This window comes from Allobosea sp. Root670 (assembly GCF_001429415.1).
Lineage (GTDB): Bacteria > Pseudomonadota > Alphaproteobacteria > Rhizobiales > Beijerinckiaceae > Allobosea > Allobosea robiniae.
This window is the reverse complement of record NZ_LMJU01000018.1, coordinates 1-112211: the sequence shown is the minus strand read 5'-3', so window position 1 is coordinate 112211 and position 112211 is coordinate 1. Positions and strand designations below refer to the sequence as shown.

Here is a 112211-nt window from a genome sequence, read left to right as displayed (position 1 = left end):
GGTGCTGGCGAGCGATCTCGCGGTCTTCCCGGTGATGTTCGCCCGCGCCTATGGCGGCGACTTCATCAGCCCCGATCTCAAGCTGGTGCCGAACCGCGAGGCGCTGGAGCAGGGACTTGGCGCGCTGCGTGGCATGTTCGAGGCCGGCAGCCTGCCGCGCAGCTATGCCACGACCAAGAACGACGACCAGGTGACCTGGCTGCAGCAGGGCCGCGCCGCCTTCACCGTCCTGCCCTTCGCGCGCGGCGCGCAGCTCAACAATGCCGAGCAGAGCAAGTTCCCCGGCAAGATCAAGGCCGTCCCCTTCCCCGGCTCCAAGGCGATTCAGGGCAAGATGCCGATGGCTTCCGTCGTCGAGGCCTGGGCGATGTCGATCCCCAAGAACGCCAAGGACAAGGCGCTGGCCTGGAGCTTCATCAAGGAGGTTTCCAGCAAGCGCGTGACGCTCGGCATGGCGCTCAACGGCAACGGCCCGGTGCGGGTCTCGACCTATGCCGACGAAAAGCTGAAGGCCGGCAATGCGCTCGCTGCCGTCGAGGCCAAGGTGCTGGCCACCGCGCGCGGCGCCTTCCCGCCCTTCCCCGAGGCCGCCCGCGCGCAGGCGACCTTCCTGGAGGAGGTCCAGCTCGCCGTGCTCGGCCGCAAGCCGGTCAAGGACGCCGTCTCCGCCATCATCGAGCGCGTCAAGCCGATGATGCCGGCCTGATCGCCCTTTCCGCCTGCGGGGCGCTCCGCTCCGCAGGCGCTCGTCCCATTCGTGACACCCTGAAGGATCTTCATCATGTCGACCGCCGCGACCCGCTTCATCGAGGAGCCGGCCCGCTCCATCCCCGTCTCCGCTGAATATGACGTGCTTGTCGTCGGCGGCGGCCCCTCGGGCCTCACAGCCGCTCTCGCCGCCGCCGAGGACGGCCTGCGCGTCGGGCTGATCGAGAGCCGCAGCTTCGTCGGCGGCAACATGACGATCGGCCTGCCGGTGCTCGGCTTCCTCGGCCAGAAGGGCAACCAGATCATCGACGGCCTGCCGCAGAAATTCATCGAGCGGCTGCGCCGGGAACGCCAGGGCGCGAGCGAGCACCGGCCCTGCCCCCTCCACATGGGCATCACGCTGGTCGAGCCCGAGGCGGTGAAGACGGTCGCGCTGGAGATGTTGACGGAAGCCGGCGTCGACGTTCTGTTCTACACCTTCTTCGCCGGGGCGCTGGTCGAGAACGACACGATCCGCGGCGTCATCACCGAGAGCAAGAGTGGCCGCACCGCCATCCTCGCCAAGGTCGTGATCGATTGCAGCGGCGATGCCGACGTCGCCTACAGCGCGGGCGTGCCGACCGAGAAGGGCAACGAGCATGGCGGCATGCAGCCGCCGACGCTGATGTTCTGCCTTGCCGGCGTCGATACCGATGCGCTCCGGCTCTCGATCGCCAACGCCCCGCCGGCAGCGCGCACCTATCTCACCGACTTCATCCCGGCCGAGTATTTCGGCCAGAACCACCAGTTCATCGTCGTCGGCATGCGCGAACTCATGGCCAAGGCCAAGGCCGAGCGCGGACTGCAGATCCCGAACGAGCGCACCATCATCATCACCGGCCTGAAGAAGGGCGAGGTCTGGATCAACATGACCCGCGTCAAGGGCACGGACGGCACCGACGCCCGCAGCCTGACCAAGGGCGAGATCGAGGGCCGCGCCCAGATCGACGACATCGTCGCCTATCTCATCGGCTATGTGCCGGGCTTCGAGAAGGCCTATTTCACCAAGACCGCACCCTTCCTCGGCATCCGCGAGACGCGCCGCATCCGCGGCCAATACGTGATGACGCAGGAGGACGTGCTCGCCTGCACGCATTTCGACGACGCCATCGCAGTGGCGAGCTATCCGATCGACATCCACCGCCCGGCCGACGATGGCTGCACGCTGATCTGGTGCGGCGACTGCTACGACATCCCCTATCGCTCGCTGGTGCCGCAGAAGATCGGCAACCTGCTGGTGGCCGGCCGCAGCATCTCAGCGACGCATGAGGCGATGGGCGCGATCCGCGTCATGGCGACCTGCATGGCGATGGGCGAGGCGGCAGGCCGCGCCGCCAAGATCTCGGTGCGCGGCAACCGGCCGCCGGCCGATATCGATGTCGGGGAATTGCGCCGCCAGCAGCTCGAGCGCGGCGTCTATCTGCGCAACCCCGACGGGACCCGCGCCGGGCCGCCGAACCGCGCCGCCGCCTGAGATGCCCCGGCATTTCATCGGCATCGATGTCGGCACCGGCAGCGCCCGGGCCGGCATCTTCGACGGTACCGGGCGGATGCTCGCGACGGCGAAGCGCGACATCGCGCTCTATCGCGACGGGCCGGATATCGCCGAGCAGTCGAGCGCGAATATCTGGCAAGCGGTCTGCGCCAGCGTCCGTGAGGCGATGGCCGAGGCTGGGCTCGGGCGGGACGACATCGCTGGCATCGGCTTCGATGCGACCTGTTCGCTGGTCGTGCTCGGACCGGGCGGCACCCCCCTCCCCGTCGGCCCCCATGGCGATGCCACACGCGACATCATCGTCTGGATGGACCACCGCGCTCTCGAGCAGACGGAGCGCATCAACGCGACCAGGCATCCGGTCCTCGCCTATGTCGGCGGCACGATCTCGCCGGAGATGGAAACGCCGAAGCTGCTCTGGCTTCGGGAGAACCTTCCGACGAGCTATGACGCAGCCTGGCAGTTCTTCGACCTGCCGGACTTCCTGACCTGGCGCGCGACCGGCTCGCTGGCGCGCTCGACCTGCACGGTCACCTGCAAATGGACCTATCTCGCCCATGAAGGGCGCTGGGATGCGAGCTATTTCCGGCAGATCGGGCTCGACGACCTCGCCGACGACGGTTTCGCCCGCATCGGCACCGAGATCGTTCCGGGCGGTACTCCACTCGGCAACGGTCTCACCGAGCAGGCCGCCACCGAACTCGGTCTGAAGCCCGGCATCGCCGTCGCAGCGGGGCTGATCGACGCCCATGCCGGCGGTGTCGGCTCGGTCGGCGTGCGCTCGCCGCACGGCTCGGCGCTGACGCGCATGGCCTATGTCTTCGGCACCTCGGCCTGCACCATGGCGAGCAGCCGCGAGCCGATCTTCATCCCCGGCATCTGGGGGCCCTACTTCTCCGCCATGGCGCCCGGTCTCTGGTTGAGCGAGGGCGGACAATCCGGTGCTGGCGCCGCCATCGAGCAACTCATCGGCTTCCATCCGGCGACGCCCGAGGCGCAGCGCCTTGCCGAAGCGGAGGGGCTCTCCCTGCCTGACTGGCTCGCCGCACGCGCCGCCGGCCATGCCACCACACCGTCGGAAGTGGCCCGCCTCGCAGGCAATCTCATTGTCGTGCCCGACTTTCTCGGCAATCGCTCGCCCCATGCCGATCCGCAGGCGCGTGCCGTGATTGCCGGACTCGGCATGGAACGCGACCTCGACAATCTCGTCACGCTCTACGTCGCCGGCCTCACCGGCATCGGCTACGGCCTGCGCCAGATCATCGAGGCCAGCCGCACCAAGGGTGCAATCATCGAAGCGATCGTGCTCAGCGGCGGTGCCGGGCGCCATCCTCTGATCCGGCAATTGCTGGCGGATTGTTCCGGGCTGCCTCTGCTGGCCCCCGATGATGTCGACCCCGTCCTGCTCGGCTCCGCCATGCTAGCGGCGACAGCCGCGAAAGCCTTCCCGGACCTTGACGAAGCCATGACCGGCATGGCGCCCAGCGCCGCGATCTTCACACCAGCCGACGGCGAAATCGCCAACCTGCATGCGCACCGCCTCGCTGCTTTCGAAACGCTCCAGGCGGCGGCCCGCACGGCGCGCGAACTCATGCGGCCGGCGCAGAAACAAGCTCTATCGGAGAACCCGACGTGACCCAGGACCTGACCGGAAAGACCGCTGCGATCACTGGAGCCGCCTCGGGGATCGGCCTCGCCTGCGCGAAGCGCCTGCTCGCCGCCGGCGCCCGCGTCGCATTGGTCGACCGCGATGGCGAAGCGCTCGCGCAGGCCTGCAAGCCTCTCGGCTCCAATGCCATCCCGCTTGTCATCGACCTGACCGATCCTGCTTCCGTTGCCGGCATGCTGTCTGGAATTCTCGACAAGGCGGGCCCGCTCGACATCTTCCATGCCAATGCCGGCTCCTATGTCGGCGGCCCGGTCAGCGAGGGCGATCCCGATGCCTGGGACCGCATGCTGAACCTCAACGTCAACGCGGTCTTCCGCAGCATTCACGCCGTGCTGCCGCACATGATCGCGCGCAAGACCGGCGACATCCTCGTCACCAGTTCCGTGGCCGGTGTCGCTCCCGTGGTCTGGGAGCCCATCTACACCGCCTCGAAACACGCCGTGCAGGCCTTCGTCCATACGTTGCGCCGTCAGGTCATCCCATATGGGCTGCGCGTCGGCGCCGTCCTGCCCGGGCCGGTGGTGACCGCCCTGATCGCCGACTGGCCGCAGGAGAAGCTCGACGCCGAACGGGCTCGCGGCGGCCTGATCGAAGCGGAGGAGGTGGCGGAGGCCGTGCATTTCATGCTGACCCGGCCGCGCAACGTCACGATCCGCGACCTCGTGATCCTGCCGCAAAGCACGGATCTCTAGCCGGCAATGTTTTCATCGCCACGGAGGCGGCGAGCACTAAAAATACAATTGTGTCATCAAACATTCATTTGTATGATCCAAGGCAAAGCCGCTGCCCCCCGCTCACGCAGGGGACAGACGGTCGCCCGATGAAGTGGCGAATTCCGGAGGGGACATGCAGCGTATCGTGCAGATTTCCGACACCCATCTGAGCCCGAACAAGCGGCATTTCGCCGATAACTGGGCTCCGCTGACGGCGTGGCTTGCTGCCAGCGCCCCGGACCTCGTCATCCATACCGGTGACGTCACCGTCGACGGAGCAGATGCCGACGAGGACATGCGCCACTGCCGCGCCCTGCTCGATGCGCTTGGCGTGCCGGTGCTCAGCATCCCCGGCAATCACGATGTCGGCGAGGCCTATCACCCGCACCAGCCGGTGAACGCCGCCCGCCTTGCCCGCTGGCGGGAGCATATCGGCGCGGATTTCTGGGTCCGCGATCTCGAAGACTGGCGATTGATCGGTCTCAATTCGATGCTCTTCGGCAGCGACGAAGCCGAGGAGGCCCGCCAGCTCGCCTGGCTCGACCGGCAGATTGCCGAAGCGCAGGGCCGCCGCCTCGGCTGGTTCCTGCACCGCCCGCTCTTCGTCGAGGCCCCCGACGAGGGTGACATGGGCTATTGGAGCGTCCCGCCGCGGCCGCGCGCGCATCTGCTCGATCTCATCAGCCGTCACGCGGTCGCCTTCGTCGCCAGCGGCCACCTGCACCGTGCGCATGACTTCACGCTCGCCGGCACGCGCTACATCTGGGGCCCCTCTTCCGGCTTCGTCGTGGGCCCCGAATTGCAGCCCGGCATGGCCGGCACGACCACGCTCGGCGCCGTCTCCTACACCTTCGACGGACGGGATTTCACGGCCAAGATCCACGAAATATCCGCGCTGAAGACGCTCTGGATCGACGACGTGATCCACGAGGTCTACCCGCCGCACGCTGCCTGAGACCTCTCCCGGCCGCCTGCGGGCGCCGGGCAAGATACGCCCAACCAAGACACGCCCAACGACGAGCCCAGAGGGCCGAAAGAAAGGCGAACGCCATGGCCAAGGTCGCACTCTCCTCGATCGCCAAGTCCTTCGGACCGACGAAGGTTCTCGGCGGCATCGATCTCGACATCGCCGATGGCGAGTTCCTGACGCTGGTCGGCCCGTCCGGCTGCGGGAAATCGACGCTGATCCGGATCATCGCCGGGCTCGAACATCACGATGCCGGCAGCGTCGCGATCGGCGGCAATCGCGTCGACCATCTGCGCCCGCATGAACGACGCGTCGCCATGGTGTTCCAGTCCTATGCGCTCTATCCGCATATGAGCGTCGGCGCGAACATCGCCCTGCCGCTGACGATGTCGCGGCTCAAGCTCTGGCAGCGCCTGCCGCTGCTGCGGCAACTCTCCGCCCAGCGCCGCAGCGTGATGCGCGGCATCGAGACCGATGTCGCGGCGGTCGCGGCGCAGCTCCAGCTCGATCATCTGCTTCAGCGCAAGCCGGCCCAGCTCTCGGGCGGCCAGCGCCAGCGCGTTGCGCTCGGGCGCGCCATGGTGCGCAATCCCGACGTCTTCTTGATGGACGAGCCGCTCTCCAATCTCGACGCCAAATTGCGTGTCCATATGCGTACGGAACTGGCCGAATTGCACAAGCGCCTCGGCGCGACCTTCATCTATGTCACGCACGACCAGGTCGAGGCGATGACGATGTCGGACCGCGTCGCGATGATGGATTCAGGCTCCGTGCTGCAACTCGGCACGCCCTCCCAGCTCTACGAGAAGCCGGCCTCGCTCAAGGTCGCGCAGTTCATCGGCAGCCCGGCGATCAACCTGCTGCCCGCGACGGTCACGAATGGCGGGCGCCTCGAACTCTTCGGCCGGCCGCTGGCGCTCGCCGTTCCGCTCGCGTCGGGACAGGCCGTTACGCTCGGCATCCGCTCCGAGGCCCTCTCGCTGGTCCAGGGCGAGCCCGGCGGCAGTGGTCGTGCCTGGTTCTCCGCCCGCCTGCGGCGCAAGGAGAATCTCGGCTCCGAATACATCCTGCATTTCGACCTCGCCGGGCGCGATGCCACCGGCGTGACCATGCGCGCCACGCCGGCCGCAGCCGCCGGCGTGAACGAGGCCGCCGAGGTCACGCTCGGTTTCGACGAGGCCGCCGCCCACGTCTTCGCCGCCGATGGCGAGCGCCTCGAGCCGCGCGGCCCGGGCGCCGCGACCGCCTCGGTCGTGCCATTGAGGGCGGGCGCATGACCCTCGCCCTTGCATCCCAAGCCGATTTTGCCCCCGCCGCGCGCCGCAGGCTCTGGATCGAGCGCGTCACCGGGCTCGGCTTCGCCCTGCCGGCTTTCATTCTGCTGCTGCTGACGATCCTGATCCCGCTCGCCGTCCTGCTCTGGCTCAGCCTGACCAATTACGAGTTCGGCGGCGTCGACATGGACTGGGTCGGGCTGACGAATTTCCAGAAGGCGCTGGCCGATCCGATCATCCGGCGCTCCCTCGTCAACACATTGCTCTACGTGGCCATCGTCGTGCCGGGCGGCGTGTTCGGTGCGCTCCTGATCGCTGTGCTGGTGCATCGGCGCAAGCGCACGCGCTCCTTCTACGAGGTGGTCTATTTCCTGCCGGTGACCTCGACGCTGATCGCCATGGCGACGGTCTGGCAATTCCTGCTCCATCCCTCGCTCGGCCCGGTCAACGGCCTGCTGAAATGGCTGGGATTTGCACCGGTCGCCTTCCTCAGCGAGCCCTCGACCGCGCTGGCGACGCTCGCGGTGATCGGCATCTGGCAGCTGATCGGCTTCAACATGATCCTGTTCCTCGCCGGGCTGACCGCGATCCCGCGCGATCTCTACGAAGCTGCCGATATCGACGGCTGCTCCAGCGGGATCGACCGCTTCCTGACCATCACCTGGCCGCTGCTCGGCCCGACGACGATGTTCGTCCTGGTCACCACGATGATCACCGCCTTCAAGATCTTCGACACGGTGGCGGTGATGACGCGCGGTGGCCCGGTCGGCTCCACCGAGGTGCTGCTCTACAACATCTATCTCGAGGGCTTTCAGTATTTCCACACCGGCTATGCCGCGGCGCTGACCTTCATCTTCCTCGCCTTCATCCTCGTCTTCTCGGCCGTGCAGACCTTCGCCCTCGACAAGAAGGTGCACTACTGATGACCGATCTCGCGCTCCCCACCGCCACGGTCACGCCCGTCCATTCGGTGCTGCGCCGCTTCCTCTCGCTGGTGCTGATCCATGGCGTTCTGATCGCCGGCGCGATCTTCATGCTGGCGCCGTTCGTCTGGATGCTGGTGACCTCGATCAAGCCGCCGGCCGAGATCTTCAGCGCCGAGATCTCGCTCTGGCCGAAGCAGTTCTACGGCCTGCAGAATTACGGCTTCGCCATGGAGAAGGCGCCGCTGCTGCGCTTCGCGCTGAACGGCGTCATCCTCTGCGGCGGCATCCTGATCGTGCAGCTTCTCGTCGCGATCCCTTGCGCCTATGCGCTGGCGAAGCTCGACTTCCCCGGCCGCAACGCGCTCTTCGTGCTGGTGCTGCTCGGCCTGTGCATTCCCGTGCAGGTGCCGGCGATGCCGCTCTATATCGCGCTCGCCCAGCTCGGGCTGCTCAACACCTATTTCTCGATGATGGTGCCGTTCTTCCTCTCGGTCTTCGCCATCTTCCTGTTCCGCCAGTTCTTCCGCAGCTTTCCCGACGACATCATCAACGCCGCCCGGCTCGACGGCATGAGCGAGTTCGAGATCGTCTGGCGCATCGTCACGCCGAGCGCCTGGCCGGCCATCGCCGCCTTCTCGGTGTTCTCGGCCGTAGCGCATTGGAATGACCTCTACTGGCCATTGATCGTGATCTCCGACGCCAAGCTCGCGCCGCCGCCGCTCGGGATGATGTTCTTCGCCGATGCCGAGACCGGATCGAACTATGGCGCGCTGACCGCAGCCGCGACGATCCTGACCGCGCCGCTCGTCATCGCCTTCCTCGTCGCCCGTCGCCGGTTCATCGACGGCATCACCATGACCGGGGTGAAGTAGCCGGCCACAGCGCCGCCCACCCCGCCAAGAGTTCAGGCCTGAAGCAACTGCAACCCGACAGCCCCGCTGTCCATGCCAAGGAGATCACGCATGAAACCTCTCGGCAAAGTCTTGGAGCATTTTCGAGCGAAGTGGGTACCGGTTCGCGTGAAGAAAATGCGATCCAACGACAGCCAGGCGCATTTCCGCATTTCGAAGAAATACGGAAATGCGCTGGCCGCGGCGGCATTGACCCTCATTGCCTCGACGGCCGCGAAGGCACAGGTCACGCTCGACGTGCTCTACGCCTTCCCGGCCTTCGCCAAGTTCCACGAGCCGATTGCCGCGGAATTCATGAAGAAGCACCCGGACATCAAGATCAATTTCCGGGCGCCGGCCGCGAGCTATGACGAAGGCCACCAGGCGATGCTCCGTTCGTCGGTGACCAACCAGCTCCCGGATGTCTACTATTCCGGCTTCCATCTGCTGACCGAGCTGGTCGAGAGCCTCGACAAGCGCAAGCAGGTCGTCGATCTCGGCCCCCTGCTCAAGGCGGAGCCGGAAGCCTGGCGCAAGGCCAATTACTCCGATGCGCTGCTCTCGCTCGCCCAGGTCGGCGGCAAGCAGGTCGGCCTCGCCTTCAACGCCTCGACGCCGCTGATGTATTTCAATGCCGAGCTGGTGAAGAAGGCCGGCGGCGATCCCGACAAGATGCCGGACAACTGGGCCGACACCGTCGCGCTCGCCAAGAAGATCCACAGCGGCGACACCGCCGGCATGGCCTACAATATCCATGACTGGCCGGATGACTGGCTCTGGCGCGGCGTGATCCTGCAAGCCGGCCATTCCATGCTGTCGGCCGACGGCAAGAAGGTCGCCTTCGGCGGCGCGGTCGGCGAGAAAACGCTGTCGCTGCTGCGCAGCTTCGTCACCGATGGCGGCATGCCGCTGATCGACTGGGACCAGTCTCGCCAGCAGTTTATCGCCGGCAAGATCGGCATCTTCTTCGACACTCCCGCCCGGCTGCGCCAGGTCACCGACCTGATCGGCGACCGCTTCACGCTGAAGACGGCGCTCTTCCCGGTCGACGACAAGGCCAAGGGCAAGCTGCCGACCGGCGGCAACGCGGCGTTGATCACCGCGAAGGACCCGGCCAAGCAGAAGGCCGCCTGGGAGTTCATCAAGTTCGTCACGGGCCCCGAAGCCCAGAAGATCGTCGTCGAAACCGCCGGCTACATGCCGACCAACCTGCGCGCCGGCGAGGACGCCTTCCTCGGCCCGTTCTACAAGGCGAATGCCAACTTCCGGACCATCAACGGCCAGGTTTCCCGCGCCGCGCCGTGGGAAGGCTATCCGGGCGGCAATTCGGTGCGCATCTGGCGCCAGCAGCGCGAGGTCGTCGCCGGCGTGATGCGCGGCGAGATCCAGCCCAAGGCCGGCATCGAGCGCATCGTCTCCGAGACCGAAGCCCTGATGAAATAAGCGGCCGCGCTTTGGCGCAGACCCCTCGCCGCCCGGTTCCGACCGGGCGGCTTCCCTTTCCCCACGACCGGACGTTTCCCGCGATGATCATCGCCCAGCTCAGCGACTTTCATGCCCGCCCCCATGGCAACCCCGCCTATGGCATCGTCGAGACCAACCCGGCGATCGAACGCGCCGTGGACGAGATCCTGAAGCTGGAGCCGCAGCCCGACTGCGTGCTGGTCACCGGAGACCTCTCGGATTGCGGCCTGCCGGAGGAATACGGCATCGTCAGTGCAGCACTGCGGCGCCTGCCTATGCCGATCTATGTCATTCCCGGCAATCACGACCGCCGCGACACCTTCGCCGCGGAATTGCGTCCCGATCACCCTTACCTGCCGCAAGCGGGCTTTCTGCACTATGTGATCGACGATTTCCCGGTCCGGCTGATCGGGCTCGACACCGTCGTCGCGGGCGAGGATGGCGGCGAGATCTGCGCCGCCCGCGAGGCCTGGCTCGCCGGGCAGCTCGCGCAGGGACAAGGCAAGCCGACGGTGATCTTCATGCACCATCCGCCCTTCCCCGTCGGCGTCGACGGCATGGACATCATGCCCTGCAAGGTCTCGCCGGGCTTCGCCGGCCTGATTGCTGATCATCCCGAGATCGAGCGCGTGCTCTGCGGCCATTATCACCGACCGATCCAGCTCCGCTTCGCCGGCACCATCGGCTATGTCGTGCCGGGCACCGCCCATCAGGTCGCGCTCGATCTCAGGCCCGGCACCGAGAACAGGTTCGTGATGGAGCCCCCCGCGCTGGCGCTCCATGTCTGGAAGCCCGGCCTCGGTCTGGTCAGCCATCTCCAGCCGATCGGCGACTATGGACCGCGCCGGGATTTCGTGCTCGATCCCGCCTATACCGGAAAGCCGCAGACGGGGCCTGCCCGATGACCGAACCCCGCCTTCTCGCCCTGCTCGATCAGGCCGATGCCCTCGCGCGCCGGGCCGGTGAGGTGCTCGTGCAGATGCAGGGCGCCGAGCTCGGCGTCACCCGCAAGGAACTGAACGATGTGGTCACGGCGGCCGATCTCGCCTCCGAGCGCCTCGTCATCGACGGCCTGCGTGCCCTGACGCCGGAGGCCGCGATCCTCTCGGAGGAGGCCGGCTTCTCCGGCTCGGAACAGGCGCCGCGCTGGATCATCGACCCGCTCGACGGCACGGTGAACTACGCCTCCGGCCTGCCTTGGTTCTCGGTCACCCTGGCCTATCAGGAGCAGGGCCGCACCGTGCTCGGCCTGACCCATGCGCCGCTCGTCGGGCTTTCCGCGCGCTTTGCGGAAGGTGGCATCGCAACGATAGACGGCCGGCCGGCACGCGTTTCAACCACGGCACGCCTGAGCGACGCCGTCGTTTCGATCTGCCTGACCTCGCATTACAGCACCGAGGACGCGAACCGGACGAGCGATGTCATCCGCCGCCTCGCCGGCCTGTGCCGCGGCGTGCGGGTCATCGTCTCCGGCGGGCTGGAGATGTCGCTGGTGGCGGCCGGGCGGCTTGACGCCTTCATCGGTCTCAAGGCCGATATCGTCTCGCATGCCGCGGCGATGCCACTGGTGCGGGCGGCGGGCGGCCGGGTGACGACGGTCGACGGCCGGGATTCGCTGGACGAGGACCTCGAGAAGGTCGTCACCAACGGCCTGATCCACGAGGAGTTGCTGCAAGCGATCCGCAGCGCCTGAGACGCGGCCCTCAGGCGGACGCCGCGTGCTCCAGCACCGCCGCCGCCGCGTCCTCGTCCGTGATCAGCACGGATGCTAGCTTGCCCCGCAGCGTGGCGGCGATGACCTCGGCCTTGTTGGTCCCGCCCGAGGCCAGGATCACGGTCGGTATCCGACGCAAGGCGTCGAGCGGCAGGGCGATGGCGCGGCGATTGAGCGGGTGATCGATCGCCTGGCCGCTGCGATCGATGAACTGGCCGAGCATGTCGCCGACCGCGCCGGCTTCCGCCAGTTCCGCGGCGCCGACATCGCCCGGCAGCCCGTAGCGCACCAATAACGAACGCTCGCTCAGGTCGCCCGCGCTGAGGATCGCGACATCGGTCGCCCTGATCCGCGCGAAGGCGGCCTCGAATACATCCTGCGCCAGGATCGTGTCGCGCGATTGCGGCGTGCCGGCATAGATCGGCGCCGCCAGATAATGGCACTGCGCCTGCCAGAGCCGGGCGAAACGGCTCGCGATCTCGAAGGTGTTGATCTCGATGCCATAGGTCAGCCCACCCATCATCGAGGTCACGGCGAGGTCGCGATATTGCCCGGCGCGGATGTGGCGGATGGTTTCCCGAAGCGTGCCGCCCCAGCCGACACCGAAGACGCCGGAGGGCTTCTCCTCGACGATGCGCGAGACGAGCTCGCCGGCCGCCTTGCCGATCTGCGCCGCGATCTGGCCGGGATCGGCGGGGCTCGGCACGACGATCGCGTCCTTCAGGCCGAATTGCGCCATCAGCGCACGTTCCAACCGGACGCAGCTTTCCAGCCGGGAATTGATGGTGATGTTGACGAGACCGCTGCTGCGGGCCTCGACCAGGAGCCGGTTGACGCGCAGGCGCGTCATCTTCAGCCGTTCCGCGATCTCCGCCTGGGTCAAACCCTCCATGTAGTAGAGCCAGGCGGCTCGAACTTGCGTCTGGGGTTCCTCCGGCATGGCGGCATCCTGATGCGGTGGGCTTGCGCCGGCGGCAAGCGCGGCGGCATTCGGCGAGGGCTCAAGCTGGCTTACATCGCTTTCGGGCTCTCCCACAACGCGCAGAGCCCATGCGGTTTCGCGCTTGACGCAAACCAATGTAAATCACAAAATACATTTGTCGAAGGCCTTCAGCGAAACGAGCGCCGACCTCCATGTCCCATGCCGTCTTCCTCCACGCCGCTGGCGATGCGCGCGTCGCCCCGTTCAATCTCCGCGAGGGGGTTCCGGGTGAGACCCTGCTCGATGTCGCCGCGGTCGGCCTGTGCGGCAGCGACCTGCATTACTACAAGGATGGCGGCATCGGCTCGGCCGTGATCGCCACGCCCTTCGTCCCCGGCCATGAGTTCAGCGGCTGGCTGACCGAGGATCTGCCGGAGCTCGGCCTGACGCGCGGTGCCCTCGTCGCCGTCGATCCCAACCAGGCCTGCGGGCAGTGCGAGCATTGCCGAAATGGCCATCCTAACCTCTGTCCCGACGTCGTCTTCATCGGCGCTCCCCCGCATGACGGGGCGATGACCGAGCGGATCTGGGTGCCGACATCGCAGATCGTCGCGGTGCCCGAGACTTTCTCGCCGAGCGATGCCGTCATGCTCGAGCCGCTCGGCGTCGCGATCCATGCGGTGGACCTCGCCAGGCCGCGCCTGCTCGAACGCGTGGCGCTGATCGGCTGCGGCCCGATCGGGCTGCTGATCCTGCAGGTGCTGCGGACTGCCGGCGTCGGCGAAATCCTCGCCTGCGATCCGCAGCCGCATCGCCGCGAGCTGGCGCTCAAGCTTGGCGCGAGCAAGGCCGGCGCCAGCGTTGCCGACATCGCCGAATGGACGAAGGGCGAGGGCCTGCCGCTGGTGATCGAGGCGACCAACGCCCCGGAAGGCTTCCGCGACGCGATCCGCGCCGCCCGCATCGGCGGCCGCGTCGTGCTGGTCGGCATTCCCGATGGCGACAGCTACGTGATCCCAGCAGCCGAAGCGCGCAGACGCGGGCTCAACATCAAGTTCTCGCGCCGGATGGGCCATGTCTATCCGCGCGCGATCGAGTTGGTGGCGCTGGGCAAGGTCGATGTCGAGGCCGTGGTCAGCCACCGCTTTCCGCTTGCCGAGGGGCCGGCCGCCTTCCAGCGCCACGCCGCCAATGAAGCTGGTATGGTCAAGAGCATGATCTATCCGGGCGGCTTGCCCCAGGACCATCGCTGACCCCAGGCACCGCTGAACCCGCGCCAAAGGCCCCTGATGTGAGCTTCATCGGCATCGATCTCGGGACGTCCTCGGTCAAGGCCGTTCTGGTCGATGACCGGCAGAGCGTGCTCGCCACGGCGGCGCGAGACCTCGTCGTCAGCCGCCCCTTCCCGCTCTGGTCGGAGCAGGCACCCGCCGATTGGGTTGCCGCCACGCTCGACGTCCTGCGCAGCCTGAGGGTTGCCACGCCCGATGCCTTCCGTCGCTGCGCCGGCATCGGCCTCTCCGGGCAGATGCATGGCGCGGTGCTGCTGGACGAGCGCGATGAACCGCTGCGCCCCTGCATCCTCTGGAATGACGGCCGTGCCGAAGCCGAATGTGCGGAGATCGAGGCGATCGAGCCCGAGTCCCGCGCGATCACCGGCAATATCGCAATGCCCGGCTTCACCGCGCCCAAGCTGCTCTGGGTACGCAAGCTCGAGCCGGACATCTTCCGCCGTACCCGCAAGGTACTGCTGCCGAAGGCCTATCTGCGGCTGACATTGACCGGTGAGGCGATCGAGGAGATGTCCGACGCTTCCGGCACGCTCTGGCTCGATATCGGCCGCCGCGACTGGTCAGACCGGATGCTGGCAGCGACCGGGCTCGACCGCAGCCACATGCCTGCGCTCGTCGAGGGCTCGCAACCGGCCGGCCGCATGCGCCCCGACCTCAGCCGCGAACTCGGCTTCGATGCTCCGCCCCTCTTCGCTGGTGGCGCTGGCGACAATGCCGCCGGGGCGATCGGGCTGGGCGCCGTGGCAACGGGATCAAGCTTCCTGTCGCTGGGCACCTCCGGGGTGTTCTGGCGCACGACCGCCGGCTTCGAGCCGCGCGCGGGCAGCGCCGTCCATGCCTTCTGCCACGCCTTGCCGGATCGCTGGCACCAGATGTCGGTCCATCTCTCGGCCGCCGCCAGCCTGAGCTGGTGGGCTTCGGTCTGCGGGCACTCGGAGGCTGCACTGCTGAACGAACTCGGCCCGCAGGCGGAGCAGCCCTCGCCGGTGCTTTTCACGCCCTACCTTTCGGGAGAGCGCACGCCTCATAACGATCCACAGATGCGGGGCATCTTCGCCGGCCTTGGCCACGAGGCCGATCGGCGGACCATGACCCAGGCGGTGCTGGAAGGCGTCGCCTTCGCCTTCAGGGATGGCAAGGAGGCCTTGGAGGCCGGGACCTCGCCGATCGAGGAGGCCCTGGCGATCGGCGGCGGCGCGCGCTCGGATCTGTGGCTGTCGATCCTCGCCGACGCGTTGAACCTGCCGCTCAAGCGCTATCGCCAGGCCGAGGCCGGCGCCGCCTTCGGGGCCGCGCGCCTCGCCCGTCTGGCCTGCACCGGCGAGCAGCCCGAGACGGTCTGCACGCCGCCATCAGGCGAAGCCGATACCTTCATGCCGCATCCTGCCAGGGCAGCGGCCTATGCGGAGCGCTACGCGGCCTGGCGTCGTGCTGCGGAGGTCAGTCGCACGTTGCGCTGATCGGAAACGGGTTTGACAGACAATCGGGCGAATGCTCTTCATGTGAGCATCCGTTCAAATCGATTGTTGCCCGATGCCTCAGCCGCTCTCCCCTTTCGACCTCGTCATCCTCGATTGCGACGGCGTGCTCGTCGACAGCGAAACCATCAGCTGCCAGACGCTGGTCGATATTCTCTCGCCTTTCGATCCCGGCTATGATCTGGAGATGGTCATGCGCCGCTATCTCGGGCGGCCGGCCAGCGCAGTCGTCGAGGATTACGAGAGAATGACCGGCCGCCCGGCCTCGGCTGATTTCACGCGGGATTGGCGGGCACAGCTCTTCACCGCCTTCAGGAACGACCTCCAGCCGGTCGAGGGCGTTCGCGAGGCCGTCAAGACGTTCGGAAGCGACTATTGCGTCGCCTCGTCGAGCGATGAGGAGCGCATTGAGATCTGCCTGCGCCAGACCGGTCTCTGGGACCTGTTCGAAGGCCGAATCTTCAGCACAACGCGCGTCAAACGCGGCAAGCCGGCGCCCGACCTCTTCCTGCTGGCGGCGGGCGAGCGCGGCGTCGCACCCGAACGCTGCCTGGTGGTCGAGGACAGCGTCAGCGGCGTCATGGCCGCGAAGGCCGCGGGCATGACGGCCTATGGCCTCGCTGCCGGGAGCCATTTTGCCGTACTGGATCAGCGGCAGGCGCTTCTCGCCGCCGGGGCCGACCGCCTCTTCGAATCCTGGCGGGAGCTCGCGCTCGCGCCGGCCGCCACCTGACGGGTCCGATGGCCGACAACGACAGCACCCGCCTCGAAGACGCCGCCCGCGCCGGCTGGCTCTATTATATCGCCGGCCGCACCCAGGACGATATCGCGCAGATCCTGAACATCTCGCGCCCGGCGGCGCAGCGCCTTGTCTCGCTCTGTCGCAGCGAGGGGCTGATCAGCTTCCGGATGAACCACCCGATCAGCACCTGCATGGACCTCGCCGCCCGGCTGCGCGACCGTTTCGAGCTGCTGCATTGCGATGTCGCCCCTTCGGACGGCTCGGCGGAAACCGGCGCAGCCGGCATCGCCGCGCTCGGCGGCGTGCTGATCGAGCGCTGGCTGCGCTCGCGCAAATCGCTGGTCATGGCGCTCGGCACCGGTCGCTCGATGCGCGCCAGCATCGAGCGCGTTCCGCCGATGTCCTGCCCGCTGCACCGGCTGGTTTCGCTGGTCGGCACCATCTCGCCGGACGGCTCGGCCAGCCCTTTCGACACGCTGGTCAAGCTCGCCGAGATCACCAAGGCGCAGCATTTCCCGATGCCGCTGCCGCTCTACGTCTCGAGCCCCGAGGAACGCGCCCAGCTCATCGAGATCGAGTCGATCCGGCGCATCCGCGCCATCGCCGGCGAGGCCGATCTCTGGATGATGGGCATCAGCCAGATCGGCGAGGACGCCGTCCTGTACCGGGACGGCTTCATGACACGCAGCGAATTGCTCGACATGGTCCGCCACGGCGCGGTCGGCGAGGTCACAGGCTGGGTCTTCGACGCCGAAGGCCGCTTCCTCGAGCGCGGCACCAATCTGCGCGTCACCAGCGTGCCGCCGGAGCCCGGCAGCGCCCGCCTGCGCATCTGCATCGGCCAGGGCGCCGCCAAGGTCGCGCCATTGCGCGCCGCACTGGCCGGCAAGATCGTCAACGGCCTCGTCACGGACGAGGACACCGCCCGCGCGCTCCTCGCGGACTGACTCCGCCCATCAACCTGCACCTCCATCCGCTGCCCGCGAGCGATCGCGCACGGCTGTCATCCGCCCGTCACCAACGGTTGACATAACAAGCCAGTGTGCGAGCATATGCTTCAACAAAGAGCATATGCTCGCATAAAACGGATGAGGGAGGCTTTGACATGCGACCTTTCTATGGTGCCTTGGCGGGCGCGGGCGCTCTGCTGCTGGCGGGGCTCAGCTCCGCGCAGGCGGCGACGGAAATCGAGTTCTGGCACGCGATGAGCGGCGCGCTCGGCGAGCGCGTCGACGATCTCGTCAAGAAGTTCAACGACTCGCAGAAGGATTACGTCGTCAAGGCGATCGCCAAGGGCAATTACGACGAGGTCCTGAACGGCACGATCGCGGCCTATCGCGCCAAGCGCCAGCCCGAGATCGTGCAGTCGAACGAGCGTTCCTTCCTGACGATGGTCAATTCCGGAGCCATCGTCCCGACCGCTGAATTGATGGCGCAGCAGGGCCACCCGATCGACGCCGCGAAATTCATCGCGCCGGTGGTCAGCTACTACACGATCGGCGGCAAGCTGCAGGCGATGCCATTCAACTCCTCGACGCCGATCCTGTTCTACAACCGCGACCACTTCAAAGCCGCCGGCTTCGACAAGCCCGGCGCGACCTGGCAGGAGCTCGAGCCGCAGCTCGACGCGATCAAGGCCAAGGGCGTTTCGAAATGCGCGATGGTGCTGCCGGGCGACTACGAGTGGAGCTTCCTCGAGAACTACAGCGCGGTGAACGACATCCCGTATGCGACCAAGCGCAACGGCATGGACGGCCTCGACACCAGTTTCGTCTTCAACAAGGGCAAGCTCGTCGGCCAGGTCGAGCGCATGAAACGGCTGGTCTCGTCCAACGTGATGCAGCTCGCCGGCCAGGGTATCATCCCGATCCAGCTCTTCACCTCCGGCGAATGCTCGACGATCATCGCCTCGACCGCCTCGCATGCCGCCGTCGTCGCCGCCGCGAAATTCGACTGGAGCGCCGCCGAATTGCCTTATGAACAGGGCGTCACCCCCCGGAACAGCGTCATCGGCGGCGCCGCGCTCTGGACCCTGAAGGGCCATACGCCGGAGAAGTACAAGGCGGTCGCCGCCTTCTACGATTTCCTCGCCAAGACCGACACGCAGGTCTGGTGGCATCAGGCGACGGGCTATGTCCCGGTCACCACCGCGGCCTATGAAGCGGCCAAGGCGCAGGGCTACTACCAGAAGAACCCGACCCGCGAGATCGCCGTGGTGCAGTTGATGCGCGGCACGCCCAGCGACAATTCGCTCGGCTTCCGCATCGGCAACAGCAACCAGATCAATGTCGGGATCATGGAGGAGGTCTCGGCCGCCTTCCTCGGCAAGAAGCCGGTGCAGCAGGCGCTCGACGATGCGGTCTCGCGCGGCAACGAGGTGCTGCGCCGCTACGAGCAGCTCAATGCCGGCAAGAAATAATACGGCTACCCTTCCCGGAACGGCTGGCGGAGGCTCTCGTCTCCGCTGGCCGTTCCGGCGCCTGCTCCTGAAGGGGGCCGGCGATGGTCAGGCCGAAAGCGGACTGAAGCGCGCCCATTTCAAGGAATGGCGCCTGCCCTTCTGGCTGCTCGCGCCGCAGCTCTTCATCCTGCTGCTGTTCTTCTTCATCCCCTCGATCAGGGCGCTGATCCAGGCTTTCCAGCTGACGGACCCGTTCGGCGCCACCACGCAATGGGTCGGCTTCCAGAATTTCGAGCGGCTTTTCCGCAGCGGGGTCTACTGGTCCTCGGCGCAGGTGACGCTGATCTTCACCCTCGCGCAGAACGTGCTGACGCTGTCGGTCGCGCTGCTGCTCGCCTTCGCCTCGAACCACATCCTGCGCGGGCGCGGCGCCTACCGCACCGTCCTGCTGCTGCCCTATGCCATCGCGCCCGCGATCGCCGGCATCATGCTCGCCTTCCTGTTCAATCCCCGCGTCGGCCCTGTCGCGCAGATGCTGCAGGGGCTGGGGCTGGACTGGGACCCGAACCGCAATTCCTGGCACGCGCTCGCGCTGGTCGTGATGGCGGCCTCGTGGAAGCACATCTGCTACAACTACATCTTCCTCGTCGCCGCGCTGATGTCGGTGCCGCAGTCGATCCTCGAATCCGCCTATCTCGACGGCGCCGGGCCGGTCCAGCGCTTCCTGCGCATCTCGCTGCCGATGATCACGCCGACGCTGTTCTTCCTGATCGTGATCAACTTCGTCTACGGGCTGTTCGAGACCTTCGCCATCATCGATGCGACCACGCGGGGCGGCCCCGCCGGCGCCACCTCGATCCTCGTCTACAAGGTCTATCAGGATGGCTTCGTCACGCTAGACCTCGGCTCGTCGGCGGCGCAATCCGTGGTGCTGATGGCGCTCGCGCTGTTCCTGACCTTCGCGCAGTTCCGCTTCGTGGAGCGCCGCGTGAACTACAGCGTCTAGAGCGATGAACGAACGTACCCCTGTCATCGACGCCGTCTGTCACCTCATCCTGCTGGTGGGCGCGGCGCTCGTCTGCCTGCCGATCTATTTCGTCTTCGTCACCGGCTCGCTCTCACAGGCCGAGATCATGCAGGTGCCGATGTCCTGGCTGCCCGGCGACCAGTTCCTGGCGAATATGCAGACCGTTCTCAGCAGCGCCAATTTCGGCCGGCTCCTGCTCAACTCCTTCATCATCGCCTCGGGCATCACCATCGGGAAGCTCGCGGTCTCGGTGATCGCGGCCTTCGCAGTCACCTATTTCCGCTTCCCCTTCCGGATGACGGCCTTCTGGCTGATCTTCATGTCGCTGATGCTGCCGATCGAGGTGCGCATCGTGCCGACCTACGAGTCGGCGGCGAATGTCGCGCTGCCGCTCAACATCCTCGGCTCCTGGCTCGGCATCGAGGCTCTGGTCGGTCTCGACTGGAACCTGGTCAACACCTATTCGGGCCTGATCCTGCCGCTGATCGCCTCGGCGACCGCGACCTTCCTGTTCCGCCAGTTCTTCCTCACCATCCCCGACGAGCTCTGCGAGGCCGCCCGCATCGACGGCGCCACGCCCTGGCAGTTCTTCCGGCTGATCCTGCTGCCGCTCTCGCGCTCGAACATCGTGGCGCTGGCGATCATCCTCTTCCTGATGGGCTGGAACCAGTATCTCTGGCCGCTCCTGCTGACCACCGAGCCCGCCATGGCCAATGCCGTGATCGGCCTGAAGAAACTGATGCCGCAGAGCGACTCGCTGCCGACCTGGCATCTCCTGATGAACGCGGCCTTCCTGACGATGCTGCCGCCGACCCTCGTCATCCTCGTCCTCCAGCGCTGGTTCGTGAAGGGGCTGGTGGACAGCGGCAAATAGCCGGCGAATAACCCGCCAACAGGCAACAGGGCTCATCGACATGCGGATCATCGGTCATCGCGGCGCGCGCAACATCTGGGCGGAGAACAGCCTGAGCGGCTTCCGCAACACCTGCGGCCTCGGCGTCGACGCGGTCGAGCTCGATGTGCACCTGTCCAGCGACGGCGAGATCATGGTGATCCATGACCCGCTGCTCGACCGCACCACCGACCACAAGGGCCCGGTCGCGCATCTCTCGCGCGCCGCGCTCGCCAAGGTGAAGCTCGACGACACGCTCGGCGAGACGATCCCGACCTTGCCGGAGGTGCTCGACATCTTCGGCCCGACCGGGATCGAACTCGAGATCGAGATGAAGATGGATGCCTATGGCAATCCCTATCCCGGCCTGCTCGACAAGGTGATCGCGCTGGTCGAAGCCCGCAAGATGGCCTCCCATGTCGTGCTGACTTGCTTTGTGCCGGAGGTGATCGAGGAGATCCGGGCCAAGGCCCCGCATATGCGCCGGCTCGCCTCGGTCGATCGCCGCTCCTGCGAGGCCTTCGGCGGCGTCGACCGAACCTTGCAGCGCTTCGTCGATCTCGGCTGCATCATCGCGGTCGAGCAATCGCTGCTACGGCTCTGCGTCGATCGTGCCGTCGGCATCGTCGGGCGCGACAAGCTCGGCGCCTGGGTGCCCAATACCGTGCGCGAGCTCGATTTCTGGCTGGGCCAGCCGATCTCGCAGATCACCAGTGACCGCCCGGACCTCGCCTTGATGCTGCGCAAGACAAGGCAGGCCTGAGCCATGGCAGTGCGCCTGTCCCGCGCCACGCTTGGACAGCTCGGGCCGTCGGTCGGCATCCCCGGCTACCGGCGGGACGAGCTGAGCCCCGGCATCGTCCATATCGGCGTCGGCAACTTCCATCGCGCCCATCAGGCCGCCTATCTCGACGAATTGTTCGAGCGCGGGCTGGATCGCGACTGGGCCATCGTCGGCACCGGCGTGCGTGAGAGCGATACCGAGATGGGCCGCGATCTCGCTGCGCAGGGCTTCCTGACCACGGTGGTGACGCAGGAGGCCGAACACTCGCAGGCGCGCGTGACCGGTGCCATGATCGATTTCGTCGCGCCGGGCGACAGCGCAGCGGTTCTCGAAAAACTTGTCGATCCCCGCACGCGGATCGTGTCGCTGACCGTCACCGAAGGCGGCTATTACATTGATCCGGCGACGCAGGCCTTCGATCCCGGCCATCCCGATATCCTCGCCGATGCCACAGATCGCCTCGCACATCCGAAGACCGCTTTCGGCCTGATCGCCGCCGGGTTGCTGAGGCGGCGCGCGGCCGGCTTGCCGCCCTTCACCGTGATGTCCTGCGACAACCTGCCGGGTAATGGCCATGTCACGGCGGATGCCGTCGCCGGGCTCGTCGATCTCATCGATCCCACTGAGGCGCGCTGGATCCGCGAGAGCGTGGCCTTTCCCAACGGCATGGTCGACCGCATCACCCCCGCGACCTCGGAACGCGAACGTCAGACGCTGCGCGACGATTTCGGCATCGAGGACAGCCGCCCGGTCTTCTGCGAGGACTTCAGGCAATGGGTGCTGGAGGATCATTTCCCGGCCGGCCGGCCGCGCCTCGAAGAGGTCGGCGTCCAGTTCGTCGCCGATGTCGCGCCCTTCGAACTGATGAAGATCCGCATCCTCAACGGCGGACACGCGGCGATCGCCTATCCGGCAGGCCTGCTCGACATCCATTTCGTCCATGAGGCGATGCAGGATGCCCAGATCGCCCGCTTCCTCTCGGCACTGCTCGACGACGAGATCATCCCCGTCGTTCCGCCGGTGCCGGACACCGATCTCGCCGACTACAAGCGCACGATCGAGCGACGCTTCGCCAATCCGAAGATCGGCGATACCATCCGCCGACTTTGCCTCGATGGCTCGAACCGCCAGCCGAAATTCATCCTGCCGACATTGCGCGACGCCTTGCAGAGCGGTCGCTCCATCGACGGCCTCGCCCTCGTCAGCGCGCTATGGTGCCGCTACTGCCATGGCGAAACCGAAAGCGGGCAGGCGATCGCGCCGAATGACCCGAACTGGTCGCAGCTGACGACGCAGGCGCAGCAGGCCCGGCAAATGCCCGAAGCCTGGCTTGCAATGCAGGATGTCTACGGCGACCTCGGGACGAACCAGCGCTTCCGCGATAGCTTCACGCTGGCGCTGCAGCGTCTCTGGCGGTCAGGAACCCGCGCGAGCCTCGACCATTACCTTGCCGCGCGCGGCTCCTGAGAGAGCGGCCGCACGGGCCGGGCCGGGGGAGCGAACGGCTCGCCTGTCCTACGCGACGTCGTGGCAGTGAGTGCCCGCGCGAAGCTCCACATACTTCCGGCGCGTTTCGGCAGTGTTCGGTAGGCCGCTTTCCTGGAGCCAGGCAAGAAATTCAGCCGGCTTGATCGTGACGATTTCCAGCGCTCGCCCTCGTGCGAGCCAGGCATTCATCACCGCCACCGCATTTTGATGCCAGGTCTCATAGTCCGAAGGCATCTGATCGCGGTCGTGAGCGAGTTCCCAGAGCCGGGAGAAATCCTCCCGCTCGTACCACGGCATCGCAACCGTGTACGCCTCGACTGTCGGTTTCACGTTGAAGCCGATCGTCCGCGCGCGGCGCGGAAACTGAGAGTGCTAACCGCCCAATCGGGGGTAGTCGGCTCTCGGAAATTAGGCGCGAACAGCGCCTGGAAGTCAATGCAGAACGTCTCTCGGCTGAGGGGGCAAGCACTCGCATCCCCTCAGGGCTTGCCGGTTCCTCGTCCACTGCGGAGAACCACATTGGAATTGTTCCATGTTCGTAGAGCATGGCGGCTGCGCGGGGTTTCCGATTGATCCCGCCCGATCCGAGGCAGAGCTTGCCGATAGCGGAGCCGGCACCTCCTGGCTCACGCCGATCGAAAAGGCTGCCCGATGCCGCCCACCTCGTCTTTCAGTCGCCGCCGCTTCCTCTCCTCCACCGGCCTGCTCTTCCTGATCGCATCGGTTCCCGGCGCCCGCGCCGCCGAGCATTCCGGCACCCTCCCCTGGAAGCCCTTTGCAGCCCTGCCGCCGGAGCCTTTGCCCGGCGGGCGCTGGTATGTGCTGACGCCGGATGAAGCCCGCACCGTCGAGGCGATCGTTGACCGCCTGATCCCGGCCGACGAACTCAGCATCGGCGGCAAGGATGCTGGCTGCGCCAGCTTCATCGACCGCCAGCTCGCCGGCAGCTACGGCTCATCGGACCGGCTCTATATGCAAGGCCCCTTCGCCGCCGGTTTGCCGACGCAAGGCTATCAGGGCGCCGAGACGCCGGTCGCGCGCTACCGGGACGGCCTCGCGGCGCTGAACAAGCACGCACAGGCGCAGTTCTCCGGCAAGAGCTTCTTCGACCTCGCCGCCGCCGAGCAGGATCAGGCCCTGAAGGATTTCGAGGCCGGCAAGGTCGACTACAAGCCGGCCGCCGGCTTCTTCAACCTCGTGCTGCAGAACACGATGGAAGGCTTCTTCGCCGACCCGATCTATGGCGGCAACAAGGACATGGCCGGCTGGAAATTCATCGGCTTCCCGGGCGCCCGCTACGATTACCGCGACTACATCACGGCCCATAACAACCCCTTCCCCCTGCCGCCCCTGTCGATCGCAGGGCGGCCGGAATGGAAGACCGGCGACAAGGCAGGCGGGAACTGAGACATGGCCCGGAAACTCCCCCGCAAGGATGTCGTCATCGTCGGGCTCGGCTGGACCGGCTCGATCCTGGCCCATGAACTGACCGATGCCGGCCTCGACGTCGTCGCGATCGAGCGCGGCCCCTGGCGCGACACGGCGACCGATTTCAACGTCGCCTATGCCCCCGACGAACTGCGCTACGCCGTGCGCAAGGACCTGTTCCTGCAGCCGGCGCAGGAAGCCATGACGATGCGCAATGACGTCTCGCAGACGGCCTTGCCGATGCGCGACTACGGTTCCTTCCTGCCTGGAACCGGGGTCGGCGGTGCGGGCACGCACTGGAACGGCCATACCTGGCGCTTCTTCCCGAGCGATTTCGCGCTGAAGACCCATCTGACCGAGCGCTACGGGGCGGACCGGCTTTCCGAGCTCCAGATCCAGGACTGGGGCGTCTCCTATGACGAGATGGAGAGCGCCTTCGACCGCTTCGAATACCTCTGCGGCATCTCCGGCAAGGCCGGGAACCTCAACGGCGCGATCCAGCAGGGCGGCAACCCGTTCGAGGGACCGCGCAAGCGCGACTATCCGCTGCCACCGATGCAGATGACCTATGCGCCGACCCTGTTCGCGGAAGCAGCGCGCTCCAAGGGACTGCACCCCTTCCCGACGCCCTCGGCCAATCTCTCCGGCGCCTATGTCAACCCGCTGGGGATCGCGATGGGCCAGTGCACGGCTTGCGGCTTCTGCGAGCGCTTCGGCTGCGCCAATTATTCGAAGTCGAGCGCCCATACGACCGTGCTGCCGGTGCTGATGCGCAAATCGAATTTCGAGGCGCGCACCGAATGCGAGGTGCTGAAGATCAACCTCTCGGCCGATGGCAAGACCGCGACCGGCGTCACCTATATCGACGTCAACGGCGAGACATTCGAGCAGCCGGCCGATCTCGTCCTGCTCAACGCCTACGGCCTGTTCAATGTCCGGCTGATGCTGCTCTCCGGCATCGGAAAGCCCTATGACCCCGCGAGCGGCGAAGGCACGGTCGGGCGCAACTACTGCTACCAGACCAATGCCAGCACGCAGGTCTTTTTCGAAGGCAAGCACATGAACCCGTTCATCGCGGCCGGTGCGCTTGGCCAGTCGCTGGACGATTATAATGGCGATGCCTTCGACCATGGCCCGCTGGACTTCGTCGGCGGCGCCGGCATCAACTGCATCCCGACCAATGGCCGTCCGATCCAGTACCGGCCGGTGCCGCCCGGCACGCCGCGCTGGGGCGCAGCTTGGAAGAAGGCGACGAAGCAGTACTACAACAACACGCTGATCTTCTCGTCGCAGGGCTCCTCCTACGCGACACGCGGCAACTATATCGACCTCGACCCGACCTATAAGGACCGCTTCGGCCGGCCGCTGCTGCGTGTGACCTTCGATTTCCCGGACAACGACATCCGCATGTCGAACTGGGTCAGCGACCGCATGAAGGAGATCGCCGACGCGCTCGGCGGCAAGCAGGCAGTGGTCGGCAAGCAGCGCAAGGGCTGGAACTCCGTCCCCTACCAGAGCACCCACAATACTGGTGGTGCGATCATGGGCACGGACCCGAAGACCAGCGCCGTCAACCGCCACCTGCAGGCCTGGGACGTGCCGAACGTCTTCGTCATCGGCGCCTCCGCCTTCCCGCAGAATGCCGGCAAGAACCCGACAGGCCCGGTCGGCGCGCTCGCCTACTGGGCCGCGGATGCGATCCGCAATCATTACCTGAAGAACCCCGGCAAGCTGGTGGAAGCATGAAGAAGGCAGCGCTCATCGCCGGCCTCGCGGCCGCCACCGTCTTCGGGGCGAAGGGCTTCGCCTCCGACCTGTTCGACCGCATCGAGGCCGGCCGCTATCAGGCTGTCCTGGCCGATTGCTCCGCCTGCCACACCAGACCGGGCGGCAAGCCCTTCGCCGGCGGCCTGCCGCTGCAAACCCCCTTCGGCGCACTGGTACCTCCGAACATCACGCCCGATCCCGAGACCGGTATCGGCAGCTGGAGCTATGCCGATTTCCGTAATGCGCTGAAGACCGGTATCGGCAAGGGCGGCAAGCGGCTTTATCCGGCGATGCCCTATCCCGCCTACGCAACGATGAAGGACACCGACATCGCCGATCTCTGGGCCTATTTCCAGAAGGTCGAGCCGGTGACCAACCACGTCGTCTCGAACCAGCTCCCCTTCCCGTTCAGCATCCGCGCTTCGATGATCGGCTGGAACTGGCTCAACTTCTCGCCGAAGGAGTTCCAGCCTGATCCCGCGAAGTCGGCAGCCTGGAACCGCGGCGCCTATCTCGTCAACGGCGCCGGCCATTGCGGCACCTGCCATACGCCTAAGAGCCTGACAGGCGCCGACAAATCGGGCGAATTCCTGCGGGGCGGCAGTCTTCAGAGTTGGTACGCCCCCAACCTGACCAGCGATCCGCACAAGGGCCTCGGCAGCTGGTCGACTGACGACATCGTCTCCTATCTGAAGACCGGCGCGAACCGCTTCGACATCGCCTCGGGGCCGATGGCGGAAGCAATCACCCAGTCGACCAGCAAATGGGCCGATGCCGATCTCCAGGCGGTCGCGGCCTATCTCAAGGACATCAAGGGCGACGGCACGCCCGCCCCGCAACCGCTTGCGGCAACCGATCCGGCGATGGCCGCCGGCAAGGCGATCTATCTCGACCGCTGCTCGGCCTGCCACAACTCGACCGGCGCGGGCCAGGCCTCGCTCTTCGCGACCCTCGCCAAGGCTCCGGTGATCAACAGCACCGACCCGACCTCGCTCATCCGCGTCGTGCTGCAGGGCAGCCAGGCCGTCGCCACCACGGCCCGGCCGACGACGCCTGCCATGCCGTCCTTCGGCTGGAATCTCGGCGATGCCGATGTCGCGAACGTGCTGACCTATGTCCGCAACAGCTGGGGCAACGCCGCGCCGCCGGTGACATCGGGACAGGTCAAGGATCTGCGGGCGGCGCTGAAGCGATAGGGTTCGCCGACCTCCGCAGCGATCAGGCCTCGATCGCGCAGCCCAGCCGCGCCAGCGTGGCGTCGATCCAGCTGCGATCGTCCTTGCCCTGCTCGATCGCCTGCATCTTCTTTTCTTCCATCGCGTGCTTCTTGTGGGCGGCGGCATAGATCGTCTCCGCCTGGTCGAAGGGCACGCAGAGGATGCCGTCATCGTCGCCGATGACGAGATCGCCCGGCTCGATCACCATGCCCTCGATCGCGATCGGCACGTTGATCTCACCGGGGCCGTCCTTGTAGGGGCCGCGATGGCTGATGCCGGCGGCATAGATCGGCAGCTCGTTCTCACGGATCCAGGCAGAGTCGCGCACCGCGCCGTGAAGCACGATCCCGGCGATACCGCGCTTGCGGGCATGAGCGATCATCAATTCGCCGATCAGCGCATTGGTGAGATCGCCACCGCCATCGACGACGACGACGTCGCCGGGAGTGGCGAGGTCGAGCGCCTTGTGGATCATCAGGTTGTCGCCCGGCCGCGTCTTCACGGTAAGCGCCGGTCCGGCCATCACGCCACCGCGATGGAGCGGGCGCAGCGAGGCGCCGCCGGCCGTCATCCGCGACATCGAATCGCTGACATTGGCGACCGGGACCGTACGGAAGCGCGCGACGAGTTCGGCCTCGACCTGGCGGCGGCGCTTGAGGATGCGAAATCCGATCATGGGACGTCCTTGGTTGTCGCGCCGAACTGGGCAGCGCAGCGGCTGGGAGAATGAGGTGCTGCGAAACGGGCGGTTGCGCCGGCGCGCTCAGGTCGCGCTGGCCTCCTCTTCCTGATCGACGCGCGCCTTGCCGCGGCGGATGGCGGGCAGGGCCATGCTGACGAGCAGCAGCAGCGAGAGCGATAGGAAGGTCAGGCTGATCGGGCTCTTCACGAAGACCGAGAGATCGCCTTCCGAGAGCAGCAGCGCCCGGCGGATGTTCTCTTCCATCATCGGGCCGAGCACATAGCCCAGCACCAGCGGCGCGGGCGGGCATTTCAGCTTCGCCAGCACATAGCCGAGCACGCCGATCGCCGCGCAGAGATAGACGTCGATCGCGCTGTTGTTGAGGCTGTAATTGCCAAGCGCGCAGAACATCACGATCGCCGGAAACAGCCAGCGATAGGGAATGCTGAGCAGGCGGACCCAGAGGCCGACCAAGGGCAGGTTCAGCGCGACGAGGAGCGCGTTGCCGATGAACATGCTGGCGATGACGCCCCAGAACAGTTCGGGATTGCGCGCCATCACCGTGGGACCGGGCTGGACGCCGTTCATGATCAGCGCGCCGAGGATCAGCGCCATGGTCGCGCTGCCGGGAATGCCGAGGGTCAGCGTCGGGATAAAGGCGGTCTGCGCGGCCGCGTTGTTGGCGGCTTCCGGCGCAGCGACGCCCTCGATCGCGCCCTGGCCGAAACGGGACGGGTCCTTGGCGAGCTTCTTCTCGAGCATATAGGCGGAGAAGGACGAGATCGACGGGCCGGTGCCGGGCAGGATGCCGAAGAAGGAGCCGATGGCGGTGCCGCGCAAGGTCGGCAGGAACGAGGCCTTCAGATCCTCCCAGCGCGGCATCAGGCCGCCGACATTCCTGGTGAAGACCTCGCGTGCCTCCTTCTGCTCCAGGTTGATGACGACCTCGGAGATCGCGAAGATGCCGACGGCGAGCACGGTGAAGCCGATGCCGTCGGCGAGCTCAGGCAGGCCGAAGGTGTAGCGCTCGACGCCGGAATTCACGTCGGTGCCGACAAGGCCGATCAGCAGCCCGACCACGACCATGGCGAGCGCCTTGACCATGTCGCCATGGCTCAGCACGGAAGCCGCGACGAGGCCGAGCACCATCAGGGCGAAATAGTCCTCGGCGCCGAAGCGCAGCGCCCAGCTCGCCAGCGGCACGCCGAGGGCGACGATCAACAGCGTGCCGATGCAGCCGGCGACGAAGGAGGAGAGCGCTGCGATCGCAAGCGCCGCACCGGCCCGGCCGCGGCGCGCCATCTGGTAGCCGTCGAGGCAGGTCACGGCCGACGAGGTCTCGCCCGGCAGGTTGACCAGGATCGCCGTGGTCGAGCCGCCATATTGCGCACCGTAATAGATGCCCGAGAGCATGATGACGGCCGAGACCGGCGGCAGGCCGAAGGTGATCGGCAGCAGCATCGAGATCGTCACCAGCGGGCCCACGCCCGGCAGCACGCCGATCAGGGTGCCCAGCAGCACGCCGAGGAAGCAATAAGCCAGGTTCTGCAGCGACAGGGCGACGCCGAAGCCGAGCACGAAGTGATCGATGATCTCCATGATCAGAAATTCCACGCGAAGAGGGCGTAGGGCAGCTTCAGCCCCCAGACGAAGACGACGGTGGCGAAGACCGACATCACCGCCGTCAGGACGAGCACCTCCCGCGTCTTGAATTCATGGCCGGCACGGGCCGAGACGAAGAACAGCGCGGCGAGCGCCGGCACCAGACCGGCCCGCTCGAGCAGGAAACCGAAGAGCAGGAGCGAGGCGCTCAACAGGGCAAGCGGCAGCCAGCCCCATCCGCCCTCGACGGGCATGCAATGACGCAGCCCCCTGACGAAGATGACAATGCCGAAGCCGATCAGGACGAGGCTGAGGACGCGCGGGAAATAGCCCGGCCCCATGTCGATCGTGGTCCCGAACGTGTAGCCGAGCGCAATCGCGAAGCCGAGCGCGCCTAGTCCCATGAACAGCAGGCCGGCGAGGGCGTCCTGGTTCTTGAAGATGCTGGTTCTCATGGCCGATATCCGCAGGATGCCGGGCGGCACGGCTTGGCGCCGCCGGGACACAGACTTTCTGGGATGGATGGTACGACGTGCCGGGAAACCGCCGCCTTGTGGTGGCGGCCCCGGCCTGCGTATCGGCTCAGTCGGCGACCTTCACGCCGGCCGCCTTGATGACCTCGGTCCATTTCGGCACATCGGACTTGATCAGCGCGCCGAACTCCTCGCTGCTGCCGCCGAGCGCCTCGGCGCCGGCCGAGCGCAGCTTGGCCTTGGTATCGGGCTGCTGCAGCACCTTGTTGAGCTCGGTATTGATGCGCGCGACGATCGGCGCAGGGACGCCCGTCGGCGCCGCCAGACCCCACCAGGTCACGGCCTCGGAATTCTTCAGGCCCTTCTCCTCGAAGGTCGGGACATCCGGCAGGTCGGCATCGCGCTTGGTCGCGAAGACCGCGATCGGGCGCAGCACGCCTTCCTTGATCTGCACCATCGCCGAGGGGACCGAGGAGATGTAGATCTCGACGCGCCCGCCGAGCAGGTCCGGCAGGGCCTGGGCGGCGCCCTTGTAGGGGACGTGACGGAATTTCACCCCCGCGATCTGCTGGATGAGCTCGCCAGCGAGATGCGAGCTGGTTCCGACGCCGGGTGAGGCAAAGGTCAGCTTCCCGTCCTTGGCCTTGGCGGCGGCGATCAGGTCCTCGACCGTCTTCAACGGCGAATCCTTGGCGACGACCAGCACCTGCGGCGCCGAGGCGACGAGGCCGATCGGCGCGAAATCCTTGATCGGATCGTAATTGGCCTTGCCGAGGATCGGGTTGATCACGAGATTGGCGTTCTGCGCGAGGACGATGGTGTAGCCGTCCGGCGCAGCCTTGCCGGCGAGGCTCAGGCCGACGCTGCCACCGCTGCCCGGCTTGTTCTCGGCCACCATAGTCCAGCCCGTGCTTTCGCCGAGCTTCTGGGCGATGACGCGCGCGACGACGTCGGTGCCGCCGCCCGGCGGAAACGGAATGACGAGGCGGATCGGCTTCTCCGGATATTGCTGTGCCGATGCCGTCGTCGCGAGCGCCGACAGAGCGAGCGCGGCGAGCGCCTTGTAGACAATCTTCATGGTCTTCCTCCCGTTTGTTATGGTCGTCCGGTATCTGGTCCGGATCTTCAGGCAGCGAGTTCGGTCAACCTCGCGAGGCTGGCCGCATCCGGCTCTTCTCCATCGAGCACGGCGATGACGTGCCGGGCGGCGATCTCGGCCATCGTCTTGGCCGATCCCGCGGTCACGCCGGCGATATGCGGGGTTGCGATCAGGTTGGGCAGCGCCCAGAGCGGGCTGTCCGCGGCCGGCGGCTCGACCGCGAAACTGTCGAGACCCGCCCCGGCGATCCGGCCTTCCAGCAGCGCGGCGACAAGCGCCGCCTCATTGATGAGGGCGCCGCGGGCCGTGTTGACCACCAGCGAGGTCGGCTTCATCAGGCCGAAGCGGCGCGCGTCCAGCAGATCGCGCGTGGCGTTGGTCAGCGGGCAATGCAGGCTGACGATGTCGGCTTCCGCAATGAGGCTGTCGAGATCGCGTTCGCAATCCGCCCCGAACTGCGCAATCGCCACGCGGGCATGGGGGTCGTGCAGCAGGACGGTCATGCCGAGGCCCTGCGCCATCCGGGCGACATGCTGGCCGATCGAGCCGAAGCCGACGAGCCCGATCACGGTGTCGATGATATCGCGGCCGATGAAGCTCGGCTTCGGCCAGGTTCCGGCCTTCACGGCCGTGTCGAGGCGCGGGATGTCCTTCAGCAGGGTCAGGGCCAGGGCGATGGTGTGCTCGGCGACAGCGCGCGAATTCGAGCCCATGGCGCGGATGACCGGGATATCGCGCGAAGCGGCCGCCTGCAGGTCGATATTATCGACGCCGACGCCGTGCTTGGCGATGACGCGCAAGCGTGGCGAGGCTGCAATGATCGCCTCGTCGACACGGCCCTGGCGGACGATCAGCGCATCGACCTGCAATTCGGCTGCACGCTGGGCCACCTGTTCGCTCGGCGCATAGGCCGGCGAGAAGAAGACGTCGACGTCATGCGCGTTGAGAAGCTCGATGGCGTTCTCAGCCAAACGGTCATGCGTGACGAGCACGCGCCTGCCGCGGGTGCGGGCACTGGTATCGGTCATCTCTGCGTTTCCTCACGGCTGCCTCGCATCCCGCTTCGCAGCGGTTGGGCGCCTTTCGGGAACACTATTGACCAAGGTGGCTATGCTCGTATGCTGAAATAATGACATATATCAATGATCTTTTGTCATGAAACATCCAATCGACGGCATCGAGGCCTTCATCCAGATCGCCGAGCTCGGCAGCTTCAACAAGGCGGCCGAGAAGCTGCACGTCACGCAAACCGGCCTGACGCGACGCATCCAGCGGCTCGAGGCCCATGTCGGGCTCAAGCTGATCGACCGCACGACACGGACCGTCGCGCTGACCAGCATCGGCCGCGAATTCCTGCCGGAAGCCCAGCGTATGCTCGACGCCGTCGACCGCTCGTTCGAGCGGCTGAAGACGATGTCGCGCTTCTCGACCGGCGACATCACGATCGCCTCGGTGCCGTCGCTGATGTACGGGCGCCTGCCGCGCATCCTGAGAAGCTATGCCACGCGGCACCCGAACAACCGCGTCGAGATCCTCGACCGGACCAGCACGCTCGTCATCGAGGCGGTACGGCGGCGCCAGGCCGAGTTCGGCCTGCATGTCCAGCCGCCGAACCAGCAGGACCTGCACAACGAGATCCTGGTCCGCGATCCCTTCGTCGTCTATTGCCGTAACGATCATCCGCTGGCCGGACGCGAAACCATCGCCTGGGCCGACCTCGCCGGCCAGGATCTGATCACGCTGGGCGGCAGCAGCGGCAACCGGCTGCTGATGGAAGCGCAGCTCTCGCGCTCAGGGATCGAGGTGAAGACCAAGTTCGTGGTCGAGTATTTCTCCAGCGCGATCGGGCTGGCCTCGGAAGGACTGGGGATCGCCATTCTGGTCGCTTCCCTCGTCGAGAACCTGCGCCCTGACCTCGCCCAGATTCCGCTGGTCGACCCGATCGTCGACCGCCCGGTCTCGCTGATCCGCCGGCGCGGCGAAACGCTGACTCCCGCCGCTCAGGCGCTCTACAACCTGATCGTTCGCGATCTCGGGCCGCTCTAGCGTTTTATTTTATCGCATTTTCTTCACGCGAACCGGCGTCCACTTCGCTCGAAAATGCTCCAGCGAGCCCGCTACCGCAGCAGGAAGCCGTGCCGCAGCGGATCGTCGCGATCGATGATCCAGCTCGCCTGACCGCAGAGATGCGCACTGCCGGAGACTTCCGGGATGACGGCGTCGATCTCTCCCAACCTGATCTCCCGCAGGACCCGCCCCGTCATGATCGAGCCGACGATGGATTCGTTGACCAGAAGGTGGCCGGGCTTGAGCAACCCCTTGGCATGGAGCAGCGCGGCCCGCCCGGCCGTGCCGGAACCGGTCGGAGAGCGGTCCAGCTGCCGGTCCGCGAAGATGCAGCAATTCGCCTGCGTCGCCTTGGGGTCGAGCGGATCGCCATCGATGATCGTGCCGTAGATATGGTTCAGCTCGGGGATTTCCGGATGCACGACCGGGAAGGCGGCGTTGGCGGCTGCCTTCACCTCGGCGCCGAAGCGGATCAGGGCCTCAGCCTTCTCCCGACGGATCGCCAGGCCGAAGGGGCGGCCATCGGTGTAGAAATAGAAGGCTCCTCCGAAGGCGATGTCGCCGGTGACCCTGCCGTAGGTCGGCGTCTCCACGCTGACATCGCGATGCACCAGATAGGACGGCACGTTCACGAAGCGCACGCTGGCGGCGCGCCTGCCGTCCCAGGCGACGAAGGCTTCGATGAAGCCGCAGGGCGCGTCGATCCCCACCCGCGTTTCCGGCTCGGTGCGCTGGACCCAGCCGAGTTCGACGGCGGCGGTCGCGAGCGCGATGACGCCGTGGCCGCAATGGTCGCTGTAACCTTCGTTATGCACGAAGATGACGCCGAAATCGGCTTCGGGCGTGACCGGCTCGGTCAGGTAGCCGGCATACATGTCGGCATGGCCGCGCGGCTCGAAGATCAGCGCCTGCCTGATATCGTCGATGTTGCTTTTGACCCAGTCGCGCCGCTGTACGATCGTCTTGCCGGGAAGCCGCGGCAGCCCGCTCGTCACGATCCGGAACGGCTCGCCGCCCGTATGGGTCTCGATGGTCTGGATGACGCGGTCGGCTTGCATCGTTCCCCTTCAAGCTGTGCTCATCGTGATGCTGTGTCCGGCCGGGCCACAGCTGCGGCCCCGCGCCTCAATCCGACAGGCGCGCCAGCAGCCCGGCGATCAGGCGGGTGCGCCGCGCCAGACTGTCCACCTCGATATGCTCTTCCAGCGTGTGATAGCCGGCACCGAGCAGGCCAAGCCCATCGAGCGAAGGAATTCCGGCCGCGCCGGTGAAATTGGCGTCGGAGCCGCCGCCGGCCGAGGCATGGCCGAGATCCCAGCCCAGTTCCGCAGCAATGCCCCGCGCCTGCCGGTAGAGCGCCATCGTGCCCTCGTCGGGCTCCCAGACCGGACGGGTGACGCCGCGCTCGACCGTGAAGCCGGTGCCGTCGGCCTCGCGCTGCGACAAGGCGAGCATGCGCTCGACGCCGCGGTCGAGATCCTGCTGGCGCTTCGCCATGCTGAGCGCCTCGGCCCGGCAGGATGTCGGCACGCAGTTGACCCACTGACCGCCCTGGATCACGCCGACCGAGAAGGTGCAGTCCTCGCCGGTCATCTCTTCGATGGCGAGCAGCTGCCGCGCCATCAGGCTGATGGCGGAACGCCCGTCCTTCAGCCGCGAACCCGCATGACTCGGCCGGCCTTCAGCCGCGAGATTGAAGCGGGCGATGGCATAGCGCCCGGTGACGACGCCGTCGCCCGGCTGGCCCGGCTCCGGCACCAGCACGTAGCGGTGGCGGCGTGCCTCCTCCATGATCAGTTCCCGCGTACCGGGGCTGCCGATCTCCTCGTCCGAGGTATAGAGCACCGTGATCGGCAGCGGCGTCGCGACGCCGGCCCTGGCCAAGGCAACAATCGCCTGCAGGCCGGCATAGGCGCCGCCCTTCATGTCGAGGATGCCCGGCCCGTAGCAGCGCGAGCCCTCGCGGCGGAAAGGCAGCTTCGCCAGCGTCCCGACCGGATGCACCGTGTCGAGATGCGACATCACGAGGATGCCCGGCTCGCCCTGACGCGGATGCGGGAAGGTGGCGCGCACGCAGTCACCCAGCCCCTTCGGACCGGGAATGCGGGTGATACTGGCGCCAGCCGCCGCGGTGTCGGCGGCGGCGAGGTCCATCATCCGGTTGACGGCCGCGGTGTCGAAGGTCGGGCTCTCGCACTCGATCCACGGGCGCAGGCCCGCGAGCAGGGCCTCGGTATCGAGCGGCAGCGCGGCGAGATCCATCGGGTCGATCCTCAGGCGGCTGCGCGCGTTTCGACGAGCCGGGCCAGCAGGCTGGCGCCGACCGGCAGGATGCCGTCGTCGAGCACATAGGAAGGGTTGTGCACCGGCACGGTGCCCGCATGGCCGACCCAGGCATAGGCGCCAGGCACGACGCGCAGCATGTCGGCGAAATCCTCGCTGCCCATCAATGGCTTGCCATCGGTCAGCACACCCTCGGGCCCGACGATCTCGGCGGCGACAGCGACAACGGCGTCGGTCTGGGCCTCGTGATTGACCAGCACGTTGAAGATGTTGCGGATGTCGACATCGATGGTGACGCCGAAGCTCGCCGCCGTGCCGGCTGCGATCTCGCGCATGCGGTCGCGCACGAGCGCGCCGATCTCCGGCGAGAAGGTGCGGATCGTGCCGGCGAGCACGGCCTCCTCGGGGATGACGTTATAGGCCGAGCCGGCATGGATCTGCGTGATCGAGAGCACGGCGGCCTCGCGCGGATCGGCGTTGCGGCTGACGATGGTCTGCAGCGCGTTGGCGAGGCTCATCGCCACCACGATCGGGTCGCGCCCCATATGCGGCATGGCGCCATGGCTGCCGCGGCCGGTGATCCTGATGTCGAAGAAATCGGCGCCGGCCATGGCCGGGCCGGGGAAGATCGAGATCTGGCCGGGCTCGAGATCGGGCGAATTGTGCAACCCATAGATCTCGTCGCAGGGGAAGCGTTCGAACAGCTTCTCGGCGATCATGCTGCGCGCGCCGCCGAGCCCTTCCTCGGCCGGCTGGAAGACGAACACAGCCGTACCCTTGAAGCCGCGATTCTCGGAGAGATAACGCGCGGCACCGAGCAGCATGGTGGTGTGGCCGTCATGGCCGCAGGCGTGCATCTTGCCGGCGACGGTGGAGCGCCACGGCAGATTGGTGATCTCCTGGATCGGCAGCGCGTCCATATCGGCGCGCAGGCCGATGCGCCGCCCCGGTCCGCCGGTGCCGTTGAGGATGCCGACCAGCCCGGTCTTGCCGATGCCGCGATGGACCTCGATGCCCCAGCTCGTGAGCTTTTCCGCCACGATGTCGGAGGTCCGGACCTCCTCGAAGCCGATCTCGGGATGGGCATGGAGGTCGCGGCGGATGGCGACGAGTTCGTCCGTGAAGGACAGTATCTCAGGCAGGGCGGGCATGACGGCTCCAGATATCGGATTGTTCAGGCGAAGGGCTGGCCGAGGGGCGAGGTCCGCAGGCCGGGCCGCAACCGGCGCCATGGCAAGGCGGCAGGGTCGACGGGCATCGGCCCCGGCGCGGCGCAGACGAGGATCGTGGCGGCGATCGGCTCGAAATCGGCGCGGAAATGCACCGAGCTCTTATTGACGAGGATGGCCTGCTCGGTCGGCTCGATGCCGACCTGACGGTACATCGCCTGATCCGCCATCTGCGCCTTGCGCGAGCCGACGACGATCCGGACATCGCCGACGCGCAGGCAGGCGCTCGGCCCGAGATTCATCCGCGATCCCCCGTAGAACGGGCCGGGCGCGACGAAGCGGCCGTCCGACAGCGTCTCGACCAGAAAGTCCCCCGCGAGCGGGCGGTCGCCCGGGATACCCGACTTTGCTCCGAGCGACAGCGAGATCGTCGCGCCTTCGCCCGCGGCATGAGCGGCCGCAGCCGCAGCGGGATCGACGATGACGCCGATCGCGGCCCGGCTGGCGCCGCCCTGCACCAGGGCATGGGCCATCCCCATCGTGTCGGAATCGCCACCGGCGCCGGGATTGTCCTGCGTGTCGGAGATGACGACGGGCTTCGTCGCGGTCTCGGCCAGACGCATCGCCTCCGCCACGCCGTCCTCCGGCGAGAAGACCCGGCCCTTGAACGCGGCTTCACTGGCCATCACGCGGGCAAGGACCGCATCGGCCGCCCGGTCGGCATCGGCCTGCGTCGCGCCATAGGCGAGGACGGTCGCGCCGCAATCCGGGAAATCGGCTGCCGGGAAGCCGGGCAGGAAGGAGAGCGTGGGCACGGCCGGGCCTTCGAGCGCGACGAGCTCGGCATAGATGGTGCGGCAGGGCTCCATCGCCGTCGCCTGCCAGGCGATGGGGATGAGATAGGGCACCTGGCGGAAGGCCTTGGCCGGGCGGGCCCCTGTCTCGATCAATTGCGCCAGCACCTCGGCCGAGCGGCTGCCGGTCAGCGCCATGTCGACATGCGGGTAGGTGCGAAAGGCGACGAGCGCATCGGCCATCGCCATCATCAGCGGCGTGACATTGCCGTGCAGGTCGAGGCTGACGACAAGCGGAACCTCGGGCCCGATCGCAGCGCGCACCCGCCGCAGCAATTCGCCCTCACCGTCATCGTGATTCTGCGCGACCATGGCGCCGTGGAGGTCGAGATAGACCCCGTCCAGCGGCAGCGCTGCGGCAATGCGCTCGACCAGCTCGCCGGCGAGCGTCTCGAAGGCCTCGGTCGTGACATGGGCGGAGGGGCTGGCTGCACACCAGAGCGTCGGCACAAGCTCCCAATCCCGCCCACGGGCGCTGTCGACGAAACCGGCGGCGCTGAGATTGACGTCCTTCACGGCTGCGAAGATCGCTTCGCCGCGCGCCAGCGGCGGCCAGCCACCGCCTTGCTGGAACGCCTCCATCCCGGCCATGCTGGGTGCGAAGGTGTTGGTTTCGTGGAGAAATCCACCAAATGCAATGCGGCGCGGCATCCGTTCCCCCTTGGCTGCAGCCGAGGTAATCACAGGCAGCTGCCCTCTCCAAGGCGCAAAAGCGCCGGCCCGGCCATGGCGAAATGGCGGGGCTGGATCATGCCGGTCGGTGCCCGGGAGACCTTCCGAGCATCGCAAGGCATGCGCAACAGGGGCTGCAATGCATCACCCGCGCTTCCGGGAACCGTAGAGACACATCCGATGAGCCGGCAGGCCTGTGACGATGCAGCACAGGCGGCGACATTGAGATGACACAGGTTCCCGCTACGTGCCAAACCAACTTGAGCTGCCAGCGCGTGAGGAATTGCCGTGAACGTTCCCGTCGTAGGACGCTTCGTCTTCAGGCGCGCCGAGCTTTGGGCTGACGGTGTGATCCATGTCCTCGGCATTGCCCTCGGGCTGGGAGCCGTCGCAGCCTTGATCGTTCAGGTCGCCAACCGCGCTCCGCTGTTCGATCTGATTCCCGTTTCGATCTATGGCGCGGCCCTCCTCGCGGTCCTGATCGTCTCGGCGACCTACAACATGTGGCCGATCTCGCCCCGCAAATGGTTCATCAGGCGCTTCGACCATTCGGCGATCTACGTTCTCATCGCCGGCACCTACACCCCGTTCCTGATGAAGCTGAGCGGGAGCATTTTCGCCCAGACCCTCCTCGTCGTCGTGTGGCTCGCGGCGGCGGCCGGCGTCGTCATCAAGGTGGCTCTGCCGGGTCGGTTCGACCGCCTGTCGATCGCGCTTTATCTCCTGATCGGGTGGAGCGGTCTCCTGATCTGGGAGAGCGTCAGCCTCCTGCCCGCGACCACCTTATGGTTGATCGTCGCAGGCGGCCTGCTCTACTCGATCGGTGTCATTTTCCACGTCTGGGAAAGCCTGCCGTTCCAGAATGCGATCTGGCACGGCTTCGTTCTCGTAGCGTCCGGCTGTTTCTATGGGGCCGTGTTTCGGGCCTATGCGATCGCACCAACGGCATGAGCTGCAGCTGCCCCGCGCTCAAATGCCCCCTCGTTCAGCGACGAGGCCGCCATTCCTCTCGATGAAGGCGACGATCTCGTCCACCCCCGTGAGGCGGTTCAGGTCGCTGAAGACGAAGGGCCGGCCAGCCCGCTGCTTTTCGGTGTCGGAGCGCATCACGTCGAGATTGGCCCCGACATAGGGCGCTAGATCGATCTTGTTGATGATCAGCAGATCCGAGCGGGTGATGCCCGGCCCGCCCTTGCGCGGGATCTTCTCGCCGCCGGCGACATCGATGACATAGAGCGTGATGTCGGCGAGATCGGGCGAGAAGGTCGCTGCGAGATTATCGCCGCCGGATTCGATGAAGACGATGTCGAGATCGGGGAAGCGCCGGCGCATCTCGGCGATGGCGGCGAGGTTGATCGAGGCATCCTCGCGGATCGCGGTGTGCGGACAGCCGCCGGTCTCGACGCCGATGATGCGCTCTTCCGGCAGGGCCTGCAGCCGGTTGAGGATCAGCTCGTCCTCCTTGGTGAAGATGTCATTGGTGACGACGGCGACCGAATAGCGGCCCCGCATCGCCTTGCAGAGTTTTTCGGTGAGCGTGGTCTTGCCGACGCCGACCGGGCCGCCGATGCCGACACGGAGCGGGCCATTGGGGGAATTCACGAGCGAAAGACCCTCGAATACTGCGTTTCATGGTTCATCGAGAGGATATCGGCGCGGATGGTGCAGGCGCCGAGGTCGTCGAGCGTGGAGCCGGCAGCGCGCTGTGCCGTCCGGAGGATAACAGGCTCCAGCGCGGCAAGCGTCGCGACGCCGTCACGCTGGCCAAGCGGGATCAACCGGACGCAGGCCTGGACGAGGTTCGAGGCGAAGGCGTGGAGATAAGCAGTCAACGCATCGGCAAGCGCGATGCCGTGGCGCGCTGCGGCTGAGCCGACGGCCACCGGATAGGCGATCGGCCCCTCCCCGCCTGCCGGCGGCTCGCCGCTCCAGGCCGCCATCGCATCGACGAAGGCATCGCCTTGCAGCGTGGTTTCCATGTGGCGCTCGCGCGAACCGGACATCGCTTCGGCCAGTTCTGCGACCTCGACGATATCGTCACCGGCCCTGGTCTGGCGCCAGGTTTCGGCCAGCAGAACGGCGTCATTCCAGGCGGAACCCCGCCCCAGCAGCGCCTCCAGCCATTCACGCAGGCTTTGCCGATCTCGGATCAATCCGTCGTGAATCGCTCGCTCCAGCCCGTGGCTATAAGCGAAAGACCCAACCGGAAAGGCCGGGGAGAGCCATGTCATCAGGCGGGCGAGCGAGGCAGCCTCAGCCATGGTGATGGTGATGGCTGTGCCCGTGATCATGCCCCTGGGCATGATACGCGCCGTGCACCGGCTGGAAGCGCGCGACGACCGCGCGGACGGAAGCGCCGAGCCCTTCCAGCATGGCGCGGATGACATGATCCCGCTGGATCAGGATACGATCTTCGTCGATCTGCGCCGGCAGGTGGCGGTTGCCGAGATGCCAGGCGAGATGCCGTAAGGGGCAAGCGGAGCCGGGAAGCACCTCGTAGAGTTCCTCCTCTGCCGCGACGATTGCGATCTTACGGCCGTCCTCCAGCACCAGCCGATCGCCATCGGCGAAGAGCACCGGCTCGGGCAGGTCGACCATGACCTCGTCGCCCTGATCCGTGGTGACGAGCTTGCGGCGGAGATGGCGCGCGGCATGGTCGAGCCGGATCGTGCCGGCGGGCTCGCCACTGCCGCCGTGGCTATGGGAGATGGCACGGAGCATGACTTGGCCTCAGAACAGGAAATAGCGCTGCGCCATCGGCAGCACGGTCGCGGGTTCGCAGGTCAGGAGCTCGCCATCGGCGCGGACCTCGTAGGTCTCGGGGTCGACCTCCATATGCGGCGTGGCATCGTTCAGGATCATCGAAGCCTTGGAGATGCCGCCGCGCGTATTTTGGACCGCGACCATGCCTTTGGCGACGCCGAGCTTCTCCTTCAGCCCGCATGCGATCGCCGCCTGGCTGACGAAGGTCACCGAGGACATCGCGGGCGCCCTCCCCATCGCCCCGAACATCGGGCGGTAATGCATCGGCTGCGGCGTCGGGATCGAGGCGTTGGGATCGCCCATCGGGGCGGCCGCGATCATGCCGCCGACCAGCACCATCTCCGGCTTCACCCCGAAAAAGGCTGGATTCCAGAGCACGAGATCGGCACGCTTGCCGACCTCGACCGAGCCGACATGCCTCGACAGGCCCTGCGCGATGGCCGGGTTGATCGTGTATTTCGCGATGTAGCGGCGCACGCGCAGATTGTCGTTGTCGCCGGTCTCTCCGGGCAGGCGCCCGCGCTGGACCTTCATCTTATGCGCGGTCTGCCAAGTCCGGATCAGCACCTCGCCGACACGGCCCATGGCCTGGCTGTCCGAGGAGATGATCGAGAAGGCGCCGATATCGTGCAGGATGTCCTCGGCCGCGATCGTCTCCTTGCGGATGCGGCTCTCGGCGAAGGCGATATCCTCCGGAATCGACGGCGAGAGGTGATGGCAGACCATCAGCATGTCCAGATGCTCGGCGATGGTGTTTTGCGTGTAGGGCCGCGTCGGGTTGGTCGAGGACGGGATGACGTTCGCGAGGCCACAGACCTTGATGATATCGGGCGCATGGCCGCCGCCGGCGCCTTCCGTGTGGAAGGCGTGGATGGTGCGGCCCTTGAAGGCGGCGACCGTGTCCTCGACGAAGCCGCTCTCGTTCAGCGTGTCGGTGTGGATCATGACCTGAACGTCATGGTCGTCGGCGACGCTGAGGCAGTTATCGATCGCCGCCGGCGTCGTGCCCCAGTCCTCATGGAGCTTGAGCGCGCAGGCGCCGCCCTCGATCATCTCGATCAGCGCGGCGGGCTTCGAGGCATTGCCCTTGCCGGAAAGCCCGAGATTGATCGGCACCGCGTCGAAGGACTGAATCATCCGGCCGAGATGCCAGGGGCCGGGCGTGCAGGTCGTCGCCAGCGTGCCATGCGCCGGGCCGGTGCCGCCGCCGAGCATGGTGGTGACGCCGGCCATCAGCGCCTCGTCGATCTGCTGCGGGCAAATGAAATGGATATGGGCGTCGACGCCGCCGGCGGTGAGGATCTTGCCCTCGCCCGCAATCGCCTCGGTGCCGGGGCCGATGACAATGGTGACGCCGGCTTGCGTATCCGGGTTGCCCGCCTTGCCGATGGCGACGATCAACCCGTCCCTCAGGCCGACATCGGCCTTCACGATCCCCCAGTGATCGACGATCAGGGCATTGGTGATGACGGTATCGACCGCGCCCTCGGCGCGGCTCGCCTGGCTCTGGCCCATGCCGTCGCGGATGACCTTGCCGCCGCCGAACTTCACCTCCTCGCCATAGACGGTGAAGTCCTTCTCGACCTCGATGACGAGGTCGGTATCGGCAAGGCGGACCCGGTCGCCGACCGTGGGTCCGTACATCTGCGCGTAAGCCGCGTGGGAGAGCTTGGCCGGCATCAGAGTTCCCCCATCACCTTCTGCTGGAAGCCGTAGACGGTGCGGCCGCCGCCCAGCGGCACGAGGCGAACCTCGCGCTGCTGGCCAGGCTCGAAGCGCACCGCCGTGCCAGCAGCGATATCGAGCCGCATGCCGCGCGCGGCAGCACGGTCGAAATCCAGCGCCTCGTTGGTTTCGAAGAAATGGTAGTGCGAGCCGACCTGGATCGGCCGGTCCCCGGTATTGGCAACGAGGAGCGTGATTTGCTCGGCGCCCTCATTGAGGACGATGTCGCCCGCGGCGGGAAAGACCTCTCCGGGGATCATGGGGTCAGGCTCCCGCGACCAACCAGAGTCCACCGAGCGCCGTCAAACCGCCAGCGATGCGCGCGGCGATCCGGCCGCGATGCGAGAGCACGTTGCCGGCAAGGCCGATGCCAAGGCCGACCGCGTGCAGCAGCGCTGTCGCCAATGCGAAGCCGATCATGAAGGACAGGCTCGTCGCCTCGCCGAGTTCGCCGCCATGGGCATAGCCGTGGAACAGCGCGAAGAAGCCGACCACGGTCATCCCGACGACCACCGGGACCTGCAAGGCGACCAGCGCCAGCAGGCCGAGCACCACGACCGAGGCCGCGATCGTCGGTTCGACGAAAGGCAGCCCGATTCCGGCGAGCGCTGCCGCAAAGCCGAGCATCATCGTGGCGACGAAGGCAGCGGGAATCGTCCAGATCGCGCGCCCCCCGACGAGGAAGGCCCAGAGGCCGACGCCCACCATCGCCAGGATATGGTCCGCGCCGAAGAGCGGATGCGAAAAGCCGGCGGCGAAGGAGCCGTGCTCGGCAGGGTTGAGGTGGGCAAAGGCCGGGCTCGCGGCACCGACGCTCAGGATCAGGGCGATCGACAATCTCTTCATGGCAGCCTCCGGCTTGTGCGCTCAGCGGATGGGTTCGTGGACGGTGACGAGCTTGGTGCCGTCCGGGAAGGTGGCTTCGACTTGCACATCGTGGATCATCTCGGCGACGCCTTCCATCACCTGCGCACGGCTGACGACATGGGCGCCGGCCTCCATCAGATCGGCGACGCTGCGGCCATCGCGTGCGCCCTCGACGACGAAATCGCTGATCAGGGCGATGGCCTCGGGATGGTTGAGCTTCACGCCACGTTCGAGCCGGCGCCGGGCGACCATGGCCGCCATGGAGATCAGGAGCTTGTCCTTCTCGCGCGGTGTCAGGTTCATACGGTCACCCTAGAGTTGCCAGACCTTGGGCAGCGGCCGGCCGCCCATGAGAAGCGTAAGCAGCGGCTCCAGCCGCCGGCGCAGTGCGAGCCCGGTCTCCTCGACGAGCCGCGCCAGAAACTTGCCGTGCCAGGCGCTGGCGCCGCCGTTCGGTCCAATGATCGATCGGGCAGCGTCCAGATGGCGCTCGGGTGCCGGACCGGTGAAGAGCACCGTCGCCATGGCGCGGCAGCCGGCCATGGCGGGCTGCGGAGCGAACCGGGCCGCGATATCGCCTGTGACGCGCAGATCATCGGCGAAGATCAGGCGGCCGTCGCGCCTCACCCGCCAGCGATCGTGCAGATGGCCGCTGCGCAGCGTCTCGCCCATCGCCTGCCGTCCGAAAAGGATCGCCTCGACAGCGACAAGCTCGGCCTCCTCTGCGAGATCGACGTCGAGGGAGCGGGACAGGCGACCGCCGTCGAACAGGATCGTCTCCTGTGGTAGCCAGGCAAGCCGCGCCCCGGCCGCGAGGCGCAGGCGGTTCGTCACAACGGCATCGGCACCGGTCGAGCGATAAATGCGCTCGCAGGCCTGGGTGGTGACGCAGGCATTGGTGTGCGAAGCCAGATTCGCGTCGATGGCGAAACTGTCGCCACCGGTCAAACCGCCAGCCGTGTTGATGAGGATGGCTTGCGGATCGTCGCTGCCGAGCGGGCGTGGGAAGCGCAGCTTGGCGCAGCCCTCCTGAAAGAGTCGATCGAGGCAGGTCTGGCCATCGCGCGACCGGAAGCTGACGCTAGCTTGCCCTTGCGCGCGCTGCATCCGCATCGGTGCGGCGCTCTGGAGATCCTCAACCGCCAGCATCTTCAGGCCCGTTTCCCATGGAACACGGCATGCGGGACATGCTCCATCTAGACCTGAATCAGTCTCTGAACCTGCGCGCCGTCAAGCTCGCTCATCGGGCCGGACAGCACGACCTCGCCGCGGTCCATCACGAACATCGTGTCGGCGAGATCGCGGGCGAAGTCGAAATACTGCTCGACCAGCACGATCGCCATGCCGCCTTTCTGACGCAGATAGTCGATGGCGCGGCCGATATCCTTGATGATCGAGGGTTGGATGCCCTCGGTCGGCTCGTCCAGCACCAAGAGCCTGGGCCGGGTGACCAGCGCCCGCGCGATCGCGAGCTGTTGCTGCTGGCCACCCGAGAGGTCTCCGCCGCGCCGGCCCAGCATGGTCTTCAGCACGGGGAACAGGTCGAAGAGTTCATCCGGGACGTAGCGCTCGCGGCGCTTCAGCGGCGCGAAGCCGGTCTCCAGATTCTCCTTCACCGTCAGCAGCGGGAAGATCTCCCGCCCCTGCGGCACATAAGCGATGCCGGCCCGCGCGCGATCCTCGCTGCGCAGAACCGAGATGTCTTCTCCGTCGAGGCTGATATGGCCGCCGGAAATCGGCTGGTGCCCGACGATGGCGCGCATCAGCGAGGTCTTGCCGACGCCGTTGCGGCCCATCACGCAGGTGACCTTGCCGGTCTCGGCGGTGATGGAGACGCGGCGCAGCGCCTGGGCCGCGCCGTAGTGGAGGTTGATGGCGTCGACATCGAGCATGTGGTTCATTTCCGCCGCATGATCTGATCGGAAAACCGGTTCCCACTTTTCCTGATCATGCTCACCGCCCCAGATAGACTTCGACGACGCGCTCATTGGCGCTGACATGGTCAAGCGGGCCTTCGGCCAACACCGAGCCCTCGTGCAGCACCGTGACCTTCACGCCGAGCTCGCGGATGAAGCCCATGTCGTGCTCGACGACGATCACCGAATGGTCCCGCGCGATCTCCTTGAGCAGCACCGCCGTCTGCGCCGTCTCGCCATCGGTCATGCCGGCGGCCGGCTCGTCGACGAGCAGGAGCTTGGGGTCCTGGGCCAGCAGCATGCCGATCTCGAGCCACTGCTTCTGGCCGTGAGAGAGCGAGCCCGCTAGCCGGTCGCGCCTGTCGGCGAGTCGGATGATGCCGAGGATATCGTCGATGCGCTTCTGCTGCGGCTCTTCCGTCTTCCAGAACAACGTCCTGCCGACCGTGCGCTTCGATTTCAGCGCGAGCAGGATGTTGTCCTCGATGGTGTGACTGTCGAAGACGGTCGGCTTCTGGAACTTGCGGCCGATGCCGAGATTGGCGATCGCGGCCTCGTCGAGCTTCGTCAGGTCGACCGAGCCGCCGAACATGACCGTGCCGACATCCGGTTTCGTCTTGCCGGTGATGATGTCCATCATCGTGGTCTTGCCGGCGCCGTTGGGGCCGATGATGGCACGCATCTCGCCGGGCTCGATGGTCAGTGAGAGGCCGCGGATGGCCTTGAAGCCGTCGAAGGAGACGCTGACGCCGTCGAGATAGAGCAATGAGGAGGTGAGGGCGCCGGGCACGGGAGCGTTCATCGCTGCTACTCCGCCGGGGCCGGCTCAGCGGCCGGGGTCGGGACGGACTTGCGGCGGCGCGCCCACAGGGCTTCGGCCGTGCCCAGAATGCCCTTGGGCAGGAACAGCGTGACGACGACGAAGAGGCCGCCGAGCGCGAAGAGCCAGTACGGCGCCATGAAGCCGGAGGTGAACAGCGTCTTGGCCCAGTTGACCACAACCGCGCCCAAGGCTGCGCCGACTAACGTGCCGCGCCCGCCGACCGCAACCCAGATCACCGTCTCGATCGAGTTGGCCGGGGCGAATTCGCTGGGGTTGATGATGCCGACCTGAGGAACGTAGAGCGCACCCGCGACGCCCGCCATGCAGGCCGAGACGGTGAAGACGAAGAGCTTGAAACGGTCGACCCGATAGCCGAGGAAGCGCGTGCGGGACTCGGCGTCGCGGATCGCGATCACGACCTTGCCGAGCTTCGAGACGACGATGCCGCGCGCGATCAGGAAGCCGGCCGCCAGCATGACGCAGGTCATGGAAAACAGAGCGGCGCGCGTCGTCTGCGCCTGGATGTTGAAGCCGAGAATGTCCTTGAAATCGGTCAGGCCGTTATTGCCGCCGAAGCCCATGTCGTTGCGGAAGAAGGCAAGCAGCAGCGCATAGGTCAGGGCCTGCGTGATGATCGAGAGGTAGACGCCGGTGACGCGCGAGCGGAAGGCGAACCAGCCGAAGACGAAGGCGAGCAGGCCGGGCACCGCCAGCACCATCAGCATGGCAAAGGGGAAGGAGGAGAAGCCCCACCAGTACCAAGGCAGTTCCTGCCAGTTCAGGAAGACCATGAAATCCGGCAGGATCGGGTTGCCGTAGACGCCGCGCGAGCCGATCTGCCGCATCAGGTAGAGGCCCATCGCATAGCCGCCGAGCGCGAAGAAGGCGCCGTGGCCGAGGCTCAGGATGCCGCAATAGCCCCAGACGAGATCGAGCGAGACCGCGAGCAGCGCGTAGCAGAGATATTTGCCCCAGAGCGACATGGTCGAGGTCGGGACATGGAAGGGCGAGGATGCCGGCAGGAGCAGGTTCGAGAGCGGAACCAGCACGGCGAGCCCCAGCAGGATCGCGAGGAAGATGCCGCCGCGCTTGTCCATGTTCTGGAGGAGGAAGCGCGTGATCATGCTTCCACCGCCCGGCCCTTGAGCGCGAAGAGGCCGCGCGGCCGCTTCTGGATGAAGAGGATGATGCAGACAAGCAGCGCGATCTTGCCGAGCACGGCGCCGGCATAGGGTTCGAGCAGCTTGTTGGCGACGCCGAGCGTCATCGCGCCGACCAGCGTGCCCCAGAGATTGCCGACGCCGCCGAAGACCACGACCATGAACGAGTCGATGATGTAGCTCTGGCCGAGATTGGGGCTGACATTGTCGATCTGCGAGAGGGCGACCCCGGCGAGCCCCGCCACGCCCGAGCCGAGCCCGAAGGTCAACGCGTCGATGCGCCCGGTACGGATGCCCATGGCCGAGGCCATGCGCCGGTTCTGGGTGACCGCGCGCATCTGCAGGCCCATGGGAGTAAGTTTGAGGATGGCGAGCAGCGCCGCGAAGACCAGCGCCGCGAAGACGATGATCCAGAGCCGGTTATAGGTGATCGCCAGACCGCCGAGCTCGAAGGCGCCCGACATGAAGGACGGTGCGCCAACCTCGCGATTGGTCGGGCCGAAGGCGGTGCGGACCGCCTGCTGCAGGATCAGGCTGATGCCCCAGGTGGCGAGCAGCGTCTCCAGCGGGCGCCCGTAGAGGAAGCGGATGACGCCGCGCTCGATGGCGATGCCGACCGCGCCGGCGACGATGAAGGCGGCCGGCAGCGCGATCGCCAGTGACCAGTCGAAGAGCCAGGGCGCATGGTTACGGATCAGCTCCTGCACCACGAAGGTGGTGTAAGCGCCGAGCATGACCATTTCGCCATGGGCCATGTTGATCACGCCCATGACGCCGAAGGTGATGGCGAGGCCGATGGCGGCGAGCAGCAGCACCGAGCCGAGCGAGAGCCCGTACCAGAGGTTCTGCGCGACGGCCCAGAGCTTCAATCGGCCTTCGATCGCGGTGATCGCCTTGGCCTGCGCTTCCTTGAGGACCGGCGTCGCGTCACCCGGCAAGGCGCGCAGCGTCGCCAGAGCGTCCTGATCCCCGCGCTCATGCAATACCTCGATGGCGGCAAGCCGATCGAGCGGTTGGGCATCCGGCTTGGCGATCAGGATCGCGGCCTGGGCCTGCCGCAAGGCGGCGAGCGCCCGCGGATCGGTTTCCTTGCCGATCGCGGTTTCGACGATCGGCAGCAGGCCGGCGTCGCGCGACTTGAACACGGCCTCGGCCGCGGCCGTACGCTTCGCCGGATCGGGATTGAGCAGGCCGAGGCCACCGAGCGCGGCCTGCACCGCGCGGCGCACAGCATTGTTGAGGCGCACCGCCTTCAGGCCCTCGGGTGCGACAGCCAGCGGCTGGCCCGTGCGGGCGTCGACGAAAGCGCCGGAAGAGGTCTTCACCGCCACGCCGCCGGGCCCGGAGAGCAGCCGTCCATCACTGAGCGCCTCGACGATCAGCGCCGCATTCGGGTGGGCCGTCGAAACGAGAAGCTCGATGGCGCGGGAGGTATCCGAATAGCTGTCGGCCGCCAGCCGCGCGAAGGCTTCGTCGGCATTCTGCGCGAAGGACGCGACCGAGGCCGCGACCAGCGCGACCAGGATGACGAGCCCATGCTTCAGGCGGTGCAAGATCGGCATCGATCCGGTTCGCATTGCGGCTGGTGATTGCCTGGAAAAGCCATGCCGCAGCGCGGCGAATGGAGGGCGGCCGGGATCTTTCCCGTGCCGCCCTTCCCCCTCATGACCTCACGCGCCGCCACCGCCGCATTTGCCGGTCTTGACGTTGAAGTTGCCGCACTTCTTCTCGACCCAGTCGCCGATCAGGTCCTTGGAACCGTCGAGCTCCTTCGACCAGGCGTCGCCGGGGACGAGACCCGCGGTCTTCCAGACCACGTCGAACTGGCCGTCATCCTTGATCTCGCCGATGAAGACCGGCTTGGTGATATGGTGGTTGGGGAGCATCTTCGAGATGCCGCCGGTGAGGTTCGGCGCCTCGATGCCGGGCAGCGCATCGATGACCTTGTCCGGATCGGTGGTCCCGGCCTTCTCGACCGCCTTCACCCACATGGCGAAGCCGACGACATGGGCTTCCATCGGGTCGTTGGTGACGCGCTTCGGGTTCTTGGTGAAAGCCTGCCACTGCTTGATGAAGGCCTCGTTCTCCGGGGTCTTGATCGACTGGAAGTAGTTCCAGGCGGCGAGATGGCCGACGAGCGGCTTGGTGTCGATGCCGGCCAGCTCCTCCTCGCCGACCGAGAAGGCGACGACCGGAATGTCGGTCGCCTTGATGCCCTGGTTGCCCAGCTCCTTGTAGAACGGCACGTTGGCGTCGCCGTTGATGGTCGAGACCACGGCGGTCTTCTTGCCGGCGGAGCCGAACTTCTTGATGTCGGAAACGATGGTCTGCCAGTCGGAATGGCCGAAGGGCGTGTAGTTGATCATGATGTCCTCGGCCTTCACGCCCTTGGACTTCAGATACGCCTCGAGGATCTTGTTGGTCGTGCGCGGATAGACATAGTCCGTGCCGGCGAGCACCCAGCGCTCGACCTTCTCCTCCTTGGCAAGATAGTCGACGGCAGGGATCGCCTGCTGGTTCGGCGCGGCGCCGGTGTAGAAGACGTTGCGCTCGCTCTCCTCGCCCTCGTACTGGACGGGGTAGAACAGGATGTTGTTGAGCTCCTTGAAAACCGGCAGCACCGACTTGCGCGAGACGGAGGTCCAGCAGCCGAAGGTGGCCGCGACCTTGTCCTTGGTGATCAGCTCGCGCGCCTTCTCGGCGAAGAGCGGCCAGTTCGAGGCGGGATCGACGACGACGGCCTCGAGTTTCTTGCCGAGCAGGCCGCCCTTCTTGTTCTGCTCCTCGATGAGCATGAGCATGACGTCCTTCAGCGTCGTCTCGGAGATCGCCATCGTGCCCGAGAGCGAATGAAGGATGCCGACTTTGATGGTGTCCTGCTGCGCCGCCGCCGGCAGGTAGGACGATCCGAGGAAAGCGGCACCGGCCAGAGCGGTGCCGAGGAATTCGCGACGGTTGCTGTTCACGGCCATCTCCCCGAAGGATTGCTGGCGGCGCCCCCTCGACGCCGACGGGCCGCACGGCCCGTGAACCGAAGCCTCGCAAGTGATGTGCCAACCTGCTGCGAAGCCGGTTCGTGCCGGTACGGCAGCCCTTTTGCCAGAGCGGTGGGCCGTCGAGAGCTTGAGGCGCTGCGCAAGCCGGACCGAATGGCCGAGATCTGCTTATTTATTGAGCAAACTCGGTTGATTGAATTGCATTGATGTCAATTTGAGCAGAAGCCTCGGCGAGACGAAGCCGCGCGGGCTGTCGTCATCATCATCCCGTCGGCTGTGCAGGCACGGGCCTGCGTCGAGGATGTGGGGATGGAGAAGAGCGGCACCGGGCCCGGAGAGGCGATCGTAAAACTTCGCAGGAACAACGGCGGCTTGCCCGCAGCCTGCGTGCGCATGGCGCCGCAGCCTGCGAGACAGGAAGGTTTCCCGATGGCCGCGGCGCCTGCGTCCTATCGCAACGGCGGTGCGTAGAGGACGCCGCCCATGCTCCAGAGTTGGTTGAGGCCGCGCGGGATGCCGAGCTTCGAGCCGGTGCCGAGGTTGCGTTCGTAGATCTCGGCATAGTTTCCGCCCGCCTTGACGGCGCGGATCGCCCAATCCGCATCGAGGCCAAGCGCCTTGCCGAAGCCGCCTTCCGCTCCGGTGAAGCGCCGCACGTCCGGCTTCGTGGATTTCAGGGCCTCGTCGAGATTTGCACTGGAAATCCCGAGTTCCTCGGCATTGACCAACGCGAAATTCACCCATTTCACCAGCGTGAACCAGGGGAAGTCGTCGCTGCGCACGACCGGCCCGAGCGGCTCCTTCGAGATCACGTCCGGCAGCACGATCGCCTCGGCCGGTTTGGCGAGCTTGAGCCGCTCGCCATGCAGGGCCGATTGGTCGCGGGTCAGCACGTCGCACTGTCCGCCCTCGAAGGCGGCGAAGGCTTCCGCGCCGCTCGGATAGACCTTCTCCTCATAGGTCATGGAATTGGCCTTGAAGAAATCGGCGAGGTTGAGCTGCGTCGTGGTACCCGCCTCGACGCAGATCTTCGCCTTGTCGAGCGAGAGCGCCGTATCGACCTTGAGCGCGCGCTTCGCCAGGAAGCCCTGGCCGTCGTGATAGGTGATGCCGGCGAAGGCCAGGCCCAGTTCGGCCTCGCGACCGAGCGTCCAGCTCGAGTTGCGCGCCAGCAGATCGACCTTGCCGCCCTTCAGCGCCTCGAAACGCTGGCTCGCCGACAGCGGCGTGAAGGCGACCTTGTCCGCGTCGCCGAGCACGACGGCCGCGACGGCACGGCAAAAGTCGACATCGAAGCCGCGCCAGTTGCCTTGGGCATCCTTCTCCGAGAAGCCGGTCACCCCCTCGCTGACGCCGCATTGCAGCGCACCGCGCTGCTTCACCGTGTCGAGCGTACCGGCTGCGGCTGGCAGGACGAAGCCTGCGAGGGCAGCGAGGCTGAGACCGCTGCGGCGAATCCAGGACGTCTTAGACATGTCTGTCCGTTCCTTCTGCAATTCGGAGGATGCGGTATCGGTCACAGCGTCGCCTTGTGGCGGATGACGACCTTTGTCCCGACCGGGACGCGGTCGTAGAGATCGGCGATGTCGCCGTTGGCCAGGCGGAAACAGCCGGACGAGATCGCCTGGCCGATCGTCTCCGGCTGGTTGGTGCCGTGGATGCGGAAGACCGTCGAGCCGAGATAGAGCGCGCGCGCGCCCATCGGATTGCCAGGTCCGCCGGCCATGAAACGCGGCAGATAGGGCTGGCGCTGTAGCATTTCCGGCGGTGGGCGCCAGTCCGGCCACTCGGCCTTGCGGCTGACCTTGACCTGGCCGGACCAGGTGAAACCCTCGCGCCCGACGCCGATGCCGTAGCGCAGGGCGCGGCCATTGCCCTGCACCACATAGAGGAAGCGCTCCGCCGAATGGATCACGACAGTGCCCGGCGCCTCGCTCGAGCGGAACAGCACCATCTGGCGGGCATAGGGCCCGTCGGTGATGGTGGCTTCCTCGGTCGAGACACGGCCCGGCTCGTCGCCGATATCCATCGTCTCCTGGATCGCCGCCGGCGGACGCGGCTGCGCCGACGTGGCGCCCGACAGGGCGAGAAGCGAGGCCAGTCCGAAGCCGGACACGAGCAGGCCGCGCAGGGTGGTGTGGATGGTGATGCTCATCTCATCGCCTCCGCTCAGCCGCACCGGCTGTAGATGAAGGTGCCGTAGCGCGCATGCGCATCGGGATCGACGAAGCGCATCACCAGTTCCTTCGGCTTCACCGAGAGCAGCTCGCGATCCTGCGGGTCGCCGGCCGGGGCCTCGAAGCCGAGATAGGTCCTGCCGCCGGAGCCGGCCTTCAAGCGGAGCTCATAGGGCTTCGGATCGTCGGCGACATGCATCATCACGCCGTCGCCGGGGCCTTTCGTGATCGTGTAGGGCTGCTTGCATTGCGCCCGCGCCTCCGCCTCGGTCCGCTTGCGGTCCTTCTCCGTGTGGAAGGACGCGATGCCCCAGCGCCCGACCAGGGCGTCGCGCGAGACCCCGGCCGGGGCAGGCGCCCGCGCCGCCGGCGCGTCTGACGACGACATGCTCGCGCCACCGCCACAACCCGCGAGGACCAGAGGCAGGAGACCGCAAGCCAATGCGGCGAGGGGAAAGCGCTTCATGTTGCGAGGGGTGCCGGCTCTCGGTGTCATCGTCTCTCCTTGCCAGGCTGGCGTGGTCGATACGGGTCGCGGAGCGGTCGGAGATCGGACTCCGCGCGATTGATCCCGGGCTCACGATACGATCGGGCGTGTGCATGAAGAGGGCATAGGATGTCCGGGCAGCACAAGTGCAAATGCGACCCACCCGGTCGGCGTGGCGGAGATTGCCGGCTACCGCTGGCGGCAGGCAAGGGTGCCAGAGCAAGGCTGGACGTCATCGGCATTGCGGCGCCGACCACGAGCAACCCGGACGGGCCGAGGCATGCGCGTTGAATTCGCGTCTTCATCGGACTGATACCGGCGGGGAAAACAGCGTCGGACCAAATTCGAAGAACGGCGTATACAATGCGCAAAACGCATGCAGGAGCTTGGCGATGGAGCTGGGATGGTTGGAGGATTTCCTGGCGCTGCGCGAGCTCGGCAGCTTCACCGCCGCCGCCGAGCGCCGCAACATCAGCCAGTCGGCATTCTCGCGACGCATCCAGTCGCTCGAGGATTGGCTCGGCGTCACCCTGATCGACAGAAGCGTGAGGCCACACCGCTTCACCCCCGTCGCAACGGAAAACTACGGCGATTTCCAGCGCACCCTCAACCAGCTCTATGAGCTGCGCAGCCAGTTGCGCGGCGAGCAGACGCGGAGTTCACGCCTGACGGTCGCCATCCAGCATTCGCTGGCATTCTCGATCTTTCCGCGTTTCGTCGAGATCCTGCGGCAGCAGGGCTATCAGCCGGCCTATCACCTGAATTGCGCCAACCGCGCCGAATGCGTTGAAATGGCGATCCGCGGCGAGGTCGACCTGATGATCTGCTACGAGCTCAGCCCGTCGATCGAGCCGATCGGCTCGACGACCGCCATGCGCGTCGCGAGCGCACAGGACGACATGATTCTGGTCGGCCCGGCCGCCCTCGCACCGGACGAAGGGCAGGCCATGCCGCTCCTGACCTATCCCCAGCGCAGCTTCTTCGGCGAGGTCATCTGGCAGGAGGTCATGCCGCGGCTGATCCAGCGCTACCGCTGCGAAACGATCTGCGTGAATTCGCTCAGTAGCGCGCTGCGCGAGATGCTGCTGGCAGGGCTGGGCTTCGCCTGGCTGCCGCGCAGCCTCGTGCTCGACGACCTGGAAAGGCGGCGGATCGTCCAGATCGACGAAGCGACGCTCTATCACCCGATGGGGGTGGCGATCTATGCCTGTCCTCAGGGTTCGCACGCGCTGACGCCGAGCGTGCTGGACCACTTGCGCTCCGTCGACCTGCAGGCGCTGATCGACCGGCGGGGTGCGGAGCGATAGACGAACGTCGCGGCTATCGCCCCTTCGCCTGGGCGACGATTTCCTCGGCAAGCACGTCCATCGCATCGAGCACGGGCACCGTTCCGGCGATGGCGTCCGCCATGATCGACAGTTCCGTGCAGGCGACGAGGATGATCCCCGCACCGCCCTGCACGAGCCGCTCCGCGACAGCCGCGAGCGCGCCGCGCCGGGCAGCCCCGGTGTCGCCGGTCTTGACGGCGCGTATCAACGCCATGACGTCGTCCTGACGCTCGGGCGCGAGGATCGGCAGGCCGCGATCGGCGAAGGCCTGCTCGTAGAGGCCGATCTTGAAGACGGCGGTCGAGGCAAGCAGACCCACCTGCGTACCAGCCGGCACCATCGCAGCGATACGCTCCACCGTCAGCGCGATCATGTTCAGGAACGGCAGCGGCACGGCTTCGACAATGCCGCCAGCGTAGTAATGCGCGGTGTTGCACGGCATCGCGAGCATCGTCGCGCCGCCGGCGGCCAGGCCCCTGGCCATGCGAACCAGCTCCGGAAGCGGGCTCGGCCCCGTTCCCTCGATCAGCGCGGCGATGCGCGAGGGCACCGCCGGATTGTTGTCGACGAGCATGCGGATATGGTCGGCGTCGTCCCGGGCGGGTGTCGCCGCGATGACGCGGCGCATCAGGTCCACCGTCGCTTCGGGTCCCATCCCGCCGAGAATGCCCACGACGGGCCGTGACTCCGGCCCGAGCGGCTCAGCCATTGGTCAGGAATTCCCGTGGATAGGCCGTGAGTCCGATCTGGCCGCCGGTATGAAGGAAGACGATCGTCTCGCCCTTGCGGAACCGCCCGTTCCGGACAAGGTCGATCAATCCGGCCATGCCCTTTCCGGAATAGACCGGATCGAGCAGGATGCCTTCGAGCTCGGCCAGCATGCGGATCGCCTCGATCGTGCTCGGCGCCGGGAGGCCGTATCCTTCGCCGACATAGTCGCAATTCGCCACGACATGCTCGCGCTTGACGGCATCGGGCATCCCGAGAAGCTGCGCCGTGGCGCGGGCCAGCTTGAAGACATTGTCCTCCTGCTTGTCCTTCGGTGCCCGCACGCCGATGCCGAGCAGCTTGATGTCGCTGTGGACGCCGGCGAGCCCAGTGACCAGACCGGCCTGCGTGCCGGCGCTCCCCGTCGCATGGACGAGGTGATCGATCTTGAGGCTGGCCGTGTTGGCCTGCATCACCAGTTCCAGCGCCGCGTTGACGTAGCCGAGCGCACCGGTCGGATTGGACCCCCCGCCGGGGATGGCATAGACCTTGCGGCCGGACGCGGTGAGCTTTTCGCCGAGCTTCGCCAGTTCGCCGTTCATGTCCGGATTCGGCCCGCAGCGCTCGATGACGGCACCGTGGAGAACGTCGAGCAGCACGTTGGCGTTCTGCGTGTAATCGAAATCCGTCTTGCCGGTACGGTCCTCCAGCAACACGTGACAGGCCATGCCGAGCCTGGCCGCCGCAGCGGCCGTCTGGCGCGCGTGGTTGGACTGGGTCGCCCCCTGCGTGATGACGGTATCGGCACCCTCGGCCTGCGCCGCGGCCATCAGGTATTCGAGCTTGCGGGTTTTGTTGCCGCCGGTCGAAAGGCCCGTGCAATCGTCGCGCTTGATCCAGATCTCCGGGCCGTTGAGCACCCGCGTCAGGTTGTCGAGACGCTCCAGGGGAGTGGGCAAATGGGCGAGCGAGACGCGGGGAAAGCGGGCAAGATTCATCGAGAGGACCACCTTGTTGTTCTCGGGTATTTCTAGCGCCAGCAGAGTTCGGCCGTCCAATGCAAAGGCAGGGATCAGGAAAGGACTATATGCAAATTTTGCATGATAAATTCGGCACCTCGATCACCCATTGAGGCTAGGGGCGCGAGCGGCCGGCTCCTTCGCAGTACCGACCTCCATTCGTGCGAGCCCAGGGCTACCTCGCACGATCCCCCACATCGGTCTTGAGACAAGCGCTCAGCGCAACCCCCGCTGCCCATCACCGCCCTCACGACCGCCATCAATATTGGAATAATGTTCCGGTTGTGAGATCCAATTCAGAAAACTGGGTTGGTTCTTGTGTTGGAGCAGGCAGGATGCGGGCTGAACTTAAGCGCTTGGCCAGTTCGTTGGCGCTGGCTTGGAAGGCTGGAACCCGAATTGACGAGCCGACGGGCCTCAATCGTCCCCAAAGCCGCAATGAGGCCTATTGGGTCCAAGACAGGATGGCTGAGCTCCTAGGCACGGGTGTCGGCGGCTGGAAGATCGGCGCGGCCCTGCGCGCGGTTCAGATAGCCGAGGGTCACGATGGACCGATCCCGGGCCGGATCATGCGGGACCGCATTTTCGTCGGCGCGGCTGAACTGCCCCATGCGCTCTATGCCGGATACAACGCCGAGCTAGAATATGCCTTCCGCCTTAAACACGCCCTGCCTGCGCGCGGCACGCCTTATTCGCGTGACGAGGTCGCCTCTGCTGTCAATCTCGTCCCGGGGATCGAAATCGCCGGCAGTCGGCTCGACATCAGAAGCACCAATGCCAAGACCCTGCTGGCGATAGCCGACAACGGCAGCGGAGGCGCTTTCGTATTCGGAGAGGATGTCGCCGACTGGCAGAAATTGGATCTCAACGGCCTATCGATTGAGGCCGGTATGCCCGGCGAGCCCGTCGAGCTTTATCGCGGCTCCCAGCGCGGGGATGTCGTCACGGTGCTGGCCGAGATGATCGACGGCCTTTTGCAGCGTGGGGTCGCGCTCTCGGCAGGCGATTATCTATCAACCGGTTCGCTCTGCGTGCCACTTCAGCTCCGACGCGGGCAGCCTTTTGACGCGCGCTTCGGGGGCATTTGTCAGCTTCGTGTGACGCTTGTCTAAGGAGGGTAGCATGATGTCGCCTCTCAGCGGAAAGGTGGTCGTCATATCTGGCGGAAGCCGGGGCATCGGCTTCGGAATCGGGCAGGCTTTTGCCGCTGCCGGGGCCGAGCTGGTCCTCGCCGCGTCCTCCGACAAGACGCTCGCGACGGCAGCGGCAGCCATCGCGGACAGCCATGGCCGGCGGCCGGCGACGGTGGCGGTGGATTTGCGCTCGGAAGCGGGGTGCAAGGCCGTGTTCGAGGGCGTCATGTCGCGCTTTGGCGGCTGCGACATTCTCGTCAACTCTGCGGGTGCGACGAAGGCGGGAGATTTCCTCACTCTCCCCGACAATGACTGGCAGGATGGTTTCGATCTCAAGTTTTTCGCCTGTGTCAGGCTGTGCCGGTTATTCTGGCCGTCCCTCTCCGAGCGGCACGGGCATGTCCTCAACATTATCGGCGGCGCGGCGCGGACCCCTGATCCCGGCTTCCTGATAGGCGGCTCTGTCAACGCGGCGATGGCGAACTTCACCAAGGGGCTGTCGGGGCTGGGCAAGCGCGCGGGCGTAAACGTCAACGCAATCTATCCGGGCATGACCGAGACGGAGAGGGTCGAGCAGCTCTTTGAGCAGCGCGCCAGGGTGGCAGGGAAAAGTCCTGCGGAGATTCGCGAAGAGTTGGTCGCCCGGGAGGGCTTGCAGCGGCTGGGGCGCCCCGAGGACATCGCCGCACTGGCTTTGTTCCTTTGCGGCGAGGACGCGCGCCACATTCAGGGCGTGGCGATCGCCGTCGATGGCGGCGCGACGCCTGGCCTGTACTGAGCGCGCCCGACCATGGACGGATCGCGACCGACAATCGGTTTCATCGGCCTGGGGGCGATCGGGTCGCCCATGGCGCGACGCCTCGTCGATGCCGGATACGAGCTCGTCGTGTACGATATCAGCGAGCCGGCCCTGCGGGTCTTCGCCGGCAGCGCTCGGCTGGCACGCTCCGCCCGCGAAGTCGCCGACGGCGCACAGATCGTCTTCGTTTGTCTCGCCAGCCTGCCGGCTCATGACACGGTGGTCCTAGGGGCAGACGGCATTGTCGCCGGCGGCGCGGCACGCATCTGCGTCATCACGAGCACGACAGGCCCGGAGTTGGTTGCAAGAATGCAAATCGGCCTCGCTGCACGGGGGATTGCGCTCGTGGACGCTCCGATGACTGGCGGGCGCGTTCGCGCCGCTGCCGGTACGCTGACGGTGATGCTGTCGGGGCCGGAAGTTGCCATCGCCGCGGTCGAGCCGGTGCTGCGCTGCTACGCCGGCCGGATCGTGCACTTTGGCGAATTGGCGGGGCGTGCCCAGGTGATGAAGCTCGTCAACAACGTCATGTCGGCGGTCAACTTCGCGATCGCCGCCGAGGCGCTCGTCTTCGGTTCCAAGGCAGGGCTCGATCCGGAGGCGATGCTGGAGGTGATCAACAACGGCACCGGCAAGAACGATGCTTCACTCACCGTCATCCCACAGAACGTTCTGACGCGACGTTTTGATTTCGGTTCGCCCATGGCGGTCATTCTGAAAGATATGGGGGCGGCAATCGCCGAAGCCGATCGGCTTGGCGTACCCGTAGCGATGACTCGGGCGGTGACGGCAATGTTCGAGCGCGCGATCGCGAACGGCGTTTCGGCCCAAGCTGACCAGACGGAGTTGGTTCGCGATCTGGAGCGCTCGGCAGGGGTCGAGGTGGAACGTACCCGGTGAACCAGGCGCCGGGCCATCCTCTCCGGGCGGAAACCGGTGTTGCCGCGCTCGGTCTCGCTGTTGCTGCCTTCAGTCTCTTTGCCGTCGGGGATGCTGCCTCGAAGCTGGTCGTCGCCGAAAGCAATGCGGGTATGGCGCTCTGGGGACGCAGCGTGGCGTTCGCGGTCGTGATGCTGACCCTCGTGCGCCCGCGGCATTGGCGGTCGCTGTTGCTGGATGTGCCGGTGCGCCTCGTTCTGCTTCGTTCGCTTTTTCCATTTCTGGGAGGCGTCTGCATCATCATATCGATGGCCTATGTGCCTTTGGCACAGCTGACGACAGTCTTGTTCGTGGCGCCGCTTATCAGCATGGCCCTCGGGCGTACGGTGCTGGGAGAGACGGTCAATCGTTGGGGCTGGTTTGCCGTCGCGCTTGGCTTGCTTGGGGTGGTGACGATCACGCGTCCCTTCGACGGCCGTTTTTCGTGGGTGCTGCTTCTCCCGGCTCTGGGCGGGATTTTCACTGCCATCGCCCAGGTTTTGACGCGCGTCGTGGCGCAGCAGGCTCCGCCGCGTTCGCTGGTTGTCTATACCATGCTCGTAGCGTTGCTGCTGTCGACCCTGGCGCTCCCCTTTGTCTGGCAGGCCCCGACCTCGCGGCAAGGGTTGTTCCTGGCCATGTCCGGGCTGTGCCAGGCCGTCGGCCAGGCGTGCATGATCGCCGCCTATCTTCGGGCGGGTGCCTCGCGTATCGCCCCCTATTCTTACGCGCAACTTTTGACCGCCACGCTAATCGGCTTCGCCGTATTCGACGAGGTGCCGGATGTGTTCAGCGTGTTTGGAGCGGGGCTCATCGTCGCTGGAGGGCTGGTTTCCCTCAAGCTCGCCGGACGCGGACCGGCGGCAGCAGTTTCATCAAGAAGAGGAGGCAGGCGGCGATGACATTGCTGGTTACGGGTGCGATGGGGCATGTCGGCTACGAAATCGTGCGCAGTCTGGCGCGCGAGCGGCCGATCATCGCACAATATAACCGGACGTTCCGTGCTGCAGATGCGGAGGCGCTCGGCGCCAATGTGACTTGGGCCACGTGCGACCTGACGGATCTGGGTTCAGTCGAGCGCCTTTGTCGAGACAATGGCGTGGATTCTTGCATCCACCTCGCCGCCATGGCCAACGAAATGTATTGCCGGCCCGATCCTGTGGCGGCCTTCCAAACCAATGTCGGCGCCGTCGTGAATCTTCTTGACGTTGCCCGCCGCCAAGAGTGGCGCCGAATGATCTATGGCAGCACCGGAAGCGTCTTCAAGGATGTCGACCCCAGCCTGCCAATCACCGAAGATCAATCTCCGGATGCCGACGGTCTTTACGGCACGACGAAGGCTTGCGGCGAGATGATGGTCCGGGCTTTCCGGGCCCAATTCGGCGTCGATGCGGCGACAGTCCGCATCTCCTGGATTTATGGGCCTCCGGTCGTGAACTACACTTTCGCCCGCGGCCCGATCCCTCCGATATTGATAGATGCCATTCGTGGCGTCCCGCGCGACGACGCCAGCGGCGGGGACTTCTCGGCAGGCTTCACCTACATCGATGACGTTGTTGCGGGGCTGATCGCAGCAGTCGATGCGCCGCAGCTCAACCGCTCCACCTACCACCTCGCCCCGCCCCGGAATTACACAACTTTCGAGATAGCAGATGCCGTCAGGACCGCGGTTCCCAAAGCGGTGATCGCGATCGGCCCGGGCGCGATGCCGTGGAATACGTTCACGCCTATTCGCGGGCCGATGGACGGTCGGCACTTCATCGCCGACACCGGCTTCCGCACGCGCTTCGATCTGGAACAGGGGATCGGGGCCTACGCTACCTGGCTGCTGGCCGAACCGGGGCGCCTCGATGGGGCAGGCCTCTAAAGGCGGACGGGGAAGGGCGCGCCGACGCGCGCCCGTTCTCGTCAATGCTTCGTATTGGGAACCCACTTCAGAATATGGGTTGCGACCGCGACCAGTTCGCCATCCTGGTTCGTGACCCGGATCGCGCCGGTCGCTCGCCTGCGCTCGGCGTCGATCGTATCGATCTCGTAATCGACGGTAACCGTGTCCCCGAAGAAGACTGGGCCCACGATCCTGATCCGGTCGTAGCCTAGCGACACTGGCGTCTCGTCGCCGTCACGCGCGGTCGCAGTCACTATGCTCGAGGCCGCTGACATATAGCCTATGATGAGTGCGCCATGGGCCTGTAGGCGGCCGTAGCTCGACTTTTCCATGTAAGCCTTGTTGACGTGATTGGGTGCGAGGTCCCCAGTAATGCCGGCGAACAGATAGACATCGCTCTCCGACACCGTCTTCGCAAATTGTGCCTTCTGGCCGAGGCTTACGTGAAACTGACTCATGTTGCTGCTCCCTGTGCAGTTTTTGTCGGTTCGGACGAGTGGACGGGGGCCTGATACAGCACGCCATCGCGCGCCAGGTTCGCGATCTCCTCCGGTGAATATCCGAGACTGGCAGCGATCTCGGCGTTGTGTTCGCCGAGGCCAGGCGCGATCCGCATGGGCTCGGGCTGGTAGCTCGAAAAATGGAACGGCAAGTTGGGCAATCTGATTGGGCCAAGGGTAGGATGCTGTTGTTCGATCATCATGCCGCGTGCGACGAGCTGAGGATCGGCAAGCACCTCGTCGATGCGCTGGACCGGCGCGCAGGGCACGTCGACAGCTTCCAATGCGGCAATGCAGGCCGCGACGGAGGATTGCGTCGCGGTCCAATCCCGCACGCGACGCAGAGCCTCCTCGCGATTGGCATTGCGGCCTGCTGCCGTGTGGAAACGCATGTCGCTCGCCAATTCACTCCCCCCGACCAGGCCGGCAAGGCGGCGCCAGGCATCGTCAACTTGCGCGGCGATGACGAGATATCCGTCCGGGGCGGGAAAGACGCCGTAGACGGTTGAATCCGGCAGGTCATATCCGACTTGCTGCGGGAGGATGGCGCCGTTGCTCAAGGTGAAGCATTGGATCGCATAGTCGTGCATCGAGACCATGCAATCGTAGAGAGCGAGATCGATATGCTGGCCCCTGCCAGAGGACGCGCGCCCGAGCAGAGCTGCACAGACCGCGGCCGCGCCATGGATGCCGGCATACATGTCGGCGATCGGGATCCGCAGCAATGGTGGCGGTTCGCCGGGCACGCCGAGTTGCGCCATGGCACCTGACATCGCCTCGGCAATCAATCCAAAGCCAGCCTTGGCGGATTTCGGACCGGTATGGCCATAGGCAGAGAGCGAACAGTAAACCAGTCTGGGGTTAAGCCGGGCAAGATCGTCATATCCTAGGCCGAGCCGAGCGAGTGCGCCGGGCCGATAGTTTTCGACGAAGACATCAGCCGTGGAGACCAGCTCGCGGACGAACTCCATTCCCGCCGGCTTCTTGACGTCGACGCAGATGCCGCGCTTGCCCATGTTCTGCTGCAAGAAGAAGCCGCTCTCGTCGCCGACGAAATAAGGATGATGTCGCCCAGCATCACCGACGGTTGGACGCTCGACCTTGACGACCTCGGCACCCATGCCCGCCAAGCAGCGCGAGAGATACGGACCGGCGAGGAAATGGCTGTAGTCGACCACCTTGATGCCAGCGAGGGGGGCTGCGGATGACATGTTGTTCTCCGTAGTTTCGTCGAGCGGGCGTTAACCGAAGCAATCGGCCGAATAGGGCTTCGGATCGCTCGGAATCACCGGCGTGAAGGCGATGCGCTCGAGGATGTCGCTGCGGATATCGACGCCCGGCGCGATGTCGGTCAGGACGAGCCCGGCCTCGCCAAGCCGGAAGACGGCGCGCTCGGTGACGTAGATCACCTCCTGCCCGGAGGCACGCGACTGCTCGCCCGAGAAGGTGATCTGCTCGACGAATTGCACCAGCTTCAGCACCTCACCTTGACGCCGAATTGCGAGCCGGCCAGCACCGATCTCGATCTCCGTGCCTTTGGTGTCGAAAGTTCCGCAGAAGACGACCTTTCGGGCGTTCTGGGCGATGTCGATGAAGCCGCCTGGACCGACCGGCACGCCCCCCAGCTTGGAGACGTTGACGTTTCCCTCGCGGTCGAGCTCGCCGAAGCCAAGGAACGCGAGATCGAGGCCGCCGCCTGAATAGAAGTCGAATTGGGAGGGGCCGTCGATCATCGCCGAGGCATTGCGGGCAAAGCCGAAGAGCGTCCCGACCAAAAGCTCGCCACCATAGGTGCCATGCTCGATTGTCTGATAGTAGCGTTCGCCGTCGCCACGCAATTCGACGAGCCGGGCCACGGCGTCCGGGATGCCAAATCCGTAATTCAGCACCGCGCCATCGGTGAGCTCCTGCGCGGCGCGGCGGGCAATCACCTGACGGGCCGTCATCGGCTGCGGGGGATGTGCCAGGGCGGGACCGCGGCGCTCCCCCGACATCAGCGGATCGTAGACAGTGTCGTAGCCCATGCGCTGCTCGGGATCGACGACGACGGCATCGACGATCGCCCCGGGGATGCGTACAGAGCGGGCGGGCAGAGTGCCGACATCGACCGCGGTACGGACCTGCACGATGACCTTGCCGCCACAATTATGGGCTGCGAGCGCCACGGCGTAGATGTCCACATTGGCGGCCTCCTGATCGAGGCTGACATTGCCGTGGGCGTCGGCATAGGAGCCGCGGATAATCGCCACATTCACCGGAAAGGGTTTGTAGCGAAGATAGTCGCGTCCTTCGATCGTGATGTGCTCGACCAATTCCTCATGTGCGGCTTCGTTCATCCGGCCGCCTTCGCGTCGCGGGTCGACGAAGGTGCCGAGTCCGACATGCGTCAGCAGGCCCGGTCGCTTGGCCGCGATCTCGCGATAGAGTTGCATGACGACGCCGCCGGGCAGAACGTAGGCTTCGATCTCGTTGTCGCGTGCCATCTGCTGCATGCGCGGCGACCAGGGCCAGTGGCCGCCGATCACCTTGCGGACCATGCCCTGGTGGGCGAAGCAATTCATGCCTCGCGTCTTCTTGTCGCCGATCCCGAGCGAGTGCACGGCAGTCAGGTTGCGCGGATGGCCGGTTTCGAGAAAGCGCTTTTCGACCGCAGAGAACAGACAAGACGCCTCCATCAATCCGCCGCCACCGCCCACCAGGCCGACGGTGTCGCCATCGCGGATAAGCGCGACGGCATCATCCGCGCTCATGAACTTGTTCAAAGGCATGGTCCGTCCCACCGTCAGGCCGAAAGCCGGACGGTGCCGCCGCTTTCGGAGGCCGCCTTGACCGCGAGCGTGACCTCCAGCGTGCGAAGGCCATCGCGGCCGTTGATAACGGGCTCTTCCTCCCTCAGGGCAACGGCCGCGAAATGTCGGGCCTGCCGGCGATAGGCGCTTTCGGGGGTCAGGGTGAGCCTGTCCTCACTCAATTCGCTCAACCACCCCGGCTCGGTATCGCCGCGATAGCTGAAGTGTCGGACATCCGGCAAAGTGAGCGAACCTTCCGAGCCCGCAAAAATGTGCGAGGAGACTTGCTGGCGCTTCAGCTTGTCGGTGGTGCCGGCCATCTGGTCGAATTCGCCGGAAGTCAGATCCCAGCTGAAGGGCGAGGCAGCCGTGTCGGAGAGGCTGATCGTGCCGAGCGCGCCGTTGCGGAAACGCAGCAGGACGCCAGCCGTGTCCTCTACCGGGAAGCCACGGACCGCCGAGGAGGTTGATGCCTGCAGGCTCTCGATTTCGCCGAAGACAAAGCGGATCAGATCGATCTCGTGGATAAGGTTGATAAGGATCGGACCGCCGCTGGCCTTGTCGCGCCGCCAGCCAAGGTTGAAGTAGCTGTCCGGCTTGAGCTGCGTATAGATCACGGTCGCGATGGCGGGCTTGCCGATAACTCCATCTGCAATGGCTTTGCGCACTGCCCTGACAGCGGGATTGTGTCGGCGATGGTGGCCGACCAGGATCGGGATGTTCTTGGCCTCCGCCGCCTCGCAGAGCCGGCGCGCGGCCTCGACGCTTTCCGCGATCGGCTTCTCGACCAGGACCGCGATGTCGCGAGAGATGCAATCGAGCGCGACAGGTACATGCTGGTCGTTCGGCGTCGCGACGACGACGCCATCGAGGCGCTCCGTTTCGATCATCGTGCGATAATCGTCATAGGCCTTTACGTTGCGACCGGCGGCGTGGTCGCGGGCTGCTTGCGTAGGGTCGGAGATAGCGACGACGTCGGCGTTTTCCGTCTCCTGCAACACGGAAAGATGGGATTTGCCGATCACCCCGAGCCCGATGATCCCAATCCTTGCGCGCGCCATGATGTTCCTCCCAGGTTTTGTAGAACAGTATACTGGAATAAAATTCCAGTCTAAGAACGATCCTGCATATCCGCCCTGCCCCTGGTGAACTGCGGGGCACTTCCTGTCCGTCGTTCAGGCTGACCGATGGTGGTTAGCGGGACTTCGCAAGCCCCGGCACGTAGGAAAGGATAGAAGAGGAGAAACCACCATCGGCCCGGATCGCCTCACCGGTGACGTAGCGTGCGTCATCGCTGCCGAGGAAGGAGACGACCCGCGCGATGTCATCGGGCTGTCCCACGCGCTTAAGCGGCACGATCTCGTCGCGCCGTGCCGCAATGGCGGGGTCGGCATAGATGGACTCGGTCATGGGAGTCCGGATCATCCCAGGGCAGACCGCGTTGACCCGGACGCCGTCCGGGCCCCACTCCTGGGCGAGCTGCTGGCACATCATGATCAGCGCCGCCTTGGTCGAGGAATAGGAACCCGACCCCGGGTGGGGAAACATGCCCGACATAGACGCCACTGCGACGAAGCTACCCTTCGTGGCGCGCAAAGCCTCGTAAACCGATTGCGCGAGAAGCCAGGGGCCGCGGGTGTTGACGGCGAACAGCCGCTCCCAGCTTTCGATCGACAGGGTTGCAAGCGGGCCAGGTGATGTGATGCCGGCATTGGCGACGACCAGGTCGAGGCCGCCACAGGCTTCAATTGCCTCGGCACCGATGCGAGCGGGAACGGTGGCGTCGCCGATATCGCCAGTGACGATATGCGGCTGGGCACCAAGTCTGGTGATGCCAGACGCCACCTCCGTTAGCGCCGGCGACGGGGCGCGCGCCGTGATCACGATTTGAGCAAAGCCGGATCTGGCGATGCCGTCCTTGGCGAGGCGCAAGGCTATGGCGGCGCCGATGCCGCGGCTCGCGCCGACTACAAGCGCTTTCATGGGAGGGTTCCTTGTCTCATGCCTGGGCTGCCAGCTTGATCGACGGCGCTAGACGATACGAGTGGTGCGCATTCGGAAGACACCGAGCTTGAATGTGTCGGCCATCCTGGCGACCTTTGGTCCGGCCCGGTCAGCGTCTGCGGTGCCGTCGAAGTAAATATGGAAGAAGCTGTCGACCCGCTGGCCTGGTTGTGCCGAGCCCGGCCGCGTGATCGTCGATGCGACGTCATCTCGAATGAACTGCACGAAACCGGGCAGTTGACGGACGGCCGTCTCGAATTCTTTCGTCCCGGCCCGACGGTCGTCGTGGCTTAAGAGAACGACGAGCTTACCCAATTCGCCTGCCATGCGGACAGTTGAATCGCCAATGATGTAGCCCGCCGCGTTGCCGAGGAAATTCGCCTCATCCGCGATGACGGCCTTCGATCCTTCGGCCGAAAACGCTTCGTCCATCGCGCTGGCGTCATCGAACTGGAGTTCGACAATGCCGCCCACGCGAAATGAACTAGGCTCGTACTGCTGTTCCACATGGTTTTGGACGTAAGCGCGAATGAAAGGCAGGCGGGCTACAAGTGGCCCGTGCCGTTCCTCCCAATACCGGGAGAAAAAGGCCTGCTCGTCCCCCGGCCGCTTTTCCAGAATCGACATGCGTTTGAACATGGCGTGCTCCACGGCATTCCCAGAACCGGGTGGTGCGCGTCCGTCAGTCATCTTGTGAGGATGGGCTGGAAAGAACGAAGTTAAGCCCGAGCTTCTGGGCGGCTTCGGTCATATCGAGGCCGGTCGAGGTGCGGCAGCCCGCTTTTCGCGCCGCCTCGATGAGGGGTGAGATGGCAGGCGCAGTGACGACACATCCGACAAAGCTCTCGGGCTTGAGGCGTCCGACATCAACGGGCAACGGATCCTCGGCTCGCATGCCCAAAGGCGTGGCGTTGACGATGATATCGAAGCCGGACGGATCCGGTGAACCTCGCCGGACAGGCGTGGCCGTTGCGCCTGCGATCTTGTCGAGCAATTTGGCCAAGCGTTGCTCGTCGGTATCGTGGATGGCGAGCTCCGCGACACCGGCCTCCACCATTGCGAGGGCGATGGCCGAGCCTGCGCCGCCGGCGCCAACGAGCAGCGCTCGCGCACCCTGGAAGGCCGCACCCCGGACCTTGGCCGCCGCGACGAAGCTCATTCCGTCGAAGTTTTCCCCATGCCAACGACCGGAAGCGGTCCGCCGCATGTGCTGAACCGCGCCCAGTAGCCGGGCGCGATCCGAAACAGTGTCGCAGTGGTCGAAGCAAGCGAACTTGTGGGGCACGGTGATGATAATGCTGTCGACGTTCTGGGCCAGGCTGACGCCCGCCAGGAACGCGGCCAGATCCGCGCTGGTCACGCGGACCGGCACGACGATGTCGTTTCTGCCTGCCTCAACGAATTTGGGTGTCATGCCCGAAGGCGACTTCACCTGAGCGATTGGGTCGCCAATGATCAGGTGGAGCCGCGTTGCGCCGTTGAGGTTCGCTGTTAAAGAAGGACTGGTCATCGTTCGCTCAGGCCGCCGCGATTTCGTCTGCCTGGACCACGCCCAGCAGCTTTGCTTGCAAGGCATGATCCTTCTCAAGGTCGCCAGCGTCGCCCGAAAACGCGATGCGGCCATTGACCAGCACGAGGGCTCTGTCGACGATTGGCAGAACGGTCTCCGCATGGTGTTCGACGATGATCATCGCGACCTTGCCCCGCAGCTTGACCAGCGCTGCCATCACCTCCTCTACCACCGCCGGCGCGAGGCCTTCGAAGGGTTCGTCCAGCAGGATCAACTTGCTGGGGACGACAAGGGCACGGGCGATCGCGACCATCTGGCGCTCGCCGCCCGATAGATTCTCGGCCTTTGCCTTCTGACGGGCTCGCAGGCGCGGAAAGAGGTCGAAGCACTCCTCGATGCTGAGCCCTCCCGCGCGCTGGGCGATCTGAAGATTCTCGACCACCGTCAAATTCGGAAAGAGGCGGCGGCCTTCGGGCACCAGCGCAATGCCCAGCCGATTGATCTCATAAGGCTTGCGGGAGCTTATATCGGCGTCCGCGAAGTCGACCGTTCCGGCATTCAACGGCAGCGTGCCCGTAAGGGCCCGTAGCAAGGTCGTCTTTCCAACGCCATTGCGGCCAAGCAGAGCGACCGCCTCGCCGACATGCACGGTGACATCGACGCCGTTCAGAACCGTGCTGCCGCCATAGCCGACGGCCAGCCCCTTCGCCTCCAGCAGCGGCTTGGCAGAAGCGTGTGCGATGCGTTCGACCGCCGGGGGCGCCTTGGAATCGCCTTTGGCGGCGCCGAGATAGGCGGCGATCACCTCGGGGTTGTGAGCCACGTCGGCCGGCTTGCCGTCCGCTATCATTCTGCCCTGATGAAGGACGGAAATGCGGTCCGATATCGCCAGGACGCGATCAATGTCGTGCTCGATCAAAAGCACTGCGTGCTTCTTCGCCAGGCTGCGGATCAACTCCGCGACGATCTGCCGATCCGCCTCGGCCAAGCCGGCGAGTGGCTCGTCTAAAAGCAGCAGCTTGGAGTCGATCGCGAGCGTCACTGCGATTTCGAGCAACCGCTTGGCGCCGTGCGGCAGATTCATACACGGGTCAGCCGCCCGGTCCGCGAGTCCAACCGCATCGAGGATCGACCAAGTGCGCTCATTCAGCGCTTCGATGTCATGGGCATCCCGGAAGAAGCCGAGAGCACCGTGCCTCTGCGCCTGCACCGCGATGCGGACGTTCTCGAAGACCGAAAGGTTCGGAAAGATCGAGAGAATCTGGAAGGAGCGGCTTATGCCGAGCCGGGCACGGGCATACATTGGCAGCTTGGTGATCTCCTTACCTTCGAACAGGATCGTGCCCCCGCTCGGCGGCAGGACGCCGGTCAGCATGTTGTAGAAAGTGGTCTTGCCAGCGCCATTGGGGCCGATGATCGAATGCAGCACGAACGGCCGTACCTGGAGATCGATCTCCTTGGCGGTCACCAGGCTGCCGAAACTCTTGCTGAGTTTGCGGGTCTCCAGGATCGGCTTGTCCGGATCCATCGCCTGCCCCGCGCTTTCATAGGGCTTGATCACCTGCGGTCGCGGCGGGATGGTGTTGCGTGTGAGCGTCCAGCGCTCGTTCCGGAGCAGGCGTTGCGCCAGCCCCTGCATCCCTTCGGGCGAGAACAGCGCGAAGACGATGATGATCGGCGCGAAGATCAGCCACCAGTTCTCAGTGATCGCCGAAAGCCGGTTCTCGAGGATGATGAAGGCGATTGCGCCCCAGAGCGGTCCGAGGAAGTGGTGCACGCCCCCGAGGACGGTCATCAGCAGCGAGTCGCCGGCGCGTTGCCAGCCGAGATTGTTGGCGTAGACGCCCTGCAGCATCAGCGTCAGCAGCGAGCCTGCAAAGGCGACGAGGCCGGCCATGAGCACGAAGCCGCCGAGCTTCACCAGATAAGTGTTGTAACCTAGGCTGCTTGCCCGTTGCTCGTTGTCGCGGATGGCCTGCAGTGCTCTGCCGAATGGCGCATGGACCAGCCGCCACAGCAACCACAGGCACAGCAGCACCGAGGCCAGGGCGAACAGGTGGAACTGCATTTCCGTATGAAAGCTCGGGCGCGGCACGCCCTGGAGTCCGTTCTCGCCTCCCGTGACGGCCGTCCACTTGTAGGCGATTTCGAACGCGATCTGGGAACATGCGAGCGTCAGCAGCGAGAAATACAGTCCGCGTCGGCGCAGGATGAGTGCTCCGAGCACGACGGCCATCGCCATCGAGATCACCACCGACAGGACAAGCGCGAGGAGGTCTTGCTTGACCGGGCCGAGCAGAAGCAACGCTGCGAAGTAGCTCGCGCAGCCGAAGAAGACCGAAGCGCCGAACGGAACCAGTCCTGTGTATCCGACAAGGAGGTTCACACCCGCTCCGTAGAGCGTGTAGATCGCGATCTGAGTGATCAAGTTTACCGGGGCGCCCTGGCCGACCCAGGCCAAGGTGAGTGCTGCGAAAACGACCGCGATCCAGAGGATCGGATTGGTCAGGATGGAACGGCTTCTCATTCGAACCTCTCCCAGCGCTCGCCGAACAGGCCGCGCGGACGGATGAGCAGGATGGCAGCCATCAGCACGTACATCGCGGCACCGGACCAGGCCGGGGCGAACTGGATGCTCATGGCGGTGGTAATGCCGACGAGGAGGCCGGCGATGATCGCTCCGGAGTACGATCCGAGGCCGCCGATCGTAACGATGACGAAGGCGGGCATGATCGCGCCCGATGCCATGCTGGGAATGACGGTCCAAAGGGGGCCGGCAAGCATGCCGGCGAGCCCGGCCAGCAAGCAACCGATGCCGAAGACGCCGGAGAGCAGGATCGGCAGATTGATCCCCAGCAGCCCGACCATCTCGGCATCACGCGAGCCCGCGCGGATGATGCGGCCGAAGGGCGTGAAGCGCAGGAACGCCCAGAAGCTGACGAGAGCCAGGACTGTAACCACCAGGACCGTCATACGGTATTTCGTGATCAGGATCGGGCCGTATTCGATGAAGCCGGCGAAGATGCTCGGCGGATTGAACGGAACCGGCGCGCCCCCAAATATGAGCCTGAGGATCGCCTCGGCCAGAAGCGCGAGGGCAAAGGTCAGGATCAGGCCGAGCAGCGGTTCCTTGCCGTAGAGGTGTCGGATGAGCGTCATCTCGACGATCATGCCGATGGCTCCGACGATGATCGGAGACAGGAGCGCAGCCGGCCAGCCGAAGTCCCGGGCCAGCACCAGCGCCAGATAGGCGCCGATGGCGAAGAACGAGCCATGGGCGAAATTCACGATGCCGAGCATGCCGAAGATGATCGACAGCCCGATCGCGATCAGAACGTAGAGAAAGCCCAGGACGAGACCGTTCGCCGCCTGGGAGATGATCATGTCGAGCATGGCATGGTCCCTCCCGCGCCGGCACAGGTTGCCTGCCGGGCGGGGAAGGCGCCGCATTCATGCGGCGCGGAATTGACGTGTCGGATGGGAGCGCTGCGGAGACTTTGGTCCGCCGCAGCGTTCTTCGATGGAGCCGGACCTTTCAAAGCAGGTCCAGTGCTCGGCCCGAGGTATTAGATGCTGTCCATCTTGCAAGCGCTGCTTGCAGCTGAACCGAAAGCCTCGTCGATCTCGGCGGCGGTTTTGGGCGCATTTTCCAGCACGTCGACATAATCCCATTTGTTCGGGATCTTGTCCTTGACCTTGCAGATCACGGTCCGGCGCTTCATCTGGTGATCGAAGTCACGATAGCCGACGTCGAGGTCGCCTTCCTTGACGCGCCATGTCTCAAGCGCCTTAACGATGGCGGCCGGCTCCGTCGACTTCGCGAGTTCGATCGACTCCAGCAGCGACCGCATGCCGAACCATCCCATCCAGGCCTTGTCAGCCGGAGGTTCGTTGAACTTCTTCATGTAGGCGTCGACGAAGGCCTTGTCCTCGGCCGTATTGCCCGGGTTATTGTAAACCCAAACCATGGTGTAGATGCCGGTCGCGGCCTCCGGGCCGACGCCCCAGATATCGGTATTGCCGATCGAGATCTCGGCGAAGGGAATCTTGCCCTTCATGCCGAGTTCGCTCCACTGCTTCAGGAAGGTCGTCAGGTCGCTCGCCGAGAGGCCGCCAATGACGACATCCGGCTTTGCCGCACGGATCTTGAGAATGAAGGAACTGTAGTCGGCGGTGCTGACGGGCACCTCATCCGAGCCGACGACCGAGCCGCCGGCCTTGGTGATGTAGTCGGTGAAGCTCGCCTTGATGTCCTGGCCGAAGGCGAAGGCGCCCGTGATCGTGTACCACTTCTTGCCGAGCTTCTCGCAATAGGGAGCGAGGACGCGCGTGTGGACGTCGACGGGCGGCTGCAGGCGGAAGGTATATTTGTTGCAGAGCTTGCCGGTGAGATCGAGGGCCGCGGCATTGGCTGCGACGTAAGGGATCTTGGATTTCTTCGCGACGGCCGAGATCGCCAGCGCGAGCGAGCTCTGGGCGCCGCCGATCAGGGCGCAGACCTTGTGCTCGTCGATCAGGCGCTGTGCATTGAGCTGCGCGCCCTGCGGGTTGGGCTCGTCCAGCCAGACGATCTCGATGGGGCGTCCGAGGAGCTGGTTGTTGCGCTGTTCGGCGGCGAAGAAGCCGCCCTGGGCAAGATAGGTCGCCTGGTCGACGATGGCGCCCGTTTTGGCCCAAAGCATACCGATTTTGATCGGCTCAGCCGCTGCCGCATTGCCGATATAGGGCATGCCGAAATTGCTCGCGGCAAACTGCGTCACGGCAAGGCCACCCGCTCCGGCCAGGAGCGATCGGCGCGACGTTCCGCTCTTCTTCCCGCCTTTTTGATTTTCTGGGGTCATTCGGTCTCCTCCGATTGTTGGCATTCCTTTTTCGGCACCGTCTTGTGCAGCGCTTGCGTTAAGCGGTATCGTAAACTGGAACGAAAGTCCAGTTTACGATACCGATTTTATGTTGTCGTTTTCTATGGAGCAAATTCGCTTCTTCACAAGGCGTTAGGATGCTCCGTTGAATGCGATCGCGGTGGATGACGGCCCAGCTGCCTGTGAATTGGGCCGGGCCTAAGCTATGATGAGACCTCTTGGCCCCTCGGAGAAAATGATGCCCAGGACGAAGGAAAAGGACGCCGGGCCGGATGGCATTCTGAAGCGCACTTTGCGGATCATCGAGATTCTGGCTGGCCATCCTGGTGGCATGCCGTTTTATGAGCTGGCGGATGCCATCAGAATCCCGCGCAGCGCAACGCATCGTCTTCTGGCGAGCCTGGTTGACGAAGGCTATGTTCGGCAGGACAGAGAGTTCGGCTCCTATGTACTCACGGCCAAGATTGCGTCGCTGGGACTGCGCTATCTCCAGGCTCACGGCATCACTGACCTGATGCAACCTGTGCTGGATCGGCTCGCTCGGGAGTGCGGCGAGCTGGTTCGTGTCGCGATCCTTGATGAAGATCGGCTTATCTTCGTCTCCAAGGCGCAAGGAGCCACGGCCGGACTTCGTTACGATCCGGAGGCTGGACAGGAGGCAAAGCTCTCATGCTCGTCGTCTGGATTGGCATGGCTTTCAACGATGTCCGATGAGGACGCGATCGCCTTGGTCGAGAAGCAGGGCTATGGGTCCAAGGAAGAGTACGGGCCCAACGCTCCGCAAACAGCCCAAGCAATCCGAAGGCGTCTCCGCGAAGCGCGGTTGCTCCGTTACGTCGTGACTCAGCAGACCTTCTCGCAATGGATGAATGCGGTGGCCGCTCCGATACGATCCTCCTTGGATGGCCGAGTCACAGGGACGATCAGTGTTGCAGGGCCGTTCATTCGCTTGACGGAAGAACGCATGCAGCAGATCGGCCCGTTGTTGCTTGAAGCAACGAAGGAATTGGGTCAGCTCAGCCCGCCGCCTCGACCGCCAGCCGATAAGCCGGGGGAGCCCCGTCCTAACATCTTCGCCTGAGCCCGCAGCTCTGGAACATCGCGAGCGAGAAGCCGGGCCGCGTCAGCGGCCGAGGGTGGCGAGAACGAGCGAACGAAGCGTGTCGTCGACGCTGGGGTCAACTCCAAACCAGGCCTTGAAACCGGGGCGGGCCTGGTGGAGGAGCATTGCGACCCCGTCGACGGTCTTGTAGCCGCTTTGCCTGGCCTGGCGCAGCAGAGGTGTTCTAGCGGCACATAAACGATGTCGGAGACGCATAGCGTGGCCCTTCCCCTCGACAGGTCAATATCGAGCGGCTCAGAGCCCGCCATGCCGAGCGAGGTCGTGTTCACAAGGAGATCGCAGTCGCCAATGGCCTGACTGCGCCGCTCCCAGTCGATGACAGCAATTCCCGGCAAATTCTCGGCGACCTGCTCGGCGCGCCTGCGACTTCTGTTTGTAACGGTTACATGAGCACCAGCCTCATCGAGGGCGTGGCAAACGGCACGCGAGCCCCCGCCCGCCCCGAGAACGAGCGCGCGTTGGCCGCTCACGGCGATGCCGGCTTCGCCGAGGCCTGCCAGGAAGCCGAAGCCGTCCGTATTGCTGCCGACGATGCCGCGCTCGTCGAAGACCAGGGTATTGATGGCGCCGATCCGGCGCGCTGAGGTTTCAACAACGTCGCAGAGGGCGAAAGCCGCCTCCTTCCAGGGCTTTGTGACGTTCGCGCCACGAAATCCCGCTGCCCTCAAGCCGCGCACCACGCCCTCGAAATCCCGCTCGGCGGCGAGCGGGACATAGGCTCCGTCGATGCCGTAGCGCTCAAGCCAGTAACCGTGCAAAAGCGGCGACCGCGAATGTGTGACAGGCCAGCCGATCACGCCGGCGAGACGGCCGGCACCCGTCAATTTTGTCGTCATACTCGGTGTCCTGTGTGGCGCCGTCAGGCAGCGGTTTCGAGCCAGAAGTCGAGCATGAGCGAGGTCTCCGATTCGAACATTTCGATGCCGGTCGAGGTCTTGCAACCGATCCGGCGCGCTGCCTCGACCAGGGGCGTTACGGCCGGCTTGGTCACCACGTCGCTGACGAAGGTACCTGCCTCCAGGCCGCCGATGTCGATCGGCAGGGCGTCGCCGGGCTTCATGCCGGCCGGCGATGCGTTGGAGACCGTGTTGAATCCGGCGGGAGCGGGCGATCCGGCTATCACTTTGCCCCTGTGTGCGCCGTCGAGCTTGGCAATCAGCGCATCCCGTCGCCGCGCGTCGGTGTCGTGGACAGCGAGCTCGCGGACCCCGGCATCAAGCAGCGCCAGGCCGATGGCGCTTCCGGCCCCACCGGCTCCGATCAGCAAGGAACGCTTTCCCTCCAACCTGGCCCCGTTCTTCCGCATCGCCCCGACATGGCCGGGCCCGTCGAACATGTCGCCATGCCACGAATGATCTGCATTGCGGCGCATTACATTCGCTGAGCCAAGCACCTTGGTGGTCTTGGACATCGTGCGGCAATGCGGAACCACGGCAAACTTGTGCGGCACGGTGATGCAGATGCCGTCGCAATTGAGGAGGCGGCCGGCCAGCGTCACAAATTCCGGCACGTCATCCGGCAGGATGTCGACCGGCACCATAATGGCGTCCTTGCCGTTCTCCTCGAACAGGCGGGTCATGCCGTACGGAGATTTCACCTGGGCGATGGGGTGGCCGATAATGAAGTAGACGCGCGTCGCGCCACTGAAATTTTCGAGCATCAGTCGATCCTCGCTTCAGCGACCCTGCCAGACCGGCTGTCGCTTTTCAGCGAAGGCCTTCGGCCCCTCGATCGCATCCTGGCTAGCCCACAGCCGGACAGCGGTCGGGTGCTGGTCGAGGATGCTGCGCTCCAGCGAGGAGGAGAGGCTCGAGAGCGCGACGGCCTTGGAGGCTTCGATCGCAAGAGGCGCGCAGCGAACGATCTGCCGCGCGAGTTCCTGGGCCTTCGTCATCAGCTCGGTCGCCGGCACCACCTCGTTGATAAGGCCGATTTCTGCGGCACGCTGGGCGCTAATACGTTCCCCAGTGAGGATGAGGCGCATAGCCTGTTTCAGCGGCACCTGCCGGGCAAGACGCTGCAGGCCGCCGCCGCCCAGTGCAGCCAGACCGACTAGCGGCTCGGGCAGGCTGAAGACTGCGTGCTCAGCCGCTATCGCGAGATCGCATGCGAGCACAATCTCGACACCGCCGCCGAAGGCTTGACCGTTGACGGCGGCGATCACAGGCTTGTTGAGGTCGAAGCGCATGCAGAGACCGGCGAAACCGGTGGCCGGCGAGGCTTCGACGGATGTACCAGCTTCCGCCTTGGCCTTGAGGTCGCTCCCGACGCAGAAGGCACGTTCGCCGGCGGCGGTCAGGATCGCGACCCGCAGTGCGGGATCTGAGGCGAAGCGGTCGAAGATGCCGGCCAGCTCATGGTGTGCGTCGTTGCTCAGCGCGTTCAGCACGTGGGGGCGATTGATCGTGACGGTCAGGATGCCGTTTTCGGCCGAGACCTTGGTGAATTTCAGCTCTGACATAATGCCTCCGAAGCAGCGAGAAGGAGCGCGAGGCCGCGCAAGTCGATCAGGCAGCGAGCGCGTCTTCGACTGCGATGAAGGCGAATGCGATCGCCGGGCCGAGCGTGATCCCGGGCGCCGGATAGGTGCCGGCCATGATCGAATTCTGGTCGTTGCCCACGGCGTAAAGGCCGCCGATCGGCCCACTCTTGCCAAGCACGCGGGCATGGGCATCCGTAACCAGCCCCGCGCTGGCTCCGATGTCACCGGGATAGAGCTTCACGGCGTAAAATGGTCCGTTTTGCAGTGGCCGCATGGTCGGGTTGGGGCCGTTCTTCGGGTCACCCAGGTTGCGCTCGTACGCGGTCGTGCCACGGCCGAAATCCGGATCTAAACCGGCGGCCGCATGGCCATTGAAGGTCTCAACCGTCTTCTGCAACTGGGTCGCGTCGATACCGAGCCGCTGTGCCAGTTCGACCAGCGTTTCGCCCTTCAGCAGATATCCGTCCTTTATAAGGAAGGACATGCCGCTACCGCCGGGGCGGACCATCCCAAGGCCGTAGGTCTTGATCGCTTGATGATCCGCAATGAGGTAAGCAGGAATGCAGGGGTCGGTGCGGTTCGCCTCAATCATAGCCTTGCCGGTGAGATGATAGGAGGTGCTTTCGTTGAAAAAGCGCCGGCCGGCCTTATTGACGATTAGCGTTCCAGGCTTGGCCCGGTCGAAGACGAAATGCGGGAATACCGCGGTGCTGCCGTCGGACCGTTTTCGGATCGATACCGGCGCCCAAAACACGTTCTCCATATTGCGATCGCCAATGCGAGCGCCTACGCCCAGTGCAAGTTCGATTGCCGCGCCCTTATGACCGGGCGCGCCAGGTGTGTGAATCTCGACATCGGGCACGAGCTCCTTGCGCAGCGTCGGGTTCCGGTTGAAGCCCCCGGAGGCGAGGATGACGCCTTGGGCAGCGCGGATGTTCTCACGCTTGCCGTTTCGGATCAGGCTGACGCCTGCAATCTTCCCCTTTTCTTCGATCAGCTGATCAACGCGCGCTTGCGTCCAGACCGTACCGCCTCGCTTTAGGAAGGAGTGCAGGAGCCGCCCGATCAAAGCGTTGCCCATCGTGAGCCTGACGCCACGTTTGTGGCCAAGCCTGTCGCGAGCGTAGCGGGCGACCAGAGAGGCCGAATACCGCAACGACGCCCAGGATTTCTTCATACTGAGCAGATGGCCGATATCCACGCGGTCGACCATCAGCCCACCGAGAATGGTGAACTCCGGAATCGGCGGGCGAACCAAATCAAGATTGTCGCCGAGCAGCCGGCCGTCAAAGGGGATTGGCTCCAGAGCCCGACCTTTCATCGTCGCGCCCGGTAGTTCGGACAGATAATCCGGATGCAAGGGATGAGGCCGCAGCTTCACGTCCGTCTCGCGGTCGAGCACTTCGACAGCACGGGGGCCGGCAGTCAGGAACGCGCGGATCGCATCGCCGGACGCATAGTTCCCGAGCGCATTATGGAGAAAGATTTCGGCCTGTTCGACACTGTCTTGGGCGCCGACCGCAGCGGCGTGGAGCGTGTTAGGGATCCAGATCGTACCGCCTGAAAAGGCCGTGGTCCCACCGACATACTCGGTGCTTTCGAGCAGCAGCACGCGTGCGCCACGAAGGACTCCGAACAGCGCAGCTGACAGCCCAGCTCCGCCGCCGCCAATCACGATCAGGTCGTAGAGCTTTTCGGTTTCCCCTTTCGCCAACGCGATTGATCCAGATGATCTGGCCACGACTGACTTCCTCTCCTTGGCAGCGCCAGGTCCCTTTCGGCCAAGCGCAAATTAGCGTCGAGGCGGCCGGAACTGCCCGCCGACTCTCGCCCTGCGAACCAGGGTCTTGTCAGTCGTATATTCAAATCTGAAATAGAATTCCAGAATGAACTTTCATTGTTGGCGCGATCCGGCTATGTCCTGTCGCCATGGATTGGGAGGAAGCCGATGCGCTACGCCGTCACCAGGATCACGCCGGAAGTTGGAGGCCTGCCGAAGGTTCTCGCTGGAATCGAGGCGTCGTTCACCGGCAAGAGTCTTTCGGGAAGGCTGCTAGGCTGCTTCACCGCCGAGATCGGCGTACTGAATCAGATTTTGATCCTCCAGTCCTACGACGAAGACGCTGCGCTAGCGGAGGACCGCTCACGGGCTCTCGTGGATGGCAGCCTCTTCGGGGCGGCCGAGCATTTTCGCGAGTTCGAGACAACGACCTACGTGCCGTTCGACTTCGTTCCGCCGATCGAGCCCGGCAAGCACGGCCCCGTCTATGAAATCCGCGTATACGGCGTGAAGGCATCGGGCCTCAAGCCGACGATGGACCTCTGGAGAGATGCGGTACCGGGGCGCGCAAAGGTGTCGCCTCTGCTTGGGGCCATGTATGCCATCGATGGCTCGCTGCCGCGCTTCCTCCATATCTGGCCGTTCGCTTCGCTCGACGAGCGCATGGCCAAGCGGGCCGAATCCGTCGAACGAGGCATTTGGCCGCCGAAGGGCGGCCCGGCGCATCTGACCAGCCTGAGCTCGGCCATCTATCTGCCGACCGCCTTTTCCCCATTGAGCTGAGGGCGCGGCGTCATGCGAGTGTTCATGACCGGCGGCACCGGCTTCATAGCCGCATGGCTGATCCGTCGACTTCTGGCGCGGGGCGCGGAGGTACGGGTTCTCGATATTGCCTCTGACAGCGGCGCCGTGCGGAACATTCTGGGAGATCTCGCTGCCCGCGTGGAATGGCGGGTCGGCGACGTGCGCGATGGCACTCTCGTGCATTCCGCTGCCGAGGGATGTGACCGCGCGATTGCGATGGCCGGCATCCTGACGCCGGCCTGCCGGGCCGACCCAGTTCGAGGTGCCGAGATCAACCTGATCGGCACGCTTAACGTCTTCGAGGCGGCCTTGCGCCAGCGCATGGCACGCGTCGTTTATGCGAGCTCGGCCGGCGTCTTCGGTCCTGACAGCGGCAGTATTCCCTTTCCAACAACCCATTACGGTGCGTTCAAACTCGCCTGCGAGGGCAGCGCCAGGGCGTACTGGGCGGATCACAGCATGCCGAGCGTCGGCTTCCGGCCCTACATTGTCTATGGGCCGGGCCGCGGCGAGGCCGGTGCGAGTGCAGGGCCTACCTTGGCCTGTCGGGCAGCGGTGCAAGGCCTGCCTTACGAGATCGACTATGTCGGCCCGTCCGGACTCGTCTACGTCGACGATGTGGCGGCGGCCTTCGAGGCTGCGCTCATGAGCACCTCGTCGGGCGCCCACGTCTTCACCCTTGCGGGCAGGACCGTGACCATCGACGAGGTTATCGCCGAAATCACGCGGCAGGTACCCGGAGCCAAGATCGGTTCGCGAGGGCAGCCGATGCCTATCGCACCCGAGCTTGCGCCAGACGACATCGCCTCGCTTCTGCCCGGCCTCCCCGAAACCAGGCTCGCGGAGGGGATCGCCGCCACCCTCGCCTATTACCGCAACCAGGACATCAAGGCATGAATCGCCCGATTTCGCTTGCTCACCTGACCGTCATCGAGCTCGACCCACCGGACGTGATCAGCGCCGCCGCCGAAGCTGGTTACAGCCATGCCAGCCTGCGCCTGTCCCCTGCGTCGCCGGGCAAGGAGGCGCAGTTCCCGATGATTGGCGACACAACGATGTTTCGCGAGACGCAGCGGCGGATCGCCGATACCGGCGTCGGCCTGTTCGATTTCGAGATCCTCCGTATCAACCGCGACACGCTCCTGACCGATTTCCTGCCGGTGATCGAGACAGGTGCGAAGCTGGGCGGCAAATTCGTGCTGGTCGCCGGCGATGTCGAGGACGAGCCGTTCATGACCGACCGCTTCGCCGAGATCTGTGAGCTCGGGGCCCCCTTCGGGATCGGCATGGGTTTGGAGTTCATGCCATGGACCGGGGTCAAAACGCTGGCATCCGCTCGGCGCATCGTCGAGGCGACGAATCCGGCAAACGGCTACATCATCGTCGATGCGATCCATGTTGACCGCGCCGGTGAAACGGCTGCGGATGTGGCGGCGATGCCGAAGCATCTGCATTGCTATTTTCAGATCTGCGACTTGCCGGCGGAGCGCCCGAAGGACGCCGAAACGATGATCTACCAGGCGCGACAGGCGCGGCTGCCCCCTGGCGACGGCGGTCTTGATCTGACTGGGATGCTAAAGGCTATTCCCCCTGATCTGCCGATCAGCGTTGAGATCCCCATGGCAGAGCTCGCGAAAACGATGCCCGCCGTGGCGCGCGCGCGGATGCTGCGGGAAAGGACCGAGGCGATGCTTCAAGCAGTCGCGGTCAGCGCGCCCGCCTGAAGCATCGTTCGCCATCATCAGGTTCGAGATCAGATGGATATGAGCGTTCTTTCCGAGGAGGCTTGCGACCTTTTGGTCATCGGCTCCGGGGCCGGTGGCCTTTCGGCCGCCGTCGCCGCAGCCTGGCACGGGCTTGAGGTTATCGTGGTCGAGAAAGAGCCGGTCTTCGGTGGCACCACCGCCTGGTCCGGCGGCTGGATGTGGGTGCCGCGCAACCCACTCGCCCAAGAGGCCGGAATCGCGGAGGATCAGCAAACCATTCGGACCTATCTGCGCCACGAGCTTGGCAACCACTACGAGGAGGCCCGCATCGACGCCTTCCTCGCTGCGGCGCCCGAGATGGTCGCCTTTTTCCGCCAACACACCGCCGTCCAGTTCATCGATGGCAACAAGATCCCGGACATGCACGGCAACACTCCGGGTGCTGCACAGGGCGGGCGCTCAGTCTGCGCCGCTCCTTACGATGGACGAGAGCTCGGGCCGCTGGCTGGCAAATTGCGGCCACCGCTGCCGGAGATCTCGCTGCTTGGCATGGGCATCGCCTCAGGTGCCGATTTCGCGCACTTCCTCAATGCAGCTCGCTCGTGGAAGTCTTTCGCTCACGTCGCTCGGCGCATCGGCCGGCATGCTCTGGATCTTGCGCTTCAGGGCCGGGGGGCACAGCTCGTCAACGGCAACGCGCTGGCGGCGCGGCTCCTCAAGTCGGCCGATGATCTCGGCGTGGACCTGCGGGCGCAGGCGCCGGCCCGTCGCTTGCTGAGCCGGGACGGCGTCGTGACAGGCGCTGCCGTCGAACAGGATGGCCAGGAAATCCGCATCAGGGCACGGGCGGGGGTTGTTCTGGCCTGTGGAGGCTTCCCGCATGACTATGAGCGATTGAAACAGCTCGTGCCTCACAATCCCGAAGGTCGCGCACATTGGTCGGCAGCGCCGTCCACCAATACGGGCGACGGCTTACGGCTCGGCGAAAGCGTTGGCGCGCTGGTTGATGCTCGGCTCGCCGCGCCTTGCGCCTGGGCACCGGTTTCGCTCGTGCCGCGTAAGGACGGTTCATTCGGTCATTTTCCCCACTTGGCGGAGCGGGCGAAGCCGGGTCTGATCGCCGTCACGGCCGATGGCCGTCGGTTCGTCAATGAGGCAGACAGCTATTACGACTATGTCGATGCGCTGTTGAAGGCCATTCCGGCGGGTGCGGAGCCGATCTCTTGGCTCATTTGCGACCACCGCTTTCAGCGCCGCTACGGCCTTGGCTTCGCAAAGCCTGCGCCGCTGCCGCTCGCTCCCTACATCGCCAGCGGCTACCTCAAGCGCGGGAAGACGCTTTCCGAACTCGCACATAACTGCGGCATCGACCGGGACGGGCTGGCTGAAACGGTGGCGCGCTACAACAAGACGGCCGCGCACGGCCGCGATCCGCAGTTTCACCGCGGTGAGACTCCGTATAATCGGATGGGTGGCGACGCGACCGTCAAACCCAATCCTTCCGTGGCGCCGATCGAGCGGGGTCCTTTCTACGCCGTCAGGATCGTGCCGGGCAGTCTCGGGACATTCGCCGGATTGAAGACTGACGCGCGAGCGAATGTCCTCGACGCAGAAGGCCGCACGATTCCCGGGCTATTCGCCGTCGGTGCCGATATGGCGAGCATAATGGGGGGTACTTATCCCGCCGGCGGCATCAATCTTGGGCCAGCCATGACGTTCGGTTATGTCGTCGGGCGCGATGCCGCGCAAAAATTCAAGAGCGAAAAAGCGAGGGCTCGATCGTGAGGTTCGAAGGGCAGACGGCGATCGTCACCGGTGCGGCGCGCGGAATCGGGCTCGGAATCGCCAAGCGGCTGGCCGCCGAGGGAGCGCGCGTAGCACTCTGGGACCTGGACTGGAGTAGCTTCGACCGACATATGGCGGGCTTCGAGCCAGCCGATCTTCGGGAGGCCGACGTTTCGGATCTTTCCTCGATCGAGGCAGCGTTCGCAGCGTCGTTGGAGAAACTCGGCCAAGTCGATATTCTCGTCAACAACGCCGGCATCAATGGGCCGATCGAGAAGAGTTGGAACTACCCCGTCGACGCCTGGCACAAGGTGCTGGCAGTGGATCTGAACTCGGTCTTCTTCTGCTGCAGGGCAGCTGTTCCGCATATGATTGAGCGACGCTATGGCCGCATCGTCAACATCGCCTCGATCGCCGGCAAAGAAGGGGGAGCGGGGCTGAGCGCCTACTCCGCGGCAAAGGCCGGGGTCATCGGCTTCACCAAGTCGCTGGCCCGCGAACTGGTCGAAAGCGGTGTGCTTGCGAATTGCATCGCTCCGGTCATCGCCGAGACGGACCTTCTGAAGCAGCAGACTCCCGAGTTCACCGCGGCAGCCAGAGCGAAGATTCCGATGAATCGCTTTCTCACGGTCGAGGAGATCGCCGCCACAGCTGCATTCGCAGCCAGCCGCGAATGCAGCTTTACGACGGGCTTCACTTTCGATGTGTCCGGTGGACGCGCTACATATTAACTGGCGACGCAAACGATAATGCGAAACCGATCCGCGCCTGAAGGCCGGGCGGCGGCGAACGTTAGTAGGTTAGCCGGCCTTGGTGACAAAACCATTCGCTGTCGAATGGCCTGCTATTGGATGCGGGCCATGGCGCAAATTGACCAGCACTGCGTAGCGAAAAGGATAGGCTGTAGATCGACGCCTCATGGCAAAGTTTTTGCGCCATTGGCACTGCCGCAAGGCTATGCACTGTGCTGCGCATGGCTGGGACTGACAGCCCTTCCACGAGCAGGACAAGGTCGTAGCCGCCGGCGTCCTCGTTACGGCGAAGACGCTTTTCTTCGCTTTCGATATTCGTCAGTCCTTGATCAATCTCGCCAAGCCGCGCCCGCGCAATCGCCTGCTGTTCCAGTAAGCCAGAACAGATTGTATGGAGCTGGGTCCTTAGTGTTTCGTCGCCGTTGCTTGCAATGCGGATGCACGCACTAACGCCTGACAGGCCAGTTCCCATTTCCCATCGCTTCTCGCACAGGGCACGGTGAATGCGCGAGTAGCGCGGCATCAAGCGGCGTGTCCATTCGGTTGGCGAGTCGAGGCGGACTTGGTAGTCCGGCGACCGGAAAGCTTCGCGATCCTTGACGTCCAGGAAGCAACAGAAGCGTTGGCCCGGTCCCTCGATCAGCTCGTGACGCTCAGCCGAGACGAAACCCGGCAATGCGAGGCGTTCCGGCAGATGCTCGAAGCTGTGCCAACGCAGATATTCCTCGACATGGCTGTCCTCGACATCGTGCCAGATTCCCAGCAGGGCCGTGGTCGCGGAAGCTGAAGGCATGGCGGAGCGCTTTCTCGGTCTCGTGCGACCCAGGTCGCGATAAAACACAAAACCGGAATACCATACCAGTTTTCATATTGAAATCCGTTCAAGGATGTGTTCACGTTTCTCCCGTCGTCCAGGAGCCGCCCGGGAGGTTCGTGATGCAGCGAGTGAAGTATGCTGCGGTGGGCTGCAGCGGGATGGGGCGTCGCCATCTCCACGGCTATGCAAAGCTCCGGGACAGCGGTCACGGCAATATCGAGCTTGCTGCTGTTTGCGATCTCGACGCTAGCCTTGCAAATGCCCTGGCCGACGAAGCCGGCTCGCTGACGGGCTCTCGCCCGCCTGCCTTCACCAGCGTGGCGGAGATGGTCGCCTCGGTGCCCGGGCTGGAGGCAGCCGACATTACAACCGACGCGGGCTCTCATCTGTCGGTTTCACGTGCCTGCTTGGGAGCCGGCTTGCATGTCCTCTGCGAGAAACCACTTGGCCTGACCGTCGCCGAGTGTCGCGAAATCATTGAGGCTGGCCGGACGGCAGGTCGGATTGTGTCCGTCGCGGAAAACTTCCGCCGGGACCCGATGAACCGGCTGGTCAAAGCCCTGATCGATGACGGTGCAATCGGCGCCCCTCGCCTGATGCGAGAGGAGTCGATCGGCGGTACCGACCTCATCGTGACGGCGCCATGGCGCCACTTCAAGCATACCGGGACGGTCATCGTCGATTCCGGCGTGCACAACGCCGACATCATTCGGTTCTACCTCGGCGAGATTGTCAGCGTTTACGGCGAAAGCAGGCTGCATGAGCCTTTGCGGCGGCCACAGCCGCAGGTGGATGCCGCAGCAGCCCAGCGGGACAGCTGGTGGGGCGCCCGTTCGCAGCTTCCGGCCATTACGAAGGCGACCGGCGAGGACGCCATCTATGCGCAGATCCGCTTCGCATCCGGCGCCATTTGCCAGTGGGTGCTGGACCGCGCCGGCCATGGTCTGCCGCGCGACGAACGCGTGATCTACGGAGCCAAAGGCTCGATTGCCGCCCCAGGTGACCGCAATGGCAGACCGGTAGCGCTGCACCTCGACGGCGGCCTGTCCATCACGGACGAGCGCATCCTCGATTTTGCTCCGAGCTACCGATTGAACCCCGTTGCCGCGACGCTGTTCGGCGATGCGCGGCCCTGGCGCTACGACTTCGGATTCAACGACGTCGACCAAAAGCTGCTGGCACTTCAACTTCACGAGCTCGCCGATTGCATCCGGCAGGGCACGGCGCCCGAGGTCACGGGTGCCGAAGCAATGGCGGATGTCGCCTTGGCCTATGCGCCAGTGGAGTCCGGCAGGCTGGGCCGGCCCGTGACGATGGACGAAATTTTGAACGGCAGCGCATCGCCTTACCAGGATGAAATCGCGGCACTCAGGCGCTCGGCCTGACTGAACCCCGTACAGGAAACGAAACCATCTCTCAGAGCGCACTCCTTGTCGCGGCCGAACCGCCTCATCGCTCCTGGTCACCTCGGCTGGCGCAGAGGCTTGGCTGGCTTGCGCTTCTACTGGCGGTGCTGGCCGTCCTGGTCGTGCTGCCCTTGCTCGCGCTCATCTTGCGAGGTTTCGTCGCGGTAGAGGGCGGACGATCATCCGCCAGCCTGGGGTCCTTTCAGAAGGTGCTGGGCGATGCGAGCTATTGGGTCGCGATGGGCAATACGCTCGTCGTCTCGATCGGTTCGATGCTGCTCGCGGCCGTCATCGGCACGCTGCTGGCCTGGTGCCTGGTGCGCACGGATGTGCCGGGCCGTCAATTTCTCGAAAAGGCGGCGGCGATGCCGATTTTCATCCCGCCTTTCATCGGCGCTTTCGCCTGGATCCTCATCGGCGCACCGCGCATCGGTCTCCTGAATCTGTCCTTCCGCTGGCTCGACCTCGGTCAGCCCTTCAACGTCTATTCCTATCTCGGAATCATCTGGGTGATGGGCATCTACATCGCCCCTTACGTGATGATGATCGTCGCCGGCGCGCTCCGGAATATGGATCCGACCCTTGAGGAGGCGGGCCAGGTCGCCGGCTTGAGCCGCCTGCGCACCATGCTGGTGATAACCTTGCCCGTCGTCGCGCCGGCGATCCTGTCGGGCGCGGTCCTCGCCTTCGTCGTAGGCATCGGACTCTTCGGGACGCCGGTCCTGCTCGGCATGGCCCGCGAGATCTATCTCGTCACCTCGCGCATCTATCTCGAACTGCAACAATATCCGCCGGACGCCGGCATCGTTGCTGTTCTGGCGATCTACCTGATGCTGCTCTCCGTCTGTGCCAACGCGATTCAGCGCCGCATGCTGCGCGGCCGGTCCTACGTCACGCTCAGCGGCAAGGGGTTCAAGTCCCGGCTCGTGATGCTCGGCAGCTTGCGCATCGCGGTCGCGGCGGTGATCTGGCTCTATCTCGTTCTGACGGTGCTGGCACCTGTGGCGCTGATCACGGCCGCGGCCTTCTCGACCTACGCATGGTCCGGGATCTTCACCTGGAAGCATATGCAGTTTCTGGTCGAGACCGTCGACGTTCGCACCACTCTCGCCAACTCGCTGATCATCACTGTGGTCGCGGCGACGGCAACGACGGTCCTCGGAATCCTCATCGCGTGGGTGACGACCCGCTCACGCATGCTGGGCAAGCAGCTGATCGAAGACGTGGTCCTGCTGCCGATGTCGGTCCCCAGTCTCGCTTTCGCGCTCGGTGTCTTCTTCTTCTGGCTCTGGGTACCGGGGGGACTCTACGGAACGATCTGGATCATCATCGTGGCGCTGATCGGGCGCTATGCCAGCTACTCGGTACGTTCGATTTCGAGCAGCCTGATCCAGGTCCACCCCGAACTGGAGGAGAGCGCGCGCATCTGCGGCCTGAGCTGGGCGGGCACGCTGCGCAGGATCACGCTGCCGCTCGTCCTGCCGAGCATCGTGGCCAGTTGGGTGATGGTCTACAGCATCTTCGTTTCCGAGCTTTCGATCGTTCTGCCGCTCTACACGGCGGAAACACGCACACTCTCGATTCTCTCCTTCGACACCTGGTCGATCGGGCAATTTTCGCAGGTCGCGGCGCTTTCGCTGCTGCAGCTCGTGATGGGGGTGGGGGTAATGGCGGCCGTGGGCCTGATCAACCGCCGCAAAGCCATGGTGGTGCCATGAGATCGGATCCATTCGGATGAGCGTCGTCGTCTCAAGCCTGTCAAAGCATTTCGGCTCCGTGCGAGCGATCGACGATCTGTCTATCGAGTTCCGCGAAGGCGCGATCTCGGTGCTCCTCGGAGCCAGCGGCTGCGGCAAGACGACCACCCTGCGCTGTATCGCCGGGCTTGAGCAGCCGACCTCGGGACAGATCTCGATAGGCGGCCAGACCGTCTTCGCCTCCGCCCGCGGTATCGACCTGCCACCGGAGCGGCGCGATCTGGGCATGGTTTTTCAGTCCTATGCGATCTGGCCGCATATGACGGTCCTGGAGAACGTCGCATTGCCGCTGCGGGCGAAGAAGCGTCCGGCCGCCGAGGTGGCGGAGCGAGCCCGCGCCACATTGACCTCGGTCGGACTGGGTCAGCAGATCGATCGCGGCGCGACGCAGCTCTCCGGCGGACAGCAGCAGCGCGTTTCCATCGCGCGCTGCCTCGTGGCCGACCCGCGGTTGATCCTGATGGATGAGCCGCTCTCGAACCTCGACGCCAAGCTGCGCATCGAGATGCGGCATGAGATCAGGCAACTGCAAAGAAGGCTCGGCGCGACGATCCTCTTTGTGACCCACGATCAGGAAGAGGCCATGTCGCTCGCCGACGAGATCATTCTGTTCGACAAGGGCAAGATCGTACAGCGCGGCGCTCCGGAGGAACTCTATTTCCGGCCACAAGTCCGATATGTCGCCGACTTCCTCGGCAAGGCCAATCTGCTTCCCGTCACCGCCCGCCCGACCGCGGGCGGGCTCGAGGTCGTCGCCGACGGCGGACACGTCCTTGCGAGCGGCCAAGTGTCTGGAATGGATGGCGGAGGGCGCGCTCTGGCTATGGTCCGGCCGGAGGCGTGGCGCATCGGCCCGGTTGATGCGGAAGGGCTAACGGGGCGTGTGGAGGAAACAACCTTCATCGGCGACCGGCGAGAGCTGCTCGTCCAAACACCGATCGGCCGGCTCACTGTGATGACCCTGGGCATGCGCAGCTTCGGCACCGGCGAAGGGTTGAGCCTCACCGTCGAGCCCGAATACCTGCACCTGATCGCGGAGGCTGCATGATCTCCGTGCTTCCGCTCGAGGATACGAGGCCATGCTGAAGGCGGGAAACGGCTTCTTCGCCATGTGGGCTGGCATCGCTCCCGACGTGGCCGCGGCTTTCGAGCTGATGCATGCGCGTGACCACCTTGCGGAGCATCTCGCCTATCTCGGTGAAGGCGGCATTCTCTGGGCGAGACGCTATGGCGAGGGACAAGGCATCCTGCCGCCGAACTTCGCATTCTACGGCATGCGGAATCTGGATCGTCTCACCGGCCCGGGTTCGGCCGAGCGCAAGGTCTTCGAGACAGAGTTTTTCAAAGCCATCCGTCCGCATTATCGCGACCGCATCGCCCATCATTGCCGCGTTCTTGGCAGCGCCGGGGCCGGAACCGGCAGTGCCGTAGCGACCTTCCTGCTCGATTTGCGTGCCGAAGACGGCGCGCCCGCACAAATCGCCGATCGATTGACACGCCTTCCTTCGATCACGGCTGCCCATATCGGCGCGGTCGATTGGGGGGTGTCGATCCGCGCGGGCGGGGAGCCACCCCCCTGCCCGCCCGGTGACGAGCGGCTCGGCATTGCTGTTGTCGAAGGGTTCTCACGCTGGCGGATGGCGGGCGAATTCGCGTCGATAATTGAAATCCTCGGCCAAGCCGGGACGATCCGCTCGGCGGGGCACTACGGCTTTAGCTACGCACTCGATTACGCCGAGGTGCCCGGTTTGCGTCATCACCGCCGCGACCATGAGGTCGATCCGCAGCAACCCTGACGCCGCAACGGCAACGAACCAATCGGCCGTCAGAAACCAAAGGGAGGAATGAGATGAGCTACAAGATCGATCGCCGGACCTTGCTTCGCACGGCAGCGATGTCATCTGCGGCGTTGGCTCTCGCAGGCCGAGGGGCGGTGGCGCAGACCTCCGATGCTGCCCTCGTCGAAGCCGCGGAAAAGGAAGGGCAGCTGGTCATCTATGGCGATCTCTTCACCGTGCAGATCATGGTGAAGAGCTTCAACGCCGCATATCCGAAGATCAAGGTCACCACGGCGACGGGCGACGCCTGGCAGATCCTCAACCGCTTTATCTCGGAAAACCGGGCCGAGCGGCCGGTCATGGATGTGTTCTGGCAGGCCGAAGACACGATCATCACCGCGGACGGCGCCGGCATGCTTGGCCCGATCAATTTCGGCGATAAGGCCAGCCTGCTCAGCTCAGCGATCCCCGCTACCGGCAATTATTTCCGCGGCAACGGGCAGCTTTGCCTCTTCGCCTGGCACAAAGACCAGATCGGCAAGAATCCGACGCCCGGAGATTGGACGGATTATATCGAGCCACCCGCTGCATGGGACGGTCTCGTTGCAACCACGAACCCGGCCTCGTCTTCGGCGACCTTCGCTGTCATCGCCGCGCTCTACCAGCACTACGGCCAGGACAAGGGCGGGGCTATCCTCAAGGGGCTGCGCAAGATCAACACTGAACTCGTCGCATCGATGGGTGTGCTGACCACGAAGCTGCAGACCGGGGAGCGCCCGATCGACTTTTTCACAAATTCGAACGCCACTGCAGGATTGCTCGGTCAGGGCGTTCCGATCGCGGTGAAGATTCCCGAGTCTGGTGCGGTCGCGCAGTTCAATGCGGTCGCCGTCAGCAAGATGGCTCCGCATCCCAACGCGGCGAAGTTGTTCGTCGAGCATGCGCTCGGCAAGCAGGCCCAGACCGACCTGCTCCAGGCGAAGGCCTACTCGGTTCGCAAGGATCTCGCATCACCGGATGGGCTACCGTCGCTGGAGGAGGCGAAGCAGCTCAAGCTCGACCTCGTCCAGGCGCTCAAGGACCGCGATGCGATCCTCAAATGGTGGTCCGCCAGCACGGGCTTCAACATTCGCTGACGCATCGCCCCCGCCGCGCGGCTGGACAGCCGACGCGGCGGGGATCGCCTTCTCTGTTCAACTCGGACGACACCCATGGCTCACGCACTGAACCTGCATGATTTCTCCATCGCCAACCTCACGGTGGGAGGTGGCGATCCGGTCGCACTCATTGAGGCAGCAGGCGAAAGCGGGTTCGGCGCGGCCGGGCTGGTGCTGCGCACGGCGATGAACAAGCCGTTGAGCCATGAAATCATCCAGCGGCCCGAGACGATCCGGGCCGTCAAGGCCGCCTCGAAAGCGACCGGCGTCAAGGTGTTTGATGTCGAGGCCTTCGTGTTACGGCCCGGCGTCAATGCGGCGAGCTTCATCCCGGCGCTCGAAACAGGCGCCGAGCTCGGAGCCACGCATATCTCGTCGATCGGAACGGAGGTCGTTGGCAACGACACTTTTCTGTCCGAGGCCGAGCGGATCGACTTGTTCTCGCAGCTTTGCGAACAGGCCAAGCGCTTCGGGCTGCATGTCGGGGTCGAGTTCATGCGCTATCGTGACATCCCCGACCTCGGCGCTGCGCTAGCACTGATCGACGCGGCCGGCGTCGGCAACGCCGGCATCATTTTCGACGTGCTGCATTTCCATCGCACGGGAGGAACTCCCGAGCAGATCGCCGCGGTCCCGGCATCGCGCATCGCCTATATTCAGCTGTGCGACGCCGGTCCGCAGGTGCCAAAGCTTGAAGATCTTCCCACCGAGGCGCGGGGAGGACGCCTGCATTTGGGTGACGGCGTCATCCCGTTGGATCCCCTACTCGATGTGCTGCCGAACGGGCCACAGATGGTAATCGAAACCCCCGTGGCCAGCGAGGCGAGCCTGACGCTGAGGGAAAAGGTGGCCAGCGCTGCCGAACACATCGTTCGCTTCGCCGCCCGGCGAGCGGGCCGCAATGCCGCAGCCGGTTGATGCAAGCGCTCGCCATGCCATAACGATGCTGGTCACTCAGCGCGCTTGCGATCTTTCGAGGTCAGGAACGTGCGACGCTTGCGAGTAACGCCCTGCACGCAGCACCGGCGCGCCGTGCCTTCTCAAGGTCGTTGTCACCATAGGCCCGACTCGGAGCTTCCAGCGCGACCGGTCTTCCTGGGGGCAGAGCGCTCAGGAAGGCCGAAAGCGAAAGGCCACCGTCACCGGGATAGAGCCTGGCTTCACGCGCCTCGGTGCGCAAGCCGTCTTCGCCCGGAGACGCTGCGGGTGCATCGCAGAGATGACCATAGGCAATGAGCCCAGGGTCGATAGCGGCAAGATCGGAAGCGTCCCCTCCGGAGCGATTGAGATGCAGGGCGTCGACGAGAAGGCCTGCATTGTCCTGCCCGGCATCTTTCAGGATCGAACTCGCATACAGCAGCGAATTCAGAGCCGTATAAGGAATGAACTCGAACCCGACGCCCATGCCGTACTCGCGCGCCATCGAGCAGCATTCAGCCAGCCGATCCGTCATCCTGTTCCTGTCCGGATCATTGCCGGCGACCAGCAGATTGCGAGCCCCTAACTCCGCTCCGGTTTCGAGCACCGGCCGCAAGAGCTGTGGTTGTGTCTGTGGCCATAGCCAGACGGCCTCGACATCCAGCAGCGTGAGCCCGCTCGTCTGCAAGGATGCTTTGACCTCACGGCGCAGGCCGGCATCCGTGACGATCGGGAAGAAGCTTCCCTCGGGTGCGGGGTCGATCAGACGAAGCCCCACTGCGTCGAAACCGCTTGCTTCGGCGAGCGAGATCAGCTCCAGCGGACCTGCATGCATGAATGTGAGATGTGCAAGGGACAGCATGGTGGCGCTCCCAGAATCGATGAGGGCGCCTGACTGCGTCGCCTCTATTGTTCTTACCTATAAATCAGTTCATAGATGCGATCAATTGCTGTGGCCTGGAACGGGAGATCGTCATGCTGGACATGCTCAGCGGCGAGACAAGGGTGTTCGTGATCATCGGTCATCCTATCGCCCAGGTGAAGGCACCTGGCGGCATGACGCGCGGTTTCGCCGAACGCGGCCGGAATGCCGTCGTAATCCCCATTCACGTTCTTCCGGAGGACGTCGACCGTTTCATCGATGCGTTGGGGCCCATTCGTAACGTCGATGGCATCATCGCAACCGTCCCGCATAAATTCGCTGCCCGGCGGCATTGCAGAGTCGTTTCAGAGCGCGCGGATTTCCTTGAATCGACGAATATCGTCAGACGACATCCAGACGGAGGCTGGTATGGAGACATGAGCGACGGGCTTGGTTTTGTCCGCGCCATGATGCAGACGGGCTGTCAGCCGGAAGGGAAGCGCGCGCTGCTTATCGGCGCCGGCGGAGCAGGCAGCGCCATCGCCTTGCAAATGCTTGATTCAGGCGTCGCTGAGCTGGCTATTCACGATAGCGACACGGCTCGGCGCGATGGACTGATCGCCAAGCTGCTCAAGGTCCATCCCGGAAAGGTTCGCGCGGGCTCGATGGATCCATCAGGGTTCGACATCGTCGCCAACGCGACGCCGATGGGCATGAAGGCGGGCGATCCGCTGCCAGTCGAGGTCGACAAGCTGAAATCCGGTATTTTCGTCGGCGACGTGATCACAGCGCCGGAGGTATCTCCCTTGCTGGAAATCGCGCGAAGCATGGGTTGTCGCACGCAGACTGGTGTCGGAATGTTCCTGGCGCAGCGAGAATTGATGCTCGATTTTCTCGAAGGCAAGGCGATCTGAACAATTCACTGCGGGAGGGGTAAGGCTCAATCCACTCCGGCACGTTGTCTGATCAGCTTGACGGCCATTTCCAAGGCTGTGAGGCAGCGGTGCTTCAATTCCGCATCGTACCTCGCTACCGGGAGTGCGATGTTGATGGCCGCAAGCGGAAACCCTGAGCGGCTAAGGATCGGCAGGGCCATTCCCGCGATCCCCGGCGTGAATTCTTCGGTGACGAAGGCAACGCCGCCGCGTCTGATCTCCGCAATCTCGTTATCAAGCGCCGCCACGCTTCCGATAGTCCGTGGCGTAATCGCCTCGAAATGCACCCGAGAGAGATAATCCTGGCGCATCTCGTCGGGCAGGTAGGCAAGCAGAGCCTTTCCTCCCGATGTCGCATAGAGCGGCGCCATGTCGCCGACACGCATCGAATAATGCAACCGATGGGTGCCGTTCGCCGTCGCCATGACTTCGGAATGGTCTCCTTTGAGAACATTCAGGGCGCAAGTCTCGCTCGTCGTTCTAGCGATTTCCGCGAGCACGTTTTCAGCGACCTCGACCAAGTCGCGTGTCTCTGCACTCCGTTGGCCCAAGGCAACCACGGCCGGCCCGAGGAAATACCCCTTTCCGATCGGGTCATACTCGAGATAACCGCGGTTAACCAAAGTTTTGAGCAGCTGCGTGAGGCTACTTTTGGGGATCCCGAGTTGAGCCGCAATTTGAGTATGGGTCTGCGCGGCATTCCACCGGCGGAGATATTCGAAGAGGTCGAGGACCCGCATCGCGGACTTTACAGAGCCGAGCTCGGCAGGTGGCATAAATTAATCCCGTTTCTTCGGTCGCCTGCGACGACCCGTCTCTCTGGCCGGCAACTTAGACATGCTCTTCGCCATCTTCACTATGCCCCGTGTCGCGGCATTCGAGAAGCGCTAGGTTGACACAACTCCATGAACAAGTTCTCATATAAAAACTGATTTCTCGTCGACGGAGTTCAGAATGAGCGACGACTGGAAGGAACGCCTGCTTATCCGTGAGTTGGTGGAGAACTGGGCTGTTTGGCGTGACGCCGGGGATTGGGAGCGATTCCGCACCGTTTGGCACGACGACGGACGGATGATGGCAACCTGGTTTCAGGGAACGGCTGACGAGTTCATAAAGGTCAGCCGCGAGGGTTTCGAGAAGGGTGTGAGCATCCTTCACTTCCTCGGCGGAATGGGAATCGACATCGCGGAAAACCGCGCGATTGCACAGACGAAAATGACGATCAACCAGCGCGCCAGCGTGGATGGAGTGGTCTGCGATGTCGTTTGTACCGGACGATTCTACGATTTTTTGGAGAAACGCCAGGGGCGATGGGGCGTGGTGCTGCGGCAGCCGATCTACGAGAAGGATCGGATCGACCCCGTGGATCCCTCTCAGGCTCCAGCGCTCGATAGGCAGCGACTCGAAAGCTTCCCAATCGGCTATCGCCACCTCGCCTATCTGCAGTCAGGTCTGGGTTTCAAGGTCAAGCCGGACATGCCCGGCCTGACCGGGCCGCTCGTCGAAGATCTCTACCGGCGTGGGCGGGCCTGGCTTGAAGGCAAGCCGCTCGAAATGGCTCTGCGCCCGCCTGAATGAGAATGCGGGAGGCCCAATGCGCGAGTTCGTCTACAATGCGGCGCCGGCCAGGATCCTATTTGGGAGCGGCACGAGACAGCGTTTGCCGGATGAGGCGGAACGCCTAGGTCTGGAGCGGCTGCTCGTACTGTCAACGCCCGATCAGGAGGCCGTCGGGCGCAGTATCGCGGAGATTCTCGGGAGCCGGGCCACCGGTCTCTTTTCGGGTGCCGTTATGCACACGCCTGTCGCGGTCACCGAGGAAGCACTCGCCGTGATCGCCGCCTCGAAGGCTGACGGCGTTGTCGCAGTCGGCGGCGGCTCGACCACAGGACTCGGGAAGGCGATCGCGCTGCGCACGGGATTGCCCCAGATCGTGTTGCCGACCACCTATGCGGGATCGGAAATGACGCCGATCCTCGGCGAGACGGAGGGCGGCCTGAAGCGAACACAGACCACCGCGAAAGTCCTGCCTGGAACGGTGATCTACGATGTTGATCTGACGCTAAGCCTGCCACCGTCGATATCGTCCGTTTCCGGCATTAATGCTATCGCCCATGCCTCAGAGGCGCTTTACGCGCGAGACGGCAATCCCGTCATCGAACTGATCGCTCAGGAGGGAATTCGAGCCCTCGCCGCAGCACTGCCCCGTATTGTCGATGAACCGCGAAACGGCCCGGCGCGGGCGGATGCACTTTATGGCGCCTGGCTTTGCGGCCTATGTCTGGGCGCCGTGGGAATGGCGCTGCACCACAAGCTGTGCCACACGCTAGGAGGCAGTTTCGATCTGCCTCATGCCGAAACCCATACCATCGTTCTACCTCATGCACTGTCCTACAACGCGCAGGCAGCGCCGCGTGCTATGGCGTGCATCGCCTCCGCCCTCGGTTCGAAGGATGCTCTGTCGGGGCTGTCCGCGTTGTTGGAGCGCTTGAAATTGAAGCGATCCTTAGCGGAGATTGGAATGCCGGAGACCGGCATATCGCGCGCCGCGGATCTTGCTACCGCCAATCCATACTGGAACCCGCGCCCCGTAGAGCGCGATGCGGTTTATGAGCTGATCCGCCGCGCCTACGCTGGGGAAGCGCCTCGAGCTGATTTTTAGAGAAGACTGATCCGCGCCGCTTGGTAGGTCGTCCCGTTGCATTGGATGGGCCGCCTCTGCCCGCATCGCAAGGGAGGAGATCGTGCGAAACTTCGACGAGAATTCGATCACAATGGCAGTGCTCGATCGTGTGGCCAACGCCTCGGACGGCCGCACGCAACAGATCAGCCAGGCACTGGTACGACATCTCCACGCCTTCGTGAAGGAGGTCGAGCCCAGCATGGGTGAGTGGGAGGCGGCAATCGGCTTTCTCACCCGAACCGGGCACATGTGCGACGACAAGCGTCAGGAGTTCATCCTGCTGTCAGATACGCTCGGCGTTTCGATGCTGGTGGACGCCATTAATCACCGTGGCACCGCTGGTGCGACCGATACGACAGTGCTGGGGCCATTCTATGTGCAAGATCCAGCGGTGTTTCCCCTGGGGTCGGACATTTCGGACGGAATGAAGGGCCAGCCTCTGTTCGTTTCCGGAACCGTCTCGTCTACTGACGGCGCACCGCTAGCCGGCGCGGCAGTCGATGTCTGGCACTCCGATGAGGATGGCTATTACGACGTGCAGCAGATGGAGGAATTGGGCGGGCTTTCGATGCGCGCGCGCCTGTTCACCGATGAGCAAGGCAGGTTTCACTTCTGGACAATCAAACCTGCCGCCTATCCGATCCCGCATGATGGCCCAGTCGGGCAGATGCTCGATGCGCAGGGCCGCCATCCCTATCGGCCGGCGCATGTTCATTTCATGATTCACGCGGAAGGCCACGACACTCTTGTGACACATGTCTTCGTGGCGGGAGACGAGTATCTCGACTCTGACGTCGTATTCGGCGTCAAGGATTCACTGATCCAGGAATTCGTGCGGCATTTCCCGGGAGAGGCTCCAGACGGGCGCATTATGGGCCGCGAATTTCACAGCCTGCGCTACGATTTTCGTTTGAAGCGGCTCTCCGCTTCGGCGGCCTGAAGAAAGCGGCAGGGAGGCCGTCCGCAATGCCCATCAAAGGTAATGCCTTCGTCGCCATCTGGCACGATATCCGTGCAGAGTCCGAAGTTGAGTACAATCGCTGGCATACCCGCGAGCACATGCCCGAGCGCCTTAGCATTCCGGGCTTCATGCGTGGACGGCGCGGGGTGGACTGGAAGCGGGACAGGCATCGCTATTGGACGCTTTATGAGGGGCCGAATCTCGATGTTTTCGGATCACCTGCCTATCTCGAGCGGCTCAACAACCCGACGCCGTGGTCGCAGCAAATCCAGCCGGCCTTCTTTAATTTCATCCGCTGTGGTTGCGAGGTGCTTGTCTCTCTTGGAGAAGGCCTTGGGGGCGCGATGGCGACTTACCGGATCAGCTTCGATTCGATCGGCGAGGACGGCTTCCGCCGCGCGGCACGTCCTGTCGCCGAGCAGATCCTCGGTCTCGACGGGATCGGCAGCGTTCACATCGGCTTGGCGCGCCCGGAGAGCACTGGCGCGAAAACGAGGGAGACAGCGCTGAGAGGGACGACGCAGGACGGTTTGTTCGACGCAGCGATACTCGTCGACGGAATCGGCCGCTTGGAACTGGAGGCCGCGCTGCCGCAAATTTCCGCCGCCTTGGCTAGACACCAGCTCCGGCCCGCACCGGACGATGTCGCAGTCTATGATCTCGCGTTTGCTCTGGATTCCATGAACCAGGGCTAAAACCGGCGATGGCTGGGCCCCTCATCTCCCTGTGAGAGGCTCTCGAATGGATAGGCTCAACATGAGAAATCGGCCTCTTCAGATTGGAATACTGGGCGCGGCCAACATCGCGCGCAATTTCATCGCGGGGGTGGCTCCTTCGAAAATGCTGACCGTTGCGGCGGTCGCGAGCCGCGATCCCGCAAAGGCGGAGGCATTCGCCCGGGAGACGGGCGTCCCGCGCTTTCATGGTTCCTACGAAGCCCTGCTCGCAGATCGAGAAATCGACGCGGTCTATATCCCGCTTCCCAACAGCCTGCATGCCGAGTGGGCCATTCGAGCGGCCGAAAGCGGAAAACCGATACTGTGCGAGAAGCCTTTAGCGGTCACAGGCAAGGAAGGCCGCCGCATGTTTGCCGCGGCCAGGGCCAACAACGTTCCGCTCGTCGAGGCTTATCCCTATCTCGCTCAGGTCCAGACGGCAAAGTTGCGCGAGATGATCGCCACCGGTGCAATCGGCAAGGTCAAATTGATCCGATCGTCCTTCGGCATAACCTCGGTCGATCCCGCCAATATCCGGCTTAGTCCTTCGCTGGGCGGCGGCGCCTTGCTCGATGCGGGCAGTTACGCCATGAGCCTGATACGCATCGTAGCCGGCGAGAGACCAGCACGGGTTCAAGCGACGGCAAGCTTTGCGGCAAACGGTGTCGACCTCACCACAATCGCAAATATCGCCTTCCCGAGCGGATTGCTCGCCCAGATGTCCTGTTCCTTCGAGACGGGCTACCACCGCCATGCCTTGATTGGCGGGGACGGGGGCGTGATCGAGACAAACTTCCTGAACCACCCGCCAGCCAGCGGGCCGGCGATCCTGCAGGTTAAGCGCGGCATCGCTTTCGGTGCGGCCTTCGAACCGCTGGATGTGCCGGACGGCAATGGCTTCTTGCGCGAGGCGGAGTCCTTTGCCGCAAGCTTGAGCAATGGCCCAGTGCAATGGACGGGAGCAACCGAGGCGGAATCGCTCGACATCCTGGACTCGCTCGACGCCATTCGCGCGAGCGCGCAAACCGGCGCGTGGGTAGAACTCTCGGAGTAGCAATGCTGAAGGGGCAAGGACTGCTCTCGCTCTGGAATGGCGTCGATCCACACCGGCGGGACGAATACAACCTATGGCACACGCGCGAGCATGTTCCAGAACGGCTGGCCGTGCCCGGCATGATGCGCGCACGGCGCTATCACCGCGGCAATGGGCCACTTCCAGAATTCTTGACGCTCTACGAACTGGCAAGCAACGCGGTGCTCAGCAGCGCGTCGTATCGGGCTCTGCTGGAAAACCCAACGCCGTGGTCGCAAAGCATGCGGCCGTCCTTCCGCGGTTTCTTTCGCGTCGGCCATCTTGCAGTGTCAAGTCAGGGCGGAGGCATCGGAAGTGCCTTGATGGCAACAACCTTCGATGAGGCCTCGGTCCCTGCAGGTGCCTGGGAAGAGCTTGCCGGGCGTGTGCTTCGTGAGACTGCTGCGACAGCGATCCATGTCCTGAAGAAGGATCCGTCGGTCGCCCCGGTGCCATTTACGGTGCCGTCCGCAGGCGGTGCGGCCTATGCCGACAGCGGCGCGATCATGATCGAATGCCATGACAGGAGCCGGCTCGATGAAATTGCCGGTATGATCGATCCTGCGCTCGACGCGGAGGGCTTTGCCCCGGCTCGCGCGGCGTGGACAGGTTATGATCTCGCCTATTCGCTCGACAGGGATGAGTTGACTGTGGTCGTCCCCGCATCCCGGCCGGAGGTCTGAGCAGGCGGATCGTTGCTGGCTCCTTTGGAGTGTCGGGAGATCGCGTGCAGCAGCATGCGCTGCAGATTCAGGGCTGGTCTTGGGAGGGAAACGCCGTCGCGCGCGATAATGCCAACAGTGCGTCGAATTTGCGGAGCCGTGATCGGCAAAATGCGAATGCCGGGCACTGATGCGATCGCCAGGCGAGGCAGCACCGTGACGGCGATGCCGTTTGCAACGAAACAGACCGCCATGTTGACGCGCTGCACCTCATAGGCCCAATCCAACCGCTCCCCGAAAGTGCCGAGGCTTTCGCTAAGCATGAACCCGTGGCTTGTCGTTGTGGCGACGCGGGCCAGCGGATAGCCGACGAGATCAGCCCAGTTCAGTTCCGCGCGCTCCGCGAGCGGGTGCCCGATCGGCACAGCGGCGACGAAGTCCTCCTCGAACAGCGCGCGGGATTTCTGAGTCCAGAGCTGCGCGCCTAGAATGGTCAAGGCGAACTGTGCCTCGCCAGAGGAGACTCGCTCGCGCAAAGCCGCCGCGGGCTCGTCAAAAACGGTGATCGAGACCTGCGGATAGCGCTGCCGGAATTCTCTCAAAACCCCGGGCAGGAAATGCTCGCCGAGCGAGCCGAGACAACCAACCGAAACCTTTTGCTGCGCCTGTCGGCCCTGGCGTTTCAGGTTCTCGTATAGAGTGCTCAGTCGAAACAGCGTGTCTCGTGCCTCGGGGAAGAACTCTTGTCCCGCTCTCGTCAGAGAGAGAGAGCGTGTAGTGCGCTGAAACAGCGTGACGCCGACATCCTCCTCAAGCTTGCGAATGCGGTGGCTCAAGGCGGTTTGCGACAGCCGCATTGCTTCGGCTGCACGACGAAAGCTTCCAAATTCGGCGATCTGGATGAAGGCTTCGAGCCCGGAAACATCCATCGCATCAGCCTCGATTGAGCAATCTTGCTCATGAATAGGGCTTTTAAATTCATTTGAACAGCAAGGATCGGCGCGCCAATCTGCTCGTAAATCGATGCTCCCGGCCTTTCGTCGCATTCCAAGCGGTGCACCGACTGGCCACGACTCCAGGGGAACACGTCATGGGATCGATGGACGGCGAGGGAGGGCGGCTGTTCTTCCGTTCCGAGACCTTCGAGACCGAAAAGTTCGAGCGCCGTAGGTCGTCGGGCAAGACGATCACCGAGCCAGCGCGGGAGCTTCCGGTCCATACCGAATGCGACGTTCTGGTGGTTGGCGGCGGTCCTGCCGGAACGGCGGCCGCGATCGCCGCCGCCCGGCGCGGCGCCGATGTAGTGCTACTAGAGCGCTACAACCATCTCGGTGGGCTATCGACAGGCGGATTGGTCATCTGGATCGATCGCATGAGCGATTGGCAAGGTCGCCATGTCATCCGAGGCATCGCCGAAGAGCTCCTTTCGCGCTTGACCCGCGACAAGATTGCCGGTCCTGAGCCGCTTGAATGGGGATCACACGATCCCGAGCGCGTTGCCTATTGGGGGCTTCGCAATGCGGCATTCAACAATACCGTCACCCATGCGCCGACCCTCGATCCGGAGTGGCTCAAGGCGGAATCGCTCGCAATGGTTCTGGAGGCCGGCGTTCACCCGATCTTCCACGCCTGGGGAGCCAGTCCGTTGATGGAAGGGCGACGGGTTGCGGGCTGCTCTTTCGAGAGCAAGGAGGGACGGCGCGCCATTCTCGCCCGGGTGACGATCGACGCGACCGGCGACGGCGATCTTTACGCGGGCGCCGGCTCTGATTTCGACACGGAGGTCGATAGCCGCGACATCCACGGCTGCATGAACACATCCTGGCTGTTCGGCGGCGCCGACATGAAGGCGTTCTTGCGCTTCCGGGCTGAGACGCCGGATCAGTACTCACAGTTCATGGCGCGCGGGCGCGAGACGATGCGCTTCTTCGACAAACCTTCCGTATCGTGGCGGGACGACATCGCGGTATTCATGGGGCCTCGACTCGCAGGTTACTCCGCACTGAAAGTCGAGGATCTGTCCGAGGTCGAGATCAGGAGCCACAAGCTCATGCTGGAACATCTCGCCTTCTATCGCGCTCATGCACCTGGTTTTTCAAACGCTTTCATCATGCTGTCGGCGCCCCAGCTCGGCGTCAGACATGGCCGACGCCTGAAGGGGCTTGGCAAACTCACCCGAGAGAATTGGGATGGCAGCATGGCGCCCGACGAGATCGGCGTTTCGCCGTCTCTCGCGCCGAAGTTCGAGAATATCTCCGTTCCTTATGGCTCGATCGTGCCACGCGAGATCGACGGGCTGTTGGCGCCTGGCCGTCATCTGTCCTGCGACGCCACGAGCCATTCCTTCATGCGCGAGATCCCGCAATGCTGGTTGACCGGCCATGCGGCAGGTGTTGCAGGAGCGATAGCCGCCGACCAGGGTGTTGCGCCGGCCGTGGTACCGATCGCGGAGCTAAGGGCAGGCTTATTGGCGCAAGGGGCCTATCTCAATACGGTTCCCGAGTTGGTCGAAGGCTGACCCGCACGGGAAGCGACTTAGCCAAAGTTGACGAGAACGAGCAGGTCGAAGAAGCCTGCCAAGCAACATGAAAGGCGGCAGCAGGCCGCTCCGTAGGGAGGAATAGAATGTTCGAAGCTCTCTGGCGCAGAATGTGCGCTGCCATGATTTTTGGTCTCGCTGGCGCTCCGGCTTTGGCACAGGCGCCAGCGCCGAAGCCGCTCGATCCGCCCCAGGCCGTGCGTGTCGCCTATGTGCCGATCATGAAATTCGCCACGGCCTATGTCGCCGAGGCGCGTGGGCTATTCAAGAAATATGGGCTCGACGTCAAGCTGGATAGCGTCAAGTCCGGCACTGAGGCGATCGCCTTCCTCGACAAGGGATCGGTCGACGTTGGCGGCATCTCGATCGTGGCGTCGCTCTGGTCGGCCTGGAATCGCGGGCTCGACATCCGGGTGATCGCGCCAGGAGCGCTTGATCCGATGACGGACGGCCCGACCAAGCTGATCGTCCGCAAGGACCTGCTGGATTCGGGAGCGGTGAAGTCGGTCGCCGATCTCAAGGGCAAGCGGATCGCGGCGGCCGGTGGGCCGGGTAGCGGCGGCGAGTACTTCGTCAGCAAGGCGCTTGAGAGCGCCAAGCTCAGCCTGCGTGATGCGCAACTGCTGAACGTCGGCAATGCTGACATGCCGGCGGCGATGGAGGCGAAATCGGTCGACGCCGTGCTGACCTCCTCGCCCTACTCCGACCAGATCCTGAAAGCCGGCACCGGCAAACTGTTGATGCAGGACATCACGCCCGGCCTGATGACAGTCGCTTTCGTCGCCTCGGGCAAGTTCATCAAGGAGCGGCCCGAAGCGGCGGAGCGCTTCGTTCTGGCGATGACGGAAGCAGCCCGTCTTATGCAGGGCGCCGATTTCCTCGCTCAGCCCAATATGGACGGCTATCTGAAATACACAGCCTCCACGCCCGAGGCGATCAAGACCGGCGGCTCGGTGATCTTCGATCCCAATATGGCGATCCCGACCACTGGTCTGGCCGACATTGAGCGCGTGCATCGCGAGAACGGCCGCACCGAATACGACAAGCCCCTCGACATGGCGAAGGTCATCGACGGGCGTTTCGTCATGAAGGCCGTCGAGACCCTCGGCAAGGCGGCCGCCTCGAAGTGAGAGGCATGGCGGCCGTCATGCCTTCGCGGGCCTCGACAGATCGATGCAACACACCAACGAGCCCGGAGGTCGGCCGATGAGCGTCTCCATGCAGGCTGCAACTGCGCCGAAGATTGGAGCGCGCCACGTCAGCAAGCATTATCCGACCGCGGACGGCACCATGGTCGCGCTTGAGGATTTCTCCCTCGAAGTGGCCGATGGCGAGTTCGTCTGCATCGTCGGCCCTTCGGGCTGCGGCAAGTCGACCTTCCTGCGTATGGTTGCGGGACTGGAATCGATCTCGCTGGGTTCGATCGACATCCAGCCCGGACGCGAGCCGGGCCGGCCATTGAACAGTGTCGTCTTCCAGGAATATGCGATCTTTCCCTGGAAGACGCTGATCGAGAATGTCGCCTTCGGTCTGCAAATGCGCGGCGTCGGTCGCAAAGAACGGCTCGACCGGGCGCGCTACTGGCTCGACCGGGTCGGCCTCGGCAAATTCGCCGACTATTACCCGCACCAGATCTCGGGCGGCATGAAGCAGCGTGTCAGCATCATCCGGGCACTCGCCAACGACCCGGAGGTTCTGCTGATGGACGAACCGCTCGGTGCGCTGGACGCCCAGACGCGCGTCGTCATCCAGGAGGAATTGCTGCGGATCTGGGAGGAGACGCGCAAGACCGTGCTCTACATCACACACAGCCTCGACGAGGCGGTGCTGCTCGGTGACCGCGTTATCCTGATGAGCGCCCAGCCCGGCCGGCATCTCGCCACCTTCAAGATAGAGCTGCCGCGCCCGCGCACGATCGCGATGACCAACTCACCCCGTTTTGCCGAATACCGGGCGCAGATTTGGGAGAAGCTCAGTGCCGAGGTGACGCGCGCCATGGAGGCGCAGCCATGACAGTTGTATCCGCCGACAACGCGGCCGCCGCCGGCAGTGCCGTGGCTATGCCACGTTCTCCGATAGCCCGCGGCGAAAGACGCGCCATCCTCTTGCTTGCCGGAGCGATGGTCGCATTGAACCTGGCGCTGGCGGCCGCCGGGCTCTGGGGCGACTTCGCCTGGCCTGCGATCGGGTCAAGCTTTGTCCTGCTCGTCCTGCTGTGCGAGCGCATAGGTCGGTTGGTCCCGGTCAAGCACAAAGGCGCATACGAGCGTACTCTGGCGTTGGGTTTCCCGCTCGTCGTCCTCATGCTCTGGGAGCTTGCGGCCGATAGCGGTTTCATAAACCCGAACTGGTTTCCGCCGCCGAGCAAGATCGGCGTCGCGCTTTGGGATCTTAGCACTCGCTACGACCGCTTTTCGGGAACGACACTTCTCGGACGGCCCTGGCTGATGCCGGAGGCCTTTAGCCAGGACGGCTGGGCTGGCGTTTGGAAGCTCGCCGCAGAAAGCCACGTCCTCGCGACGGTGGGGCGCGTCCTGCTCGGCTTCGTGCTTGGAGCCATCCCGGGCGTGCTGGTCGGTGTGGTCATGGGTCTGAACCAGACCGTACGCCTGATGCTCGACACGACACTTTCGGCCATCTACGTGCTGCCGAAGATCGCGATCTTTCCGATTGTGATGCTGATGTTCGCCGACCCCTTCGGCGAGGCGCCGAAGATTCTTGTAGTCGGGCTTTCGGTCTTTATCCTGATGGCGATCAACACGATGGCAGCGGTGCGCGGCATAGACAGCGTCTATTTGATGGCCGGCAAGAACTACGGCGCCAAGGGCTGGTCGATGCTGCGCCACGTCATTCTGCCCGGCGCAATGCCTGTGATCTTTTCAGGACTTCGTATAGCGCTCGGCACTGCGATGATTGTGATCATCTCGGTCGAGTTCGTGCGTGCCAAACAGGGCGTGGGATACATGACCTTCTACTACTGGGAGGTGCTCAATCCCGAGAAAATGTATGCCGGGCTCGTTGTCGTCATGGTTCTAGGGGTGCTGCTGACCTATGCGCTGCAATGGCTGCAGCGCCGGCTGATGCCCTGGCAAAAGTAAGGATCAGGCGATGCAAGTTGCGCTTGTAACCGGCGGCGCTGGCGCCGTCGGGGCCGCGGCGGCGCGGATGCTGGCCGCCGATGGTTTTCACGTCGTTCTGGCCGATCGGGCCATCGATCGGGTGCAGGGCATCTGCAGCGAGATCGTCGACGCGGGCGGCGAAGCTGCCGCTGAGCCGGTCGACCTGCTGGAGAACGGCGCCGTCAATCGCCTGATCGACCGCTTGGCGGAACGGTTCGGTCGGCTTGATTGCGTCGTCAACAACGCCGGCATGACCGGAGCTCCACGCATCGGCGAAGTAGACCTTTCAGTGTGGAATGCCGTGCTCGCGCTCAACCTGACGGTGCCGATGCTTCTCGCCCAGGCCGCTCATCCGTTGATGAAGCGCAGTGGCGGCGGAAGCATCGTCAATGTTGCTTCGCGCGTTTACCTCGCCGGTACGGGTGTCGCGTATACCTCCAGTAAATCGGGGCTAATCGGGCTGACGCGCGTGCTCGCCGTGCAACTCGGCCCGGACAACATCCGGGTCAACGCTGTCGCCCCGAGCTTCCTCAATACGCCCTTCAACGAGAAGATCGTCGCGGAAAACGCGGGGCTCGCTAGATCCTTTCGCAAGATGTCACCGCTGGGCCGGCTCGGTACGGCGGAGGATGTCGCCGGCGCGATCGCCTTCCTGGCGTCGCCGCGGGCAAGCTTCGTCACGGGCGACATCATCCATGTCTGTGGCGGGACGCAGTTGGCGCCACAGCCGACCGCGTTTGACGAAGCCGTGTGACGAGCGGCCGTTCAAGTTCGGGCCGGGGGCATCGCCTTGGTAAACGAGCCTTACGGCCCTCCCCGATTCCTGGCGGGCCTCGGAGAGTTGTCGCCCTTGCTCTGCCGGACCCGATAGGCGTCGACGGAATGCGCAGAGGCTGCCCTGGCCCGCTCCGCGACGACGTCCCGCACCGCTGCCATGACCGGCTGGGCCGGAAAGGACAGGTCTGTATCGGTGCGGGTCGTCAGGCCGACCGGGCCGTTCGTGTCATTGGTGTCGACCGGCAGTAGCGCCAGCGCACCGCTCGCTACATCCTCCGCCACAACGCCTTCGGAAATGACCCAGATAGCATCCGTTCTAAGCAGATAGTTGCGTGCAAATGCGTCGGAGACCGTCTCGATCTCGCCCTGCGAAGGGTGGATCGAACGGGCGATGAAATAGCGCTCGACGATCGGGTGTATGACGGAGCCCGGTGGGGGGACGAGCAACTGGTAACGCCCAACATCCGCTATGTCCTGCTGCCCATGTGCCAGCAAGGGATGCGCAGGTCGCACTGCCAGCGCGATGCGTTCCGAATAGAGGTATTCGAACGCGAGTCCGTGCATCGCCTCAGGTGAAGCCATTCGCCCGACCACGAGATCGATGTCGCCGAGACGCAGTTGCGAGAGCAGAACATCGTTCGACCCGGTGACGACGCGAAGCCTGATATTCGGGAGATGTCGCGACAGCTTAGCCAATGCCGCCGGCAAAATCCGTGCTGATGCCGTCGGTAGTGCGCCGACCGTAAAGGTGGCATGCTCGCCACCGGCATCTTGAGCGACGGTTCGGATGCCCTGCTTCAGCGCGACGAGGCTCGACGTCGCGTAACGCAAGAACATCTCGCCGATCGGCGTGAGCACCATCGACCGCCGTTTCGGCTCGAACAGGACGGTGCCCAGGAAATCCTCCAGCTCGTGAATCGTTTTCGAAACGGCTGGCTGGCTCAAGCCGATCGCGGACGCTGCCTTCACGGCGCTTCTCTGCCGGGCAACCTCGATGAAGCAGGACAGGTGGCGTAACTTAATGCGTCCGTCGAGCTGAAGCGATCTGCTCAGGCTCATTAGGATAACCTCTGAGTTATTTAAGGACTAGAAAAAGCCATTTAACATAAGAAAAAAAGCGGAGCATATAAGGTCATCGTCGACATGGGCGTTCCGATATGGCTTTCGCACGCATCAAGGGCCGGCTAGTACACTGGCGCGACTATGGTCCTCGCGGCGCGCCGTGCGTGGTGTTGGTCAATTCGCTCGGGACAGATCTGAGGATCTGGGATGAAGTCTCCGCCACGCTTTCAGCTCACTGGCGTGTGATTGCCTACGACAAGCGTGGGCATGGGCTTTCGGAAACTGACGCCGGCCCCTATTCGATCAGTGATTTGGCGGACGATCTCCTTGTCCTGATCGACCATCTTGATGTCGAGCGGTTCGCACTGGTCGGGCTTTCGATCGGCGGTATGATCGGACAGGTCCTGGGTTCTCGCTCACCGCAGCGCCTGTCGGCGCTCGTCTTGGCGGACACCGCTCCAAAAGTGGGAACGCCCGAGAGTTGGGGCGAACGCATCCACGCAATCGAGCGCGGTGGCCTCGAGGCGATTGCCGACCCCGTCATGGAGAGGTGGTTCACACCAGGCTTTCGCGCCGCGCAGCCCGATCAGGTTTCGGGGTGGCGAAACGCCTTCGTCCTGCAATCGGCGGCCGGATATATCTCTACTTGCAACGCCCTGCGGATTGCCGATCTGACCAACCACGTTGCCGGAATATCCGTCCCGACGCTGGTCGTGGCTGGAGACAGCGACCTCGCCACGCCACCGGGACTCGTTGAGGCGATGGCACTGAAAATTCCACGAGCGCGCTTCGAACTCATCGACGAGTGCGGTCATATTCCGCCGATTGAGCAGCCGGAACGGCTGTCGAAGCTCGTATCTGGGCACCTCAAGGAACACGGCCATGGCTGATGCGCAAACCAAATTCGCCGCAGGCATGAGGACCCGGCGATCGGTTCTGGGTGAGGCGTATGTCGATGCTGCAGTGGCGGCCACTGATGCGTTTACGGCGGACTTTCAGACACTGATCACCGAAAGCGCCTGGGGAAGCGTTTGGTCACGTGAGACGATCAGCAAACGCGAGCGCTCGATGTTGACCATCGCGCTGCTGGCCGCGCTTGGACATCACGACGAGGTCGCGATGCACGTGAGGGCTACGCGTAATACCGGCGCTAGCGCCGAAGATATCAAAGAGGCGCTACTGCATGTGGCCATTTATGCAGGCGTGCCGGCAGCCAATCATGCCTTCAAAATCGCCCGTGCGGCGCTCGCCGAGATCCATGACGAATCTGCATGATGATGTGTCGTGTCCTTGCCCGCCGTTGAACCCTATCGCGGCGCGAATTGAGCAGGATCAAGGCGAGCGGATCGAATTCGCCGCCAGAAATTGAATACCGCAACAGCAGCTTCGAGGGAGGAAGCGCCGAGATGCGCAACGAAAATTCGACACATCAGGGCGGCTCCTTTTATCAGAGGGACCGCAGCTGGCATCCGCCGGCCTTTACGCCGACCTATAAGACCTCGGTGCTGCGATCGCCGCAGAAGGCCTTGCTGTCTCTCGGCAATACGATCTCGGAAATGACGGGCCCGGTCTTCGGCCACAACATGTTGGGGCAACTCGATAACGATCTGATCCTGAACTATGCTAAGACGGGCGAACCGATCGGCCCGCGCATCATCGTACACGGCCAGGTGCTGGACAAGGATGCGCGCCCCGTACGCGGTGCGCTGGTCGAGTTCTGGCAGGCCAATGCCGGCGGCCGTTATCGCCATAAGAAGGAAAGCTACCTCGCCGCCATCGATCCGAATTTCGGCGGCTGCGGGCGCACCATCACCGATGACGAGGGCCGCTACTGGTTCCGCACAATCAAGCCCGGCCCCTATCCCTGGCCGAACGGCGTCAATGACTGGCGCCCGGCGCATATCCATTTCTCGATCTTCGGCCACGCCTTCGCGCAGCGCCTGATCACCCAGATGTATTTCGAGGGCGACCCGATGATCTGGCAATGCCCGATCGTCTTGGGCATCCCGAGCCGCGAGGCGGTGGAGCAGCTGGTCGCGGCGCTCGACCGCGAGGCGACGCTGCCGATGGACACGATGGCCTACAAATTCGACATCGTCCTGCGCGGCCGTCGCTCGACCCTGTTCGAGAACCGGATGGAGGGCAACTGATGGTCCAATCGCTCCGCCGCCTCAGGGAAAGCCCGTCGCAGACGGCCGGCCCCTATATTCATATCGGCGCCACGCCGAACTTCTCCGGCATCGAGGGCGTCTATCCGCACGATCTCGGCTCGCAGCCGCTCTCGCCGGAGGTGAAGGGCGAGCGCGTCCTCGTCACCGGCCGCATCTTCGACGGCTCGGGCATGCCCATCAAGGACGCGCTGATCGAGATCTGGCAGGCCGATGCGCAGGGGCTCTATCCCGGCCAGGGCGAGCACCGTGGCGAAGCCGATCCGCACTTCCCCGGCTGGTTCCGCCAACCCGTCGACGGCACGACCGGTGTCTACCGCTTTGAGACGATCAAGCCCGGCATCGTGCCCTATTTCGACGGCCGGCCGATGGCACCGCACATCACCTTCTGGATCGTGGCGCGCGGCATCAATCTCGGCCTGCATACGCGGCTCTATTTCGGCGACGAGGACAAGGCCAACGCGACTGATCCGCTTCTCGCCCGCATCGAGCATCGCGTGCGCGTGCAGACACTGATCGCAACGCGCGGCGACGAGGACGGCATGCCGGTCTACACATTCGACATCCGTCTGCAGGGCGAGAACGAGACCGTCTTCTTCGACATCTGAGAGCGGCCTCGGCCGCCTTCCCGACCCGAGCAGACAGCAAGCAGAGCAACGACGACATGACCGAAGCCTTCATCTGCGCCTACGTCCGCACCCCGATCGGCCGGTTCGGCGGCTCGCTTGCCGCCGTGCGGGCGGACGATCTCGGCGCGGTGCCGCTGAAGGCCCTGGTCGAGCGTCATCCGCAAGTCGATTTCGGCGCCGTGGACGATGTGATCTTCGGCTGCGCCAACCAGGCGGGCGAGGACAACCGCAATGTCGCGCGCATGTCTCTGCTGCTGGCCGGCCTGCCCAAGGAAGTGCCGGGCACGACGATCAACCGGCTCTGCGGCTCCGGCATGGATGCCGTCATCGCAGCCGCGCGGGCGATCAAGGCGGGCGAGGCCGAGCTGATGATCGCCGGCGGCGTCGAGAGCATGTCGCGCGCGCCCTTCGTCATGCCCAAGGCCGACAGCGCCTTCTCGCGCCATGCCGAGATCCACGACACCACCATCGGCTGGCGCTTCGTCAACCCGCTGATGAAGGCGCAGTACGGCATCGATTCCATGCCGGAGNGCCTTCTCGCGCCATGCCGAGATCCACGACACCACCATCGGCTGGCGCTTCGTCAACCCGCTGATGAAGGCGCAGTACGGCATCGATTCCATGCCGGAAACCGGCGAGAACGTCGCCGCCGACTGCCATGTCAGCCGCGCCGACCAGGACGCCTTCGCGCTGCGCTCGCAACTGAAGGCCGTCGCCGCCCAGCAGAACGGCCGTCTCGACAAGGAGATCGTCCCGGTGCTGATCCCGCAGCGCAAGGGCGATGCCATCAGGGTGGAGATCGACGAGCACCCGCGCGGCGACACCACGCTGGAGAAGCTCGCCAAGCTCGGCACGCCGTTCCGCAAGGAGGGCGGCACTGTCACTGCCGGCAATGCGTCGGGCGTCAATGACGGCGCCGCGGCGCTGATCATCGCCTCGGAGAAGGCCGCCGCGAAATACGGGCTGACGCCGATCGCGCGCATGGGCGTCAATGACGGCGCCGCGGCGCTGATCATCGCCTCGGAGAAGGCCGCCGCGAAATACGGGCTGACGCCGATCGCGCGCATCCTCGGCGGAGCGACCGGCGGCATCGCGCCGCGCGTCATGGGCCTCGGCCCGATCCCCGCCACGCGCAAGCTCTGCGAGCGACTTGGCCTGAAGCCGACCGATTTTGACATCGTCGAGCTGAACGAGGCCTTCGCCTCGCAGGGCATCGCGGTGCTGCGCGAGCTCGGCATCGCCGAGGACGGCGCGCATGTGAACCCGAATGGCGGTGCGATCGCGCTCGGCCACCCGCTCGGCATGTCCGGTGCCCGCATCACCGGCACGGCCGCGCTCGAACTGTCCCTGACCGGCAAGAGGCGCGCGCTCGCCACCATGTGCATCGGCGTCGGCCAGGGTATCGCAGTGGCGCTGGAACGCGCCTGAGTAATCGTTTCGAGTCCGAATCTGACCTAGGTTCCGCTACAATGACGCATAAGATCTATGACGGCCCGGGCGCGGCGCTCGAAGGGCTGCTTTTTGATGGCATGACGATCATGTCCGGGGGCTTCGGCCTGTCGGGCAAYCCCGAGAGCCTGATCCCGCAGATCCGCGATTCCGGCGTGAAGAACATCACCGTGATCTCGAACAATGCCGGCGCCGACGGCTTCGGCCTGTGGATGCTGCTGCAGNAGCCTGATCCCGCAGATCCGCGATTCCGGCGTGAAGAACATCACCGTGATCTCGAACAATGCCGGCGCCGACGGCTTCGGCCTGTGGATGCTGCTGCAGACCCGCCAGATCCGGAAGATGATCGCGTCCTATGTCGGCGAGAACAAGCTATTCGAGCAGCAATACCTAGCTGGCGAACTGGAGCTGGAGCTGAACCCGCAAGGTACGCTGGCCGAGCGCATCCGCGCCGGCGGCGCTGGCATCCCGGCCTTCTACACCAAGACCGGCGTCGGCACCGTCGTCGCCGAAGGCAAGCCGGTCGAGGAATTCGAAGGGCAGCTCTATGTCCGCGAAACCTGGCTGCGCGCCGACCTCGCCATCGTCAAGGCCTGGAAGGCCGATACCGCCCTCGAACAATGCCGGCGCCGACGGCTTCGGCCTGTGGATGCTGCTGCAGACCCGCCAGATCCGGAAGATGATCGCGTCCTATGTCGGCGAGAACAAGCTGTTCGAGCAGCAGTACCTTGCCGGCGAGCTGGAGCTGGAGCTGAACCCGCAGGGCACGCTGGCCGAGCGCATCCGCGCCGGCGGCGCCGGCATCCCGGCTTTCTATACCCGGACCGGCGTCGGCACGGTCGTCGCCGAGGGCAAGCCGGTCGAGGAATTCGAAGGGCAGCTCTATGTCCGCGAAACCTGGCTGCGCGCCGACCTCGCCATCGTCAAGGCCTGGAAGGCCGATACCGCNGGCAAGCCGGTCGAGGAATTCGAAGGGCAGCTCTATGTCCGCGAAACCTGGCTGCGCGCCGACCTCGCCATCGTCAAGGCCTGGAAGGCCGATACCGCCGGCAATCTCGTCTATCGGAAGACCGCGCGGAACTTCAATCCGAACATGGCGACCGCCGGCAAGGTGACGGTGGCCGAGGTCGAGGAGATCGTGCCGGTCGGCTCGCTCGATCCSGAGGCGATCCACACGCCCGGCATCTATRTCGACCGCGTCATCAAGAGCACGATCAACGAGAAGAAGATCGAGAAGCTGACCGAGCGCAAGAGGGAGGCCGCCTGATGTCCTGGACCCGCGAAGAGATCGCAGCCCGCGCCGCCAAGGAATTGAAGGACGGCTTCTACGTCAATCTCGGCATCGGCATCCCGACGCTGGTKGCGAAYTACATTCCCGACGGYGTCAACGTCACCYTGCAGTCCGAGAACGGCCTGCTCGGCATCGGCCCCTTCCCCTATGAGGGCGAGGCCGATCCCGACCTGATCAATGCCGGCAAGCAGACCATCACGATCCTGCCGAGCTCGAGCTTCTTCTCCTCGGCCGACTCGTTCGCGATGATCCGCGGCGGTCATATCGACCTGACCATCCTCGGCGCCATGGAAGTGGCTGCGAATGGCGACATCGCCAACTGGACCATCCCCGGCAAGATGGTGAAGGGCATGGGCGGCGCGATGGATCTCGTCGCCGGCGTCAAGAAGGTCATCGTCGTGATGGAGCACGCCAACAAGGCGGGCGAATCCAAGGTGCTGGAGCGCTGCAC

110 protein-coding genes and 4 pseudogenes (1 of these 114 running past the window's edge) are annotated in these 112211 nt (G+C 64.8%); 66 read left to right on the top strand and 48 right to left on the bottom strand.

All coding sequences use genetic code 11. The features are described from left to right. The 11 genes from ASE61_RS21685 to ASE61_RS21635 form a co-directional block, all read left to right on the top strand. Window positions 1-706: the 3' portion of an ABC transporter substrate-binding protein gene (locus ASE61_RS21685; protein ID WP_061970487.1), read on the top strand. It extends 587 nt beyond the left edge of the window; only the last 706 of its 1293 coding nucleotides appear in the window; its start codon lies off the left edge, out of view; its stop codon occupies window positions 704-706. A 75-nt stretch (window positions 707-781) separates the two neighbouring features. Then, window positions 782-2221 carry an FAD-dependent oxidoreductase gene (locus ASE61_RS21680; protein ID WP_061970485.1) on the top strand — a complete coding sequence of 480 codons (1440 nt, stop codon included), beginning with the start codon at window positions 782-784 and terminating at the stop codon, window positions 2219-2221. Window position 2222: 1 nt separating this feature from the next. After that, window positions 2223-3878 (top strand): FGGY-family carbohydrate kinase, encoded by a 1656-nt coding sequence (locus ASE61_RS21675; RefSeq protein WP_061970484.1) that lies wholly within the window; start codon window positions 2223-2225, stop codon window positions 3876-3878. Beyond that, window positions 3875-4603, top strand: a complete 729-nt coding sequence (locus tag ASE61_RS21670) for an SDR family oxidoreductase (RefSeq protein ID WP_061970482.1) — start codon at window positions 3875-3877, stop codon at window positions 4601-4603. The genes ASE61_RS21675 and ASE61_RS21670 overlap by 4 nt, the downstream gene beginning before the upstream one ends. 154 nt (window positions 4604-4757) lie before the next feature. Beyond that, entirely contained in the window at window positions 4758-5579 is an 822-nt protein-coding gene (locus ASE61_RS21665; RefSeq protein ID WP_061970481.1) for a metallophosphoesterase family protein, read from the top strand. A 95-nt stretch (window positions 5580-5674) separates the two neighbouring features. After that, window positions 5675-6868: an ABC transporter ATP-binding protein gene (locus tag ASE61_RS21660; RefSeq protein WP_061970479.1), complete on the top strand. Its 1194-nt coding sequence runs from the start codon at window positions 5675-5677 to the stop codon at window positions 6866-6868. Continuing rightward, window positions 6865-7788 carry a carbohydrate ABC transporter permease gene (locus ASE61_RS21655; protein ID WP_061970478.1) on the top strand — a complete coding sequence of 308 codons (924 nt, stop codon included), beginning with the start codon at window positions 6865-6867 and terminating at the stop codon, window positions 7786-7788. The genes ASE61_RS21660 and ASE61_RS21655 overlap by 4 nt, the downstream gene beginning before the upstream one ends. Continuing rightward, window positions 7788-8663, top strand: coding sequence for a carbohydrate ABC transporter permease (locus ASE61_RS21650; protein ID WP_061970476.1), 876 nt, complete (start codon window positions 7788-7790; stop codon window positions 8661-8663). Before ASE61_RS21655 ends, ASE61_RS21650 begins: the two co-directional genes overlap by 1 nt. A 156-nt stretch (window positions 8664-8819) precedes the next feature. Further along, window positions 8820-10124 (top strand): ABC transporter substrate-binding protein, encoded by a 1305-nt coding sequence (locus ASE61_RS21645; protein ID WP_061970475.1) that lies wholly within the window; start codon window positions 8820-8822, stop codon window positions 10122-10124. 83 nt (window positions 10125-10207) lie between these two features. Further along, window positions 10208-11050, top strand: a complete 843-nt coding sequence (locus ASE61_RS21640; protein WP_061970473.1) for a phosphodiesterase — start codon at window positions 10208-10210, stop codon at window positions 11048-11050. Beyond that, window positions 11047-11838, top strand: a complete 792-nt coding sequence (locus tag ASE61_RS21635) for an inositol monophosphatase family protein (protein WP_061970471.1) — start codon at window positions 11047-11049, stop codon at window positions 11836-11838. Before ASE61_RS21640 ends, ASE61_RS21635 begins: the two co-directional genes overlap by 4 nt. 10 nt (window positions 11839-11848) lie before the next feature. Here the strand turns inward: ASE61_RS21635 and ASE61_RS21630 are convergent, their stop codons facing one another. Continuing rightward, on the bottom strand, window positions 11849-12799 hold the full coding sequence (locus tag ASE61_RS21630; RefSeq protein ID WP_061970470.1) for a sugar-binding transcriptional regulator: 951 nt from the start codon (window positions 12797-12799) through the stop codon (window positions 11849-11851). A 194-nt stretch (window positions 12800-12993) separates the two neighbouring features. Here ASE61_RS21630 and ASE61_RS21625 point away from each other — a divergent pair, with 194 nt between their 5' ends. From ASE61_RS21625 to ASE61_RS21585, 9 genes are all read left to right on the top strand, one after another. Then, window positions 12994-14034 (top strand): zinc-dependent alcohol dehydrogenase, encoded by a 1041-nt coding sequence (locus tag ASE61_RS21625; protein WP_061970468.1) that lies wholly within the window; start codon window positions 12994-12996, stop codon window positions 14032-14034. Window positions 14035-14072: 38 nt separating this feature from the next. Then, complete coding sequence (xylB, locus tag ASE61_RS21620; RefSeq protein ID WP_061970467.1) at window positions 14073-15533, top strand: xylulokinase; 1461 nt, start codon at window positions 14073-14075, stop codon at window positions 15531-15533. A gap of 73 nt (window positions 15534-15606) precedes the next feature. Beyond that, window positions 15607-16284, top strand: a complete 678-nt coding sequence (locus ASE61_RS21615; protein ID WP_061970465.1) for an HAD family hydrolase — start codon at window positions 15607-15609, stop codon at window positions 16282-16284. 8 nt (window positions 16285-16292) lie between these two features. After that, complete coding sequence (locus ASE61_RS21610; RefSeq protein ID WP_061970464.1) at window positions 16293-17240, top strand: sugar-binding transcriptional regulator; 948 nt, start codon at window positions 16293-16295, stop codon at window positions 17238-17240. Between the two features lie 158 nt (window positions 17241-17398). Beyond that, window positions 17399-18712 (top strand): extracellular solute-binding protein, encoded by a 1314-nt coding sequence (locus ASE61_RS21605; protein WP_061970462.1) that lies wholly within the window; start codon window positions 17399-17401, stop codon window positions 18710-18712. Beyond that, entirely contained in the window at window positions 18696-19700 is a 1005-nt protein-coding gene (locus ASE61_RS21600; RefSeq protein WP_061970461.1) for an ABC transporter permease subunit, read from the top strand. Before ASE61_RS21605 ends, ASE61_RS21600 begins: the two co-directional genes overlap by 17 nt. Before the next feature lie 4 nt (window positions 19701-19704). Beyond that, entirely contained in the window at window positions 19705-20595 is an 891-nt protein-coding gene (ugpE, locus tag ASE61_RS21595) for a sn-glycerol-3-phosphate ABC transporter permease UgpE (protein ID WP_061970459.1), read from the top strand. A 40-nt stretch (window positions 20596-20635) separates the two neighbouring features. Beyond that, a complete protein-coding gene (locus ASE61_RS21590; RefSeq protein ID WP_061970458.1) occupies window positions 20636-21376 on the top strand; it encodes a glycerophosphodiester phosphodiesterase family protein in 741 nt (246 codons plus the stop codon). Window positions 21377-21379: 3 nt separating this feature from the next. Next, window positions 21380-22864, top strand: a complete 1485-nt coding sequence (locus ASE61_RS21585) for a mannitol dehydrogenase family protein (RefSeq protein ID WP_061970456.1) — start codon at window positions 21380-21382, stop codon at window positions 22862-22864. A gap of 48 nt (window positions 22865-22912) precedes the next feature. On the opposite strand, the gene ASE61_RS21580 is transcribed toward ASE61_RS21585, so the two are convergent. Further along, window positions 22913-23215 carry a hypothetical protein gene (locus tag ASE61_RS21580; RefSeq protein WP_139163508.1) on the bottom strand — a complete coding sequence of 101 codons (303 nt, stop codon included), beginning with the start codon at window positions 23213-23215 and terminating at the stop codon, window positions 22913-22915. Between the two features lie 321 nt (window positions 23216-23536). Between ASE61_RS21580 and ASE61_RS21575 the strand changes: the two genes are divergently transcribed. The 3 genes from ASE61_RS21575 to ASE61_RS21565 are packed head-to-tail and all read left to right on the top strand — an operon-like array spanning window position 23537 to window position 27276. Continuing rightward, window positions 23537-24292, top strand: a complete 756-nt coding sequence (locus tag ASE61_RS21575) for a gluconate 2-dehydrogenase subunit 3 family protein (RefSeq protein ID WP_061970453.1) — start codon at window positions 23537-23539, stop codon at window positions 24290-24292. 3 nt (window positions 24293-24295) lie between these two features. Continuing rightward, the gene (locus tag ASE61_RS21570; RefSeq protein WP_061970451.1) at window positions 24296-26059 is read left to right on the top strand and encodes a GMC family oxidoreductase; all 1764 of its coding nucleotides are present in this window, start codon (window positions 24296-24298) and stop codon (window positions 26057-26059) included. After that, entirely contained in the window at window positions 26056-27276 is a 1221-nt protein-coding gene (locus ASE61_RS21565; RefSeq protein ID WP_061970450.1) for a c-type cytochrome, read from the top strand. Before ASE61_RS21570 ends, ASE61_RS21565 begins: the two co-directional genes overlap by 4 nt. A 22-nt stretch (window positions 27277-27298) precedes the next feature. Here ASE61_RS21565 and ASE61_RS21560 read toward each other — a convergent pair whose 3' ends face one another. From ASE61_RS21560 to ASE61_RS21540, 5 genes are all read right to left on the bottom strand, one after another. Next, a complete protein-coding gene (locus ASE61_RS21560) occupies window positions 27299-27973 on the bottom strand; it encodes an RraA family protein (RefSeq protein ID WP_061970448.1) in 675 nt (224 codons plus the stop codon). Between the two features lie 87 nt (window positions 27974-28060). After that, window positions 28061-29578, bottom strand: a complete 1518-nt coding sequence (locus ASE61_RS21555; protein ID WP_061970447.1) for a tripartite tricarboxylate transporter permease — start codon at window positions 29576-29578, stop codon at window positions 28061-28063. A gap of 2 nt (window positions 29579-29580) precedes the next feature. After that, window positions 29581-30036 carry a tripartite tricarboxylate transporter TctB family protein gene (locus ASE61_RS21550; protein ID WP_061970445.1) on the bottom strand — a complete coding sequence of 152 codons (456 nt, stop codon included), beginning with the start codon at window positions 30034-30036 and terminating at the stop codon, window positions 29581-29583. Between the two features lie 127 nt (window positions 30037-30163). Then, window positions 30164-31132, bottom strand: coding sequence for a Bug family tripartite tricarboxylate transporter substrate binding protein (locus tag ASE61_RS21545; RefSeq protein ID WP_061970444.1), 969 nt, complete (start codon window positions 31130-31132; stop codon window positions 30164-30166). 47 nt (window positions 31133-31179) lie between these two features. Then, window positions 31180-32181, bottom strand: a complete 1002-nt coding sequence (locus ASE61_RS21540; protein WP_061970443.1) for a hydroxyacid dehydrogenase — start codon at window positions 32179-32181, stop codon at window positions 31180-31182. 127 nt (window positions 32182-32308) lie between these two features. On the opposite strand from ASE61_RS21540, the gene ASE61_RS21535 reads away from it, so the two are divergent. Beyond that, window positions 32309-33199, top strand: a complete 891-nt coding sequence (locus ASE61_RS21535) for a LysR family transcriptional regulator (RefSeq protein WP_061970442.1) — start codon at window positions 32309-32311, stop codon at window positions 33197-33199. A 71-nt stretch (window positions 33200-33270) separates the two neighbouring features. On the opposite strand, the gene lhpH is transcribed toward ASE61_RS21535, so the two are convergent. From lhpH to ASE61_RS21515, 4 genes are all read right to left on the bottom strand, one after another. Then, window positions 33271-34278 (bottom strand): trans-3-hydroxy-L-proline dehydratase, encoded by a 1008-nt coding sequence (gene lhpH / locus ASE61_RS21530; RefSeq protein WP_061970441.1) that lies wholly within the window; start codon window positions 34276-34278, stop codon window positions 33271-33273. A 67-nt stretch (window positions 34279-34345) separates the two neighbouring features. After that, a complete protein-coding gene (locus tag ASE61_RS21525; protein ID WP_061970439.1) occupies window positions 34346-35482 on the bottom strand; it encodes a M20/M25/M40 family metallo-hydrolase in 1137 nt (378 codons plus the stop codon). An 11-nt stretch (window positions 35483-35493) separates the two neighbouring features. Beyond that, window positions 35494-36654 carry a M20 aminoacylase family protein gene (locus ASE61_RS21520; protein WP_061970437.1) on the bottom strand — a complete coding sequence of 387 codons (1161 nt, stop codon included), beginning with the start codon at window positions 36652-36654 and terminating at the stop codon, window positions 35494-35496. Between the two features lie 23 nt (window positions 36655-36677). Beyond that, complete coding sequence (locus ASE61_RS21515; protein WP_061970435.1) at window positions 36678-38177, bottom strand: M81 family metallopeptidase; 1500 nt, start codon at window positions 38175-38177, stop codon at window positions 36678-36680. A 303-nt stretch (window positions 38178-38480) separates the two neighbouring features. Between ASE61_RS21515 and trhA the strand changes: the two genes are divergently transcribed. Next, window positions 38481-39149, top strand: coding sequence for a PAQR family membrane homeostasis protein TrhA (gene trhA / locus ASE61_RS21510; protein WP_061970434.1), 669 nt, complete (start codon window positions 38481-38483; stop codon window positions 39147-39149). Between the two features lie 18 nt (window positions 39150-39167). On the opposite strand, the gene ureG is transcribed toward trhA, so the two are convergent. From ureG to ASE61_RS21430, 16 genes are all read right to left on the bottom strand, one after another. Next, a complete protein-coding gene (gene ureG / locus ASE61_RS21505) occupies window positions 39168-39800 on the bottom strand; it encodes an urease accessory protein UreG (RefSeq protein WP_061970432.1) in 633 nt (210 codons plus the stop codon). Continuing rightward, entirely contained in the window at window positions 39797-40489 is a 693-nt protein-coding gene (locus ASE61_RS21500; protein WP_200959676.1) for an urease accessory protein UreF, read from the bottom strand. The genes ureG and ASE61_RS21500 overlap by 4 nt, the downstream gene beginning before the upstream one ends. Then, on the bottom strand, window positions 40452-40919 hold the full coding sequence (locus ASE61_RS21495) for an urease accessory protein UreE (protein WP_061970429.1): 468 nt from the start codon (window positions 40917-40919) through the stop codon (window positions 40452-40454). Before ASE61_RS21495 ends, ASE61_RS21500 begins: the two co-directional genes overlap by 38 nt. A gap of 9 nt (window positions 40920-40928) precedes the next feature. Beyond that, window positions 40929-42641 carry an urease subunit alpha gene (gene ureC / locus ASE61_RS21490; protein ID WP_061970427.1) on the bottom strand — a complete coding sequence of 571 codons (1713 nt, stop codon included), beginning with the start codon at window positions 42639-42641 and terminating at the stop codon, window positions 40929-40931. Beyond that, window positions 42641-42946: an urease subunit beta gene (locus tag ASE61_RS21485; protein WP_061970425.1), complete on the bottom strand. Its 306-nt coding sequence runs from the start codon at window positions 42944-42946 to the stop codon at window positions 42641-42643. The genes ureC and ASE61_RS21485 overlap by 1 nt, the downstream gene beginning before the upstream one ends. Before the next feature lie 4 nt (window positions 42947-42950). Further along, window positions 42951-43532: a HupE/UreJ family protein gene (locus ASE61_RS21480; protein ID WP_061970423.1), complete on the bottom strand. Its 582-nt coding sequence runs from the start codon at window positions 43530-43532 to the stop codon at window positions 42951-42953. A gap of 21 nt (window positions 43533-43553) precedes the next feature. Then, a complete protein-coding gene (locus ASE61_RS21475; protein WP_047579581.1) occupies window positions 43554-43856 on the bottom strand; it encodes an urease subunit gamma in 303 nt (100 codons plus the stop codon). A gap of 9 nt (window positions 43857-43865) precedes the next feature. Beyond that, window positions 43866-44702, bottom strand: coding sequence for an urease accessory protein UreD (locus ASE61_RS21470; protein WP_082617623.1), 837 nt, complete (start codon window positions 44700-44702; stop codon window positions 43866-43868). A gap of 47 nt (window positions 44703-44749) precedes the next feature. Next, window positions 44750-45445 (bottom strand): urea ABC transporter ATP-binding subunit UrtE, encoded by a 696-nt coding sequence (gene urtE / locus ASE61_RS21465; protein ID WP_061970421.1) that lies wholly within the window; start codon window positions 45443-45445, stop codon window positions 44750-44752. A 61-nt stretch (window positions 45446-45506) separates the two neighbouring features. Then, window positions 45507-46271 (bottom strand): urea ABC transporter ATP-binding protein UrtD, encoded by a 765-nt coding sequence (urtD, locus tag ASE61_RS21460; RefSeq protein ID WP_061970419.1) that lies wholly within the window; start codon window positions 46269-46271, stop codon window positions 45507-45509. Between the two features lie 5 nt (window positions 46272-46276). Continuing rightward, window positions 46277-47389: an urea ABC transporter permease subunit UrtC gene (gene urtC / locus ASE61_RS21455; protein ID WP_413813548.1), complete on the bottom strand. Its 1113-nt coding sequence runs from the start codon at window positions 47387-47389 to the stop codon at window positions 46277-46279. A gap of 23 nt (window positions 47390-47412) precedes the next feature. Next, a complete protein-coding gene (urtB, locus tag ASE61_RS21450) occupies window positions 47413-49014 on the bottom strand; it encodes an urea ABC transporter permease subunit UrtB (RefSeq protein ID WP_061970415.1) in 1602 nt (533 codons plus the stop codon). Between the two features lie 108 nt (window positions 49015-49122). Beyond that, window positions 49123-50424, bottom strand: a complete 1302-nt coding sequence (urtA, locus tag ASE61_RS21445) for an urea ABC transporter substrate-binding protein (protein ID WP_061970413.1) — start codon at window positions 50422-50424, stop codon at window positions 49123-49125. Window positions 50425-50897: 473 nt separating this feature from the next. Beyond that, a complete protein-coding gene (locus ASE61_RS21440) occupies window positions 50898-51923 on the bottom strand; it encodes an amino acid ABC transporter substrate-binding protein (protein ID WP_082617622.1) in 1026 nt (341 codons plus the stop codon). A 41-nt stretch (window positions 51924-51964) separates the two neighbouring features. After that, entirely contained in the window at window positions 51965-52603 is a 639-nt protein-coding gene (locus ASE61_RS21435) for a L,D-transpeptidase (protein ID WP_082617621.1), read from the bottom strand. A gap of 14 nt (window positions 52604-52617) precedes the next feature. Then, window positions 52618-53121: a hypothetical protein gene (locus ASE61_RS21430; protein WP_244492971.1), complete on the bottom strand. Its 504-nt coding sequence runs from the start codon at window positions 53119-53121 to the stop codon at window positions 52618-52620. Window positions 53122-53294: 173 nt separating this feature from the next. Here ASE61_RS21430 and ASE61_RS21425 point away from each other — a divergent pair, with 173 nt between their 5' ends. Beyond that, window positions 53295-54419, top strand: coding sequence for a LysR family transcriptional regulator (locus tag ASE61_RS21425; RefSeq protein ID WP_210171891.1), 1125 nt, complete (start codon window positions 53295-53297; stop codon window positions 54417-54419). Between the two features lie 13 nt (window positions 54420-54432). Here ASE61_RS21425 and ASE61_RS21420 read toward each other — a convergent pair whose 3' ends face one another. Both ASE61_RS21420 and ASE61_RS21415 read right to left on the bottom strand, forming a co-directional pair. Next, window positions 54433-55149, bottom strand: coding sequence for an aspartate/glutamate racemase family protein (locus tag ASE61_RS21420; RefSeq protein ID WP_061970408.1), 717 nt, complete (start codon window positions 55147-55149; stop codon window positions 54433-54435). After that, the gene (locus tag ASE61_RS21415; protein ID WP_061970712.1) at window positions 55142-56146 is read right to left on the bottom strand and encodes a D-cysteine desulfhydrase; all 1005 of its coding nucleotides are present in this window, start codon (window positions 56144-56146) and stop codon (window positions 55142-55144) included. The genes ASE61_RS21420 and ASE61_RS21415 overlap by 8 nt, the downstream gene beginning before the upstream one ends. Before the next feature lie 356 nt (window positions 56147-56502). Between ASE61_RS21415 and ASE61_RS21410 the strand changes: the two genes are divergently transcribed. The 5 genes from ASE61_RS21410 to ASE61_RS21390 are packed head-to-tail and all read left to right on the top strand — an operon-like array spanning window position 56503 to window position 60884. Further along, window positions 56503-57279 (top strand): 2-keto-4-pentenoate hydratase, encoded by a 777-nt coding sequence (locus tag ASE61_RS21410; protein ID WP_156407188.1) that lies wholly within the window; start codon window positions 56503-56505, stop codon window positions 57277-57279. A gap of 10 nt (window positions 57280-57289) precedes the next feature. Beyond that, entirely contained in the window at window positions 57290-58078 is a 789-nt protein-coding gene (locus ASE61_RS21405; protein WP_200959674.1) for an SDR family oxidoreductase, read from the top strand. A 12-nt stretch (window positions 58079-58090) separates the two neighbouring features. Then, on the top strand, window positions 58091-58999 hold the full coding sequence (locus tag ASE61_RS21400; protein ID WP_061970404.1) for an NAD(P)-dependent oxidoreductase: 909 nt from the start codon (window positions 58091-58093) through the stop codon (window positions 58997-58999). After that, window positions 58996-59919 (top strand): DMT family transporter, encoded by a 924-nt coding sequence (locus ASE61_RS21395; RefSeq protein ID WP_061970403.1) that lies wholly within the window; start codon window positions 58996-58998, stop codon window positions 59917-59919. Before ASE61_RS21400 ends, ASE61_RS21395 begins: the two co-directional genes overlap by 4 nt. Continuing rightward, complete coding sequence (locus tag ASE61_RS21390; RefSeq protein WP_061970401.1) at window positions 59916-60884, top strand: NAD-dependent epimerase/dehydratase family protein; 969 nt, start codon at window positions 59916-59918, stop codon at window positions 60882-60884. Before ASE61_RS21395 ends, ASE61_RS21390 begins: the two co-directional genes overlap by 4 nt. Before the next feature lie 41 nt (window positions 60885-60925). Here the strand turns inward: ASE61_RS21390 and ASE61_RS21385 are convergent, their stop codons facing one another. The 10 genes from ASE61_RS21385 to ASE61_RS21340 all read right to left on the bottom strand — a co-directional run bounded on the left by ASE61_RS21385 (window position 60926) and on the right by ASE61_RS21340 (window position 72468). Then, the gene (locus tag ASE61_RS21385; protein ID WP_061970399.1) at window positions 60926-61363 is read right to left on the bottom strand and encodes a MaoC family dehydratase; all 438 of its coding nucleotides are present in this window, start codon (window positions 61361-61363) and stop codon (window positions 60926-60928) included. Beyond that, window positions 61360-62616, bottom strand: a complete 1257-nt coding sequence (locus tag ASE61_RS21380; protein ID WP_061970398.1) for a CaiB/BaiF CoA transferase family protein — start codon at window positions 62614-62616, stop codon at window positions 61360-61362. Before ASE61_RS21380 ends, ASE61_RS21385 begins: the two co-directional genes overlap by 4 nt. Before the next feature lie 30 nt (window positions 62617-62646). Next, on the bottom strand, window positions 62647-64173 hold the full coding sequence (locus tag ASE61_RS21375; RefSeq protein WP_061970708.1) for an acyl CoA:acetate/3-ketoacid CoA transferase: 1527 nt from the start codon (window positions 64171-64173) through the stop codon (window positions 62647-62649). 14 nt (window positions 64174-64187) lie between these two features. Further along, entirely contained in the window at window positions 64188-65255 is a 1068-nt protein-coding gene (locus ASE61_RS21370; RefSeq protein WP_061970396.1) for a Gfo/Idh/MocA family protein, read from the bottom strand. A gap of 133 nt (window positions 65256-65388) precedes the next feature. Beyond that, window positions 65389-66177: an SDR family NAD(P)-dependent oxidoreductase gene (locus tag ASE61_RS21365; protein ID WP_061970394.1), complete on the bottom strand. Its 789-nt coding sequence runs from the start codon at window positions 66175-66177 to the stop codon at window positions 65389-65391. A gap of 48 nt (window positions 66178-66225) precedes the next feature. After that, on the bottom strand, window positions 66226-66837 hold the full coding sequence (locus ASE61_RS21360; protein WP_061970393.1) for an EthD family reductase: 612 nt from the start codon (window positions 66835-66837) through the stop codon (window positions 66226-66228). 43 nt (window positions 66838-66880) lie between these two features. Beyond that, window positions 66881-67708 carry a shikimate dehydrogenase family protein gene (locus tag ASE61_RS21355; RefSeq protein ID WP_061970391.1) on the bottom strand — a complete coding sequence of 276 codons (828 nt, stop codon included), beginning with the start codon at window positions 67706-67708 and terminating at the stop codon, window positions 66881-66883. Between the two features lie 7 nt (window positions 67709-67715). Beyond that, entirely contained in the window at window positions 67716-70136 is a 2421-nt protein-coding gene (locus ASE61_RS21350) for a branched-chain amino acid ABC transporter ATP-binding protein/permease (RefSeq protein ID WP_320409886.1), read from the bottom strand. Window positions 70137-70231: 95 nt separating this feature from the next. After that, the gene (locus ASE61_RS21345) at window positions 70232-71101 is read right to left on the bottom strand and encodes a branched-chain amino acid ABC transporter permease (protein WP_061970388.1); all 870 of its coding nucleotides are present in this window, start codon (window positions 71099-71101) and stop codon (window positions 70232-70234) included. A 173-nt stretch (window positions 71102-71274) separates the two neighbouring features. Continuing rightward, window positions 71275-72468 (bottom strand): ABC transporter substrate-binding protein, encoded by a 1194-nt coding sequence (locus tag ASE61_RS21340; RefSeq protein ID WP_244492969.1) that lies wholly within the window; start codon window positions 72466-72468, stop codon window positions 71275-71277. 340 nt (window positions 72469-72808) lie between these two features. Here ASE61_RS21340 and ASE61_RS21335 point away from each other — a divergent pair, with 340 nt between their 5' ends. Next, on the top strand, window positions 72809-73651 hold the full coding sequence (locus ASE61_RS21335) for an IclR family transcriptional regulator (protein WP_061970706.1): 843 nt from the start codon (window positions 72809-72811) through the stop codon (window positions 73649-73651). Here the strand turns inward: ASE61_RS21335 and ASE61_RS27610 are convergent. From ASE61_RS27610 to ASE61_RS21315, 4 genes are read right to left on the bottom strand one after another with little or no spacing between them, the layout of a single operon-like run. Further along, the gene (locus ASE61_RS27610; RefSeq protein WP_413813547.1) at window positions 73582-74529 is read right to left on the bottom strand and encodes a shikimate dehydrogenase family protein; all 948 of its coding nucleotides are present in this window, start codon (window positions 74527-74529) and stop codon (window positions 73582-73584) included. The two genes, ASE61_RS21335 and ASE61_RS27610, sit on opposite strands and share 70 nt — an antisense overlap. Before the next feature lie 23 nt (window positions 74530-74552). Further along, window positions 74553-75353 carry a shikimate dehydrogenase family protein gene (locus ASE61_RS21325; protein WP_061970385.1) on the bottom strand — a complete coding sequence of 267 codons (801 nt, stop codon included), beginning with the start codon at window positions 75351-75353 and terminating at the stop codon, window positions 74553-74555. A gap of 15 nt (window positions 75354-75368) precedes the next feature. Further along, window positions 75369-76154, bottom strand: a complete 786-nt coding sequence (locus ASE61_RS21320) for an enoyl-CoA hydratase-related protein (RefSeq protein WP_061970383.1) — start codon at window positions 76152-76154, stop codon at window positions 75369-75371. Window positions 76155-76200: 46 nt separating this feature from the next. After that, window positions 76201-77916, bottom strand: coding sequence for an FAD-dependent oxidoreductase (locus ASE61_RS21315; protein WP_244492967.1), 1716 nt, complete (start codon window positions 77914-77916; stop codon window positions 76201-76203). A 207-nt stretch (window positions 77917-78123) separates the two neighbouring features. On the opposite strand from ASE61_RS21315, the gene ASE61_RS21310 reads away from it, so the two are divergent. The 5 genes from ASE61_RS21310 to ASE61_RS21290 are packed head-to-tail and all read left to right on the top strand — an operon-like array spanning window position 78124 to window position 82981. Continuing rightward, window positions 78124-78738, top strand: coding sequence for an NIPSNAP family protein (locus ASE61_RS21310; RefSeq protein ID WP_061970381.1), 615 nt, complete (start codon window positions 78124-78126; stop codon window positions 78736-78738). Between the two features lie 24 nt (window positions 78739-78762). After that, a complete protein-coding gene (locus ASE61_RS21305; RefSeq protein WP_244492965.1) occupies window positions 78763-79656 on the top strand; it encodes an NAD-dependent epimerase/dehydratase family protein in 894 nt (297 codons plus the stop codon). Then, window positions 79653-80483 carry a sugar phosphate isomerase/epimerase family protein gene (locus tag ASE61_RS21300; RefSeq protein ID WP_061970378.1) on the top strand — a complete coding sequence of 277 codons (831 nt, stop codon included), beginning with the start codon at window positions 79653-79655 and terminating at the stop codon, window positions 80481-80483. The genes ASE61_RS21305 and ASE61_RS21300 overlap by 4 nt, the downstream gene beginning before the upstream one ends. 33 nt (window positions 80484-80516) lie before the next feature. Beyond that, window positions 80517-82250, top strand: a complete 1734-nt coding sequence (locus ASE61_RS21295; RefSeq protein ID WP_061970376.1) for an FAD-dependent oxidoreductase — start codon at window positions 80517-80519, stop codon at window positions 82248-82250. Then, window positions 82247-82981 carry an SDR family NAD(P)-dependent oxidoreductase gene (locus ASE61_RS21290; RefSeq protein ID WP_244492963.1) on the top strand — a complete coding sequence of 245 codons (735 nt, stop codon included), beginning with the start codon at window positions 82247-82249 and terminating at the stop codon, window positions 82979-82981. The genes ASE61_RS21295 and ASE61_RS21290 overlap by 4 nt, the downstream gene beginning before the upstream one ends. A gap of 61 nt (window positions 82982-83042) precedes the next feature. Here ASE61_RS21290 and ASE61_RS26670 read toward each other — a convergent pair whose 3' ends face one another. Continuing rightward, window positions 83043-83795 carry a DUF4286 family protein gene (locus ASE61_RS26670; protein WP_162260134.1) on the bottom strand — a complete coding sequence of 251 codons (753 nt, stop codon included), beginning with the start codon at window positions 83793-83795 and terminating at the stop codon, window positions 83043-83045. 143 nt (window positions 83796-83938) lie between these two features. Here ASE61_RS26670 and ASE61_RS26120 point away from each other — a divergent pair, with 143 nt between their 5' ends. From ASE61_RS26120 to ASE61_RS21255, 6 genes are all read left to right on the top strand, one after another. Next, window positions 83939-85204 (top strand): Gfo/Idh/MocA family protein, encoded by a 1266-nt coding sequence (locus ASE61_RS26120; RefSeq protein WP_162260133.1) that lies wholly within the window; start codon window positions 83939-83941, stop codon window positions 85202-85204. A 125-nt stretch (window positions 85205-85329) separates the two neighbouring features. After that, complete coding sequence (locus ASE61_RS21275; protein ID WP_244492961.1) at window positions 85330-86943, top strand: ABC transporter permease; 1614 nt, start codon at window positions 85330-85332, stop codon at window positions 86941-86943. 16 nt (window positions 86944-86959) lie between these two features. Next, the gene (locus ASE61_RS21270; protein ID WP_061970368.1) at window positions 86960-88030 is read left to right on the top strand and encodes an ABC transporter ATP-binding protein; all 1071 of its coding nucleotides are present in this window, start codon (window positions 86960-86962) and stop codon (window positions 88028-88030) included. A gap of 31 nt (window positions 88031-88061) precedes the next feature. Further along, window positions 88062-88778, top strand: a complete 717-nt coding sequence (locus tag ASE61_RS21265; RefSeq protein ID WP_061970367.1) for a hypothetical protein — start codon at window positions 88062-88064, stop codon at window positions 88776-88778. Between the two features lie 53 nt (window positions 88779-88831). After that, window positions 88832-89896: an ABC transporter substrate-binding protein gene (locus tag ASE61_RS21260; protein WP_082617617.1), complete on the top strand. Its 1065-nt coding sequence runs from the start codon at window positions 88832-88834 to the stop codon at window positions 89894-89896. A gap of 75 nt (window positions 89897-89971) precedes the next feature. Further along, window positions 89972-90835, top strand: coding sequence for a sugar phosphate isomerase/epimerase family protein (locus ASE61_RS21255; protein WP_061970364.1), 864 nt, complete (start codon window positions 89972-89974; stop codon window positions 90833-90835). 61 nt (window positions 90836-90896) lie between these two features. On the opposite strand, the gene ASE61_RS21250 is transcribed toward ASE61_RS21255, so the two are convergent. Further along, window positions 90897-91697, bottom strand: coding sequence for a sugar phosphate isomerase/epimerase family protein (locus tag ASE61_RS21250; RefSeq protein ID WP_061970362.1), 801 nt, complete (start codon window positions 91695-91697; stop codon window positions 90897-90899). Window positions 91698-91810: 113 nt separating this feature from the next. Here ASE61_RS21250 and ASE61_RS21245 point away from each other — a divergent pair, with 113 nt between their 5' ends. Then, window positions 91811-92611: a shikimate dehydrogenase family protein gene (locus tag ASE61_RS21245; protein ID WP_061970361.1), complete on the top strand. Its 801-nt coding sequence runs from the start codon at window positions 91811-91813 to the stop codon at window positions 92609-92611. 26 nt (window positions 92612-92637) lie between these two features. On the opposite strand, the gene ASE61_RS21240 is transcribed toward ASE61_RS21245, so the two are convergent. Then, a complete protein-coding gene (locus ASE61_RS21240) occupies window positions 92638-93408 on the bottom strand; it encodes an IclR family transcriptional regulator (protein ID WP_061970359.1) in 771 nt (256 codons plus the stop codon). Between the two features lie 178 nt (window positions 93409-93586). On the opposite strand from ASE61_RS21240, the gene ASE61_RS21235 reads away from it, so the two are divergent. The 6 genes from ASE61_RS21235 to ASE61_RS26665 all read left to right on the top strand — a co-directional run bounded on the left by ASE61_RS21235 (window position 93587) and on the right by ASE61_RS26665 (window position 98747). Continuing rightward, window positions 93587-94210, top strand: a complete 624-nt coding sequence (locus tag ASE61_RS21235; RefSeq protein WP_061970357.1) for a nuclear transport factor 2 family protein — start codon at window positions 93587-93589, stop codon at window positions 94208-94210. Window positions 94211-94226: 16 nt separating this feature from the next. Further along, window positions 94227-95294 carry a maleylacetate reductase gene (locus tag ASE61_RS21230; protein WP_061970355.1) on the top strand — a complete coding sequence of 356 codons (1068 nt, stop codon included), beginning with the start codon at window positions 94227-94229 and terminating at the stop codon, window positions 95292-95294. Window positions 95295-95376: 82 nt separating this feature from the next. Beyond that, window positions 95377-96255, top strand: coding sequence for an intradiol ring-cleavage dioxygenase (locus ASE61_RS21225; RefSeq protein ID WP_061970353.1), 879 nt, complete (start codon window positions 95377-95379; stop codon window positions 96253-96255). A 26-nt stretch (window positions 96256-96281) separates the two neighbouring features. Then, the gene (locus ASE61_RS21220; protein ID WP_061970351.1) at window positions 96282-96971 is read left to right on the top strand and encodes a hypothetical protein; all 690 of its coding nucleotides are present in this window, start codon (window positions 96282-96284) and stop codon (window positions 96969-96971) included. A gap of 46 nt (window positions 96972-97017) precedes the next feature. Further along, complete coding sequence (locus tag ASE61_RS21215) at window positions 97018-98046, top strand: Gfo/Idh/MocA family protein (RefSeq protein ID WP_200959672.1); 1029 nt, start codon at window positions 97018-97020, stop codon at window positions 98044-98046. A 2-nt stretch (window positions 98047-98048) separates the two neighbouring features. Further along, window positions 98049-98747, top strand: a complete 699-nt coding sequence (locus ASE61_RS26665) for a hypothetical protein (protein ID WP_156407185.1) — start codon at window positions 98049-98051, stop codon at window positions 98745-98747. Here the strand turns inward: ASE61_RS26665 and ASE61_RS21210 are convergent. Then, window positions 98687-99655: a LysR family transcriptional regulator gene (locus tag ASE61_RS21210; protein ID WP_061970346.1), complete on the bottom strand. Its 969-nt coding sequence runs from the start codon at window positions 99653-99655 to the stop codon at window positions 98687-98689. The two genes, ASE61_RS26665 and ASE61_RS21210, sit on opposite strands and share 61 nt — an antisense overlap. A 161-nt stretch (window positions 99656-99816) precedes the next feature. On the opposite strand from ASE61_RS21210, the gene ASE61_RS21205 reads away from it, so the two are divergent. The 5 genes from ASE61_RS21205 (at window position 99817) to ASE61_RS21185 (ending at window position 105138) form a co-directional block, all read left to right on the top strand. Beyond that, entirely contained in the window at window positions 99817-101244 is a 1428-nt protein-coding gene (locus tag ASE61_RS21205) for an FAD-dependent oxidoreductase (protein ID WP_061970345.1), read from the top strand. A gap of 143 nt (window positions 101245-101387) precedes the next feature. Continuing rightward, entirely contained in the window at window positions 101388-102395 is a 1008-nt protein-coding gene (locus tag ASE61_RS21200; RefSeq protein ID WP_162260132.1) for an ABC transporter substrate-binding protein, read from the top strand. A 76-nt stretch (window positions 102396-102471) separates the two neighbouring features. After that, window positions 102472-103278 (top strand): ABC transporter ATP-binding protein, encoded by an 807-nt coding sequence (locus ASE61_RS21195; protein ID WP_082617615.1) that lies wholly within the window; start codon window positions 102472-102474, stop codon window positions 103276-103278. Then, window positions 103275-104363, top strand: coding sequence for an ABC transporter permease (locus ASE61_RS21190; RefSeq protein WP_061970342.1), 1089 nt, complete (start codon window positions 103275-103277; stop codon window positions 104361-104363). The genes ASE61_RS21195 and ASE61_RS21190 overlap by 4 nt, the downstream gene beginning before the upstream one ends. Window positions 104364-104373: 10 nt before the next feature. Next, on the top strand, window positions 104374-105138 hold the full coding sequence (locus ASE61_RS21185) for an SDR family NAD(P)-dependent oxidoreductase (RefSeq protein WP_061970340.1): 765 nt from the start codon (window positions 104374-104376) through the stop codon (window positions 105136-105138). Window positions 105139-105188: 50 nt separating this feature from the next. Here ASE61_RS21185 and pcaQ read toward each other — a convergent pair whose 3' ends face one another. After that, window positions 105189-106220 carry a pca operon transcription factor PcaQ gene (gene pcaQ / locus ASE61_RS21180; protein ID WP_082617614.1) on the bottom strand — a complete coding sequence of 344 codons (1032 nt, stop codon included), beginning with the start codon at window positions 106218-106220 and terminating at the stop codon, window positions 105189-105191. A gap of 98 nt (window positions 106221-106318) precedes the next feature. Here pcaQ and pcaD point away from each other — a divergent pair, with 98 nt between their 5' ends. From pcaD to ASE61_RS21135, 11 genes and pseudogenes are all read left to right on the top strand, one after another. Then, window positions 106319-107113: a 3-oxoadipate enol-lactonase gene (pcaD, locus tag ASE61_RS21175; protein WP_061970339.1), complete on the top strand. Its 795-nt coding sequence runs from the start codon at window positions 106319-106321 to the stop codon at window positions 107111-107113. After that, window positions 107106-107498, top strand: coding sequence for a 4-carboxymuconolactone decarboxylase (gene pcaC / locus ASE61_RS21170; RefSeq protein ID WP_061970337.1), 393 nt, complete (start codon window positions 107106-107108; stop codon window positions 107496-107498). Before pcaD ends, pcaC begins: the two co-directional genes overlap by 8 nt. 131 nt (window positions 107499-107629) lie before the next feature. Continuing rightward, complete coding sequence (gene pcaH, locus ASE61_RS21165) at window positions 107630-108373, top strand: protocatechuate 3,4-dioxygenase subunit beta (protein WP_061970701.1); 744 nt, start codon at window positions 107630-107632, stop codon at window positions 108371-108373. Then, window positions 108373-108999, top strand: coding sequence for a protocatechuate 3,4-dioxygenase subunit alpha (pcaG, locus tag ASE61_RS21160; protein WP_061970335.1), 627 nt, complete (start codon window positions 108373-108375; stop codon window positions 108997-108999). The genes pcaH and pcaG overlap by 1 nt, the downstream gene beginning before the upstream one ends. Window positions 109000-109055: 56 nt before the next feature. Continuing rightward, window positions 109056-109550, top strand: a pseudogene (locus ASE61_RS27280) (beta-ketoacyl synthase N-terminal-like domain-containing protein); the annotation flags it as partial. Window position 109551: 1 nt separating this feature from the next. Further along, window positions 109552-110448: 3-oxoadipyl-CoA thiolase (locus tag ASE61_RS27275; protein WP_244492960.1), on the top strand; the 897-nt coding region annotated here is incomplete at its 5' end. A 41-nt stretch (window positions 110449-110489) separates the two neighbouring features. Beyond that, window positions 110490-110693: pseudogene (locus ASE61_RS26660) on the top strand (CoA-transferase); the annotation flags it as partial. Between the two features lies 1 nt (window position 110694). Continuing rightward, window positions 110695-111111, top strand: a pseudogene (locus ASE61_RS26655) (CoA transferase subunit A); the annotation flags it as partial. Further along, window positions 111017-111417 (top strand): annotated as a pseudogene (locus ASE61_RS27270) (CoA transferase subunit A); the annotation flags it as partial. The pseudogenes ASE61_RS26655 and ASE61_RS27270, both read left to right, overlap by 95 nt. 1 nt (window position 111418) lies before the next feature. Next, window positions 111419-111736 (top strand): CoA transferase subunit A (locus ASE61_RS27265; protein ID WP_320409885.1); only part of this gene is annotated, 318 nt, incomplete at its 5' end. Continuing rightward, window positions 111736-112211, top strand: a 476-nt coding sequence (locus tag ASE61_RS21135) for a 3-oxoacid CoA-transferase subunit B (RefSeq protein ID WP_061970329.1), incomplete at its 3' end; no start/stop codon positions are given. The genes ASE61_RS27265 and ASE61_RS21135, both read left to right, overlap by 1 nt.

What these genes read in the sequence shown, in the direction of transcription:
- ASE61_RS21355 (WP_061970391.1), bottom strand. Translation starts at nt 67,708, where the DNA reads ATGACCAGTCCTTCTTTAACAGCGAACCTCAACGGCGCAACGCGGCTC.
- ASE61_RS21675 (WP_061970484.1), top strand. Translation starts at nt 2,223, where the DNA reads ATGCCCCGGCATTTCATCGGCATCGATGTCGGCACCGGCAGCGCCCGG.
- ASE61_RS26665 (WP_156407185.1), top strand. Translation starts at nt 98,049, where the DNA reads ATGCTGAAGGGGCAAGGACTGCTCTCGCTCTGGAATGGCGTCGATCCA.
- ASE61_RS21385 (WP_061970399.1), bottom strand. Translation starts at nt 61,363, where the DNA reads ATGAGTCAGTTTCACGTAAGCCTCGGCCAGAAGGCACAATTTGCGAAG.
- ASE61_RS21540 (WP_061970443.1), bottom strand. Translation starts at nt 32,181, where the DNA reads ATGACCGATACCAGTGCCCGCACCCGCGGCAGGCGCGTGCTCGTCACG.
- ASE61_RS21230 (WP_061970355.1), top strand. Translation starts at nt 94,227, where the DNA reads ATGCGCGAGTTCGTCTACAATGCGGCGCCGGCCAGGATCCTATTTGGG.
- ASE61_RS21405 (WP_200959674.1), top strand. Translation starts at nt 57,290, where the DNA reads ATGATGTCGCCTCTCAGCGGAAAGGTGGTCGTCATATCTGGCGGAAGC.
- urtA (WP_061970413.1), bottom strand. Translation starts at nt 50,424, where the DNA reads ATGGCCGTGAACAGCAACCGTCGCGAATTCCTCGGCACCGCTCTGGCC.
- ASE61_RS21515 (WP_061970435.1), bottom strand. Translation starts at nt 38,177, where the DNA reads ATGCCGCGCCGCATTGCATTTGGTGGATTTCTCCACGAAACCAACACC.
- ASE61_RS21190 (WP_061970342.1), top strand. Translation starts at nt 103,275, where the DNA reads ATGACAGTTGTATCCGCCGACAACGCGGCCGCCGCCGGCAGTGCCGTG.
- ASE61_RS21335 (WP_061970706.1), top strand. Translation starts at nt 72,809, where the DNA reads ATGCCCAGGACGAAGGAAAAGGACGCCGGGCCGGATGGCATTCTGAAG.
- ASE61_RS21185 (WP_061970340.1), top strand. Translation starts at nt 104,374, where the DNA reads ATGCAAGTTGCGCTTGTAACCGGCGGCGCTGGCGCCGTCGGGGCCGCG.
- ASE61_RS21605 (WP_061970462.1), top strand. Translation starts at nt 17,399, where the DNA reads ATGCGACCTTTCTATGGTGCCTTGGCGGGCGCGGGCGCTCTGCTGCTG.
- ASE61_RS21205 (WP_061970345.1), top strand. Translation starts at nt 99,817, where the DNA reads ATGGGATCGATGGACGGCGAGGGAGGGCGGCTGTTCTTCCGTTCCGAG.
- ASE61_RS21550 (WP_061970445.1), bottom strand. Translation starts at nt 30,036, where the DNA reads ATGAGAACCAGCATCTTCAAGAACCAGGACGCCCTCGCCGGCCTGCTG.
- ASE61_RS21655 (WP_061970478.1), top strand. Translation starts at nt 6,865, where the DNA reads ATGACCCTCGCCCTTGCATCCCAAGCCGATTTTGCCCCCGCCGCGCGC.
- ASE61_RS21255 (WP_061970364.1), top strand. Translation starts at nt 89,972, where the DNA reads ATGGCTCACGCACTGAACCTGCATGATTTCTCCATCGCCAACCTCACG.
- ASE61_RS27610 (WP_413813547.1), bottom strand. Translation starts at nt 74,529, where the DNA reads ATGACGACAAAATTGACGGGTGCCGGCCGTCTCGCCGGCGTGATCGGC.
- ASE61_RS21305 (WP_244492965.1), top strand. Translation starts at nt 78,763, where the DNA reads ATGACCGGCGGCACCGGCTTCATAGCCGCATGGCTGATCCGTCGACTT.
- ASE61_RS21610 (WP_061970464.1), top strand. Translation starts at nt 16,293, where the DNA reads ATGGCCGACAACGACAGCACCCGCCTCGAAGACGCCGCCCGCGCCGGC.
- ASE61_RS21475 (WP_047579581.1), bottom strand. Translation starts at nt 43,856, where the DNA reads ATGAACCTGACACCGCGCGAGAAGGACAAGCTCCTGATCTCCATGGCG.
- ASE61_RS21295 (WP_061970376.1), top strand. Translation starts at nt 80,517, where the DNA reads ATGGATATGAGCGTTCTTTCCGAGGAGGCTTGCGACCTTTTGGTCATC.
- pcaQ (WP_082617614.1), bottom strand. Translation starts at nt 106,220, where the DNA reads ATGAGCCTGAGCAGATCGCTTCAGCTCGACGGACGCATTAAGTTACGC.
- ASE61_RS21585 (WP_061970456.1), top strand. Translation starts at nt 21,380, where the DNA reads ATGGCAGTGCGCCTGTCCCGCGCCACGCTTGGACAGCTCGGGCCGTCG.
- ASE61_RS21640 (WP_061970473.1), top strand. Translation starts at nt 10,208, where the DNA reads ATGATCATCGCCCAGCTCAGCGACTTTCATGCCCGCCCCCATGGCAAC.
- ASE61_RS21560 (WP_061970448.1), bottom strand. Translation starts at nt 27,973, where the DNA reads ATGATCGGATTTCGCATCCTCAAGCGCCGCCGCCAGGTCGAGGCCGAA.
- pcaG (WP_061970335.1), top strand. Translation starts at nt 108,373, where the DNA reads ATGGTCCAATCGCTCCGCCGCCTCAGGGAAAGCCCGTCGCAGACGGCC.
- ASE61_RS21435 (WP_082617621.1), bottom strand. Translation starts at nt 52,603, where the DNA reads ATGAGCATCACCATCCACACCACCCTGCGCGGCCTGCTCGTGTCCGGC.
- pcaD (WP_061970339.1), top strand. Translation starts at nt 106,319, where the DNA reads ATGGCTTTCGCACGCATCAAGGGCCGGCTAGTACACTGGCGCGACTAT.
- ASE61_RS21245 (WP_061970361.1), top strand. Translation starts at nt 91,811, where the DNA reads ATGCTGGACATGCTCAGCGGCGAGACAAGGGTGTTCGTGATCATCGGT.
- ASE61_RS21260 (WP_082617617.1), top strand. Translation starts at nt 88,832, where the DNA reads ATGAGCTACAAGATCGATCGCCGGACCTTGCTTCGCACGGCAGCGATG.
- ASE61_RS21630 (WP_061970470.1), bottom strand. Translation starts at nt 12,799, where the DNA reads ATGCCGGAGGAACCCCAGACGCAAGTTCGAGCCGCCTGGCTCTACTAC.
- ASE61_RS21635 (WP_061970471.1), top strand. Translation starts at nt 11,047, where the DNA reads ATGACCGAACCCCGCCTTCTCGCCCTGCTCGATCAGGCCGATGCCCTC.
- ASE61_RS21210 (WP_061970346.1), bottom strand. Translation starts at nt 99,655, where the DNA reads ATGGATGTTTCCGGGCTCGAAGCCTTCATCCAGATCGCCGAATTTGGA.
- ASE61_RS21570 (WP_061970451.1), top strand. Translation starts at nt 24,296, where the DNA reads ATGGCCCGGAAACTCCCCCGCAAGGATGTCGTCATCGTCGGGCTCGGC.
- ASE61_RS21200 (WP_162260132.1), top strand. Translation starts at nt 101,388, where the DNA reads ATGATTTTTGGTCTCGCTGGCGCTCCGGCTTTGGCACAGGCGCCAGCG.
- ASE61_RS21660 (WP_061970479.1), top strand. Translation starts at nt 5,675, where the DNA reads ATGGCCAAGGTCGCACTCTCCTCGATCGCCAAGTCCTTCGGACCGACG.
- ASE61_RS21600 (WP_061970461.1), top strand. Translation starts at nt 18,696, where the DNA reads ATGCCGGCAAGAAATAATACGGCTACCCTTCCCGGAACGGCTGGCGGA.
- ASE61_RS21250 (WP_061970362.1), bottom strand. Translation starts at nt 91,697, where the DNA reads ATGCTGTCCCTTGCACATCTCACATTCATGCATGCAGGTCCGCTGGAG.
- ASE61_RS21345 (WP_061970388.1), bottom strand. Translation starts at nt 71,101, where the DNA reads ATGCTCGACATGATCATCTCCCAGGCGGCGAACGGTCTCGTCCTGGGC.
- ASE61_RS21300 (WP_061970378.1), top strand. Translation starts at nt 79,653, where the DNA reads ATGAATCGCCCGATTTCGCTTGCTCACCTGACCGTCATCGAGCTCGAC.
- ASE61_RS21615 (WP_061970465.1), top strand. Translation starts at nt 15,607, where the DNA reads ATGCCTCAGCCGCTCTCCCCTTTCGACCTCGTCATCCTCGATTGCGAC.
- ASE61_RS21555 (WP_061970447.1), bottom strand. Translation starts at nt 29,578, where the DNA reads ATGGAGATCATCGATCACTTCGTGCTCGGCTTCGGCGTCGCCCTGTCG.
- ASE61_RS21590 (WP_061970458.1), top strand. Translation starts at nt 20,636, where the DNA reads ATGCGGATCATCGGTCATCGCGGCGCGCGCAACATCTGGGCGGAGAAC.
- urtD (WP_061970419.1), bottom strand. Translation starts at nt 46,271, where the DNA reads ATGAACGCTCCCGTGCCCGGCGCCCTCACCTCCTCATTGCTCTATCTC.
- ASE61_RS21360 (WP_061970393.1), bottom strand. Translation starts at nt 66,837, where the DNA reads ATGTTCAAACGCATGTCGATTCTGGAAAAGCGGCCGGGGGACGAGCAG.
- ASE61_RS21680 (WP_061970485.1), top strand. Translation starts at nt 782, where the DNA reads ATGTCGACCGCCGCGACCCGCTTCATCGAGGAGCCGGCCCGCTCCATC.
- pcaH (WP_061970701.1), top strand. Translation starts at nt 107,630, where the DNA reads ATGCGCAACGAAAATTCGACACATCAGGGCGGCTCCTTTTATCAGAGG.
- ASE61_RS21495 (WP_061970429.1), bottom strand. Translation starts at nt 40,919, where the DNA reads ATGCTCCGTGCCATCTCCCATAGCCACGGCGGCAGTGGCGAGCCCGCC.
- ASE61_RS21410 (WP_156407188.1), top strand. Translation starts at nt 56,503, where the DNA reads ATGCGGGCTGAACTTAAGCGCTTGGCCAGTTCGTTGGCGCTGGCTTGG.
- ASE61_RS21375 (WP_061970708.1), bottom strand. Translation starts at nt 64,173, where the DNA reads ATGCCTTTGAACAAGTTCATGAGCGCGGATGATGCCGTCGCGCTTATC.
- ASE61_RS21485 (WP_061970425.1), bottom strand. Translation starts at nt 42,946, where the DNA reads ATGATCCCCGGAGAGGTCTTTCCCGCCGCGGGCGACATCGTCCTCAAT.
- ASE61_RS21235 (WP_061970357.1), top strand. Translation starts at nt 93,587, where the DNA reads ATGAGCGACGACTGGAAGGAACGCCTGCTTATCCGTGAGTTGGTGGAG.
- ASE61_RS21645 (WP_061970475.1), top strand. Translation starts at nt 8,820, where the DNA reads ATGCGATCCAACGACAGCCAGGCGCATTTCCGCATTTCGAAGAAATAC.
- ASE61_RS26120 (WP_162260133.1), top strand. Translation starts at nt 83,939, where the DNA reads ATGCAGCGAGTGAAGTATGCTGCGGTGGGCTGCAGCGGGATGGGGCGT.
- ASE61_RS21440 (WP_082617622.1), bottom strand. Translation starts at nt 51,923, where the DNA reads ATGTCTAAGACGTCCTGGATTCGCCGCAGCGGTCTCAGCCTCGCTGCC.
- ASE61_RS21220 (WP_061970351.1), top strand. Translation starts at nt 96,282, where the DNA reads ATGCCCATCAAAGGTAATGCCTTCGTCGCCATCTGGCACGATATCCGT.
- ASE61_RS21265 (WP_061970367.1), top strand. Translation starts at nt 88,062, where the DNA reads ATGCTGAAGGCGGGAAACGGCTTCTTCGCCATGTGGGCTGGCATCGCT.
- ASE61_RS21240 (WP_061970359.1), bottom strand. Translation starts at nt 93,408, where the DNA reads ATGCCACCTGCCGAGCTCGGCTCTGTAAAGTCCGCGATGCGGGTCCTC.
- ASE61_RS21390 (WP_061970401.1), top strand. Translation starts at nt 59,916, where the DNA reads ATGACATTGCTGGTTACGGGTGCGATGGGGCATGTCGGCTACGAAATC.
- ASE61_RS21650 (WP_061970476.1), top strand. Translation starts at nt 7,788, where the DNA reads ATGACCGATCTCGCGCTCCCCACCGCCACGGTCACGCCCGTCCATTCG.
- ASE61_RS21500 (WP_200959676.1), bottom strand. Translation starts at nt 40,489, where the DNA reads ATGATCACGGGCACAGCCATCACCATCACCATGGCTGAGGCTGCCTCG.
- ASE61_RS21365 (WP_061970394.1), bottom strand. Translation starts at nt 66,177, where the DNA reads ATGAAAGCGCTTGTAGTCGGCGCGAGCCGCGGCATCGGCGCCGCCATA.
- ASE61_RS21420 (WP_061970408.1), bottom strand. Translation starts at nt 55,149, where the DNA reads ATGGCTGAGCCGCTCGGGCCGGAGTCACGGCCCGTCGTGGGCATTCTC.
- ASE61_RS21310 (WP_061970381.1), top strand. Translation starts at nt 78,124, where the DNA reads ATGCGCTACGCCGTCACCAGGATCACGCCGGAAGTTGGAGGCCTGCCG.
- ASE61_RS21215 (WP_200959672.1), top strand. Translation starts at nt 97,018, where the DNA reads ATGGATAGGCTCAACATGAGAAATCGGCCTCTTCAGATTGGAATACTG.
- ASE61_RS21625 (WP_061970468.1), top strand. Translation starts at nt 12,994, where the DNA reads ATGTCCCATGCCGTCTTCCTCCACGCCGCTGGCGATGCGCGCGTCGCC.
- ASE61_RS21470 (WP_082617623.1), bottom strand. Translation starts at nt 44,702, where the DNA reads ATGCTGGCGGTTGAGGATCTCCAGAGCGCCGCACCGATGCGGATGCAG.
- ASE61_RS21665 (WP_061970481.1), top strand. Translation starts at nt 4,758, where the DNA reads ATGCAGCGTATCGTGCAGATTTCCGACACCCATCTGAGCCCGAACAAG.
- pcaC (WP_061970337.1), top strand. Translation starts at nt 107,106, where the DNA reads ATGGCTGATGCGCAAACCAAATTCGCCGCAGGCATGAGGACCCGGCGA.
- ASE61_RS21270 (WP_061970368.1), top strand. Translation starts at nt 86,960, where the DNA reads ATGAGCGTCGTCGTCTCAAGCCTGTCAAAGCATTTCGGCTCCGTGCGA.
- urtB (WP_061970415.1), bottom strand. Translation starts at nt 49,014, where the DNA reads ATGCCGATCTTGCACCGCCTGAAGCATGGGCTCGTCATCCTGGTCGCG.
- ASE61_RS21195 (WP_082617615.1), top strand. Translation starts at nt 102,472, where the DNA reads ATGAGCGTCTCCATGCAGGCTGCAACTGCGCCGAAGATTGGAGCGCGC.
- urtE (WP_061970421.1), bottom strand. Translation starts at nt 45,445, where the DNA reads ATGCTCGATGTCGACGCCATCAACCTCCACTACGGCGCGGCCCAGGCG.
- lhpH (WP_061970441.1), bottom strand. Translation starts at nt 34,278, where the DNA reads ATGCAAGCCGACCGCGTCATCCAGACCATCGAGACCCATACGGGCGGC.
- ugpE (WP_061970459.1), top strand. Translation starts at nt 19,705, where the DNA reads ATGAACGAACGTACCCCTGTCATCGACGCCGTCTGTCACCTCATCCTG.
- ASE61_RS21370 (WP_061970396.1), bottom strand. Translation starts at nt 65,255, where the DNA reads ATGGCGCGCGCAAGGATTGGGATCATCGGGCTCGGGGTGATCGGCAAA.
- ASE61_RS21400 (WP_061970404.1), top strand. Translation starts at nt 58,091, where the DNA reads ATGGACGGATCGCGACCGACAATCGGTTTCATCGGCCTGGGGGCGATC.
- ASE61_RS21430 (WP_244492971.1), bottom strand. Translation starts at nt 53,121, where the DNA reads ATGACACCGAGAGCCGGCACCCCTCGCAACATGAAGCGCTTTCCCCTC.
- ASE61_RS21320 (WP_061970383.1), bottom strand. Translation starts at nt 76,154, where the DNA reads ATGTCAGAGCTGAAATTCACCAAGGTCTCGGCCGAAAACGGCATCCTG.
- ASE61_RS21525 (WP_061970439.1), bottom strand. Translation starts at nt 35,482, where the DNA reads ATGGATCTCGCCGCGCTGCCGCTCGATACCGAGGCCCTGCTCGCGGGC.
- ASE61_RS21575 (WP_061970453.1), top strand. Translation starts at nt 23,537, where the DNA reads ATGCCGCCCACCTCGTCTTTCAGTCGCCGCCGCTTCCTCTCCTCCACC.
- ASE61_RS21480 (WP_061970423.1), bottom strand. Translation starts at nt 43,532, where the DNA reads ATGAAGAGATTGTCGATCGCCCTGATCCTGAGCGTCGGTGCCGCGAGC.
- ASE61_RS26670 (WP_162260134.1), bottom strand. Translation starts at nt 83,795, where the DNA reads ATGCCTTCAGCTTCCGCGACCACGGCCCTGCTGGGAATCTGGCACGAT.
- ASE61_RS21415 (WP_061970712.1), bottom strand. Translation starts at nt 56,146, where the DNA reads ATGAATCTTGCCCGCTTTCCCCGCGTCTCGCTCGCCCATTTGCCCACT.
- ASE61_RS21565 (WP_061970450.1), top strand. Translation starts at nt 26,056, where the DNA reads ATGAAGAAGGCAGCGCTCATCGCCGGCCTCGCGGCCGCCACCGTCTTC.
- ASE61_RS21545 (WP_061970444.1), bottom strand. Translation starts at nt 31,132, where the DNA reads ATGAAGATTGTCTACAAGGCGCTCGCCGCGCTCGCTCTGTCGGCGCTC.
- ASE61_RS21325 (WP_061970385.1), bottom strand. Translation starts at nt 75,353, where the DNA reads ATGCTCGAAAATTTCAGTGGCGCGACGCGCGTCTACTTCATTATCGGC.
- ASE61_RS21535 (WP_061970442.1), top strand. Translation starts at nt 32,309, where the DNA reads ATGAAACATCCAATCGACGGCATCGAGGCCTTCATCCAGATCGCCGAG.
- ASE61_RS21520 (WP_061970437.1), bottom strand. Translation starts at nt 36,654, where the DNA reads ATGCCCGCCCTGCCTGAGATACTGTCCTTCACGGACGAACTCGTCGCC.
- urtC (WP_413813548.1), bottom strand. Translation starts at nt 47,389, where the DNA reads ATGGACAAGCGCGGCGGCATCTTCCTCGCGATCCTGCTGGGGCTCGCC.
- ASE61_RS21380 (WP_061970398.1), bottom strand. Translation starts at nt 62,616, where the DNA reads ATGTCATCCGCAGCCCCCCTCGCTGGCATCAAGGTGGTCGACTACAGC.
- ureC (WP_061970427.1), bottom strand. Translation starts at nt 42,641, where the DNA reads ATGCCGGCCAAGCTCTCCCACGCGGCTTACGCGCAGATGTACGGACCC.